This is a genomic window from Snodgrassella communis (assembly GCF_914768045.1).
Lineage (GTDB): Bacteria > Pseudomonadota > Gammaproteobacteria > Burkholderiales > Neisseriaceae > Snodgrassella > Snodgrassella communis.
This window is the reverse complement of record NZ_CAJZCD010000007.1, coordinates 1-109,767: the sequence shown is the minus strand read 5'-3', so window position 1 is coordinate 109,767 and position 109,767 is coordinate 1. Positions and strand designations below refer to the sequence as shown.

At 43.6% G+C, this 109,767-nt stretch carries 100 protein-coding genes, 6 tRNA genes, 1 pseudogene and 1 riboswitch; of the genes and pseudogenes, 62 read left to right on the top strand and 45 right to left on the bottom strand.

Translation table 11 applies throughout. From position 1 onward, the window contains the following. A pseudogene (locus tag MJ761_RS08290) lies at nt 1-233 on the top strand (IS3 family transposase); the annotation flags it as partial. Nucleotides 234-917: 684 nt separating this feature from the next. Beyond that, nucleotides 918-4,403 carry a PilC/PilY family type IV pilus protein gene (locus tag MJ761_RS08285; protein ID WP_093092547.1) on the top strand — a complete coding sequence of 1,162 codons (3,486 nt, stop codon included), beginning with the start codon at nt 918-920 and terminating at the stop codon, nt 4,401-4,403. Nucleotides 4,404-4,962: 559 nt separating this feature from the next. Here MJ761_RS08285 and MJ761_RS08280 read toward each other — a convergent pair. Genes MJ761_RS08280 through bioH form a run of 3 tightly spaced genes read right to left on the bottom strand, consistent with a single transcriptional unit; the run spans nt 4,963 to nt 7,424 of the window. Further along, on the bottom strand, nt 4,963-5,853 hold the full coding sequence (locus MJ761_RS08280) for a patatin-like phospholipase family protein (RefSeq protein WP_093092549.1): 891 nt from the start codon (nt 5,851-5,853) through the stop codon (nt 4,963-4,965). 6 nt (nt 5,854-5,859) lie between these two features. Beyond that, complete coding sequence (locus tag MJ761_RS08275; RefSeq protein ID WP_093092551.1) at nt 5,860-6,675, bottom strand: class I SAM-dependent methyltransferase; 816 nt, start codon at nt 6,673-6,675, stop codon at nt 5,860-5,862. Beyond that, nucleotides 6,672-7,424: a pimeloyl-ACP methyl ester esterase BioH gene (bioH, locus tag MJ761_RS08270; RefSeq protein ID WP_093092553.1), complete on the bottom strand. Its 753-nt coding sequence runs from the start codon at nt 7,422-7,424 to the stop codon at nt 6,672-6,674. Before bioH ends, MJ761_RS08275 begins: the two co-directional genes overlap by 4 nt. Here bioH and MJ761_RS08265 point away from each other — a divergent pair. The 7 genes from MJ761_RS08265 to MJ761_RS08235 all read left to right on the top strand — a co-directional run bounded on the left by MJ761_RS08265 (nt 7,423) and on the right by MJ761_RS08235 (nt 13,370). Continuing rightward, nucleotides 7,423-8,133 (top strand): ComF family protein, encoded by a 711-nt coding sequence (locus MJ761_RS08265; protein ID WP_239392895.1) that lies wholly within the window; start codon nt 7,423-7,425, stop codon nt 8,131-8,133. The two genes, bioH and MJ761_RS08265, sit on opposite strands and share 2 nt — an antisense overlap. Nucleotides 8,134-8,457: 324 nt before the next feature. Continuing rightward, nucleotides 8,458-9,207 carry a septal ring lytic transglycosylase RlpA family protein gene (locus MJ761_RS08260; RefSeq protein ID WP_239363695.1) on the top strand — a complete coding sequence of 250 codons (750 nt, stop codon included), beginning with the start codon at nt 8,458-8,460 and terminating at the stop codon, nt 9,205-9,207. A gap of 79 nt (nt 9,208-9,286) precedes the next feature. After that, nucleotides 9,287-9,865: a Holliday junction branch migration protein RuvA gene (gene ruvA / locus MJ761_RS08255; protein ID WP_093092555.1), complete on the top strand. Its 579-nt coding sequence runs from the start codon at nt 9,287-9,289 to the stop codon at nt 9,863-9,865. A 41-nt stretch (nt 9,866-9,906) separates the two neighbouring features. Further along, nucleotides 9,907-10,455: a 5' nucleotidase, NT5C type gene (locus tag MJ761_RS08250; protein WP_093092557.1), complete on the top strand. Its 549-nt coding sequence runs from the start codon at nt 9,907-9,909 to the stop codon at nt 10,453-10,455. 37 nt (nt 10,456-10,492) lie between these two features. Continuing rightward, nucleotides 10,493-11,107 (top strand): Type 1 glutamine amidotransferase-like domain-containing protein, encoded by a 615-nt coding sequence (locus MJ761_RS08245; protein ID WP_218060216.1) that lies wholly within the window; start codon nt 10,493-10,495, stop codon nt 11,105-11,107. A 184-nt stretch (nt 11,108-11,291) separates the two neighbouring features. Then, nucleotides 11,292-12,581: a signal recognition particle-docking protein FtsY gene (ftsY, locus tag MJ761_RS08240; RefSeq protein WP_093092559.1), complete on the top strand. Its 1,290-nt coding sequence runs from the start codon at nt 11,292-11,294 to the stop codon at nt 12,579-12,581. 234 nt (nt 12,582-12,815) lie between these two features. Beyond that, nucleotides 12,816-13,370: a hypothetical protein gene (locus MJ761_RS08235; protein ID WP_093092561.1), complete on the top strand. Its 555-nt coding sequence runs from the start codon at nt 12,816-12,818 to the stop codon at nt 13,368-13,370. Nucleotides 13,371-13,543: 173 nt separating this feature from the next. Here MJ761_RS08235 and MJ761_RS10995 read toward each other — a convergent pair whose 3' ends face one another. The 5 genes from MJ761_RS10995 to MJ761_RS08210 form a co-directional block, all read right to left on the bottom strand. Beyond that, nucleotides 13,544-13,981 carry a 5-methylcytosine restriction system specificity protein McrC gene (locus tag MJ761_RS10995; protein ID WP_420853897.1) on the bottom strand — a complete coding sequence of 146 codons (438 nt, stop codon included), beginning with the start codon at nt 13,979-13,981 and terminating at the stop codon, nt 13,544-13,546. Nucleotides 13,982-14,185: 204 nt separating this feature from the next. After that, entirely contained in the window at nt 14,186-14,650 is a 465-nt protein-coding gene (locus tag MJ761_RS08225) for a 5-methylcytosine restriction system specificity protein McrC (protein WP_093092565.1), read from the bottom strand. Nucleotides 14,651-14,655: 5 nt separating this feature from the next. Continuing rightward, nucleotides 14,656-15,846, bottom strand: a complete 1,191-nt coding sequence (locus tag MJ761_RS08220; RefSeq protein WP_176715081.1) for an AAA family ATPase — start codon at nt 15,844-15,846, stop codon at nt 14,656-14,658. Then, the gene (locus tag MJ761_RS08215) at nt 15,847-16,359 is read right to left on the bottom strand and encodes a hypothetical protein (RefSeq protein ID WP_093092567.1); all 513 of its coding nucleotides are present in this window, start codon (nt 16,357-16,359) and stop codon (nt 15,847-15,849) included. A gap of 297 nt (nt 16,360-16,656) precedes the next feature. Further along, nucleotides 16,657-18,753 (bottom strand): M3 family metallopeptidase, encoded by a 2,097-nt coding sequence (locus MJ761_RS08210; protein WP_093092569.1) that lies wholly within the window; start codon nt 18,751-18,753, stop codon nt 16,657-16,659. Nucleotides 18,754-18,882: 129 nt separating this feature from the next. Between MJ761_RS08210 and MJ761_RS08205 the strand changes: the two genes are divergently transcribed. From MJ761_RS08205 to MJ761_RS10875, 3 genes are all read left to right on the top strand, one after another. After that, nucleotides 18,883-19,422: a gamma carbonic anhydrase family protein gene (locus MJ761_RS08205; RefSeq protein WP_037491596.1), complete on the top strand. Its 540-nt coding sequence runs from the start codon at nt 18,883-18,885 to the stop codon at nt 19,420-19,422. 15 nt (nt 19,423-19,437) lie between these two features. Beyond that, nucleotides 19,438-19,578, top strand: a complete 141-nt coding sequence (locus MJ761_RS08200; protein ID WP_176715082.1) for a hypothetical protein — start codon at nt 19,438-19,440, stop codon at nt 19,576-19,578. Nucleotides 19,579-19,757: 179 nt separating this feature from the next. After that, complete coding sequence (locus MJ761_RS10875; protein ID WP_255356354.1) at nt 19,758-19,883, top strand: hypothetical protein; 126 nt, start codon at nt 19,758-19,760, stop codon at nt 19,881-19,883. Nucleotides 19,884-20,451: 568 nt separating this feature from the next. On the opposite strand, the gene MJ761_RS08195 is transcribed toward MJ761_RS10875, so the two are convergent. Then, complete coding sequence (locus MJ761_RS08195; protein ID WP_093092571.1) at nt 20,452-21,063, bottom strand: hypothetical protein; 612 nt, start codon at nt 21,061-21,063, stop codon at nt 20,452-20,454. 528 nt (nt 21,064-21,591) lie between these two features. On the opposite strand from MJ761_RS08195, the gene MJ761_RS08190 reads away from it, so the two are divergent. Continuing rightward, nucleotides 21,592-21,753, top strand: coding sequence for a hypothetical protein (locus tag MJ761_RS08190; protein WP_176715083.1), 162 nt, complete (start codon nt 21,592-21,594; stop codon nt 21,751-21,753). Here MJ761_RS08190 and tldD read toward each other — a convergent pair. Both tldD and galE read right to left on the bottom strand, forming a co-directional pair. Continuing rightward, entirely contained in the window at nt 21,750-23,201 is a 1,452-nt protein-coding gene (gene tldD, locus MJ761_RS08185) for a metalloprotease TldD (RefSeq protein ID WP_093092701.1), read from the bottom strand. The two genes, MJ761_RS08190 and tldD, sit on opposite strands and share 4 nt — an antisense overlap. Before the next feature lie 391 nt (nt 23,202-23,592). After that, nucleotides 23,593-24,621, bottom strand: coding sequence for a UDP-glucose 4-epimerase GalE (gene galE / locus MJ761_RS08180; RefSeq protein WP_093092575.1), 1,029 nt, complete (start codon nt 24,619-24,621; stop codon nt 23,593-23,595). Between the two features lie 694 nt (nt 24,622-25,315). Here galE and MJ761_RS08175 point away from each other — a divergent pair. Continuing rightward, complete coding sequence (locus MJ761_RS08175; protein ID WP_093092577.1) at nt 25,316-27,025, top strand: leucine-rich repeat domain-containing protein; 1,710 nt, start codon at nt 25,316-25,318, stop codon at nt 27,023-27,025. Nucleotides 27,026-27,539: 514 nt separating this feature from the next. On the opposite strand, the gene MJ761_RS08170 is transcribed toward MJ761_RS08175, so the two are convergent. The 3 genes from MJ761_RS08170 to MJ761_RS08160 all read right to left on the bottom strand — a co-directional run bounded on the left by MJ761_RS08170 (nt 27,540) and on the right by MJ761_RS08160 (nt 30,635). Continuing rightward, complete coding sequence (locus MJ761_RS08170) at nt 27,540-28,571, bottom strand: AI-2E family transporter (protein WP_093092579.1); 1,032 nt, start codon at nt 28,569-28,571, stop codon at nt 27,540-27,542. 180 nt (nt 28,572-28,751) lie between these two features. Beyond that, on the bottom strand, nt 28,752-29,342 hold the full coding sequence (locus MJ761_RS08165) for a DJ-1/PfpI family protein (RefSeq protein WP_093092581.1): 591 nt from the start codon (nt 29,340-29,342) through the stop codon (nt 28,752-28,754). Nucleotides 29,343-29,894: 552 nt separating this feature from the next. Beyond that, on the bottom strand, nt 29,895-30,635 hold the full coding sequence (locus tag MJ761_RS08160; RefSeq protein ID WP_093092583.1) for a carbonic anhydrase: 741 nt from the start codon (nt 30,633-30,635) through the stop codon (nt 29,895-29,897). 139 nt (nt 30,636-30,774) lie between these two features. On the opposite strand from MJ761_RS08160, the gene MJ761_RS08155 reads away from it, so the two are divergent. Continuing rightward, nucleotides 30,775-31,920 carry a methionine aminotransferase gene (locus MJ761_RS08155; protein WP_100149378.1) on the top strand — a complete coding sequence of 382 codons (1,146 nt, stop codon included), beginning with the start codon at nt 30,775-30,777 and terminating at the stop codon, nt 31,918-31,920. Between the two features lie 46 nt (nt 31,921-31,966). Further along, nucleotides 31,967-32,479 carry a ClbS/DfsB family four-helix bundle protein gene (locus tag MJ761_RS08150; protein ID WP_093092587.1) on the top strand — a complete coding sequence of 171 codons (513 nt, stop codon included), beginning with the start codon at nt 31,967-31,969 and terminating at the stop codon, nt 32,477-32,479. A gap of 412 nt (nt 32,480-32,891) precedes the next feature. Here MJ761_RS08150 and MJ761_RS08145 read toward each other — a convergent pair whose 3' ends face one another. Continuing rightward, nucleotides 32,892-33,794, bottom strand: coding sequence for a tyrosine-type recombinase/integrase (locus MJ761_RS08145; RefSeq protein ID WP_093092589.1), 903 nt, complete (start codon nt 33,792-33,794; stop codon nt 32,892-32,894). Next, a complete protein-coding gene (locus tag MJ761_RS08140) occupies nt 33,795-34,226 on the bottom strand; it encodes an acyl-CoA thioesterase (RefSeq protein WP_093092591.1) in 432 nt (143 codons plus the stop codon). Nucleotides 34,227-34,400: 174 nt separating this feature from the next. Here MJ761_RS08140 and MJ761_RS08135 point away from each other — a divergent pair, with 174 nt between their 5' ends. Continuing rightward, nucleotides 34,401-34,853 carry a universal stress protein gene (locus tag MJ761_RS08135; RefSeq protein ID WP_037406790.1) on the top strand — a complete coding sequence of 151 codons (453 nt, stop codon included), beginning with the start codon at nt 34,401-34,403 and terminating at the stop codon, nt 34,851-34,853. Nucleotides 34,854-34,960: 107 nt separating this feature from the next. Here MJ761_RS08135 and MJ761_RS08130 read toward each other — a convergent pair whose 3' ends face one another. Beyond that, nucleotides 34,961-35,590 carry a TetR family transcriptional regulator gene (locus tag MJ761_RS08130; protein ID WP_093092593.1) on the bottom strand — a complete coding sequence of 210 codons (630 nt, stop codon included), beginning with the start codon at nt 35,588-35,590 and terminating at the stop codon, nt 34,961-34,963. Between the two features lie 311 nt (nt 35,591-35,901). Here MJ761_RS08130 and MJ761_RS08125 point away from each other — a divergent pair, with 311 nt between their 5' ends. The 6 genes from MJ761_RS08125 to MJ761_RS08100 all read left to right on the top strand — a co-directional run bounded on the left by MJ761_RS08125 (nt 35,902) and on the right by MJ761_RS08100 (nt 42,902). Further along, the gene (locus MJ761_RS08125) at nt 35,902-37,167 is read left to right on the top strand and encodes an efflux RND transporter periplasmic adaptor subunit (protein WP_093092595.1); all 1,266 of its coding nucleotides are present in this window, start codon (nt 35,902-35,904) and stop codon (nt 37,165-37,167) included. 12 nt (nt 37,168-37,179) lie between these two features. Beyond that, on the top strand, nt 37,180-40,380 hold the full coding sequence (locus tag MJ761_RS08120) for an efflux RND transporter permease subunit (RefSeq protein ID WP_093092597.1): 3,201 nt from the start codon (nt 37,180-37,182) through the stop codon (nt 40,378-40,380). Further along, a complete protein-coding gene (locus MJ761_RS08115) occupies nt 40,377-41,879 on the top strand; it encodes an efflux transporter outer membrane subunit (protein WP_093092599.1) in 1,503 nt (500 codons plus the stop codon). Before MJ761_RS08120 ends, MJ761_RS08115 begins: the two co-directional genes overlap by 4 nt. Before the next feature lie 264 nt (nt 41,880-42,143). Beyond that, nucleotides 42,144-42,377 carry a 50S ribosomal protein L28 gene (gene rpmB, locus MJ761_RS08110; RefSeq protein WP_037406798.1) on the top strand — a complete coding sequence of 78 codons (234 nt, stop codon included), beginning with the start codon at nt 42,144-42,146 and terminating at the stop codon, nt 42,375-42,377. Between the two features lie 26 nt (nt 42,378-42,403). Then, the gene (gene rpmG / locus MJ761_RS08105) at nt 42,404-42,559 is read left to right on the top strand and encodes a 50S ribosomal protein L33 (RefSeq protein ID WP_037406801.1); all 156 of its coding nucleotides are present in this window, start codon (nt 42,404-42,406) and stop codon (nt 42,557-42,559) included. A gap of 115 nt (nt 42,560-42,674) precedes the next feature. Then, entirely contained in the window at nt 42,675-42,902 is a 228-nt protein-coding gene (locus MJ761_RS08100) for a SlyX family protein (protein WP_093092601.1), read from the top strand. 323 nt (nt 42,903-43,225) lie between these two features. Here the strand turns inward: MJ761_RS08100 and tenA are convergent, their stop codons facing one another. Next, the gene (gene tenA / locus MJ761_RS08095; protein ID WP_093092603.1) at nt 43,226-43,888 is read right to left on the bottom strand and encodes a thiaminase II; all 663 of its coding nucleotides are present in this window, start codon (nt 43,886-43,888) and stop codon (nt 43,226-43,228) included. A gap of 59 nt (nt 43,889-43,947) precedes the next feature. Continuing rightward, a riboswitch (TPP riboswitch) is annotated at nt 43,948-44,037 on the bottom strand. 411 nt (nt 44,038-44,448) lie between these two features. Here tenA and MJ761_RS08090 point away from each other — a divergent pair. Further along, entirely contained in the window at nt 44,449-45,504 is a 1,056-nt protein-coding gene (locus MJ761_RS08090; protein ID WP_037406806.1) for an ATP-binding protein, read from the top strand. Continuing rightward, the gene (locus MJ761_RS08085; RefSeq protein ID WP_093092605.1) at nt 45,504-47,732 is read left to right on the top strand and encodes a S8 family peptidase; all 2,229 of its coding nucleotides are present in this window, start codon (nt 45,504-45,506) and stop codon (nt 47,730-47,732) included. The genes MJ761_RS08090 and MJ761_RS08085 overlap by 1 nt, the downstream gene beginning before the upstream one ends. Before the next feature lie 352 nt (nt 47,733-48,084). Here the strand turns inward: MJ761_RS08085 and MJ761_RS08080 are convergent, their stop codons facing one another. Both MJ761_RS08080 and MJ761_RS08075 read right to left on the bottom strand, forming a co-directional pair. Continuing rightward, nucleotides 48,085-50,028 carry a M48 family metalloprotease gene (locus tag MJ761_RS08080; RefSeq protein ID WP_141683432.1) on the bottom strand — a complete coding sequence of 648 codons (1,944 nt, stop codon included), beginning with the start codon at nt 50,026-50,028 and terminating at the stop codon, nt 48,085-48,087. Nucleotides 50,029-50,182: 154 nt separating this feature from the next. Beyond that, nucleotides 50,183-50,410: a hypothetical protein gene (locus MJ761_RS08075; protein WP_093092609.1), complete on the bottom strand. Its 228-nt coding sequence runs from the start codon at nt 50,408-50,410 to the stop codon at nt 50,183-50,185. Between the two features lie 532 nt (nt 50,411-50,942). Between MJ761_RS08075 and MJ761_RS08070 the strand changes: the two genes are divergently transcribed. The 10 genes from MJ761_RS08070 (at nt 50,943) to MJ761_RS08025 (ending at nt 61,970) form a co-directional block, all read left to right on the top strand. Then, nucleotides 50,943-53,144 carry a TonB-dependent receptor domain-containing protein gene (locus MJ761_RS08070; RefSeq protein ID WP_093092611.1) on the top strand — a complete coding sequence of 734 codons (2,202 nt, stop codon included), beginning with the start codon at nt 50,943-50,945 and terminating at the stop codon, nt 53,142-53,144. Nucleotides 53,145-53,185: 41 nt separating this feature from the next. Continuing rightward, on the top strand, nt 53,186-54,226 hold the full coding sequence (locus MJ761_RS08065; RefSeq protein ID WP_093092612.1) for a ChuX/HutX family heme-like substrate-binding protein: 1,041 nt from the start codon (nt 53,186-53,188) through the stop codon (nt 54,224-54,226). A 101-nt stretch (nt 54,227-54,327) separates the two neighbouring features. Next, a complete protein-coding gene (locus MJ761_RS08060) occupies nt 54,328-55,116 on the top strand; it encodes a heme/hemin ABC transporter substrate-binding protein (RefSeq protein ID WP_093092614.1) in 789 nt (262 codons plus the stop codon). Between the two features lie 23 nt (nt 55,117-55,139). After that, entirely contained in the window at nt 55,140-56,120 is a 981-nt protein-coding gene (locus MJ761_RS08055; RefSeq protein WP_093092703.1) for a FecCD family ABC transporter permease, read from the top strand. Between the two features lie 9 nt (nt 56,121-56,129). Then, entirely contained in the window at nt 56,130-56,900 is a 771-nt protein-coding gene (locus tag MJ761_RS08050) for an ABC transporter ATP-binding protein (protein WP_093092616.1), read from the top strand. Nucleotides 56,901-57,311: 411 nt separating this feature from the next. Further along, entirely contained in the window at nt 57,312-58,103 is a 792-nt protein-coding gene (locus tag MJ761_RS08045; RefSeq protein WP_218060217.1) for an amino acid ABC transporter substrate-binding protein, read from the top strand. Between the two features lie 79 nt (nt 58,104-58,182). Beyond that, nucleotides 58,183-58,827 carry an amino acid ABC transporter permease gene (locus MJ761_RS08040; protein ID WP_037406818.1) on the top strand — a complete coding sequence of 215 codons (645 nt, stop codon included), beginning with the start codon at nt 58,183-58,185 and terminating at the stop codon, nt 58,825-58,827. After that, nucleotides 58,808-59,587, top strand: a complete 780-nt coding sequence (locus MJ761_RS08035) for an amino acid ABC transporter ATP-binding protein (protein ID WP_476749651.1) — start codon at nt 58,808-58,810, stop codon at nt 59,585-59,587. The genes MJ761_RS08040 and MJ761_RS08035 overlap by 20 nt, the downstream gene beginning before the upstream one ends. Before the next feature lie 237 nt (nt 59,588-59,824). Continuing rightward, nucleotides 59,825-60,667 carry a DNA adenine methylase gene (locus tag MJ761_RS08030; RefSeq protein WP_093092620.1) on the top strand — a complete coding sequence of 281 codons (843 nt, stop codon included), beginning with the start codon at nt 59,825-59,827 and terminating at the stop codon, nt 60,665-60,667. Continuing rightward, on the top strand, nt 60,660-61,970 hold the full coding sequence (locus MJ761_RS08025) for a type II restriction enzyme (protein WP_093092622.1): 1,311 nt from the start codon (nt 60,660-60,662) through the stop codon (nt 61,968-61,970). The genes MJ761_RS08030 and MJ761_RS08025 overlap by 8 nt, the downstream gene beginning before the upstream one ends. A 115-nt stretch (nt 61,971-62,085) precedes the next feature. On the opposite strand, the gene MJ761_RS08020 is transcribed toward MJ761_RS08025, so the two are convergent. Then, on the bottom strand, nt 62,086-62,994 hold the full coding sequence (locus MJ761_RS08020) for a pepsin/retropepsin-like aspartic protease family protein (protein ID WP_093092624.1): 909 nt from the start codon (nt 62,992-62,994) through the stop codon (nt 62,086-62,088). Nucleotides 62,995-63,253: 259 nt separating this feature from the next. Between MJ761_RS08020 and MJ761_RS08015 the strand changes: the two genes are divergently transcribed. The 3 genes from MJ761_RS08015 to MJ761_RS08005 are packed head-to-tail and all read left to right on the top strand — an operon-like array spanning nt 63,254 to nt 64,668. Beyond that, complete coding sequence (locus tag MJ761_RS08015) at nt 63,254-63,940, top strand: hypothetical protein (RefSeq protein ID WP_093092626.1); 687 nt, start codon at nt 63,254-63,256, stop codon at nt 63,938-63,940. A 24-nt stretch (nt 63,941-63,964) separates the two neighbouring features. Then, nucleotides 63,965-64,252, top strand: coding sequence for a MafI family immunity protein (locus MJ761_RS08010; RefSeq protein ID WP_093092628.1), 288 nt, complete (start codon nt 63,965-63,967; stop codon nt 64,250-64,252). 26 nt (nt 64,253-64,278) lie between these two features. Then, nucleotides 64,279-64,668, top strand: a complete 390-nt coding sequence (locus tag MJ761_RS08005; protein ID WP_239392899.1) for a cupin domain-containing protein — start codon at nt 64,279-64,281, stop codon at nt 64,666-64,668. Nucleotides 64,669-64,816: 148 nt separating this feature from the next. Here MJ761_RS08005 and grpE read toward each other — a convergent pair whose 3' ends face one another. After that, nucleotides 64,817-65,365: a nucleotide exchange factor GrpE gene (gene grpE / locus MJ761_RS08000; RefSeq protein ID WP_093092632.1), complete on the bottom strand. Its 549-nt coding sequence runs from the start codon at nt 65,363-65,365 to the stop codon at nt 64,817-64,819. Nucleotides 65,366-65,634: 269 nt separating this feature from the next. Then, nucleotides 65,635-68,337, bottom strand: coding sequence for a phosphoenolpyruvate carboxylase (ppc, locus tag MJ761_RS07995; RefSeq protein WP_093092634.1), 2,703 nt, complete (start codon nt 68,335-68,337; stop codon nt 65,635-65,637). 327 nt (nt 68,338-68,664) lie between these two features. Between ppc and cysT the strand changes: the two genes are divergently transcribed. The 3 genes from cysT to MJ761_RS07980 are packed head-to-tail and all read left to right on the top strand — an operon-like array spanning nt 68,665 to nt 71,485. Further along, nucleotides 68,665-69,501, top strand: coding sequence for a sulfate ABC transporter permease subunit CysT (cysT, locus tag MJ761_RS07990; RefSeq protein ID WP_093092707.1), 837 nt, complete (start codon nt 68,665-68,667; stop codon nt 69,499-69,501). Next, on the top strand, nt 69,501-70,373 hold the full coding sequence (gene cysW / locus MJ761_RS07985) for a sulfate ABC transporter permease subunit CysW (protein WP_093092636.1): 873 nt from the start codon (nt 69,501-69,503) through the stop codon (nt 70,371-70,373). The genes cysT and cysW overlap by 1 nt, the downstream gene beginning before the upstream one ends. Nucleotides 70,374-70,402: 29 nt before the next feature. Next, nucleotides 70,403-71,485 (top strand): sulfate/molybdate ABC transporter ATP-binding protein, encoded by a 1,083-nt coding sequence (locus MJ761_RS07980; RefSeq protein WP_093092638.1) that lies wholly within the window; start codon nt 70,403-70,405, stop codon nt 71,483-71,485. Between the two features lie 274 nt (nt 71,486-71,759). Here MJ761_RS07980 and murA read toward each other — a convergent pair whose 3' ends face one another. The 16 genes from murA to folD all read right to left on the bottom strand — a co-directional run bounded on the left by murA (nt 71,760) and on the right by folD (nt 88,210). Beyond that, nucleotides 71,760-73,016, bottom strand: a complete 1,257-nt coding sequence (gene murA, locus MJ761_RS07975) for a UDP-N-acetylglucosamine 1-carboxyvinyltransferase (protein WP_093092640.1) — start codon at nt 73,014-73,016, stop codon at nt 71,760-71,762. 38 nt (nt 73,017-73,054) lie between these two features. Then, complete coding sequence (locus MJ761_RS07970) at nt 73,055-73,303, bottom strand: BolA family protein (protein WP_080701797.1); 249 nt, start codon at nt 73,301-73,303, stop codon at nt 73,055-73,057. A gap of 56 nt (nt 73,304-73,359) precedes the next feature. Then, nucleotides 73,360-74,121, bottom strand: coding sequence for an ABC transporter permease (locus MJ761_RS07965; protein ID WP_093092642.1), 762 nt, complete (start codon nt 74,119-74,121; stop codon nt 73,360-73,362). Continuing rightward, the gene (locus MJ761_RS07960) at nt 74,118-75,035 is read right to left on the bottom strand and encodes an ABC transporter ATP-binding protein (RefSeq protein WP_093092644.1); all 918 of its coding nucleotides are present in this window, start codon (nt 75,033-75,035) and stop codon (nt 74,118-74,120) included. Before MJ761_RS07960 ends, MJ761_RS07965 begins: the two co-directional genes overlap by 4 nt. A 48-nt stretch (nt 75,036-75,083) precedes the next feature. Beyond that, entirely contained in the window at nt 75,084-75,281 is a 198-nt protein-coding gene (gene yacG / locus MJ761_RS07955) for a DNA gyrase inhibitor YacG (RefSeq protein WP_093092646.1), read from the bottom strand. Continuing rightward, on the bottom strand, nt 75,281-76,042 hold the full coding sequence (zapD, locus tag MJ761_RS07950) for a cell division protein ZapD (protein ID WP_093092648.1): 762 nt from the start codon (nt 76,040-76,042) through the stop codon (nt 75,281-75,283). The genes yacG and zapD overlap by 1 nt, the downstream gene beginning before the upstream one ends. Continuing rightward, nucleotides 76,039-76,653 (bottom strand): dephospho-CoA kinase, encoded by a 615-nt coding sequence (gene coaE, locus MJ761_RS07945; protein ID WP_093092650.1) that lies wholly within the window; start codon nt 76,651-76,653, stop codon nt 76,039-76,041. Before coaE ends, zapD begins: the two co-directional genes overlap by 4 nt. Continuing rightward, nucleotides 76,650-77,501: a prepilin peptidase gene (locus tag MJ761_RS07940; protein WP_093092653.1), complete on the bottom strand. Its 852-nt coding sequence runs from the start codon at nt 77,499-77,501 to the stop codon at nt 76,650-76,652. The genes coaE and MJ761_RS07940 overlap by 4 nt, the downstream gene beginning before the upstream one ends. A gap of 6 nt (nt 77,502-77,507) precedes the next feature. Then, nucleotides 77,508-78,740 carry a type II secretion system F family protein gene (locus tag MJ761_RS07935; RefSeq protein ID WP_093092655.1) on the bottom strand — a complete coding sequence of 411 codons (1,233 nt, stop codon included), beginning with the start codon at nt 78,738-78,740 and terminating at the stop codon, nt 77,508-77,510. Nucleotides 78,741-78,788: 48 nt separating this feature from the next. After that, entirely contained in the window at nt 78,789-80,468 is a 1,680-nt protein-coding gene (gene pilB, locus MJ761_RS07930) for a type IV-A pilus assembly ATPase PilB (RefSeq protein WP_093092657.1), read from the bottom strand. A gap of 207 nt (nt 80,469-80,675) precedes the next feature. Then, complete coding sequence (recJ, locus tag MJ761_RS07925) at nt 80,676-82,373, bottom strand: single-stranded-DNA-specific exonuclease RecJ (RefSeq protein WP_093092659.1); 1,698 nt, start codon at nt 82,371-82,373, stop codon at nt 80,676-80,678. After that, entirely contained in the window at nt 82,370-83,341 is a 972-nt protein-coding gene (locus MJ761_RS07920; protein ID WP_093092661.1) for a hypothetical protein, read from the bottom strand. Before MJ761_RS07920 ends, recJ begins: the two co-directional genes overlap by 4 nt. A gap of 46 nt (nt 83,342-83,387) precedes the next feature. Then, entirely contained in the window at nt 83,388-85,154 is a 1,767-nt protein-coding gene (locus tag MJ761_RS07915) for a M61 family metallopeptidase (RefSeq protein ID WP_093092663.1), read from the bottom strand. Nucleotides 85,155-85,367: 213 nt separating this feature from the next. Beyond that, a complete protein-coding gene (gap, locus tag MJ761_RS07910) occupies nt 85,368-86,396 on the bottom strand; it encodes a type I glyceraldehyde-3-phosphate dehydrogenase (RefSeq protein WP_093092665.1) in 1,029 nt (342 codons plus the stop codon). A 125-nt stretch (nt 86,397-86,521) separates the two neighbouring features. Continuing rightward, nucleotides 86,522-87,100 (bottom strand): hypothetical protein, encoded by a 579-nt coding sequence (locus tag MJ761_RS07905; RefSeq protein ID WP_093092667.1) that lies wholly within the window; start codon nt 87,098-87,100, stop codon nt 86,522-86,524. Between the two features lie 246 nt (nt 87,101-87,346). Continuing rightward, the gene (folD, locus tag MJ761_RS07900; RefSeq protein WP_093092669.1) at nt 87,347-88,210 is read right to left on the bottom strand and encodes a bifunctional methylenetetrahydrofolate dehydrogenase/methenyltetrahydrofolate cyclohydrolase FolD; all 864 of its coding nucleotides are present in this window, start codon (nt 88,208-88,210) and stop codon (nt 87,347-87,349) included. Between the two features lie 219 nt (nt 88,211-88,429). Between folD and MJ761_RS07895 the strand changes: the two genes are divergently transcribed. From MJ761_RS07895 to rnhB, 5 genes are all read left to right on the top strand, one after another. Beyond that, nucleotides 88,430-88,507 (top strand) — tRNA-Pro (locus MJ761_RS07895). A 38-nt stretch (nt 88,508-88,545) separates the two neighbouring features. Continuing rightward, nucleotides 88,546-88,622, top strand: a tRNA-Arg gene (locus MJ761_RS07890). Between the two features lie 21 nt (nt 88,623-88,643). Next, nucleotides 88,644-88,719, top strand: a tRNA-His gene (locus tag MJ761_RS07885). A 134-nt stretch (nt 88,720-88,853) separates the two neighbouring features. Beyond that, nucleotides 88,854-90,026, top strand: a complete 1,173-nt coding sequence (gene lpxB, locus MJ761_RS07880) for a lipid-A-disaccharide synthase (RefSeq protein ID WP_093092671.1) — start codon at nt 88,854-88,856, stop codon at nt 90,024-90,026. Nucleotides 90,027-90,028: 2 nt separating this feature from the next. Beyond that, entirely contained in the window at nt 90,029-90,643 is a 615-nt protein-coding gene (gene rnhB / locus MJ761_RS07875; RefSeq protein ID WP_093092673.1) for a ribonuclease HII, read from the top strand. Nucleotides 90,644-90,726: 83 nt separating this feature from the next. Here the strand turns inward: rnhB and MJ761_RS07870 are convergent, their stop codons facing one another. From MJ761_RS07870 to proC, 4 genes are all read right to left on the bottom strand, one after another. Further along, nucleotides 90,727-91,020, bottom strand: coding sequence for a TM2 domain-containing protein (locus tag MJ761_RS07870; RefSeq protein ID WP_202806121.1), 294 nt, complete (start codon nt 91,018-91,020; stop codon nt 90,727-90,729). A 563-nt stretch (nt 91,021-91,583) separates the two neighbouring features. Then, on the bottom strand, nt 91,584-92,000 hold the full coding sequence (gene dksA, locus MJ761_RS07865) for an RNA polymerase-binding protein DksA (RefSeq protein ID WP_037407116.1): 417 nt from the start codon (nt 91,998-92,000) through the stop codon (nt 91,584-91,586). Between the two features lie 162 nt (nt 92,001-92,162). Next, a complete protein-coding gene (locus MJ761_RS07860) occupies nt 92,163-92,726 on the bottom strand; it encodes a YggT family protein (RefSeq protein WP_037406863.1) in 564 nt (187 codons plus the stop codon). An 8-nt stretch (nt 92,727-92,734) separates the two neighbouring features. Continuing rightward, a complete protein-coding gene (proC, locus tag MJ761_RS07855) occupies nt 92,735-93,529 on the bottom strand; it encodes a pyrroline-5-carboxylate reductase (protein ID WP_093092677.1) in 795 nt (264 codons plus the stop codon). Between the two features lie 500 nt (nt 93,530-94,029). On the opposite strand from proC, the gene MJ761_RS07850 reads away from it, so the two are divergent. From MJ761_RS07850 to pdxY, 3 genes are all read left to right on the top strand, one after another. Further along, nucleotides 94,030-95,520: a vWA domain-containing protein gene (locus MJ761_RS07850; RefSeq protein WP_218060218.1), complete on the top strand. Its 1,491-nt coding sequence runs from the start codon at nt 94,030-94,032 to the stop codon at nt 95,518-95,520. 188 nt (nt 95,521-95,708) lie between these two features. Continuing rightward, the gene (locus tag MJ761_RS07845; protein WP_093092681.1) at nt 95,709-95,909 is read left to right on the top strand and encodes a hypothetical protein; all 201 of its coding nucleotides are present in this window, start codon (nt 95,709-95,711) and stop codon (nt 95,907-95,909) included. A gap of 422 nt (nt 95,910-96,331) precedes the next feature. Further along, nucleotides 96,332-97,198 (top strand): pyridoxal kinase PdxY, encoded by an 867-nt coding sequence (gene pdxY, locus MJ761_RS07840; protein ID WP_093092683.1) that lies wholly within the window; start codon nt 96,332-96,334, stop codon nt 97,196-97,198. A gap of 95 nt (nt 97,199-97,293) precedes the next feature. On the opposite strand, the gene MJ761_RS07835 is transcribed toward pdxY, so the two are convergent. Continuing rightward, nucleotides 97,294-98,010 carry a YggS family pyridoxal phosphate-dependent enzyme gene (locus MJ761_RS07835; RefSeq protein WP_093092684.1) on the bottom strand — a complete coding sequence of 239 codons (717 nt, stop codon included), beginning with the start codon at nt 98,008-98,010 and terminating at the stop codon, nt 97,294-97,296. A gap of 158 nt (nt 98,011-98,168) precedes the next feature. Here MJ761_RS07835 and MJ761_RS07830 point away from each other — a divergent pair, with 158 nt between their 5' ends. The 4 genes from MJ761_RS07830 to ruvC all read left to right on the top strand — a co-directional run bounded on the left by MJ761_RS07830 (nt 98,169) and on the right by ruvC (nt 102,243). Beyond that, entirely contained in the window at nt 98,169-99,212 is a 1,044-nt protein-coding gene (locus MJ761_RS07830) for a type IV pilus twitching motility protein PilT (protein WP_093092685.1), read from the top strand. 309 nt (nt 99,213-99,521) lie between these two features. Then, nucleotides 99,522-100,730 carry a PilT/PilU family type 4a pilus ATPase gene (locus MJ761_RS07825; protein WP_093092709.1) on the top strand — a complete coding sequence of 403 codons (1,209 nt, stop codon included), beginning with the start codon at nt 99,522-99,524 and terminating at the stop codon, nt 100,728-100,730. A 126-nt stretch (nt 100,731-100,856) separates the two neighbouring features. Then, on the top strand, nt 100,857-101,561 hold the full coding sequence (gene murU / locus MJ761_RS07820; RefSeq protein WP_093092686.1) for an N-acetylmuramate alpha-1-phosphate uridylyltransferase MurU: 705 nt from the start codon (nt 100,857-100,859) through the stop codon (nt 101,559-101,561). Between the two features lie 130 nt (nt 101,562-101,691). Continuing rightward, nucleotides 101,692-102,243 carry a crossover junction endodeoxyribonuclease RuvC gene (gene ruvC / locus MJ761_RS07815; RefSeq protein ID WP_037490993.1) on the top strand — a complete coding sequence of 184 codons (552 nt, stop codon included), beginning with the start codon at nt 101,692-101,694 and terminating at the stop codon, nt 102,241-102,243. Nucleotides 102,244-102,386: 143 nt separating this feature from the next. Here ruvC and MJ761_RS07810 read toward each other — a convergent pair whose 3' ends face one another. Further along, on the bottom strand, nt 102,387-103,172 hold the full coding sequence (locus MJ761_RS07810) for a YqjF family protein (protein ID WP_093092687.1): 786 nt from the start codon (nt 103,170-103,172) through the stop codon (nt 102,387-102,389). A 330-nt stretch (nt 103,173-103,502) separates the two neighbouring features. Here MJ761_RS07810 and dprA point away from each other — a divergent pair, with 330 nt between their 5' ends. The 9 genes from dprA to MJ761_RS07765 all read left to right on the top strand — a co-directional run. After that, entirely contained in the window at nt 103,503-104,684 is a 1,182-nt protein-coding gene (gene dprA, locus MJ761_RS07805; RefSeq protein WP_093092688.1) for a DNA-processing protein DprA, read from the top strand. Between the two features lie 11 nt (nt 104,685-104,695). Next, nucleotides 104,696-105,154, top strand: coding sequence for a Smg family protein (locus tag MJ761_RS07800; RefSeq protein WP_037490987.1), 459 nt, complete (start codon nt 104,696-104,698; stop codon nt 105,152-105,154). A 140-nt stretch (nt 105,155-105,294) separates the two neighbouring features. After that, nucleotides 105,295-107,589, top strand: coding sequence for a type I DNA topoisomerase (topA, locus tag MJ761_RS07795; RefSeq protein ID WP_093092689.1), 2,295 nt, complete (start codon nt 105,295-105,297; stop codon nt 107,587-107,589). Nucleotides 107,590-107,667: 78 nt separating this feature from the next. Next, complete coding sequence (gene rsmD, locus MJ761_RS07790) at nt 107,668-108,240, top strand: 16S rRNA (guanine(966)-N(2))-methyltransferase RsmD (RefSeq protein ID WP_093092690.1); 573 nt, start codon at nt 107,668-107,670, stop codon at nt 108,238-108,240. Nucleotides 108,241-108,329: 89 nt separating this feature from the next. Further along, a complete protein-coding gene (locus MJ761_RS07785; RefSeq protein WP_037406885.1) occupies nt 108,330-108,584 on the top strand; it encodes a YfhL family 4Fe-4S dicluster ferredoxin in 255 nt (84 codons plus the stop codon). Nucleotides 108,585-108,695: 111 nt separating this feature from the next. Further along, nucleotides 108,696-108,779, top strand: a tRNA-Tyr gene (locus tag MJ761_RS07780). Nucleotides 108,780-108,820: 41 nt separating this feature from the next. Next, nucleotides 108,821-108,894: transfer RNA gene (locus MJ761_RS07775), tRNA-Gly, on the top strand. Nucleotides 108,895-108,915: 21 nt separating this feature from the next. Continuing rightward, a tRNA-Thr gene (locus MJ761_RS07770) sits at nt 108,916-108,990 on the top strand. 42 nt (nt 108,991-109,032) lie between these two features. Then, a partial coding sequence (locus MJ761_RS07765; protein WP_239392898.1) for an elongation factor Tu occupies nt 109,033-109,767 on the top strand: 735 nt, incomplete at its 3' end.

The window sequence follows — 109,767 nt, the reverse complement described above, 5'->3', positions numbered from 1 at the left end:
AGTCGCTATCATTGGTATCAAAGTATACGATTAAACGTTATCGAGGATATCAGACAGCAAGCAATAGCTCAGTCACAGCTAATCATTTACAGCGCCAATTTGATGTAGGTACCAAACAGCAGATTATAGCGGCAGACTTAACCTATATTCGTGTTAACCATTGCTGGAATTATTTGTGTGTACTACTGAATTTATCGAACCGACAGATTGCCGCCTATGGTGTTGGACAATAAAAACCGCAGATTAAGTGATGTCTGCATTAAGCCAGATTAAGCAACCAATCTCATCATGACATCTGTTTCATTCAGATAAAGAAAAGGCATTTGCTAAACAATTACTTGGTAAGCATATCAATTCAATTAATCTATAGCGTTCACTCAGTAAAAAAGCTGTTCGTATGCCAATGCAGTGGCAGAAGCAATATTTAAACTATGCAAAATAAATTTATTAGAAGGAGAAACTCATGCCAACGAAATAGTAACAACAAGCATTTGTGGCTTATGCTTATTAGTACAATTATCAAGGCTACATTCATCGTTAGGCTATTTGCCTGCGGTAGAATTTAACAAACAGTTACTCCTTAATTTTGTTGTTTGAAGAGGTGTTGCCATTCCAATTAGATTAATACTGGATAGACTACACTAAATCATACAACTTTTTAGCAACATTGCGTAAGTAGGGAGGTAACCAAAAATGGTTAGCAATTTATAACATTGAGCAGCCACAAGAGGCACTAAAATATAATATTCGTTGCATATAAAACCCGCTGCGTAATTTCTATGTGAACCGGGTACAAAATGTGAAATATTTACATTTTTAATTATACCTATGTATAATCAGGAAAATATTTAACAGTTTGGTGGTATTGATTCAAGTAAGGCGACTGTATCGTAGTTAAATAATCTGAGAGACATCGTATGAGCACCGTAAATATAAAACCAAAGAAAAGCAAAATTATGCAAAAAAGAAATTTTCTATTTCTCGCTGTCAGCAGCGCATTAGCAGTCGTTTCATTATCCCAAGCGCGCGCTGCGGTCAATAACTTTGCAGAGGTTCCTTTCTATTTACAGGGTAAAACTACTACAACTAAGGCATACAACGTTAAGCCTAATGTTGCGCTTTATATCGATGATTCAGGTAGTATGGTTACAAATTTAACTCTAAAGTGTCCTGTAGTCCATACCTATACATGTCAGAGCTTGTTTCCTAATCACATGTGTGCAAATTGGGGAAGAGCGGTAGTTTCCAACAAGGAGGTTTCCCTTAAGTGGGGTGAACCACAGACTGTGATTAAAGATGATCCCAAGGAACTATCACCGGAAAAACATACAATAACTTATTATTTGGGTTGCCGCTATGATGGAGTTACGAGACTAGATGCGGTTAAAAATGCACTCAATTCTGTTATTGATAAATATAGCGACAAATTTTATTTTGCGCTACAGCCAATGAATGGTTGGTTGAGGTATGAGGCGGATCCTAATAGACCAGGTTTTCTTCGTCGTATTAGTTTTAATAAGTTTTACGACACCTCAAAACCAGAAGAATATCGGCAGCTTAAAGACTATATTAACGGTGATAGCAGTAAATTCATTTATCCTTTGCTACCGGGCGGAGGTACGTTTACTCATCAGCGGTTAAATGCCATAGTAAGAAATACTGTTTTCAATAAATTACGCTATCGTTGTCAAAAATCTTATTTAATCATTTTCTCTGATGGCGAAGCAGCAGACGTTTGGCCTCTGGATGATCGAACAAGATTTCGTGATTGGTTTGGAGGGCAGGCGGGTTATTATGATGGTTATTTTGATGAGAATAAAGAACCTCGCGAAGTTATATCCGTACCAGAGGTTAAGAAATTACAGTATTATACGGATATCTTACGGACAAAGAGCTTTGGTAACTATATCTATAAGAAATCATTTGTAGATGAGTTTGGAGGGACGGCTCGTTACGCTACCGAAGACGACGGATTGACATACTACTATGAAAAGTGGCCTATTCTCCCCAAGCGTGATAGTCTCAGGAGAACGGTGGATGAGGCCGGGAAACCATGGGATAGTGAAATACCAGATTCAAAGTCAGGAGAAAGGTTTACCCAGACGGTAACAACTTACACGATTGGCTCAGGCCTTGGCGCAATTCAGAAAGCTATTGATTATTTAAGAAATGGCGCATCTCCCAGACCAGAGCGAGATCCGACAAAACAAGATCCGGAGCGTTATTTTTTCAAGGCAGATAATGCAGATGAGATTTTAAACGCTTTTGAAAGTATTTTTAAAGAGATAGGTGGCGAGACAACGGAAGGAACCATAATTACAACGGCCAAAACGCCTAAAATAGGTGTATCCAGTAGCTCAAATACTGCAAGTCGTTCGATTATGGCTACGGTTAATACGGGTACCTGGAGCAGCCGGATTTGCATCAACAAACCTGATGCAACTGCTGAGGACATAAAAGCATGTGAAGTGCAGCCATCATTCAGCAATCGCCAACTGGTACTGAATGACGGTGGTACTTCTTACCTATATTCAGGTTCTATGCAGGACTTCAGCAATAAGTATTTCAAAATCCCAGATAATGAAAAGAAAAATACAACTGAATGGCGCGATGGCCTGTTAAACTGGCTTAATCGTTCTAATAATGAAAGTCAGAACAAGCCACAAGATTTTGTTCTGGATTATCGTAAGCGCGACGATATGGGAGAGATTTTAGACAATGATATAGAGACGATTGGTGATGAGGTATATGGCTTGCAGAAATTTCTGATTACCTCCACCAACGAAGGTATGGTCTATGTGTTTCAGGCAGCCAATAACGAAAGCCATCCCTATGATTTAAAATTTAATTATATGCCGATGCAAATGGATCGGGATGGTAGTGATGATCTTGTCCGCTATCATTACCAGAATTTGGTTGCCAATAATTATGGCAAAGACGATGCACACCCGCACGAGTATTTGCTTAATGGTGGTTTTGTTGTGGTGGGCACCCCTACTTTACCTAACAAGCCCAAACAGTATTTCATGGTCTCCAATATGGGACAGGGTGGTCGTGGTGCTTTCGCAATCAACATCGGTGGGCAGGATATTGCCACAGGCAGAAATATAGCTGTGGATAATATGAGTAGTAATACGTGGTATAAAGATTTATTCCTGTTTCAAACACCTAGTGGATTAGCCAACGAATTTGGCTATACTCTGGGTAGACCCGGTGTCGGTATCGTACGCATTAACAAAGATCCACAAGCTTCAACAACTTCAATAACCGATCATCTGCGTGAAGTGGCGGTGCTTAATAACGGTTATAATTATCCAGGCAAAGAAGTTTCTGATAATGAATCAGCCTTATATTTTTATGATATTTTAGGCGTGGATATCGGAACCGACAGCTACCAGAAAACGGGATACAATAAAGGAGAGTTGATTAAAAAACTAATAGCTGATACTAACGGAGGTGGCCTTTCAGGCCCGGTTGGCTACGATATAAACAATGATGGTGTGACTGATATAGTTTATGCCGGAGACTATGGCGGTAACCTGTATCGATTCGATATTCGCAATCCGGATCCGGATAAATGGACAGTCAGAAAAATCTTTACTGCCCAAGGTCCGATAACCATAACGCCTACTTTATTTAAACCAAACCCTGAAGATCCGCGTGCAGATCACAAAATAATTATTGTCTTTGGCACAGGCAGCGATATATACCAGTCTGATAAAGATAAGAAAGACCAGCAGGCAATATATGGCATATATGATGATTATGATCAGCCAGCTAATACAGTAATTACTCATGATCAGTTACTGAAACAAACGATGTCCTATAACGGAGATAACGGTAACGGTACACTCAGTAACTCAAAATTTGAGCCTACACGGCACAAGGGCTGGTACTTTACACTGAATACAGATGGAGAGCGGGTGGTAACCAGAATTGAAAGTCTTCTAACAACAGGAGTTGCGGTTACCCGAGCCTATAATGTGACGCGAAGTGGTGATTTGCTAGACGATCCCTGCAGACAAACAACCACAAGCGAAGAAACAAAAGTTTTGTCACGCCTGACACAATTTAATGTCAGAACGGGTGGCGCGCTTACACAGGATGCACCGCGTGTTGTTACAAATGATGGTGATTCAAGCTCCAGCAGCAAGAGTATCGCGGGCATGTATGCATTGAGAATAGTTACTAATGGAAACGGTCAGTTTAACAACTTAGACACTTTAGTGTCAGGAAATCAGGATGTGGGTGGTCATAAGAAACAAGATAAAGATATGTGTGCCCGTAAACCTCTCGAGGTTCACAGTTCTAATGGCATGGCTGGTGCAGAAAATGTCCCAATGTGCCCGATAAGCTTCAAACGATTATCATGGCGGGAAGTTAAAACCGATTATAACCAATAATTGCAGAGGCTATAAAAACAGTCAGATAAATATTTATCTGACTGTTTTTTTATTGAGTAATTGACGGTATTCCTTTTCGATTAAATCTCTAAAAGCAATATTGCCAGTAACAGAAGATTGATCAATGGTTTTTTGACTGATCTGGAAAGCCAGCTGTGATTTAATCTATCTTAATGATTTGATGTATCTCGAAAAAAGCTGAGGCGGGTATGCTGGTTAAGAAGCTTATATAGCTTTGTATTCAGTATTTTAGCCGTTTTGTTAAGAGAATCTAATGTAGTGAAATCATACTATTGTATGTTATTTTTATAATATGGCTATGAATAAAATATAGAACACTAAAACAGGCCGCATGATTTTTACGTGAGTACGGTACTAAGCTTCGGGTATTTACGCGGATATTGGCAGATATTGCTGGCTATGGGTAATGTACTATTGTGCTGTTTAATGATAAATAAATTCAATATATTTATTTTGCATAATTTTCAACGGAATTAACCAGAATAGAAATGCAGACTGCTTAAAAGCAGTCTGCGCAGGCTATTTTGATTTTGTATACTTAGTTAACCTGATATCTGGCCAGTACTGCGCGAATTTGCGGCAATGCGGCACGAGCCGCCTGTTCACCTAGCTGGATAGCCTGAGTTTTCTGGTCAAAGCCACCAACAGTGCCCAGTTTTTGCACCTGCGGGCGAATAATCACTTGTGCCTTGCTCAATTCGCTGCTTAATGCGGAAGCACTCATAATATTAAGGCTCTGGTCGAGGTAAGAAAAGAAACCTTCACTGGTGAGGCGTGCAGGTTTGGCGGAAATGTCTACGGCAATCACCACATTGGCACCAAGCTGTCTGGCGGCACTAACGGGTACAGGGGCAACCAGTCCGCCATCTACAAACCGTTTATTACCGATAACTACAGGCTGAAAAATATTGGGAATGCTGGCCGAAGCCCGTACTGCCTGCCCGGCATTACCACTGGTGAATACAGCCATGCGTCCGGTACCAAATTCAGTGGCTACTGCGCCAAAGCGGATAGGAAATTGCTGAATCGGTTTATTACGTACTTTGGTGTTGATGTAATCTTGCAGTTTCTGCCCTTTGATAAAGCCGGAAGTAGACAATACTGGGTCGACTAAGTCTGATTTATTCAGTATTTCAGCCTCCAGCTCCAGTCGGTCGGGGCTCATGCCTGAGGCATACATGCTGCCCACAAGTGCGCCGGCGCTGGTGCCGGTAACGATGCGTACCGGAATGTGGTTTTCCTGTAATACTTTAATCACGCCGATATGGGCAAAACCTTTGGAAACGCCACCACCAAGTGCCAGCCCGATGACGGCACGAGGCTTGGCCGGCGCCGTTGGTGTGGGCGGAACAGTATTTTTACAGGCAGTAATGGTGATAAATGTGGTAATAATCAGTACGCTATTGCGCAGCAATGCTGTGAATTTCATATGATATTAAGGTTTAAATGTTTTAGTTGGAGATGATGGGTAAAATTGTATTGGTGTGGCATTGTCTGGCAGTATTTGTTTTTTAACGCCATGTCCATATACGAGTTCAAGCGTTACGTTATGGATATCATTGTTTTTCCAAGCCTGAACCAGAATGCGCACCGCATCAATTTCGTTATCAAATTGCAGGCTCTGCCACAGGCCGGCTGTGCGCATGTCATCAATAAAGCGTTCTGCTTTTGTGTATTGCAGGGTAAGCATGTTCATGTCCATCACAGGGTCGTAAAAGCCATGCTGATACAGCATGTCCCCAAGATCGTGCATGTCGAGCAGGTGTGGCGTTTTAACCACTATACCCGCCGTGCGCCATAGTGTCAGCACTTCTTTCAGGGTATCCGTACCAAAATGGCTGAAAAAAAGTAAACCATCTGGCCGTAAAGCGCCCGCCCAGTTATTTATCACCGCTATGGGGTCAGCCTGATGAATCAGACCGAGATTACTCCACACCATATCGGCAGCCTGATTGCTGGGAAGCTGATCAGAAACGGTTTGTACAGGCAGGCTGCTATTGAACTTCTGCAACCAGTTGAGTTTAGCTTTGCGCATGGCCTGCGCTGCCTGTAAATAGCGATCACGGCTGTCAAATTCCTGAAACCGGGCATGTGGATAACGCATCTTGAGCAGCCGGTAGCTTTCATTACCATCAGCGGCGGCCAGCAGGATGTGCGCCGGTGGTTGTCTCAGAATACTCAGACGTTCGTCCAGAGTAGCGGCCAGATGGGCATGGAGAAACCAGTCTGGCTGGTGTGGCAGAGTTGTCATGAATATCGTTCCCAAAATTGGCTCAGTACACGGGCAAATTCATCAGGGTGGCTTAAAAATGGTGTATGTGCAGCCTGTGGCAGGAGACACCATTCACTTTGCGGTAGCTGCTGATGCAGATATTCTCCCATGCGAGGTGGCGTAATTGCATCGCGGCCACCATAAATCAGTAATACCGGACAGTTTATGCTACTGAGTAAAGGGCGTAAATCAGCTTGTTCTAACGCATACAAGGCAGCGTTAAGCGCAGCCGGCGACCCATACTGGCAGATGGCAGGCACCAGACTGTTGAGACAGGCGTGTGCAGAAGGATCTGCATACAGCATCTGCAACTGTAGAAACTCATGCATGTATTTGGGATAATCCTCGCTGAACCTGCTGGCCATCATATTGAGGCTAACACGTTGCAAACCTTGCGGATAGTCGCTGCTGGCCATTAGTTTGGCCAGACTGGCCGTCAGGCACAGCGAAGCTACTTTGTCTGGATAGCGTGCAGCCAGACCTAATGCCACCATGCCACCCAGTGACCAGCCAAGTAAATGAGTAGGATAACTTAGTTGTGTGGCCAGCCGGTCGGCAATACTGTCTATATTGAAAGTGCCATCAAATGGTGCGCAGCCATGACCGGGCAAATCAGGCGTAGCCCAGTGTTTTTGCCAAGCAGCAGGCAGATATGCCTGCAAAGGGTCGAATATATGGTGATTGGCGCCCCAGCCGTGAATCAGTAAAGTTTGGGAAGGTGTAGTCATGGGAATGATTTCATTACTCACTTCATTCTGGCATGCCTGTATTGGTGTGCCACATTGCTTATTATGCCACGATTATGCACATATCTCAGGTTTGTGCCGGCTGTGCTGGGATGATATGGCTGATTTGCAGCGTACCGATACAGATCTGTGCCCGCGTTGCTGTGGTGGCCGGCTTTCGGCTGGCTTTTGCGAGCAGTGCCAGCAGCAATGGCCGTTTACCACCTTATATGCCAGTTATCGCTATGCAGCACCATTGCAGCAGATGCTGAGCGCATTCAAGCATCAACGGCAGCTCGCCTTGCTGGATACATTGGCGGCACTGATGCTGGCGCAGCCACCGCAATGGCTGGAGCAAGTAAAGATAGATGCTGTGCTGGCTATGCCATTGAGCCGTAAACGTCTGTTTGAGCGCGGTTTCAATCAGAGCCAGCTGCTTGCCACAATCATTGCCCGGCATTATGCGCTGCCTGTGCTGCGGCCAGACTGCGTACAACGTTGCTACCGGCCACCACAATCAACTTTGAAAAAATCGGTACGGCCGCGCAATGTACGCGGTGTATTTCGTTTTAATCAGGCAGTAAAAAAACGTAACCTGTTGTTAATTGATGATGTTGTGACCACAGGTGCAACAATTACTGAGTTGGCGCGAGCCCTTAAAAAATCAGGTGTCTCACGCGTTTATGTCTGGACACTGGCGCATCCGGAATGAAAAATCTTTGACAGACAAAGGGCTATTTGGCATAGTGTCGCCCTGTTAAATAACTGATTCAATTATTAACTGCGTTACAATTTTGGCATTTTGCCAATTAGTAAGCAACTTTTTGAACCCGCCAATGTGCTGTAATAAATAACAGCCGGCGTTTGTTCTTGCCAATTGAGGTTATAGCCTCTCCCGCCACATTTTACCGTGGCCGCCGCTGTTTTTTGCTGTCTTAGTATAAATTCAGTTTTTACCGGATAAAGTATTGTTGTAAACAACAATGGTTGTGCATCTGGTTTTTGCGTCTTTTACTCAAAGAAACGGAAATACGGTTTGATCAGGATTAAAGTATTATTTGTCAGTCTGGCGATGATGTTTGGTTTTAGCATGGCTTATGCCAAACAGAGCAGTAATTTGTCAGCGCCGGTTTATCATGCTAAAAAATCAGTATCTAATCTTAAAGTAGTACCAGCAGAACATCTGCATAAAACAGCTAATCTTAGCTATCAGGTAGCAGGAAAACGCTACTATCCTCTACAAAAAGTAGCCAGCTTCAATCAGGTAGGACGTGCTTCCTACTATGGTAAAAATTTTCAGGGTCGCCGTACTTCTTCCGGTGAACGTTTTGATGTCAACATGCTTACCGCCGCGCATCCGACCTTGCCTATTCCCAGTTATGCGCGGGTAACCAATCTGTCCAATGGCAAGACAGTGGTCGTACGTGTTAACGATCGTGGACCGTTTCACGCTAACCGCGTAATGGATTTATCCTATGCCGCAGCGCAACAGCTAGGTTTTGTCCGTGCCGGTACTGCTCAGGTACGGGTAGAACAGATTGTACCCGGAGAACGTATCCAGCCGGCTGGCACAGGTGGCAATATTTATGTCGATCTACAGCGCTTTGGTAGTAAAGAAAAAGCCCAGCAGTATCTGAAAGCAACTTCGCGTCATTTACAGGCGGCCGGCAGCCAGCAGCAGACCAAGCTGGTCAAAGTCAACAACAGTTATGTTGTCCGCATGGGGCCTTTTCAGCAGCAGCAACGTGCTGATGAAGCGAAAAAATCAATGTTAACCGCATTGTAAACCCTGTTATCAGCTTGGAAAAAAGCCCGTGGTATCATGCACGGGCTTTTGTTTATTTGCTAGTAGGAAAAGGAATATAATGATTGGTCGCTTACGTGGAATTGTGCTGGAAAAAAATCCGCCTGTAGTCGTACTGGATGTTCATGGTGTAGGCTATGAGGCACAGGTATCCATGCAAACCTTTTACACCTTGCCGGCAGTGGGAGAAGAAACGGCCTTGTATACACAGCTGGTAGTACGCGAAGATGCCCATTTGCTGTTTGGTTTTGGCTCCCGCGAAGAACGGGAAACATTTCGGGCACTGGTAAAAGTAAGCGGTATTGGTGCTAAAAGTGCCTTAGGCATATTATCCACACTCGCGAGTGATGAATTGGCTGCTGCAATTGCCGCCGAAGACATTAAACGCCTGACAGCCGCGCCCGGTATCGGGAAAAAAACCGCCGAACGCATGGTACTGGAATTACGTGGCAAGCTTGCCGGTAGTGGTAATGCTGCTGGTCTGTTTACCGCAGAAACTGCTGGTAGTAATGAAGATATTATCAATACACTGCTTGCTCTGGGCTATACCGACAAAGAAGCCCGTACTGCTTGTAAAAATATACCGGCTGGCACTGATATCAGTGAAGGCGTACGGCTGGCCTTAAAAAATATGCTATAACTATCTGTTTAATAATGACACAAGCCGCCCTAGGAATTTGTATGGCACCTAAATTGATTTTGCTGGATCAGGATGGCGTTTTAGCCGACTTTGAACAGGGAGTACGGCAGCTATGGCAACAAACTTATGAACAACCACTGCCACTGGCTGAGCGCAGGCATTTTTACCTGTGTGAAGATATGGCACCCCAGTATCACCAGCAGCTAGCTCAGATTTATAGCAGCAAAGGTTTTTTCTCCTCCTTACCACCAATGCGCCATGGCATTGCTGCGGCCAGACGCTTACTGGAAGCCGGCCATGATGTGCGTATCTGTACCTCACCCATACAGGCTTATCATTACTGTGTCGCTGAAAAATTTGACTGGGTATGCCAGCATCTGGGGGAAGACTGGCTACAGCGTATTATTTTAGCCAAAGACAAAACCTGGGTACGTGGTGATATTCTGATTGATGATAAACCACAGATAAGTGGTAGCCTGATACCGCAGTGGCAGCACTGGATTTACGACCAACCTTACAACCGAAGTCAGACCAAGCAGCGCCGGGTAAACTGGGCGCAACCGGAAACATGGTCTGAATTATTGCAATAATGATCATACGGCATAAATTGAAAATTGGAGATTAGCAGTGAAAACAATATTTTTAACCTCCTATATTGCCGGCACAACTCGGCAGCTTGCAGATTTTGTTCAGAAAAATCAAATAAACAGTAAAAATATCCTGTTTATTCCTACTGCCGGCAACGTTGAAAGTTACACCGGATATATAGATGAAGGCAAAGCAGCACTGCAACAACTTGGATTTCAGCTTGAGTTACTGGATATAGCCAGTGCCGATACCCAGCAATGCCATCAGGCCTTTGCCGCTGCCGAAATAATCTGCATAGCCGGTGGCAATACATTTTATTTATTGCAGCAACTGAAAAGCAAAAATCTTGATCAGCTACTTGTACACAGGCTGGCACAGGGCTGCATTTATATCGGCGAATCGGCAGGCGCAATTATTCTGGCCGCAGACATTGAATATAGCAGTATGATGGACGACAGCAGTCTGGCGTCTGAACTGGATAACTATGCCGGTTTAAACGTCATTGATTGCTACCCCTTACCGCATTATATCGAGGAACCTTTTGTAGATTCGGTACAGCAAATCTATGCGAAGTATAGCAATCATTTAAAATTAATACCTTTTAATAATCAACAGGCTGTTGTTGTAAGTGGGCGTGATTGTACGATTGTATAACTATTCATGAATATAAACCGGCAAAAGAATTACGCGGATAAGCAAAATCGCCTGAATAACATAGCAATAATGTCATAATGTATTATCAAACAAGCATCTGCTTAGGCTACAATAGCACAATTCATTCACTACCAAAGACAAGAGATTATTGAGCTTTGGTTTACCCTAGCATCAGGAATATCCCATGTTTCGATTTTTTAAAAGAAAAAAAAATACTGAGCCAGCAGTGGAACAACCCGTATCCACGCCCAGTCAGCCAGAAATTATAGAGCAGCCACAAGATGCAACTGCTGAGCCAGCCGCGGCTGAAACAACTGTTAAAACTGAAGCCGAACCCAACCACCCTACTACAGCCGAAGCAGCACCAGCTGACGAAGCAACTGCCCAACCGGCCACCGAGACAGCCGAAGAAATCATCGTACCGACAGTAGTAGATGAACCGGCAGCTATTGTTACAACCACAGAAACAGCACCAATTCAGACCGCGACAAGTGAAAATGCCGTGGTTATCCCAGTTGCACCAGCAGAAACCAGTAGCGAGGCAGATAAACCGGCCAAGCTTGGTTGGGCAGCACGCTTAAAACAGGGATTGAGCAAATCGCGTAACCACATGGCCAAATCGCTGGCTGCTGTGTTTGGCGGTGGCAAAATTGATGAAGACCTGTACGAGGAGCTGGAAACCGTACTGCTTACCAGCGATATGGGTATTGAAGCCACCGAAAAACTGCTGGCACAGGTACGCCAGCGTGTTACCCTGAAAGGGCTGAAAAACGGTAACGAACTGCGCAGTGCCCTGAAAGAAGCATTGTATGAATTATTGCTGCCCCTACAGCAGCCCCTGATTTTACCCACAGATAAAAAGCCGTTTGTGATTATGATGGCTGGTGTCAATGGCGCAGGCAAAACCACCAGCATCGGTAAACTGGCTAAATATTTTCAGGGTCAAGGTAAAAGCGTACTATTGGCGGCTGGTGATACTTTCCGCGCTGCTGCGCGCGAACAGTTGCAGCAATGGGGAGAGCGCAATAACGTTACTGTAATTGCACAGGAATCTGGTGATTCGGCTGCGGTTTGCTTTGATGCACTGGAAGCAGCCAAGGCGCGCGGCATTGATGTGGTACTGGCCGATACTGCTGGCCGACTGCCTACCCAGCTACATCTGATGGAAGAAATCAAAAAAGTAAAACGCGTACTGCAAAAATCCCTGCCTGAAGCACCGCATGAAGTGATGCTGGTACTGGATGCCAACGTTGGCCAGAATGCCATCAATCAAGTAGTCTCTTTCGACGATGCCCTTGGTTTAACCGGCCTGATCGTTTCCAAACTTGATGGCACCGCCAAAGGCGGTATTCTCGCCGCACTGGCGGCCAAACGCCCTATTCCGGTACGTTTTATCGGTGTAGGTGAAGGCATCGATGATTTACGCCCGTTTGATGCACGCGCGTTTGTGGATGCGTTGATTGAGGATGAGTAATCAAATCATACCAAATAAAAAAGCTGGCTATTAATATGAAATAGCCAGCTTTTTTATTGCTTCAGTATAAATTTAATATTCAGATAGCAAGACTTAATCATGTCCGCGAGCATATTGGAATAGCCGGGTAATCATGTAAATAAATACTATTGAAATTAAAAAATTTTACTTTAACTGTTTAATTTATATTAAAATAAATAATAAAAGAGGTTAATTCAAACAATAGAGATATTTATGACTCAGAATAATGACAATGTGCCACTGAGTAAATTGTTTTTACAGTACCAGCTATTTGGCTACAACATAATGGCGTATCTGAGTAAATCTCTTGCCAATGCTACATTAGGAGAGATTGATCATCATGCTGTAAACAATATAGATGGTTGTTACCAGAAAATAATCTTTCCTGACCAGACTTCGATTCGTTATACCACATGGAGAAATGGACGGCCGTTTTATATTATTTTATTTAACCCACAGAAGGAATACCTATTTGAACTGGATTTATCCAGACTGGTTTGTATTGAAAACCGCTTTACCTGGTATCTGGGTATACCGACTAATCCCGATTCAAAAAAAATTTTGACAGATACACTGGAGCAGGTGCAACTGCCATTTGAGTATATGGCATGGGTAGAGGCTCAGAAGATAATGTTAAAACAGGGAAAAGTGGTTTTTAAAGAAGGATTTCTATTTCTTGAAGATAATAGTTGGGATGAACTGCTGGAAAAGCTCGCTGTACTTGTTCAGGCTGTAATGAGAAAACATAATATTGCCAACTACGGGTAAATTATAAAATTAATAGTTTGCTACAGATGATAGTTTGATTAGTCAAACACTGTTTTGCGTAAACTGGATAAGATAATAGAAAAACTATTAGTAATAATATTTTCGTCATAATTTTAATTTATTATCAGAATAGCCGAGATGGAATAATGAATTCAGACATACAGAAATCTTATTCAGCTACATCGACAATGGCATAATAAATTCAGCAGATTTTTTCTGATCAGGCTGGATCCCTGACTTAAATCAATGGTACAAAATCTGAATTGATGGTTTTGAATAGTGACATATTCATTAATTGTGTCATTTATCACCGGATATAACAGCATTCCAGTTGCATTACACGATGGCGGATCGGCTGCATTTTCCTGACTTCTCAGATAAGCATATAGCTGATAGATATGGCTGCTTTTAAAAACCTTGTTTTTGTAGCGGGACTGATGATGAATGGATGTGCATTTGGTATCAATAATCAGACGATGATTGCAGTTGCTATGCTCAATAATCAGATCTGTTTGCATATTAGGCAGAAAATTTTTTATGCCAGAGCTAGCCTGTTGCTGCTGCCAGTATAACCGTTTGCCTGTGCTTATTTTCCAATCGTTGCTATTCAGGTTTGCCCGGCAAAATCCAGCTACTGCTTTTTCAAATAAATGCCGTAACCAGTGATCGTTTTTTTCTACCTGTTCGACCTGATGTATACCTGCCAGCTCAGTAGGAATGGCCAGATTAAAAATAAGCCGGCACAGGGTGAGCAGGGTTTTATCCTGTTTGCCTGACTGATCGAAATAGTCGGTTAAATAGTTATAGTGAGTTGACTAGCCTATTTTCAGCACCGTAAAACAGCTGATGATTTTCTGGCATTGTCGAATTAATATCTTATCCTGTAACTGTGGCAGCAAGGCATGTGCAGCCGCATGGATATAACGGTTTTTAGGTGTATCAATGGTTAAATTATCAAAATAGCATTTAATTCGGCCTTTTTCCAGTAGTTGTTGTCGTGTTGTGACAAGCATATCTATTTTTCCCCTGACACGATTCAGTACCTGAGTATGTTGCTGATAGTCACAGGATAATGAGCGCATCAGCCTTTTACCTACGGCCTGACAATACAGTTTGGCCACCAGCTTGATCAGATCCTCCGGGTTATTTTCCAGTTGTACCCGTTGCTGTTTGCCAAGTGTCTGGTACAGGTCAGAAGCATAGAGTAAAAGCAGCCAAATGTTTCTAATAGGTACAGTGGCTACGGTAGTTTTTACTGTTGATTGATTAGACAGATTCATAACAGCTAGCTGGCATCAGACAGTAATAATTCTATGGCATCTTTAATTTTATCCGGTTCATCAAACCAGTATTCCGCCAATAAGGGCTGGATTTCAGTTTGAATGATATGCCTAAACCAGTTGTCAGTGTCTGCTATCGGCTTATTGCTGGTCAGGTAGCTGTGCCCGATCGTAAATGCAGCTCCCAGCATGGGATCGTCACTGATTAGCTGGTTCAGTTGGTGCATTCGTTGCTGCCAATCCTGTAGTTTTTCTGGTGAAATATTAGTTTTTTCAGCCATGTATTCTCGCCACATATCACCAAAATTTGGGTGCAGATTGAAGAATGCAAAGCGGCGCCGCAAGGCAAAATCAACCATCGCCAGTGAACGATCGGCAATATTCATGGTACCGATTACATACAAATTATCTGGAATAAAAAAGCCCTTTTCATGTTCACGTTTATAGGTTAATTCCAGTGCCTCATGGGCAGTACGCTTATTAGCTTCCAGCAGGGTTAGCATTTCTCCAAAAATCTGTGCCGGATTACCACGATTGACTTCCTCAATTACTACTACATAGTTTGTATTGGCATCGTTTCTCGCCCGATTAGCTATTTCGATAAAAGGGCCATCAATCAATTCAAGCTTGCCATTACTGGATGGGCGATAGCCACGGATAAAATCCTCGTATGACATATTCGGATGAAACTGGATCGCTCTAATATTATCAAAATCGCGATAGCCAACTATTACATGAGCCAAGCGTTTGGCCAGCCAGGTTTTTCCTGTACCGGGTGGCCCCTGTAAAATCAGGTTTTTCTTTTCAGTTAATCTTGCCTGAATGATTGCTAACTGATCCGGATCGATAAAGCAGCCTTCTGCTATTAAGTCGTTCAGAGTATAAGGTTCTCTGACTATAGGCTGGTCAATACTCTTCAGAATATCAGTATCTTTTTCATCTGTAGTATCAGAATTATAATCTGATAGTTTGTATTGCCCATTTCCCTTAAAAAACAAAATTTTTTTATCGCGTAATTCCTGCAAGGTTCGGCTCACGGATTGGCCTATTGTTTTATTATTTGGGTATAGTATTTGCAGCTGCTGCTGATACTGATTCAGAAATTGTTGCCGGGTAAAAATACCGCTATCATTTTGCTGACAAAGCTCCTGAATGAAACCCAGTACTGTTTGTTGCCAGCCATTATTTTCCTGCACCTAATTTATAATGTCATTTAATTGTTGTTTGGCAAGATTGATATCACCAAAACGTTCCTGCCAATAGGGTGCGTTGCAAAATCTGTTGATATCCTGTGGCTGATTATGAAAGGTGAAATTAACCAATTGCTCAGATTGCCAGCTGGAAATATTTACCTGCCAGATGGTTTTTAAGCTGGTATAAAAATACCATTTTTTTTCAGGGGTGCATTTTTGCCACTCGATTTTCAGGGATTTACCATCGCCCGGATTGTCGATAACAGTACCGATGGCTTTAATTTTCATTACCGAAACAGGGTAGCCTTGTGTATCGAAAGGCAAATCATCTGTTTGTACGTAAGTAGCCTTGATTGCAACCTGATCACCAGTGCTAATTAAACGAATCAGCTCTATATCCTTGCTATTATTGCCGTTGTATAGCCATTCGCCTTTGTTGATAAAATGTTCACTCTGGTCATCATTATCATTAAAACAAGCCCCTAAAAACCAATAGTTTTTATTTGTATTAACCATTTTCTTCATCTATGCAAATTGTCATAAGCAGTAGCCAAATCATATCATGTTAATTATTTTTTATTAATATAGCTAATTTTTAAACATAATTACGTTAAGTAGTAATAAGCCGGTTTTTTTAAGTACAGAATGTTTTTAATAATAAACTTTAGTTTATCAGCATAGATTTAATGGTAATTATTTTGAATACAAGCAGAATTTCTGTCTGGTTCAGAATAGCTAATACAATATCAGCCCCAAACTTTGGTCAAATAAAAACGCGGTGTTGTACACCGCGTTGTCTGTATTGAGCTAAATTCAAGCTGCTTCATTAAAACCACAATGACGCAACAGTGCATCAATTTGTGGCTCGCGGCCGCGGAATGCTTTGAATGACGCCATGGCCGGGCGGGAGCCGCCTACCGCGAGGACTTCACGCCAGAAACGCTTACCTGTGGCGGCTGCATCAGCTTCTTCCTCAAACGCAGCATAGATATCAGCAGAAAGCACTTCAGCCCAGCTATAGCTGTAGTAACCGGCAGAATAACCACCGGCAAAGATATGGCTGAAGGAATGGGCAAAGCGGTTAAAGTCTGGCTGTGGCATCACTGCTACTCTGCGGCGTACTTCCTGCAAGGTTTGTTGCCAGTCGCAGCCCGGATGGCTGTAGATTTCCATATCAAACTGGGCAAATTCCATCTGGCGCAGCATAAACAGGCCGGTCTGGAAGTTTTTAGCCGCCAGCATTTTGTCGTAAAGCTCTTTAGGTAAAGGCGCGCCGGTATCCTGATGGCTACTCATGCCAGCCAGCACATCGTATTCCCAGACAAAGTTTTCCATGAACTGGCTGGGCATTTCCACTGCATCCCATTCCACGCCATTAATGCCGGATACACCCAGCTCATCTACCTGAGTAAGCAGATGATGCAGGCCGTGGCCGGTTTCGTGGAACAGAGTCAGGATTTCATCGTGGCTTAAGCGTGCAGTATTACCGGCTACGGGCGGGGTAAAGTTGCATACCAGATAGGCAATTGGTGTCTGGAGCTGGCCGATATGATCTCCGCTGGTGAAACGGCGGCGGCCGCGGTAGTCATTCATCCATGCGCCGCCACGCTTACCGGTACGGGCATACAAATCCATGTATACGCCGCCAATAATGGCTCCGCCCTGTTCCAGCTCATAGTAGCGTACATCCGGGTGCCATACCGGTACCTGTTTCTCGATAAAATGTACGCCGTACAGTTTGTCAATCTGGGCAAACAGACCGGCCAGTACGCGGTCGGCGGGGAAATATTTTTTTACTTCAGTCTGGCTGAATGCATATTTGGCCTGACGCAGTTTTTCGCTGGCATAGGTGACATCCCATGGCTGTAAATCATCCAGTCCGAGCTGTTCATGGGCAAAGGCTTTAACTTCGGCCAGATCTTTTTCGGCAAATGGTTTGGCGCGACTGGCCAAGTCTTGCAGGAATGCCAGTACCTGCTGTGGTGTATCGGCCATTTTGGTGGCCAGAGACAGTTCAGCATAATTCTGGAAACCGAGCAGTTGTGCTTCACGTGCGGCGATTTGCAGGATACGGTTGATATTGGCGGTATTATCCCATTTGGCTTCACCCAGCTCGCTGGCTCGGGTTGAGTAGGCATGATAGAGCTGTTGGCGCAGTTCGCGATTGTGTGCGTATTGCATTACCGCCAGATAATGCGGCATTTGCAGGCCGATTTTATAGCCGGTTTTGCCTTCGGCTTCGGCTGCGGCGGCAAACATGGCCAGTGCTTCTTCTGTCAGCCCGCTGATTTCGCTGTCGTGGGCAAAATCGGCAGCGCTGCTGTGGCCGGATGCATTCTCTTTACCTGCCAGTTCTTCGCCATTGGCAAAATACAGCGCAAACGCATCGGTAGCATCAAGTACATTCTGGCTGAATGCAGCAGACAGTTGTGCGCCTTCGGCCTGCAATGCTGCAAATTCGGCTTGTTCCTGAGCCGGTAGTTCGGCGCCACTCAGAACAAAATCGCGTAAATCATGATTCAGTTTGGTTTGCTGTGCTGCGCTCAATTGTGCATATTCTGCACTGGCCTTGATACTCTTGAAGCGCTCATATAAGGCGATATCCTGACTGATGGCCGTAAAAAATTCGCTCACTTTGGGCATCAGGGCATTGTAGGCTGCGCGTAATTCAGGTGTATCGGCCACGCTGTTCAAATGGGCAACTACCCCCCAGATACGGCCGACACGTTCGGTGATATTGGTTAATGCTTCTACTGTGTTATTCCAGTTTATGCCAGATTCTGCTTTTAGCGCGGTAATGGCGGTATTGGCCTGATTCATGGCTTCGGTCATGGCCGGTTCAATATCGGTGGCGCTGATGGCATCAAAGCGCGGTTCGCTATCCAGATTCAACAAAACATTTTCAGACATAGTATTCTCATGAGAAAAATACCTGTAAATTTGCGGCTTTTCAGGTAAATCGGGTGGATGGGACAGGAGCTGCTGTTTATCTTCTGCTCTAAATGATGTTGTATAATGCAATAGGATAAGGTCAAAACTATGAAAAACAATATTCGTTCTTATTTAGATACGCAACCACAAATTGCTGATGGTTGTTATATAGATGATATGGCTGTGGTTATCGGGGATGTGATTTTGCACGAACAGGTATCTGTATGGCCGTTTGCGGTGATTCGTGCGGATGTGAACCGGATGCAGATTGGTGCCAGAAGTAATATTCAGGATCACTGCATGCTGCATGTGAGCCATAAAACAGCGGCCAAGCCGGATGGTTCACCCTTGCTGATTGGTGAGGATGTGACTATTGGTCATCATGTTAATCTGCATGGCTGTACGATTGGCAATCGCGTTTTGGTGGGTATTAATTCAATCGTACTGGATGATGCTGTTATTGAAGATGAGGTGATGATTGGTGCTGGTAGCTTGGTTCCGCCACGTAAGCGGCTGGCCAGTGGCTATTTGTATATGGGTTCTCCCGTGCAGCAAATTCGCCCGTTAACGGAAAAAGAACGCGAATTTTTGCCGTATTCTGCGGCGCATTATGTCAAGCTGATGCAAAATTACCAAGTTAACCCGTAATGTAAGGATAATGGAATGAAGAAGTTTGTCTCTTTAGGCTTGTTGTGCAGTATGCTGGTGTTGGCTGGTTGTGCCAGTCATGGTACAGGCGGTGGCCAGACTGAGGTATATGGTCAGCTTAAAGGTGGGGTGGAGTCGTCTCATACTGGACATTAAGTTTCCGACTTAAGTCATTTGGCTGGTATAAGCTATTGTCGTATATGAATTACTTAGTGTCGTAAAATAGTTATATCTTGCAGTTGGAAAGTGCAAAATTTACATGGACTGGCTGTTATGGTGGTAGAGTGAAGTTGGCTTAGCGAAACAGTTTTAAACTAACCACGAAGGATATGATGATGAAAAAGTTATTGGGAATCGGTGCTTTACTGGCAGCTCTGTTACTGTCTGCCTGTGCTACGACACATTCTGCCTCTAAAGAAGCGCCTTATAGTGATGTAAATTCGGCAGTTGAATCTAACTGATTGCTGTTCTGATAAAAAGTGGTTGTCTTTGTCAACAGGATTTATCTGGCAAAAGCAATCACTTTTTTGTTTTATGTTATTGATTTTTGAATAATAAATAACAGTTATGCAGTCGGTATATAGTCTGGCAAACATTGTGATAATGGTTATAGATGGCCAGTTAAGAAGCATATAGAACAATATAACAACAGGTATTGGGTTTAGCTTTAATGTCACGCTAATTATATAAATATAATCAGAATTGTGTGGCTTGAACTAGTAGCAGAAATATATCGCTGTTGACTATTTTGCTTAAATGCAGGGAAGCTTGAAATTTCATTCAGAAGTATCGGAGCACGCCTTCTTTTCCCGCTGCTACACGCAAAATGCCTGACTGGCAGGTTTTTGTTAAAAGGGATATATGGCTGCGGGTATTTTATTTACCCAGATTCAAATTTTATATAAACGTTTAATTTTACCAGCCAGTGGCAATATAGCCAGTTGGCTGGCTTAAATCATTATTGCTATAGCCATCTTAAATCTGTGATTGTGAACGTAATCTTGAATAAGGCAGCACTAGTTTGTAATTTTAGTGGTCAGCTGAGTCTTCTACGTTAACCAATGGAGTAGTTGAACCATCTGCATTTACCTCCAGCAGAATAACCCCACATTGAGCCGATGTGGAAGACGCAATAGCCTCATAATCTCTACCCGGTCTGGCTACAAATGTAAGCTTGTTACTCTGGCATGATGGCTGATAAGTAATTATTTTTCCATCATGATGGGTATTGTTAACGTTGGTTAGGCCGATAATGGCATTGGATATGGTAATAGGTACGTTGGCCGGGATAGTGAATTCACGGTAGTACAGTTTGGACAGATTATGATTATGCTGTCTCATGGTATCCAGCGTATTCGTGGCTGGTATGCCAATAGTGCTATTACGGGCTACTCCCAACATGGAAGCAAACGCTCCGCCCAGATTGCCGCCGGTAGATTCTTTTACCTCATGCCCCTGAAAGCTGTATTTCATATTGGTAGGCTTGCCATTTTGCCCGAATATACGTATCCGTGCCTGTGGTGTTGCACCATCCGGCGCATCCTGTGCTATGGCAAGATTAAAGTTTAGGTTTAATAAGGTACTGATTATGATGAATTTAATCAGACTTGGCTTAGATTTGATTTTTTGGGTAATAAACATATGGCAACTCAGAGAATAACTTTGTTGGAAAAAACAGCTTAAAGTGATGCGATAAAAGTATTTAACAAATATTACTATATTCATGTCAATAAGCTTATATACAAGCTGTTCATATCAGTTGTGCCGTTGCCGGCATGGATGTAATCAGAATTGGTTATGATATGCCTGATTCATGATTGTTGCTAATTGTTTGTACACATTGCGACAGTATTAATCATTGAAAATTTATTGGTGGTTTAGCACGTGGCAACGGCGAGGCTAAGTATAGAAATCATTTCCGGACATGGTATGGTACTGTTGCGGGATTGTATCCGTACTAAATGGATATTTGTATGCTACAGCCAGCACGCTGCTGATATCGGGATTATAGGATGATTGATGTGAGAGAAAATAAATGTGTGTGCCTGTATCACAGTAATCAGACAAAATAAAACCGTCATCAGATGGTTTCATGCTGGTTATTGGTGACGCAGTGGCTGGTGGTATTCAATGGTATTGCCATCGATAAATATAATCAGCATCTGCCTGATGGAATGCGAATTTGACTTTAATAACCGCAGTCAAAACCTGTATACGATTCTACTCAGGCCATTTGAGCGCCAGCCGATTGTTACCTCTATAGCCAGATTAAAACAAAAACGGGCGCAGAAATATTCGCCCGTTTTTGTGTACTGGTTTGGTGCAGATTAGGTTTGGCTACCGCCAACGGTAAGACCAGCATCAATACGTAAAGTGGGTTGTCCCACGCCTACCGGAACGCTCTGGCCGTCTTTGCCACATACGCCTACACCGCTGTCCAGACTGGTGTTATTGCCAATCATACTGACGTGTTTCAATACCTCAGGGCCGCTGCCGATGATGGTGGCACCTTTTACCGGATATTGTAGCTTGCCGTTTTCAACCCACCATGCTTCTGAAGCGCTGAATACAAACTTGCCGCTAGTAATGTCTACTTGCCCGCCACCAAAATTTACTGCATATAAACCTTTATCAACAGACGCAATAATTTCTTCAGGATTAAGCTTGCCGTTTTCCATATAGGTATTAGTCATACGCGGCATCGGTGCTGAGGCATAGTTTTCACGGCGGCCATTACCGGTTACCGGTACTCCCATCAGGCGGGCATTGGTTTCGTCCTGCAAATAACCGCATAAAATACCGTCTTCAATCAGCACGGTGCGTCTGGTGGCATTGCCTTCATCATCTATATTCAGTGAGCCACGACGTTCAGCAATATTGCCCTGATCCACCACAGTAACACCTTTGGCGGCAACACGTTCACCCAGACGGCCAGCAAATGCACTGGTACCCTTACGGTTAAAATCGCCTTCCAAACCATGACCAACTGCTTCATGCAACAATACACCCGGCCAGCCGTTACCCAATACCACAGTCATCAAACCTGCTGGTGCAGGACGTGCCTCCAGATTAGTTAGTGCCTGTGCCACAGCCGTATCCACATACGATTTGAGCATGGCTTCATCAAAATAGCCCAAATCAAAGCGGCCGCCACCGCCACTGCTGCCTTGTTCTCGCCGCTCTCCCTGTTTGGCAATCACAGTAACGGATAAACGTACCAGCGGGCGGATATCTGTATGTACCCGTCCGTCCAGCCGAGCCAGATAAATCAGTTCGTGTTCACATACCAGCCCGGCCATTACCTGCACAATGCGTGGATCTGCTGCTTTTGCCAGTGTTTCTACTCGCTGCAATAAGGCCACTTTGGCTGCCGCATCCAGACTCAGCATCGGATTAGCCATCCCATACAGCGGTTTGGCCAGTGGCTGCGTAGTTAAACCAACGGAGCGTTGCTGGCCGGCCAGACCAATCGCACGTACCGCCTGCGCAGCATTGGTTAATGCCTGTACATTCAGATTATCGGCATAGGCAAACGCCGTTTTTTCCCCGCTTACCGCGCGCACCCCCACGCCTTGCTCAATCTGGAAACTGCCTGATTTCACCATGCCTTCTTCCAAATGCCAGCTTTCATAGGTACTGCGCTGGCAGTAGATATCGGCATAATCAATGTGGTGAGCTCCCATCAGTGACAATGCATGAGTAAAATCAGCCACAGCCAGCTCGTTATCGGCCAGTAGCTGTTGGTGAACAAATTGAGCAGTTTGGGTAGAGATAGACATGAGCAATAACAAGTTGGGTGGTGATAAAAAGCACAAACAGGGAAAAGGTTTAACCACAATGCAATTGTTGGCAATTATACCGAAAACAAGCTGTCTCTGTGTGATAGCCATCAGTCATATCAACAGCAGAAACTGTGTTGTTTTAGTGACAGGAAAAAATATTATGTAAAAATTAATATAATGATATTGATAATTATTATCATTATATTATAATGTATCTTACCAGTTAGTTAGCGATAGTTAACTGGTAATGACCTCAAAAATTTTTAACCTATTTTCAGGAGCGAGCTAACGATTAGCGTTAAATTTTGCATCAAAACTCAAAAACCGAAAACACCAAACCCACTGATAATTCAGTGGGTTTGGTGTTTAAAAAACACATTTTCAGCAATCAGACCAAATTATCACTGGCATAGCCTTGCGGATTGAGCTCCTGCCAGCGCCAGGCATCCGCCATCATACAGGCCAGATCACGCTGTGCCTGCCAGCCCAGTTCTTGTGCTGCGCGTTCAGGATTGGCATAGCAGCTGGCGATGTCTCCGGCACGGCGCGGAACAATCTGATAGGGAATTTTCTGGCCGCTGGCTGCTTCAAATGCGCGTACAATTTCCAGTACCGAATAGCCCTGACCAGTACCCAGATTGTAAATATGCACCCCCGGCCGGTTGCCCGTAGCACGCATTGCACTTAAATGCCCATCGGCCAAATCCATTACATGAATATAATCGCGTACGCCTGTACCATCGGCAGTAGGATAATCGTCACCAAATACCGATAATTGTGCCAGCTTGCCTACCGCTACCTGACAGATATACGGCAGCAGATTATTGGGGATACCATTCGGGTCTTCGCCAATCAGGCCGGATTCATGTGCACCTACCGGATTGAAATAACGCAGTAAGGTGATACTCCAGCGCGCATCTGCCGCCTGTGTATCCATTAATATCCGCTCCACCATATATTTGGAGGTGCCATATGGATTGGTTGTGCTACCGGTAGCAGCTGTTTCATCAATCGGAACTGTATCCGGCGTACCGTATACGGTGGCGGAAGAGCTGAACACCAGATTAAATATTCCTGCTTTCGCCATTTCTTCCACCAAAATCAAGCTACCACTGACATTATTATCATAATATTTCAGTGGTTCGCGCACACTTTCACCTACGGCTTTCAGACCGGCAAAATGCAGCACATGCTCAATGCTGTGACGGGCAAATATATCTTGCAGCAAGCTGCGATCGCGGATATCTCCCTGATAAAATGTCACTTCTTTACCCGTAATCTGGCTTAAACGCGGGAATACCGCAGGTGAAGCATTGCACAGATTATCAATAATAACCACCTCGTGGCCGTCATTGAGTAATTGTACAGAGGTATGGGAGCCGATAAAGCCGGCGCCGCCTGTTACCAGAATGGCCATAAACTATCCGTAATGATTTTTAAATAAAACAAAGCAATAACCAGCAATCAGGCAGTAGTGCGCCACCTGTCTAGTCTGACTACATTAATTAATAACTCATGTGTGAGCAACTTACTGTAATTATAGCCTGATTGTATTAAACCGAGAGTAGATTAATAAAGCATCACTAATTTTTAGCGGCAAAGGATGTTAGCCAGCATCAAAACGTAACAATATAATTTACCTGAATAAGTTCTGGCAGCAATGTATGGATGACTATTTAAGATGTTTTTTACCAACACTGCGCAAATAATGGCTATTTATCATTAGAATAATATTTACACATATTATTCTTTGGTGTACATTTACAGTACCTCACTACTGCTAGAGCTAGCAGTTAAACAACTTTCAGCAATGTATTATTTCTATATTGTAGCTGTATTAATTTTCTTTCTTTCAACAACCACAAAAGCAGCGCGATTCCGGCTAATCTGCACATGTTTATTTCTTTCTCAAATAAATAATAATTATTTTTTTGAAGAAAAATACACAAAATCATGTGATATCTGATTACAAATTATATTTATTTAATATGCTTATTAAATTATTTTTGCATTAATGTCATTGAGTCAATGAATATTACATGTGCATAAATAATCTGAATAAGCTCTATATCATATTTTATTAATGTTTATAACTACACAGATTTAGACAAATGGAAAAATTTATAAAAATATTGGATGAAAAAGGCATTAAATATACGGTTGTAAATGACGCTATCAGCGTACATCAAAATCTAAATTTTTTTCAAACTAATCTTAAATATTTACCTGCTAATTTAACAGTGTATGGTGGTCTAACCTTATCTTCTACTAAAATAAAAAAGCTGCCTGATAATTTGACTGTTCAAGGGAAGTTATGCTTAGGACGTACACAAATTAAAGAACTACCGGCAGATTTAAAGGTTGGCGGTTATCTGTATTTGAGTTATACCGATATCACAATATTGCCAGAAGATTTAACAGTGAATGGTGATTTGAGTATACATTGCACTAAAATTGAGAAATTGCCAGAAAATTTAACTGTAGTCGGTAATCTTGATGCTTCAGAAACCGCCATTACCAAATTACCAGACAAGTTCAATATAAAAGGCAGTATATGTCTGAAAGATAGCAAAATCAATATTTTACCTGATAATTTACAGGTAAATGGTGATCTGGATTTAAGCAATACACAAATTAATAAACTTCCGGCAAATCTCAATGTGGCCGGCAGCCTGAATCTGCATAATACTAGAATAAACAAACTTCCTGATGATTTGGTTGTAGGGAGAAGTCTGTATTTAAGTGGCACTGATATTGAAAAATTGCCGCCTAATTTAACTATTAATAGAAATTTGACTCTGGATGGCACAAAAATAAAAAAGTTACCGGAAAATCTTACAGTAAACGGCTGGCTGTCCTTGGCAGACACAAAAATCTATCAACTATTGAAAAATTATAATGGCACATTTAATAATCTGAATTTAACCTTTTACAGCCTAAAGAAGCTGCCAGATAATATAAGAATAAGAAATGATTTAAATCTGGAATTTTCCGATATCAAAAAATTGCCAGACAATCTAAGCATAAATGGTGATTTAATTCTGGCGGAGTCGCAGATTGAGAAATTGCCAAAAAATTTAAATGTAGGCGGGGCACTATATCTTGAATGGACTGGAATTAAAAAGCTGCCAAAAAACCTTAGCGTTGGCGGTACTCTAGATTTGCGAGGAACCAAAGTTAAAAAATTACCCAAAAATTTCAATGTTAAAAATGGACTGAATATCAGTTTTACCGCAATTGACAGGCTACCGGAAAATCTACAAGAAATAAATGAACTGGTTTTAACTGGTACCAAAATCAGAAATTTACCTGATAATCTGCGCATAGAAACTGATTTAAGAATAAGTGAAAGCAAAATAAAAAAACTGCCAGACAATCTATATGTAGGTGATACACTGGATATAAGCAAAACCAAAATTAAATCTTTGCCAGCAGGTTTGAAAGTAGGAAAATGCATACTACTGCATGACACTAAAATCACTAAATTGCCGAATAATTTGAAACTTAGTCATGGCATAAATCTAAAAAATACTGCCATCAGATCTTTGCCTGAAAATTTGGATGTCAGATGGCTACGTCTGAGCCTTAACAAGATAAAAAACATTGCCTATCGAAAAAACTGTACTTCTAAAAAGAAAACAATTTTTGCTGCCTATCTGCATGAAGAGTTTAAAATTTTTATGAATGAATTCCTCATTGGCAATCTGGAACAATTCGAACAGTATGCTGACAAAGAATTTTACAAGCCAGAAGCCAGTGAACTTAAACAGGCAGCAAGAGATTGTGTTGCGCAGTTGCAGCAAAAACTATCTGTTAAATAATATCTGCTGGTCTATGTGATTGTTTGATTCAGGTAATCATCAACTGATGGTTACCTGAATTTAGTAAAAATCTCTGGATATCCATTTAAGCATGGTTGAAGTATTTTAAAGGGAATGGAATTGGATTCGGAACACAATAAATCCAAATAAGCAGAAAAATTTTGCTGATAGACAAAAAAAGAAAAAATATGAGTATCAGAAATTCACCCCTTATACTGATGTAGATTCAGATGCTTATCAAGCAGCATTCGATTATGTATTTGAATACGAATATGTCATAAATGTAGCAATATCAGGCATATATGGTTCGATTAAAAGCAGCTTGATTGAGTTGTATAGGAAGCAGATTAAACGTATTCAAATAGGCAAACAAACGCGAAGATGCAGGCTAGAGTTAAGACAAAAAGTTTTTATAGGGTCTTTTTAGACCCTGTTATCTAATGCTGAATGCTATGAGTACTGCGGTGATTAAAAATCATTGATGCTGATTTTTATTGTCAGGTGTATAGCGGGATTAGATAAGTTTGAGCTGTTTTAGCGATAGTTTCAGAAAAGCATAGAAAATAGGCGCAAATACCAGCCCGATTACGCCAAACAGGGTTTCGGACAGTACCATGGCAATAAGTAGCTCACAGATGCCGGCATGGATTCTGGTGCCTACTATTTTGGCATTCAGTATGTATTCGACTTTGTGAATAATGATTAGGTATGCCAGTACGATTACGGCAATCCAGAATGAGATGGTAAAGGCCACCAGACACATGATGGTATTAACTATCAGGTTACCGATGATGGGTATCAGGCCAAGTATAAAGGTGGCGAGTATCAGGCTTTTGCTAAATGGCAGATGGATGCCGAATAGGGGTAAGACAACAAGCAGGAAGATAGCAGTCATAATGGTGTTAAACAGGGCGATTATGACTTGCGAGAAAGCGACGTACTGGAATACGAGTATTAGGCGGTCAAGACCGTCTTTTAGTGCCTGCATGTAGATGGTGGAAGTGGAGGAAGTCTCGGTGATGTTGCGTTTATTTTGTTGATAGCCCGCTATTAAGCCGATAATCATGCCGATGATGATGATAAGTAGTGAGTGGAATAGTTGTTTGATTACTGACTGAAGATATAGGACATGTTCTTTGATGAAGTTTAGCGCGTTGGCACGTAACTCAATCAGGTTATCAGGCAGATAATTACTCAGTTCTTTAGGCAGGGAGTTGGCTATGCTGTTAAATAGGTTTTGAATGTGGGTGAGGGTTTGTTGCGGGTCTTTGGCTACGCTGATGACCCAGCTGATGAGATAGCCAAAGCTGCCAATCAGTAAAACCATGATGAGCAGTGAGAGCAGTAATACGGAAAACAGTTTTGCTTTGTTACCCCAGCGGTGCATTTTTCTGGCCAGAAAATCTTCGAGCTTCTGGGTAAGGGTATAGGTGAGTAAGCCAGAAATAACCCCGGACATGAGGTGTGTCTGCATAAATATGATGAAAAATATTGAATACAGTACGACGAAAAACAGGCCAATTTTTTGTTGTTCGTTTAACAGCATGGTTTATTCCTAGTTAGCTCTGACTGGGCTGCTTGGGGGTATTTATGGTATCGCAGGCTGGTGTTATTCTGTGTAAATGAAAAAGGTTCGGGTTACGGATAAATCAGGTGGGTGATTTTCTGTTCTAATATGATAATGCTTTATGTGTTATTTAGCTATTGCTGTTAGGGTGGCTGTGCTTTATTTTGGACAAAATTCATCCTGCTGGCTGTTCTGCTGCCAGTGATATTCGATTCTGGTTGCAATTTGCTGGGCGGTATTTTTGTCGACTCTGTCTTGTACGAATGCTAAGGCCATGTCCATGCCGGCACTGATGCCGGAAGAGGTATAGTATTTACCGTCTGTTATCCATCTGGCTTTTTCTACCCAATGGGTTTGTGATGATGAGGTTTTTACCCAATCGAAGGCACGTTTGTTGGAAGTTGCCCGTCGTCCATTGAGTAATCCTGTTTTGGCCAGCAGGGCGCTGTCGGTGCATACGGTTAGTACATACTGGCTTTTTTGCGCCAGTAACTTTAGCTGGTTTATAAAATCGGTGTGTTGAATCAGGATGCGGGCGCCCTGTCCGCCGGGGATAAAAAGTGTATCAATATTTGCCGGGATGGCAGTAAAGCTTTCGGTAGCAATGCACACGCCATCCTGATTGCTGACTGGACCGCCGTTCTGGGTGTAAAACTGTATATTCCAATCTGGTACTTTGCCAAATATTTCTACAGGACCAAATACATCCAGTGTTTCAAAATTTGGATAGAGTAGTGTGGTAATTTGCATGTGTTTTTCTGGGGACACTGAAAGCCTGTTGTCCGAGTTAAGTAGTTTGATTGGTAAATAGAATAACATTTTCTCTGGTTGATGGCTGGTTAATTTATCAGGTGATTAAGGGGATTGTTGTAATTAGGTCTGCCCGAATGATTTTTATCTGAGCTGGTGGATAGGGAATATGTTGCAATCAGGATGATAATTTGAGGCTGAAATATATATTGCGGCCAGATCCGAATACGGTTTTACCCAAGTAGGGATAATATTTTTTATTGGTTGTCGATGGTGAGGCTGGGTGTGAAACCTTGTTGTTGCCACAGTTGCTGTGAGGGCTTTTGATATGATGGGTATTATGGTTGATCCACGCGCCAATATGTCAAACAGACAGTTATTATTTTGGGCGACTGGTTGATTGAGGTGGTGATTTTGAAGTTGTTGTTGGTATGGAAATATTTAATTAGTAAACCAATATTTTGGTCGATATGCAGGAAGTGGCTAGTATCAGATAGATAAAACAGTCAGGCGTTATGTGGTTAGGCCTGACTGTTAGTAAGTTATGTGGATTTAGTTGTTTTCGATAATGCGGTTGTTCAGTGGCTGGATAGGGCGGTTATTATTTTTGGCCAAATATTGGGAGATGTCTTCGATTTCTGCTTTCGACAGGGTAATGGGTTGCCGGAATAATATCCATGTTACTGATTCGCTGCATGGCGGGGTGGTGAGTGAGCCGGTATAGCGGTAGTAACTACGGTTGTGCGGGTAAAGTTGTTCCGGATTGAATAAGATGTTGGTGTTTTGGTTACTATTTTTGGCCAGTTCTTTGAGTATGGCCATTTTTTCAAAATAGGAGTTTTCTTTGCTTTCCTCTACAAATACGGTAACTACAAGATGACTGTGGTTGGCTGCCTGATGGACAAAGTGTAATTCTAGCGGATAGCGTACACCATTGATGGTGTGCTCAGCTGGTTCGTGGGCGTGAAACTGAACCAGTGTGTAGACTGTGTTGTTGTAGGTAAGGGTGCTGTTTGAGCCAAAGTAAAAATGAAGTGAATGGCCGTGGTTGGCTATTTTGTTAATGTTGGCATGACGATAGTTAAATTTCAGTTTGGGTAATTGCTGGTTGGTTTTGCTGGCAAAGATGTCAATCGGCGATTGGGTTTTACCAGTGGCGCAAGTATGCGCATCAGCTATTTTACCCCAGTTTTCCGGTGCGTTATCGCCTTGATAACCCCAGTGGGCATGTTCGGCCACGGCTGAGGTAGTCAGACCAAGGCTAAGACATAATACTAAAATGATTTTTTTCATGATGTGAGTGTTGTTAGTATATTAGTTATTTGGTTTATTCATATTAGGTAATTGATTGTACTATTTTTGTTGCGAAAGATAAATTTATTGTTAATTTAAGCATGTCGCCATATTATGTTTCTTTTTTCTGGTGTGAGTGATGTTGACTCTGGATTCTAAGTTACCTGCGGTGGGGACAACAATTTTTAGTGTGATGTCGGCACTGGCGGCAGAACATGGTGCACTGAATTTGTCACAAGGATTCCCAGATTATGCGGTTGATCCGAAGTTAATCGGGTTGGTTGAGCGTTATTTAGGTGCCGGTACTAATCAGTATGCGCCGATGACTGGTGTGGCCGTATTACGTGAGCGCATTCAGGAAAAGTTCCAGCGGGTGCATGGGCTGCTTGTTGATGCTGAGCAGGAAATTACGGTTACTGCGGGAGGAACTGAGGCGATTTTTACGACTATTGCTGCATTGATTCGCCCGGGTGATGAGGTAATCAGTTTTGAACCCGCTTATGATTGTTATGCGCCCGCGGTAACTTTGTTTGGTGGCACGATGAGACCGGTACGACTGGTTGCACCGGAATTTGCTGTAGACTGGGATTATGTTAAATCATTAATCACGCCGCGTACGCGGCTGATTATTGTGAACAATCCGAATAATCCGGCCTGTCGGGTATTCAGTATGGCTGACATTGCTGCTTTGGCTGAGGTGGTGCAGAACCATAATATTTTTGTGCTAAGTGATGAGGTGTATGAGCATTTGGTTTTTGATGATATTCAGCCACAAACCCTGTTAAGACATCCGCTGCTGCGCGAGCGGACTTTTGTTGTGGGTTCGTTTGGCAAGCTGTTACATGCAACTGGCTGGAAGGTAGGTTATTGTGTAGCTGCGCCGGCACTTATGGCAGAATTTCGCAAAGTACATCAGTTTAATGTGTTTAGTGTGCATACCCCCACGCAGTATGCTATTGCTGATTATCTGGCCGATGCGTCACACTATGAAAATTTAGGCCGGTTTTTCCAGCAGAAACGTGATTTTCTGCTGGCCGGTTTGCATGATTCGCGCTTTAGGGTGTATGTGCCTCAGGGAACGTATTTTATTGTGCTGGATTACAGTGCCATCAGTTCTGCGCCAGAAAATGAGTTTGTGCGTGAGCTAGTGATTCAGCACCGGCTGGCGACGATACCTTTGGCAGCATTTTATCATGATGGTTTTAGCCAGCAGTGTGTGCGGGTATGTTTTGCCAAGCAACAGGAAACGCTGCAACAGGCAGTAGAATTATTGTGCGCGGTATAGAACAGAATAGTTGGAAATATGCAGAATAGACCACTGGGAGGAGACTATGGCAATACCTGAATCCAAAAATGAATTAATAGAAGCGATAAATAAGAATTATGCATTATTAATCAAAAAATTGATGTCTGTTCCTGCGCAAAAGGCATTTGAACCTCTTATGCAAGGACATGTTAAAGGCAGTACGATGAGTGTGGCACAATTGGTTTCTTATTTAATTGGCTGGGGAGAATTAGTATTGTCTTGGCATGTTCAGGAAGAGAAAGGGCAGGAAATCATTTTTCCTGAAGTCGGTTTTAAGTGGAATGAATTAGGACAATTAGCGCAGAAATTTTATTATGACTACAAAAATATAAATGATTATAATGCGTTACTTCGTCTTTTGGACAAAAATAAAAATGACATAATCAAGCTTATTGAAGGCTTTAGTAATGAAGCTTTATATGAGGTTACTTGGTATGGTAAATACACGCGAGGACGAATGATTCAACTGAATACATCTTCTCCGTATAAAAATGCGTCCGGTCGATTGACGGCATTACTTAAAAAGCTTGGTAGTTGAGTTGTTCAGTTTTTTTAAGCGGAATTTAACTAGGTCTGACTGGTTAATAAATAATGGCAAATAACTGAAACAATCGAGTTGAAAAGTATATTTTTTTCTTTTTACAAGTCTATACTTAAACCCTAATTTTTCATGCACTTTGTGGTCATGAAAACGGCCAGATCAGTGAGCACAGGGGAAGTAATATCTGATGCTGTAGAATAATTATAAAGGCATATTTGATGTGGATTTGTGTGTATCTACCATTGCCATTGATGCAACGTTGCCCAGATTAAAGAATGATTTTGGGCAGTTTTGCTGATAAGCAGTATCTCTTGCTCTGGGAATAACTGTCCCAGCATGTTCAGCAAAGTGATAATGGCGATTATGGATTGGGTTTAACTAAGTATAAGCAGGTTCAGATATTAAACGGTTATTTGTTACGACGTTTGGCGCGTGGATGGGTGCTGTCATAAATTTGTGCCAGATGGTTGAAGTCCAGTTTGGTGTATTGCTGGGTGGTGCTGATGGATTTATGGCCAAGCAGCTCTTGTACGGCACGGATATCGTGAGCACTTTGTAACACATGGCTGGCAAAACTGTGCCGCAACATATGCGGAGATAGGTGGCGGTCGCTGCTATGGGTAATCGACCAGACATTCAGGCGATTCTGAATTTGGCGTGCACTCAGGCGTGTGCCACGCTGGCTGGTAAATACCGCGTTTTCGCCGGCAACTGCGTAGCGGTGGGGCAGGTAGCGCTGTAAGGCTGCGATACTTTTTTGGCCTAAGGGAACCTGACGCTGTTTGTTGCCTTTACCTTGCACATGTACCCAGTGTTCATCCAGCATCAGGTGGTGTAAATCCAGTTGTACCAGTTCGCCCAAGCGTAAACCACTGCCATACAGCAGTTCGAAGATAGCCTGATCACGCAGCGATAAGGGATCGCTGGCCGTGGGCTGGTCAAAAGCATGATTGAGTTTTTCAGCCGGTACTGCTTTGGGTAAGCGCGCGCCTGCTTTGGGTGTTTTAATGTTGCTGGTAGGATTGGTGGTAATTTGCCCCTGCTGTTGTAGAAAATTAAAGTAAGTGCGCCAAGTGCTCAGTTTGCGTGCCAGTGAGGCAGGCTTATCACCCATGCCACTGAGCTTTTTCAGTGCGCCAACCAGATGCAGGCGAGTAATGCCGGTGGAGGTAAGGTTAGTGGGCAAAATCTGACTTAGCTGAATCAGATCACGGTTATAGGCTGAGCTGGTTAACGGTGATAAGCCGCGTTGCTGTAGGTGCTGGAAAAATTCATTCCACAGTATCCAGTTCGGAGAAGGTGCTGGCTGCATTTAATGACTCTGGGCAAGGGCGTTGCGAAAAATTTCCGGTGTACGGCTGATACGCTGGCGCTGGTAGTTAAAAAAGGCCATATTGGTTTTTACCATGGCAATGGCTGTGCCATCATTGGTTCGGCGAATGCGGTAAACCAGACCGAAACCAGTATTGTTCAGGCCGGTTATCCCCAAATCAAAGTCGAGTTTATCACCATAAAAACCCTGTCCCTGAAATTGCAGTGCCGCATCCAGCATAATCAGGCCGGTGCCACCGGCATCCATCTCACTGAAGCCTAAAGACGCCAGTAAACGCAGGCGTGCCTCATGGCACAGGCGCAGTATGGCATCATTGGCCAGATGGTTACCATAATTAATATCGCCGATATGTACACTGATGCAGGTATGAAATAACCAGTGTTCAGGTGGTTCGATATGAATGCGGCTCATGGATTATCCTTACTTAATTTAGGCTGGATAGTAACAGGTTTTACAATGCTCTGGGCTGGCTGGTGTTTGCAACAGACAAATTTGTGCTAAGCTTTGTCAGTATTTTTCTGGTTATATAGCTGTTTTTCAGTTTCTTACAAACAGGATTATGTTTGTTGAGCAGGGAGAATCACGATGTATCACAAAATTATGGTACCGGTAGATGAAAGCGCAGCCGCCATGCGTGCATTGCAGGAAGCAATTATGCTGGCCAGATTATGTAATGCTGTCTTGCGTGTGGTTAATGTTGTGGATCTGGCTCAATTTAGCTGGGGTGGTGTTGGTGCGTTGCCTTCTGAAGAAGTACGCAAGGCAGTAAATGCAGCTGGTAAGAAAGGTTTGGAACAAGCTGAGAAATTGCTTAAAGAATCTGGCTTACATCATGAAATTGAGGTGGTGGAAAGTGCCGGTGACAAGATAGCCGATATGCTGATTCAGGAAGCTACTGAACACAATGTAGACTTACTGGTGATGGGTACCCATGGCTTTAGTGGTTTTATGCATATTTTAATGGGTTCAGTTGCGGAAGGTGTTTTACGCCAGTCTGATATTCCCGTGATGTTATTACGTGTACGGGATGATGATTAATTAGCTGTCCGCAGTTATCAGTCAGACCAGACAGTGTAGTAGGTAAATGCCAGAACTAGATGCTGTCTGGCATTGCTGCATGTGTACCTTATTATATGGCTAGTAAGTCATTGGCGCAGATTCGGATTATGTTGCAGTGACTCAAGCGCAATATTAATAAAATTGGGTGCGATGCTGGTTATATCTATGGTATGCGGAGTTGTTAGCCATAAGTTCGTCAGCCCCATGAACAGTGCCTGAAAGTACAGGGCAGCCTGCTGGATATTGATATTTGCGGGCAGAACATGTTGCTGACAGCACACCTGAAACACAGCACACAAGTTCTGCCACCATAAATTTTGGTATTTTTGCAACAATGCGACTATGGCACTGTTGTCGGCGGTATGTTCACAATTCAGATGCAGTATGTAACAGAATTTACGGTAATTATCATCAGCCGCCATGCGCTGAAACATCTGTTTTAGTGCCTGCATCAGGTTGTTTAATGCATCCGGGGAGCTGGTGTCGATGTCATGTTGCAGCTGCTCGCTCAATTTACTGAAAAATTGTTGGAATAATGCATCAAACAGGTCCTCTTTATTCTTGAAATGCCAGTATAAAGCACCGCGGGTGACACCGGCTGCGCTGGCAATCTCCTGTAGCGAAGCTCGGCTGACGCCACGCCGATAAAAAATGTCCAATGCCGCAGCCATAAGAGCCTCTTTGGTTTGCAGGGATTCCTCTTTGGTCTTGCGCATAATAAATTTCCGTTAATCTGTAAATTAAATTTAGGCAAATCTGTATTTAATCCAGATTAGCACAGGTTTTTTTGATTAAAATAACTAAAGTATTAAATTTATTACATCTGGTATACATACATTGTTGCATGTATAATGCGCAGCGTAAAGCCATTTTTATTTAATCGTCTGTTGTCGCATCGCAGATTGCCTGAAGTTTCTGTTCTGGCTGCCTGTGGTGTCGATACTGGCGTTATTTGTGTCATATTTTTAGCACAGCAGAGTAAAAATTCATTTAATCTTTAAGTATATATGCACATATTGAGGTGAGTATGGGAACGAATCGAAGAGCAGATAAATGGCGCATCAGTGCGATAGTACTTGCCAGTGCGCTGGTATTGGCTGCCTGTGGCAAAAAAGAAAATGCACCAGCGCCACAAGCACCAATGGTCAGTGTGCTGACTGTACGTCCGCAAACGGTAACTATAGATACCGAGCTGACTGGCCGTTTAAAACCGATTCGCGAGTCAGAAGTGCGTGCCCGTGTAGCCGGTGTTTTGCTGAAACGCTTATTTACAGAAGGCACCTATGTTCAACAAGGGCAGCCATTATTCCAAATTGACAATGCGCCTTATCTGGCCTCCCTGCAATCTGCGCGCGCCAGTTTGGCTACAGCACAGGCCAATGCAGCGAAAGCTGATGCTGATGTTGCCCGGTATCGCCCGCTGGTAGCCGCTAATGCCATCAGTAAACAGGAATTTGATCAGGCGATTGCCCAACAGCGTCTGGCACATGCACAAATTGACAGTGCACAGGCTGCAATTAAATCTGCACAGATTAATGTTGGCTACGCATATGTACGTGCGCCGATTTCAGGACGCATTGGTAAGGCACTGGTTACTGAAGGTGCACTGGTTGGCCAGAATGATGTTACTAAACTGGCTCTGATTCAGCAAACCCATACTTTATATGTTGACCTAACCCAGACGGCGACACAGGCGATGAAAATCCGTCAGGATATTGCCGCGGGCAGAATGAAAACCATCAATGGTGCTGTGGAAGTAGCCATCAAGCTGGATGACGGCAGTGAATATCCGCAAAAAGGTCGTCTGCTGTTTACCGATATGACTGTGGATGAGGGCACGGGCGAAGTTAAAGTACGTGCCGAAATTCCAAATGATAACGATATGTTATTGCCAGGCCAGTTTGTGCGGGTAGAAATTCCGCAGGCTGAAATCCAGAATGCCATTGTGGTGCCTCAGCAAGCGGTAACCCGTGGTGCCAGCGGTGATACTGTTACTGTGGTTAATGCCGATGGCAGTCTGGCTATTCGTCCGGTAACCGTTGTTCAGCAAAAAGGCACAGACTGGGTAATCAGCGGTGGTCTGCGCGCTGGTGATAAAGTAGCAATGGATGGACTGGCACTGGTGCAATTAACCGGTGCGAAGAAAGTTCAGACCCAGCCGTGGAAACCGGCATCAGCCAATGCTCCGGCATCAGCTCCTGTTCAGGCATCAGCTCCTGTTCAGGCATCAGCTCCTGTTCAGGCTGCCTCTGCACCTAAGGCCTCTGCGGCATCTGCCTCTCAGGCCAAGTAAGGAATATGTAATATGTCACGATTTTTTATTAACCGACCGATTTTTGCATGGGTGGTGGCACTGTTCATCATCATTGCCGGTATAGTGTGTATTACCAAGCTACCTGTTGCCCAGTATCCGACTGTAGCACCTCCTTCCATTACCCTGACCATTGCCTATCCGGGTGCCGATGCCCAGACTATTGAAGATACTGTATTGTCGCGTATTGAACGTGAGATGAATGGTCTGGAAAATCTGGATTATATGGAGGCCAAATCACTGTCCAATGGTACAGGTACATTAACCTTAACTTTCTATCCGGGTACCGATGACGATATCGCCCAGATGAATGTGCAGAATGCCTTGTCTCGGGCAGAGCCGCGTTTGCCTGCCATGGTGAAACAGACTGGTGTACAGATTGCCAAATCACGCAGTAACTTCCTGATGGTAACCATGTATACCAGTGATAATCCCAACCTGACACCGGCAGACATGGCTGACTACGTGGCACGTAACATTCAGCCGGAATTACAGCGTATTGATGGTGTGGGTAACGTAATGGTGTTCGGTTCCGAACGTGCCATACGTATCTGGCTGGATTCAGACAAATTACGCAGCGTGAATCTGACACCGGGCGCTGTTAATGCTGCGGTGGCGGCACAGAACCAGCAGATTTCTGCCGGTAGTCTGGGCGCCTTGCCATCTCCTGACAATATTCAGACCACAGCGACCATCGTCGTTCCCGGCCAGCTAAAAACAGTTGAACAGTTTGAAAATATTATTGTCAAAGCCAATACCGATGGTTCGCTGGTACGCCTGAAAGACGTTGCCCGGGTAGAGCTGGGTAAACAGGATTACTCTACTGGTGCGCGTCTGAATGGTAAAGACGTGGTAGGTGCCGGTATTCAGCTAACCTCCAAAGGTAATGCACTGGCAACAGCCAATGCCGTTAAGGCCAAACTGGCTGATTTGCAGAAATATTTCCCGGCTGGCATGAGCTGGTCTGCTCCGTATGACAGCTCTACTTTTGTAAGTATTTCCATTGAAAAAGTGGTACATACACTGGTAGAAGCCATCGTACTGGTATTCTTGGTAATGCTGCTGTTCCTGCAAAATATCCGCTATACCCTGATTCCGACCATTGTGGTACCGATTGCCTTGCTGGGTGCCTTTTCCATCATGTATGTTGCCGGCTTGTCAATTAACGTACTGACCATGTTTGCTATGGTGCTGGTAATCGGTATTGTGGTCGATGATGCCATCGTGGTGGTGGAAAACGTTGAGCGTATTATGGCGGAAGAGCATTTACCGCCCAAACCGGCTACCGAAAAAGCCATGGGACAGATTTCCGGCGCCGTGGTAGGTATTACCGTGGTACTGATTACTGTGTTTATCCCGATGGCGTTTTTCTCTGGTTCTACCGGTAATATTTACCGCCAGTTCTCCATCGTTATGTCTGTGGCCATCTTCTTCTCTGCTTTTCTGGCACTGTCTTTAACACCGGCTCTGTGTGCTACTTTGCTCAAGCCGATTGCCGAACACGAGGCTGAGAAAAAAGGTTTCTATGGCTGGTTTAACCGCAAATTTAACAGTGGCACCAAAAAATACGAATCCAAAGTAGCATACATGCTGCATCGCAGTGTGCGCATGTTTATCATTTACGCCATTCTTACCGGCTGTGCACTGTTTGTGATGGGGCGCCTGCCGACTTCATTCCTGCCGGAAGAAGATCAGGGTTACTCTATCGGATTGATTCAGTTACCACCGGGCGCTACCCAGCATCGTACACTGGATACCTTCAAGAAAATGGAAGACTTCACGCTCCATCAGCCTGAAGTGAAAAATATGGTATCAATATTGGGCTTCAGTATGACTGGTCAGGGGCAGAACGTAGGTTTGAGCTTTCTGGTACTGAAAGACTGGTCTGAGCGTGACGGCGCAGAACACAGTGCCAACTCACTGGCCAAACGCATTACCGGTGCCATGATGGGTTCAGTTCGTGATGGTTATATCTTTGCACTGGTGCCACCATCCATCCCTGAACTCGGTACCAGTACCGGTTTCAGCTTCCGCCTACAGGATCGTGGTGGTAAAGGCCATGAAGCATTACTGGCAGCACGTAACCAGCTACTGGGCATGGCGCGTGAAAGCAAAGTGCTGACACAGGTACGTCCGGATGGCATGGAAGACGAACCTCAATTACAGATTGATATCGACCGTGATGCAGCTAATGCACAAGGTGTTTCATTTGGTGATATCACCACCGTACTGAGTACCGCACTGGGTTCCAATTACGTAAATGACTTCCCGAATAAAGGGCGTATGCAGCGCGTGATTGTACAGGCCGATGTAGCCTCTCGCATGACACCGGAAGACCTGAGCAAACTCACTGTTAACAATGCACAGGGACAACCCGTTCCCTTGTCTGGCATCATGAAAACCCACTGGATCACCGGTCCGGCGCAAACAGTCCGCTATAACGGCTATACCGCCATGTCTATTACCGGTAATGCAGCTCCGGGCTACAGTACTGGTGATGCCATGGCCGAAATGGAAAAAATGGCCAGCAAACTGCCTGATGGTTTTGGTTACGAATGGACAGGTCTGTCCAAAGAGGAAAAAGACGCCGGTAACCAGTCTACCGTCCTCTATATGTTCTCCCTGCTGGCGGTATTCCTCTGTCTGGCCGCACTGTACGAAAGCTGGACAATCCCACTGTCTGTTATGCTGGTGGTACCACTTGGTCTGCTTGGCGTAGTATTGGGCACATGGCTGCGTGGCATGGAAAACGACGTCTATTTTCAGGTGGGGCTGATTACCGTGATTGGTTTGAGTGCTAAAAACGCCATTCTGATTGTGGAATTTGCCAAAGAGTTGCAAGAGCAGGGCAAATCCCCGCTGGAAGCAGCACTGGCTGCTGCACACCTGCGTTTCCGCCCGATTCTGATGACCTCTATCGCCTTCATTATGGGTGTAGTACCGTTGTATTTTGCCAGTGGCGCTTCTTCTGCCAGTCAGCGTGCAATTGGTACCAGCGTATTGTGGGGGATGTTAGTAGGTACCTGTCTGGCCGTATTCTTTGTGCCCGTGTTCTACTCAACTGTACGTAGCCTGTTCAGCAGACAAAAGAACGATAAAGGTGGCCATACGCCTGATAACAGCAAAAACCTGCCCATTACCGTAAACAGTGATGGCAGCGCGACCGTACAGACAGACAAAGAGGATAAAGCATGAAACACCTAGTAAAACCTACCCTGCTGGCTGTATTAACAGCCGGGGTAATGTCTGCCTGCTCAATGGCACCGCGCTATCACCAGCCACAAGTAGAAATGGCAGAAACTTTTCCCCGTGCAGCTGCCAACAACCAGCTGGCTGGTGCTGTAGCGGCGGCCAATCTGGGCTGGCAGGATTATTTTGCTGATGAACGCCTGAAACAGATTATCAGTCTGGCATTGACCAATAACCGTGATTTGCGTGTGGCTGCCTTAAACGTAGAAGCTGTACGTGCCCAATACGTTATCCAGCGCGCCGATCGCCTGCCTGCGCTGGCTGCTACCGGCAATGGCGGCCGTTCCCGTGTTGCGCGGGATTTGAGTGCCATGCGTGACGCTACCGGCCAGCAAACCAGCTATATTGCTGAATCGTATAACGTTGGTTTGGGTGTTACCGCATTCGAGCTGGACTTGTTCGGACGGGTGAAAAGCCTGTCTGATGCAGCTCTGAATCAGTATTTCCAGCAGAAACAGGTACGCGATTCCACCCAAATCAGCCTGATAGCCAGCGTGGCCAAAGCCTACTTTAATGAACGCATCGCTCAGGCACAAATGGACTTATCCAATCGTGTCTTGATATCTCGTCAAGAAAGCAAACGCCTGACCGATCTGCAATTCAAATCGGGCGTGATTTCACAGGTAGAAGTCGATGTAGCCGAAGCGCAAATTGAAGCTGCGCGCGCAGATTATGCAGCCGCCAAACAGGCACGTGATCAGGCGCATAATGCCTTAACCCTGCTGGTAGGCAAACCATTACCAGATGACCTGCCCGCAGTAGCACCATTAAGCCGCCAGTTTGTTAATGCCGAACTGCCGGTAGGCTTGCCGTCTACCATTCTGTATCAGCGGCCGGATGTACGTGCAGCTGAATTTGCGCTTAAATCAGCCAATGCCAATATTGGTGCAGCACGGGCTGCATTTTTCCCGCGCATCAGCCTGATTGGTGGCATTGGTTCTGGCAGCAATGATATTGGCCATCTGTTCAATGGCCCAAATCGTACATGGAGCTTCACACCACAGATTACCTTGCCGATTTTCACTTGGGGGCAAAACAAAGGCAATCTGGATTTAGCTACTGCACGTAAAAACATCGCCGTGGCACAGTATGAGCAAACAGTACAGGCTGCTTTCCGTGATGTGGCTGATGCATTGGTAGCACGTGATTCGCTGCAAAAGCAGTATGAAGCGAAACTACGTGGCGAGCAGGCACAAACCAACCGTTACAGGCTCACCCAGCTGCGTTATAAACATGGCATTGCCAGCTCACTGGAACAGCTAGACGCCGAGCGCGACAGCTACGCAGCCCAGCAGGCATTGCTCCGCACCCAGCAAACCCTGCTGGAAAACCGTGCTGATATCTATAAAGCACTGGGCGGTGGTCTCAACCAGCAAACTGTAGTACCAGCTGCAAACACCACCGTAACCACAACAACTACCACCACAACGACAACGGTGCAGTAATTGTGACCTCAGTCAGGATGGCTGGCTGCATTGTTCCAGCTATCCTTTTAGCAGCGCGAGCAGTGGCTGAAAATATAGCACTGGCTACCATCTGAACGTATCAGTTAGCCGGTGCACAGACAAGGCTATAGCAGCCAATGCCTGATTTAACAGCAACATTTTTACCTGCTCGTGCTATACAAAATGATTTAACCCTTGAATAGATTCCGCTTTTCATGGTATAAATCGCGTTTTACAAAATTAATTAGAAGTTTGGAGTTAACCATGGCACGTGTATGTAAAGTGACCGGTAAGCGCCCGATGAGTGGCAACAACGTGTCACACGCCAACAACAAAACCAAACGCCGTTTCTTGCCTAACCTGCAATCACGTCGTTTCTGGGTTGAAAGTGAAAACCGTTGGGTTCGTCTGCGCGTTTCTAACGCCGCTCTGCGCACCATCGACAAATTAGGTATTGAAGTAGTATTGGCCGACCTGCGCGCTCGCGGTGAAGCTTAATCATATAGTGATTTAAGGATAGAGCAATGCGCGACAAAATCAAACTGGAATCATCTGCTGGTACAGGTCATTTCTATACCACTACTAAAAATAAACGTACCATGACTGGTAAATTCGAAATCAAAAAATTCGATCCAGTAGTGCGTAAGCATGTAATGTACAAAGAAACCAAACTGAAATAATTGTTTCATACTGGTTTGAAAAACCTGAGCAGTTTATTGCTCAGGTTTTTTTCATTAACGATAATAAAACACAAATCAGATTTACCGACTAAATGGCCGCACTATGGAAAACAACATGCATGAAGCACATATCGAATTACAGCACCGCATCGAAGAGCTGGAAATACAAAGCGCATTGCAGGAAGAAACCATCCAGAGCCTGAGTGATACCATAGCCCGGTTGCAACAAACCTTAGATTTACAACAGGCACAACTGCGCCTGCTTTACCAGCGCCTGCCAGACAGAGCAGATAGCGGTGGCGAATCATTTAATCCGGCAAGTGAAATTCCGCCACATTATTAAACTATTGAAACAGACAAATAGTAGCAGGTGCAAGTATCGATTGCCTTGCTTGATAAATATTGAAATCGCAATACGGAGTTAAAATTCAGGCTTAAAGCGAATAATTAAAAGTCTGCCAATGGCGCTTTCCAATCTGAAAATATCAGCAAGAACCAATACTCATCACCCACATTGAATGATCATTAAGATAATTTATAAGCAAAACGTCTGGCGTTAATTGAGCAAATATAAAGGCTAATTCAATTCCACAGAATTACTCCTGTTTTGCATTTATCTAGTGATTAACTGTGTCGGCATTCATGTTGACAGAAAAATCGATACTGCTAATAGCTTTTATCCAGACCCATTTGCCAGAAATCAGCCTCTAATCGTGTTGCTTTGGTAAAAATTTTTGCTAACTGCTCAAAGCGCTGCGAATCAATATTGGCCAAATGCTGATTAATCCAGTTAATCTCTGTTTGCATGGCTGCATGAAATTCATCACCTGTATACATCTCAATCCAACTCTGATAAGGATTGTTGTGCACCTGATACCATGATTGTTCTTGAATCCAACACGCAAGTACTCCATAGCCAATCAGGCAGGGCGCCAGTGCGATATGCAAATCCAGCAGATCACCCTGCTGTCCTGCATCAAGCATATAACGCGTATAAGCAATATTGGCCTTAGCTTCCGGCAAATTATCAAGCTCCTGTTTGCTTATGCCCCATTGCTTGCAGTACTGAATATGCAAATCCAGTTCAACTTCAACAATAGCTTTAAGACCAGCTAAAGCTTGCCGTATCTCAAAAATATCGTGGCTTTTATAAACCGCAAGCCCCCATGCACGCGAAAACTGAATCAAAAAAAGATAATCCTGTTTTAAATAATGCTGAAAGCAGGATTTATCTAACGTTCCCTTACCCACTTGTTGCACAAAATCATGTTGGATATAGCGATTCCAGTCATCCTGACAAAATTCAATAAGTGATTGGAATGATGGCATAAATAAACGCTCCTTTAATAAACAATATATTAAGGAGTAACAAAACAGACTTATCAGCACAAAAGCTTGTTTTATACTCCCTTCGTCGGTATTAACCGCATCAGGTTCAACGGGTGTAATCTCAGCCAGTGGCACCCCGGATAAATTAACCAGTAAAGGTTAAGAAATAGATGAGATAAAAGAGAAGAATATTATATACAACTATTTAAGCTTTTACTCAATCCAATCTATTCTTCACTGGTATCAGCTTGGAATATGTATTTTGTTTAAAGAATAATTATTCAGTTTTTCTGCGTTCATTGCAAATCTTGTTCAGTTTGTACTTTTATTAATATTAAGTATGAGTTCTGATGCTTGTTTTATTGATGAAGTGTAGATGGATGTCTAAGCTAATGAATTGTGAGAATCTGAATATTCAGCATACTTGCCAAATATCCAGATTGACAATTTGGTTGAGAAAAATCTAAAAATTTATAAAATTGTCCCATTTTATTAAAACTTGTCCCAAAAAATGCTATAATTGCTTTTAATGTTGGAAATGTAGTTAGGGTTAATATCTCATGAAAAAAGGAAATATTTTAAACTTGATTAAATATCATGTTGAGCGAAATGAGAATGCTTTCAGAAATGAAGCAATAGAGATTGCCCATCATTTTGACAGAATGGGCGATACTCAGTTGGCTGAATATATTATGGGGCAGATTGCGGCGGCTAATCTTTATGTGCCACAGGCAAGCGATTTTGAAAGTATTTATTTAAAAAATATTGATGTTAAGAATTTAGAATCATTAAATCTACCTGTAGAAGTGACCAATGATATTAAAGGGATAATTAATGCGGTAACGCATAATATTGGTATTAACCGATTTCTGTTTGAGGGAAGTCCGGGGACAGGCAAAACTGAAGCAGCTAAGCATGTAGCCAGATTGCTCGACCGTAGTTTATTTTATGTCAACTTTGATAATCTGGTTGATAGCAAGCTGGGGCAAACCAATAAAAATATTGTTACTGTATTTAGCGAAATCAATACTATACCCTATCCGGAAAAAACAGTGATTTTGTTTGATGAAATAGACGTGATTGCGCTGGATCGTATCAACAGTAACGATGTGCGCGAAATGGGACGGGTAACTTCAGCAATCTTGAGAGAATTTGACCGCTTGGCAGATTTGAATAATGAAATTGTTATTATCGCCACCACCAATTTATACAAAAATCTTGATAGAGCTCTATCAAGACGTTTTGATGCTGTAATTAATTTCAATCGTTATGGTAAAGAAGATTTGGTTGAAATCGCAGAATTGTATTTTTCTTCCTATGCCAAAAGCTTTAAAAATATCACTAAAGACACTCGGCTGGTAAGGAAAATATTAAATACCGCAACTCAGTTACCTAATCCTGGAGAATTAAAAAACATGATAAAAACATCTTTAGCCTTTAGTGATGTAGACAATAGCTTTGATTACTTGCGCAGGCTGTACAAAAATACCATGAATACTCAAGAAATAACGGATACGGTATTACACAGTCAGGGCTTTACTGTTAGAGAAATAGAAAAACTTACTGGTGAAGCGAAAAGTACGGTAGCAAGAAAATTAAAAGGGGAAAATAAATAATGGCAAATAATGTATTAGAGTTAAAGGGAAAAGCATTTGTTCAGGCTCCTCGGAAAAAAGGGTTATTTGACGTTCGCATGAACGGGAATAAGACTGTTTCTACAGAGCATTTAAGTTCGCTAAAATTAAAACTAGAGCAAATTGCTGAATACTGGCAGAATGAAACTAGACCATTTACTGGAATTTTAATAAGTGTACACTACAATAAAATTGCTGCAAAAAGTAATCGTATAACTGGCTTATTTAAAGGGAAAAATTCAAATTCTGCTGTTGTAGGTGCTAAGTTTAATCAGAACCAAACTAAACATATAATTACTTATTATCTGGATGCTGTCGATTTAACTAACAGTATTTCCTTACTACAAAATTCCATCAATGTTCTGAATGTTTATTTCAATGGCCAGATAGATAAAAAGAAACTTGATGATAAGGAAATAATGAATAATATTCCCTATAAGAAATTTAATCTAAGTAAGTTTGCATTTAAGCAAGTAATAGCTGATGCTTCATATATTGATGGCTTTAATGTAGAAGAAACAACAGAGCAAATAGTACAAGGTATTATAACCTTATATGATACCAAAACAGATACAGTAGAGCTGCTGGAGAAATATGGTATTAAGATTCTTTCCAGCCGGATTTTAGATAGATTGACTGTATATCTAGATGCCAATCAAACTAAAATTTTATCTTTAAAAGCTCCATATCTGATTTCCATGGCTGCTGTAGATTTATCTTGTTTGTCTCCTGAAGATTTTATTCAGCAAAGACAACAAGAGCAGATATTTATTCCTGCTCCTAATGCAGAACCAACCATTGGCGTAATCGATACACTTTTTGACCAAAGTGTCTACTTCAATGAATGGGTTGAATATCATAATAAAGTAGATGCCAGTATCCCAAAAACAGCTAATGATTATAAACATGGCACAGCCATATCATCTATTATTGTTGATGGACCAAGATTAAATCCATGGCTGGAGGATGGTTGTGGTCGGTTTAGAGTTCGCCATTTTGGGGTGGCGACTGGTGCGTATTTCTCATCTTTTACAATTATCAAACAAATTAAAGAGATTATTGCCGCAAATACGGATATTAAGGTTTGGAATCTGTCATTGGGCAGTAATCAAGAGATTAATGATAATTTTATTTCTGCTGAAGCCGCAGTATTAGACCAGATCCAATATGATAATGATGTGATTTTTGTTATTGCCGGCACCAATAAGCCTAATGAAGAAGTTGAAAGAATAGGTTCTCCTGCCGATTCTATTAATAGTATGATAGTTAATTCTGTAACTAAAAATAATTTACCGCCTAAATATGGGAGGAAAGGGATTGTATTATCATTTTTTGCCAAACCTGATGTGAGCTATTATGGTGGTAGTGATGATGAATATATATGCGTGCACGAAGGTTCAGGAGAGACTAAGGTTGCAGGAACATCTTTTGCAGCACCGTGGATAGCGCGTAAGTTATCTTATCTAATTGATGTTTTAGGCCTTAATAGAGAATTAGCCAAGGCTATGATTATTGATGCAGCAAAAGAATGGAAGCAGCCAAATCCTCAAGAAATTGCTGAATTTGGCCATGGTATCGTGCCAATTCATATAAACGACATTATCACAACTAAAGAAGATGAAGTAAAATTTGTAGTAACAGATGTAAGTAAAAAATGGAATACATACAATTACGAATTTCCTGTTCCTTTAGTTCATAATAAATATCCTTTTTTTGCCAGAGCAACTATGTGCTATTTTCCGAAATGTAATAGAAATCAAGGTGTCGACTATACCAATACTGAATTAAATTTGCACTTTGGCCGAATTGATAATAAGGGCAAGATTAAAGATATTAAAGGTGATAAGCAGAATCTTGAAACAGATGAAGATTATTATTTATCAGAATCTGACGCTCGAAGTCAATTCCGAAAATGGGATAATGTTAAATATATATCAGAATCAATTAATAAAAAAAGATTAACTCCAAAATGCTCATATAAAAATACAAATTGGGGCATGGAAATTAAAACGACTAACAGGTTAGATCCTAAAGATGGAGAGGAGATTCGTTTTGGCGTAGTGGTTACGTTAAAAGAAATGAAAGGCCAAAATAGAATTGATGAATTTATCAGAAATTGTCATTTACAAGGCTGGATTGTTAATAAACTTGATGTTAACACTCGCGTGGAAATCCATCAGATTATGAATGAGGATATTAAATGGGATTAGTTGCTAGTGTTTAATCGGCCTTATACTGAATTTTGTGTATTTTGCTGCTACAACAGGTGACAGTTAATTCTGTCACCAACTGCTGTGTTAAATCGACTGATTGCATTTTCCAGTTCCGAATCGGCATTGTCTATTTTTTAATGCTGGTTGTAGCACCAAATCAGTTATTTCTAACTAATTGCCTAAAAAGTTGTGCAAATTAGTGTAGCCATTTCAGCTTCTTTATGGTTAATTCAATATTTAACTGCATGATTAAAGCTGTAAATTTTTAATTTTAAAAATATATTCACAAGAACGATTTGTTTCAATACGCTATCAAAATCTTCTGCTAGCTGCTGTTGCGATGTATTGATTATTCTTTGTTCTGTGTAAATAGTTGCAGTTCTACTCGGGCTGTAGCTGTTATTATATAGTTTGATATTAAAGGGGCGCAGTCTGGTAAGTTTATTTTGCCTTTGATTTCATAGGCAGTTATCTGGATATGATTATTTTGTCTGTTATATTTTATTTTTGCTCCACCGGTTTTAAATTTGCCCGGGTTAAATGCAGGACTGAGATAAATGTTTAGTTTTTTATACATAATTTCATTTATCTGATAATGGATTATCTGCTCCCAAGGGATGGCTTTTTCGAAGCAGGGGAGGACTAATCCTTGCGGTGTGATGGTAAGCAGTGGCGAACCAATACATTGATACATTTTGTAGCATCTGCGTAAACAGAAAATACTGATTATTGAAAGGATAATGACGGTTATTAGCCATTCAGAATCGTGTTTTTCATCAGCTATTAAAAAGGCGTATGTTATTAAGATAAACAGGCTTGCCAGTAAGGAACGCAGCAATAATCTGATAATCCCGCCTTGTTTTATGGTAATGGTTTGCTGATGATTATTGATGTGTTTTTTAAGATAGTTGATATTGGTTTCAGCTATTTTCCGTATATTTTTTTGGTAATTTGCTTGCAGGGCGTTTACTTCATGACTGAACAGCTCTGTTAGCAGTGTGGTTGGGCTGATGCTGATAAGCAAACCACACAGGCGATTTAATTCGCGATATTTAATGGCAGATAGCCGTTGAGCTAAAGTCGGGTGGGTGTCGTAAACAGAAGGTTGTTTTTTTAGCAGTTTGCTAAGCGAAGGTATTTCTGATTGTGCTACATAGTGGGTAACATAATCTAAAGGCAGATGGGTTGTATGTGCGTTATGGTAATAATTATCCAGTGCCTGATTGATGGGCACTTGCAGAAGGTGTATTTTACTTAATGCTAAGGCAAGGTACTCTTTGGGGATGATTTTTAAAGCATTTGAATCTGCTCTATATTCTCTGGAACAATTCCATTGCCGTATTGCTCGGTTGAATGAGCAGTAATATTGTTTGGATAACAGATATGCGGGATAGAATAAACGGGATCGGGAAAAAGAAGTAATGGTTTCGGTTAATCTGTCAATCTGACGATAAAAGTTTTTAGGCAGGCTCGGGTCATTGCTGGCAATATGGCTCAATTCATGTGCTATTATGCTGCTTAACTCGGCTAAGGTTAAATAATTGATATAAGTACTATCAAGATATAAGGTATTTCCAGTCAATATGGTTTGGCGCGGATACAGATAAATTGTTTGATTACTTATTTTAAAGCCATGTCCTATGCAAAATACTATATTGTCTGGCATAACGTTTAATTCAAGCTTCTGAACGATTTTCTCAATCAGTTTGTATAGTTTGGGATTGGTTTCTGATGTGATAAGTACGCCGTTTACGCTGGTTTCTGCGGTAATATTCTTTTTGTTATAAATTTCCCAAATGGAGCGACATAATCCTGCCACGGCAATCAGGCCAATGGCTAATTTAGTCAGTATTAAACCATCGGTGAGTATAAAAAGACTGGATGAAAAAGACAGAAAAAGGCTGATGGGCAATATCAGTAGAATAGCCCGCATAATGTATGAAGCACTGGTAAAATTAGTGTGCAATTGTTTTCCAGATTTGCCAGCTTTTCGACCTAAGCGTTGAATGAGGAGTAAAGCAATCACACCGGTAAAGATACACATGCCACCGCTAAATATGCCGCCTATGGCGAGTGGTTTGGCATACGTCAGTGTGAAGTTATGCTGTTTAATCTTGTTTGTGATTTCACAACGCTGGCTGTAATTATTAGGGGTTTCAGGCTGTTGTAGCAATGCCTGCTGTTGCAATGCCTGCTGTTGCAATGAAAGCTGAATGATTTCCTGATTGATGCTCTCAAGCTGTTGTGGCGAGGGGTAAAGGTGAAAGCTTAGGCGAATGCTGAGAAGTGGCAATAAAATGATGAAAAAAAAAGATAGATTCGCTCTTTCAGCGAGAATGTATGTGCTGCGGTGTTTTTATTCAAGATAATCACCTCTTTACTTTTTTCTGCACTACTGTGGCAATCGGGATTGTTAGCCAGCCACTAAATTCAGAATCGATTATTTACTAAATTAAATCTATTTTAATTATTTTGCAGTATAAAAACAATTGAATTGCGCCTGTTATGTTCTTCGTATTTGATTTATTTGCTTGGTTTGTATTGGTCTTATTATCCGGTTTTGCTGTTCCGTTAGGCAGGATAGCGGATAAGCCACCATCGTTTACCAGAAAATCAAAGGTCTGTGCTTTGGGTTTGGTAAGGGGTTTATGCTGGAAAGCACGGCCAAGCTGCATGGTTATCTGGGATATCAGGTGATTTTATTATAGCTGTTATGGTATTGGTATTTTGATGTTATTCATAGACGGCAATTTTTTGCTGAGCAGATATGAATTGGATATTAATGAGTAGTATTTATTCTGCTGTTGCTGCTATGAATAAGTTCAAGCTATAAGGTAATTATACAGAGTATGCATTTTTAGCTGTGAAGACGGTGTGGTGGTTTTTAAGTCTTTTCTATTTGATTTGAATAGGTAATATTTTCAGCGCTGGTTATGGCGTTGTATGTTATGAATGCGCTATTGACTTGCAAACTATGGTATTTGAAGCAAGATGTTTTGGCGCAATGATGAAATGATCTGTGTTTACTGTGTATCGATACTTGCTGGCTAGTGTATGAGACTGGTGTAATTGGTCTCAGGCCGGTGTTTAGATAATGGGATTTAATGATAATAAGAATAATTCCTATTACTACTTGTATAAGATAATGATTATTGTTTACAATGTGCTGTCTTTATATTAAATCTCGTCAAAAGGGGTTAATTTGTTATGCGTCGCTCACCCAATATTATTGCGCTGGCTATAGTTTGTATCGGCTTGCCGGCAATGGGATATGCTGAGGGTGTGGTTCATTTGCCAACAGTTTATGTTGAGGCAAAATCAGTCGCCCCCAGTGTTTTTAAAGGTACTAAGGTTAAGGCGGAGGCTATTCAGAAAAAAGGTGCAGTGGATTTGAAAACTGCATTAAGGGATATTCCGGGTGTGGAAGTGCTGGATACTCAGGGGACGCGACAGGGTAATGACAGTGTGAATATTCGTGGTCTGAGTGGTAATCGTGTGGCGATGAGTATTGATGGTATTGATTTGCCGGAGGCGAATGAAATGAAGCATACAGGACAGTATGCTATTTTTGGGCGTGGTAATTTTATGGATGTTTCTGCACTCAGTAGTGTGGATATCAGTAAGAATGCCCGTGGCTTTGGTTTGGGTGGCGTGGTGGCTATGCAAACGCTGTCTGCGGATGAAATTTTGCAGGGAGAAAATCAGGGCGGCTATGTTGATACTCAATACAATAGTGTGGATAGATCTACAGCGATAACTGGTGCGGCCGCTTTGAAAAATGGTTACTGGCGCGGTATGGTGCTGGGTACTTATCGTAAGGGTAATGAGTCAGATAATCGTGGTGATGTTGGTGGCAAAGGGGCATTGCGAACCAAGGCAGATCCTGTTGACCACAATGGTCGCTATTTTCTGACTAAGCATGAGTTTGATATTAATGATAAAAATGCTATTAATTTTACGGCTGAATATCTGAGCCGTAATCAGTGGACTGATTCGCTGTCACAGGTTAATCGGTCTTATACGGATATTGGTGGCGCAGATGATAATAAGAAAACGCGGTTTTCGCTGGGGCATGATTTTTATAGTGGTGAAGGGTTAATTTATGAGGGTAAAACGCAGCTTTACTGGCAGCAAACCAAAACTGATTCGGTAACTCACCGCCAGTATGTCCGCGGGTGTAGCAGTATGATTCCGGGGGTAAGAAATCGCTGTGCTTTTGAATTTGGCAATCGGGATAAGGTATGGGGGTTGACTACTGACTGGCGCGCTCATTTTGATGGTGGTGGTTTGAATCAGGACTGGCGTTATGGGTTAAGTTTTGCTCGTCATGAATTAAGCAGTGACTGGCAGGGATATTATGCCAGATCAAAACCGAATGCAGATAATAAGACTATTCGCACCAGTATGTATGTTGATGGTGATTTGCAGTGGGGGAATCTGGTGGTAAGCCCGGGTGTGTCGGCGCATTACTATAATATGAAACCTGATGATGGTGGTTTTTTTACTGGAACTGATAATAGTATCGGGGATTTGCGTAAGAAGCATCAAGGTGCAATTACGCCGCGCTTGGGTATTTCCTATCAGATAAGTCCTTTGCTGGTGCCCTATTTCCAGTATGCACGTGGCTTTAATGCACCATCTTCACAGCAACTGGCCTCTTCTTGGAATCCGGGTAATTACAGTTCTTGGGGTAATCCGAATTTGAAGGCAGAAACGGCTAATAATTTTGAACTGGGTATACGTGGCAAAAATAATATATTCGAATATGGTATAGCCGGATTCGATAATCATTATAAGAATTTCATTGATTATGTGAATATTGCTGATCAGGTGTCATTGCCGGCGGTGTGGAGCCGCTATCAAACGCTGGTATTGCAGGCGCAGAATTTCAGTAAAGCGCATATCTATGGCGGTGAGGCCTATACGCGCTGGAATTTTGCCCAAGACTGGAAAGCAAGTGGGTCGATTGCCTATTCGCGTGGTTCGATTCGTCAGAATGGTGTTGATCAGCCATTGAATTCTGTTATGCCGGTTAAGGTGAAGTTGGGTTTGGCTTATGAGGGTGATGTCTGGGGCGCGAATCTGGATTTTACTTATGTAGCGAAGAAGGATGACGGTGATTTGCAGAATACGGGATATTACAATCCATCAAGGAATTATGCTTTAGTTGATTTTGGGGGCTACTGGAAGCCGACTAAGCATTTGAGCTTTCGCGCCGGTGTTAATAATGTATTCAATCAAAAATACTGGAACTGGGCGGATATCGCGTACATGATGCCGAATGTGAACAGTCAGGCGGGGACTTCCGGCCAGAGTGATGGTAATGCCACTAAGCTAAATAAATATAATGCTGATTTCTATTCAGCGCCGGGACGGACATTTAATGTTGGTTTACGCTACACGTTTTAAATCAATCTGCTACTAATAATAATTTTGTAAAGGAATAAAACATGAGTTTATGGCAACAATATCTGGATAAAAAAGCAGCGGTAGAAGGGGGAATGTATTTCCCGCGTCAGGCTGCGGCTGATCTGGGCGTGAGTGAGGGGGCATTAATGGCAGATGCGCCTGATTCGGTTTATCTGGGTAGCCGGATCCGCGAGCTGGTACTGAAGCTGGAAACGCTGGGTGAGGTGTTGAGTGTGGTGCGCAATGATGCAGCGGTGCATGAGAAAATCGGTGTTTATGAGCATGTTACGCTGACTGCGCGTACGGGGCTGGCTCTGAATGTAGGTGGGTTGGATTTACGTTTTTTTCTGCATAACTGGCATCATGCGCTGGCCATAACGCTGGTAATGGGCGATAAGACTATGCGTTCAATTCAGTTTTTTGATGAATATGGTGTGAATATTGAAAAGGTGTTCATGCGTGATGATGCTAAACTGGGGGCATGGCAGGCTCTGATTGATGAGTTTGCAAGTACGGGTAAGCCGGAATTTTTACCGGCGCCAGAGGTTAGTGTTACGGTGCCGGAGCCATTGTCTCCAGAGCGTGAGCTGGCTTTTCAGGAGCGCTGGAATGAGCTGAAAGATGTACATCATTTTGGTGGTTTGCTGGAAACATTTAAGATTGACCGCCAGCAATCTTACCGTCATGCGCCTGCCGGTAGTACTAAACAGGTGGATCGCGGTGTATGGGAGCAGGTATTAGAACACGCACAGGCAAATAAGCTGGAAATTATGGTCTTTGTTGGTAACCGCGGGCTGGTGCAGATTCAGACTGGTAAGGTGCATAATGTGGTGCGTTCACATGGCTATCTGAATGTACTGGATGCGAAGGTGCCGGAAGAGGGTTTTGATTTGCACCTGCGCGATGGTGATATTGTGGAAACATGGGTCGTACGTCGCCCGATTAGTGAAGGCTATGTTACCTGTATTGAGGGTTTCGACAAGAATCGTCAGACTGTGGTGCAGATTTTTGGTCGTCGCGAGGAGGGCAATGATGAAATGCAATCATGGCACCAGTTTACGGATGACTTGTTAGCAGGCTAATTGACCAAGGGCAGATAGGTATTATTGCGATGATGTTAAGTAATCATAAGCTAAAGCAGGCCTGTCTGCTGCTGTATTGCTGGTAATTAAAAAGGTAAAGCATGAAAAGATTACTCTTGGCAGCGGCAATGTGCGCTGCTTTTCCGTTTGCATTTGCTGCCCGCATTGTTACATTGACGCCAGATGTGGCTGATGTTGTGGTGGAGCTGGGTGGTACTAAAGATGTAGTAGGCCGTGAGATGGCTTCTACCAATCCGGCCTTAAAGAATGTGCCCAGTATTGGTCTGTTTCACGGGCTAAGTGTGGAACCGGTTGCAGCCAGAAAACCGACTCTTGTTCTGGGATCGTGGATGGCTCAGCCAGCCAGTATTTATGCCAATTTGAACCGGGTGGGTATTATGGCCGTGAATGTTGCGCCGAAAGAGGATATTAATGGTTATGCTGCTGGTATTCGTAAGGTTGGTCAGCTTATTGGTAAAAGTAGTGAAGCCAATGCATTGGCCAGTCGCTGGCTAAGTCAGGTTAAGGAGATGCCGAAAACCGGTAAGCGTTATCTGATTAGTTATGATGGCCGTTATGTTTCCGGCCGTGGTACCGCAGCAGATGAGTTAATCAGACGTGCTGGTGGCATCAATGCAGCTGCTGCCATTGAGGGTATGAAGCCGATGTCACGTGAGGCTTGGTTGGCGGCAAAACCGGATATTATTCTGATTGCTGAGCGTAATCAAAAACTGGTTGGCGGTATGCAAGGCTTAGCCAAGCGACCGGAAATTGCTGCTTCACCGGCAGTGAAACAGAATAAAATCTATTTTATGCCATCAAATGATTTATTTCGTTACGGTCTGAATACGCCGCAGGTTATTTCTAAACTTTATAAGCTGGCACAATAATGATGACACAAGTGCAGCAAACGATGAGTATAGCTGATTCGACTGTGGTAAGACGTGCGTTCTGGCCTAAACTGGTTTGGGGCATTGCTGCTGTGTTATTTAGTCTGTTGTTGAGCTGGTTCTGTCTGGGGCTGGGCATGGGCGGATGGCAGTGGCCACAGTCGCTGGATGAAATTACGCTTGGTATCCGGCTGCCACGGATACTGGTGGCGCTTATTGTCGGTGCCGCACTGGCTGCTGCCGGTGCAGCATTGCAGGCGTTGTTTGATAATCCGCTGGCAGACCCGAGTCTGATTGGGACGTCTGGTGGTGCGGCATTGGGGGTGATTGCTGTTCTGGCTTTTGGCTGGGGGATGGTAACTGTACCTTTGGCCGCTTTTCTCGGTGCACTGCTGGTGTGTTTGCTGATTCTGACGGTACATCGTTTGTTTGGTGGGGGGACATTGGGGCTGCTGGTGATGGGTTTTGTAATCAGTGCCTTTTGTGGTGCGCTGGTGAGTCTGATTTTATTTATGTCGGATGATATGGTTTTGCGCAGTGCAACCAACTGGCTGGCTGGTAGTCTGGCTGAATCTGGTTTTACTGCGCCCTGGTATGCATTGGCTGTGATGTTGCTGGGGCTGGGTATACTGTTGGTGGTTGGACGGCGGCTGGATATTCTGATGCTGGGTGAAGAAACAGCCATCAGTATGGGGGTAGCGGTAGGCAGTACGCGGATGTGGACGGTTATCGGCGCAGCGCTATTAACAGGTGCTGCGGTGTCACTGGCGGGTATTATTGGTTTTCTGGGTATGATGGTGCCGAATGTGATTGCCCGTAGCTGGGGCGGCAGCCGACGCCGGATTATATTGTTATCTGCTTGGCTGGGAGCGGTATTTTTATTGCTGGTAGACAGTGTGGCACGCTGGTTGAGCTATCCGGTAGATTTGCCGGTAGGTATTGTGATTGCTTTACTTGGCGGGCCGTTTTTCCTGTGGCTGTTTTTGCAGCCGTTGCGGCGTTAGGAGCGGGGTATGGAGAGTTTGTTTATTGTTCGTAATGTGCAGGTGCAAGCACGTGGCCGCTGTATTTTATCCGTTCCACAGCTTGATTTGCCGGCCAGTCAGCATACCAGTATTATCGGGCCGAATGGTGCGGGTAAATCTACTTTATTGCGTGCGCTGCTGGGTTTGCATGGTACTGGTGTACAGTTACGCGGGGATTCTGTGGGCAGTAATTTGAAGCGTGGGCAGATTGCTTGGGTAGGGCAGCACGGACAATATAATTTACCGCTTACGGTGACTGAATATGTGCAGCTTGGCTGTTGCCCGCATAATAGCTGGTTTAAGAAAGCACAGGCACCGACCACAAAATTACAGCATCTGCTGGATGTTTTTGATTTGCGTCCATTGGCACAGCAACGTATTGGCCGTTTGTCTGGTGGTGAGCAGCAGCGTGCTAATGTGGTGCGTGCTCTGTTACAGAATGCACCGGTGTTATTGCTGGATGAGCCTTGCAATCATCTGGATATTCGCCATCAGCATCGCTTGATGCATTATTTGCGTGAGCACCATGCTGAATTCTCGGTTGTTATGGTGTTACATGATTTAACTATGGCTGCCAATCATGCCGATTTTATTGTATTGATGAATGAGGGGCAGATAGTTGCTTCTGGCACACCGCAGGATGTGATGCAGTCTGATTTACTCAGTGAGGTGTATCAGTGGCCAATCCGGCGTATAGAAGAGGATGGCAGGCTGTTTTTCCGTATGGATCATCACTCTGTGCATTCAGCAGTGGCTTAAGTTAATTTTGATGTGCATTGTTTGGGCTGAATATTTAATGGCTGGTGGAGAATGATGCAATTAATTTCAGTTTTAAAGGTATGAATCTATTTGAAAAATTAATAGGAATAAGGCTTTGATTCTGAAGTTGTTCTGTTTGTTATAGATAACTATTTCAGGCTGTGTATTATGGGTTTGCATATGGGATACTATTTACCAGCGGAAAGTTATTCGGCATGATTAGCCTGTTTTCTGGTTGATATAATTTGCTCATTGTATAAGTTAATTATGTCTTTAGTTGCTGGTGCTGTGTTTTGACTATTAGTATTTTGGCAGCAATTGAAGCTTTCAGTATTGGCAGGTGAAAGTGTAAAAAAATTCCGGTATAGTGTATGACACAATTATCTATTTACCTTGAATCAGGAATTTTATATGCAAAACGCCATGCGTAAATTTTTATTGAGCTCTGTGGCTGCGGTGGCGCTTGCTGCCTGTGGTGGTGAGTCTACTTCCGGTACAACGGGCTCCAGTGAAGGTAAGACGGTAGTCATGGGGCTGGATGACAGCTTTCCGCCCATGGGTTTTCGCAACGAAAAGAATGAATTGGTTGGGTTTGATATTGATATGGCGCGTGAAGCAGCCAAGCGCGCCGGTCTTGCTGTAGAACTTAAGCCTATTGACTGGAGCGCCAAGGAGTCTGAGCTTAACAGTAAGCGTGTGGATATGCTCTGGAATGGTTTGACTATTACGCCACAGCGGCAACAGCAGTTATTGTTATCTAAACCATATATGGATAATCATCAGATTATTGTTGTGCGTCCTGATAGTGGTATTAATACCAAAGCGCAATTGGCTGGGAAAGTCGTTGGTGTACAGGATGGCAGCAGTGCGGTGGATGCGGTAGAAGCTGAGCCAAATGTGGTGAAATCTTTTAAAGAACTGAAGAAATATTCTGATAATGTGACTGCTTTGATGGATGTGTCGGCCAAACGTGTGGATGCATTGGTGGTAGATGAGGTGGTTGGCCGTTATTATGTTTCGAAAAAACCGAATGAATATAAATTATTAGGTGATGATTTCGGTACTGAGCAGTATGCTGTGGCGTTCCGTAAGGATGATCAGGCTTTGGAGCAGAAAATTCAGGCTGCTCTGGATAGTATGAAAGCTGATGGTACATCTGCTAAAATTGCTACAAAATGGTTCGGTAAAGACATCGTCAAATAAATGCTGTTTTTACTCTGGAATCAACGCTGCCTGAATGTGAATTGTTTAGGCAGCGTTATTGTTGTTTTAAGGATTACACGTGAATTATGTGTTAAATATGCTGCCAGAATTATGGACGGGGGCAAAAATTACCCTCAGTCTGTTTGCCATTACCCTGCTGCTGTCTATTCCGTTGGGTCTGGTATTGGCACTCTTGCGTCTGTCTGGCATTAAAGCGCTGGATTACATTGTTAATTTTTACATCTGGGTGATGCGTGGCACGCCACTGATGTTGCAGATTTTCTTTATTTATTTTGCTTTGCCGGCAGTCAATATTCTGCTGCCTGCTTATACTACGGCGGTGGTGGCGTTTGTGCTCAATTATGCGGCCTATTTTGCTGAGATTTTCCGTGCCGGTATTCAGGGCGTAGGTAAGGGGCAATATGAGGCAGCAAAAACGCTGGGTATGAGCTATGGTCAAACTATGCGCCGCATTGTTCTGCCACAAATGTGGAAGAAAATCCTGCCTCCATTGAGCAATGAAACCATTACGTTGGTTAAGGATACTTCGCTGGTGTATGTACTGGCGTTGCAGGATGTGATGCGGGTAACTTATCAGCTGGTACAGCGTGAATTCAATCTGATGCCGTTTTCTGTGGCGGCTGCCTTCTACCTGATTATGACCCTGATTCTGACTTGGGGCTTCCAGAAAATGGAGAAACGCTATGCACGCTACGACGACTGATTTAATGATAGATGCCCGCGGTATTTACAAGGCCTTTGGTCAGGTGGAAGTGCTTAAAGGTGTGGATATTCAGGTGGCACGCTCGGAAGTGGTTGCCATCATCGGTTCTTCCGGCTCCGGTAAATCTACTTTGCTGCGCTGTCTGAATTATCTGGAAAAAGTAGATGCCGGCAGCATTGCGATTGAAAACGATTTTCTGGTGCAGAATAACAGCCATAATCGTGCCCATTATGCGCCTGAACAGACGATTAGGAATATCTGTGCGCGCATGGGTATGGTATTTCAGCAGTTTAATCTGTTTCCGCATATGACTGTGTTGCAGAATGTGATAGAAGCACCGATCACGGTGAAAAAAATGCAGCGTAATGAAATTGTGCCACTGGCGCAGGAGCTGCTGCGTAAAGTGGGCTTGGAAAACAAGCAGGATTGTTATCCATCGCAGCTATCCGGTGGACAGAAACAGCGTGTTGCCATCGCCCGGGCACTGGCTATGCAGCCACAGATTATGCTGTTTGATGAGCCTACTTCTGCATTAGATCCGGAATTGACTGGTGATGTATTAAAAACGATGCAGCAGTTGGCTGAAGACAAGATGACGATGGTGGTGGTAACCCATGAGATGGGCTTCGCGCGCGAAGTAGCCAACAAGGTGCTGTTTATGGATAAAGGTGTGATTGTTGAATCGGGTGAAGCGAGAAGCTTTTTTGCTAATCCGCAGCATGCACGGACACAGGCGTTTTTGAGCTCGATGTTGAAGTAAGCAGAAATTCCCTGTCTGATCTTAGTGTTTATATTGTAAATAATGATTAAGATCGGGTGTTTATTAAGATGTATATGATAATGCTTTTTGTTTTATGTTGATTATTTAAATTACATATATGGATAAGTGGTAAGTGATAGTAAATTGAAGTGTAAACAAATATCAGAACCGGTAGATTACTTGTTCCGATCACTGTGATATTAGATTAATCGGCATTGAAATAAAGAGTTACTAAATATGAGATATGGTAAAAATCAATTGATATCCCCAGTTTTAAAATGGGCAGGTGGTAAACGTCAATTGCTTGATACTTTAATTCCTTTATTACCAAAAGACTATTCTGTCTACTGTGAGCCTTTTGTAGGTGGTGGTGCATTGTTTTTTGCATTGCAACCACAATTAGCCTGCATTAATGATATCAATCATGAACTGATTCAGGTTTATACTGTTATCAAGAATAATGTTGATGCGTTGATTGAGCGGCTAAAGACATTTCAGAATGATAAAGAACATTTTTATGAGGTACGCAGCTGGGATAGAAATAAGGATTCGTATGCTCAGCTCTCCGATATTGAAAAAGCCGCTCGGATTATTTATCTAAACAGAACATGTTTTAATGGTCTGTTCAGAGTTAATGCTTCAGGTGAATTTAATGTGCCATTTGGCAGTTATGCAAATCCTAATATTGTTAATGAGCCTGTTTTAAGGGCTATTAATGGTTATTTGAATAGTGCAGAGATAGCTATTAGTACCGGTGATTACGCCGAAATTTTAAGAAACCTACCTGATAATGCTTTTGTATATCTTGATCCACCTTATGATCCTGTATCTGCTACCGCTAGCTTTACCAGTTATACCAAAGGTGGTTTTTCTCGAGAAGAGCAAATAAGGTTACGTAGGTATTGTGATGAGCTGAATGAGCGTGGAATTAAATTTATGTTGTCGAATTCGGCAACAGACTTTATTTGTGAACAATATAGCAAATATAATATAAAAATTGTTTCTGCCAGACGCTTAGTAGGAGCAAATTTGTCAAGTAGAGGTAAAATGCAGGAGATTATTGTAAGAAATTATGAGTAAATTTAAAAATTTAAGTATTAGTGAAGCTTGGTGCAGCCTATTTGAAGAACATAATATTCTCGAAAGGATAGAGGGAGAGGGTTTTTTTAAGATTGATGCAAAAGAAATAAAAAAAATAAAAGAACCGAGATTAATGGCAAAATTTGATCATTTCGTCAATCTGCCTAAAATTTTTTCTGAAAATCATCTTGCTATTTTACCGGTTACTCGTGGTAGCTATATTATAGGTAATTTTCAGGCGTATCAGAGTTTGGAACAGGTGAAGGCTGATACACCCATTACAAGAATGTATTTACCAGATTATATTCAAAGTCTGGATTTATCCAATATAACCAGTGAGGCGATGGCTTTAAATTGTGCTTTTACCTCAGGTATTATTGCTGATTTTTTGCAGGAAAATGAAATTAAACCCACTGTGTCAGGTAGAGCTGGATCGGGTGCTTTTGATTTTTTTATCAATTTGGATAAGCAGGGTAAAAATGTATGTCATTCAACCCAACGAATTTATGTGGATAAATCACAGATTGAAATTGATGCTGGATACGAAGGTAATCATTCACTAGCTTTGATAGAAGCAAAGCTAGATATATCTAAGGACTTTTTAATCAGGCAATTATATTATCCATATCGGGTTTGGAAAAAACGTATTCAGAAACCAGTACGTCCAATATTTTTTATATACTCTAATGGTATATATAATTTTTATGAGTATGAATTTCAAAATTTTGAATATTATAATTCTTTAATATTGATTAAGCATAGAAAATATACTATTGAAGATACCAAAATAAGATTTCTTGATATTGAAAAAGTAATGCGAGAAACATCTGTATTATATGATGAACCGAAAGTTCCTTTCCCTCAGGCAAATACATTTGAACGAGTAATTAATATCTGTGAGCTACTGGTGGCAAAAGAATTAAGCCATAGTGAAATAACAATAAACTATGCATTTACTAAACGTCAAACTGGTTATTATACTAATGCAGCCATATATTTAGGTTTAGTTAATAAAAGTCCTGATGAGATTAGTTATTGTTTAACAGAAAAAGGCAGATCGATATTAGAAGTAGGTTATAAAGACCGTCAGTTGTCATTTTGTAAGCTAATTTTGCAACATAATGTATTTAATCTTGTATTAAAAGAATATATCGAAAATAACAGAACAATGCCTTCGAAGAGTAGAATTATTGAAATCATGCAAAAATCAAATTTGTATAATATACGCTCATTAGATACTTTTAGGCGACGTGCTTCTACTGTGACAAAATGGATAGAATGGATTGTTAATTTAACAAAATAACATTCCATTCTAATTTTTGAATTTATAATTAAAGTTTATATAAGTAAAGTTTATAATGGAGCTATAGCTTTTTATAAATCAATATAACTGGTTGTCTTAGTCTTGTATGCGCATTTCAGATAGCCGGTTTAATCCATAATTGCTGGTTTTTCTGGTCTATTTTCACGCTATATTTTTTCAGGAAATCTACGCCGAGTAAGCCGTCTGATTCAAATTGGTCAGGCATACCGTCCATAATAGCCGCCCGAATGGGGATTTTACGGATGGATGGGTTAGTCAGAATGATTTTAACTGTCTGGGGATTGCCTTTTTTATTCAGGCGTAGTGTGGCTTCTTCGGATTTGGCTGCGGGTGTTTTATTGCTGCTGTTGAATGATGCTGGCAGTGATTTTCCTTTGATAAAGGACATTGATGCTCCGGTATCCAGAACAAGGCTGTATGTTTTTTTCTGGTCGGTAAGGTTGATGATAATGCCTTCTTTGGGATGAATGTTGTAGGGGAAAGCAATCCATTGCTGGTTTATCTGGGTAGAATCCTGACCATCGTCGATTATGATTTTTTTGTGCGCAAAATCTAGGGTAAAGATGTGATTCTGAAAGAGTGGCAAACCGATAACTGGCAGGTTGTCATCTGGTGCAGGTGCCTGTTCCGTAGTGCTGGAATAACTCCAGCCCCATGGTTTCAGTTCTTCTGCATTGATGTTGTCAAAGTTAAGTCCGTTTATATCCAGATGTTTTATCAGAAATTTTTGTGTTTCATTAATTTTTCCACTTAAATCCAGACTTTTATTGGTATTTTGGTTTTTGGTCGTATCTGGCAGTTGTTGCAGTGTATTTAGCGGTAAATGCAAGGCTGTCTGTGAACCTGTATCAAGCTGAAACTGGCTTGGTTTACCGTTGATATTTAAGACTACTTTGGCAATATGGGTATCTTTGGTAAAGGTTACCGGTAATACTACTTCTTTTGCCATGGCCATTTTTATGGCTATGCAGATAAAAATAAAAAACAGGCTTGATAAACGCATGGATTTTATCCTTTTTTACAATATGAGGTAATATTGGTACTGTGCGTTTATACTTGGTTAATTGGTAATAGGCAAGAACAATTAAATTTAATAATCAGACAGATTGGTTATATTTTTGTTTTTTTAGGCGGGCGCTACACACTTAGAATGTTTATTTTAATATTTATTGACTATTAATTTTTGTCAGTTGTTTAAGATAGAAATATTATTTTTGGTATAAAACTAAAATCTGGATTAAATATTCTTGCTTAGGTTTGTCATGGATTTTTTTTATCAATATCGGAAGTTATTGATAGGTATTTTGTTATTATGTGTTGGCTGGTGGCGATTTTCACCTTATTCACCACGGGTGGTTATGCCAGCATATTTAAATGCTGGTGTGGATTGTTCGCAGTTTCCGCCGATGGCTATGGGTGATGAACCATTGCAAACAGAAGTACCTACAGGAATGCAGCCATTTGTGTTGCCAAAAGTGAAAATGACTCCTTTGGCTGGGTTTAGTATGCCCGCACGTGTACTACATCGCGCTTCTTATCTTTATGATGAACACGCTAGTATCTCTACAACTGACTGGTTTGTGGGGTGGGGATTTATGGCTAATGAAAAGGTAGTAAAGCGCCTGAAATTTGAGCAGAGAGCCCGTTTTGGTGGTATTGCCGGCACTAAAGATGGGGGCTCTATGCCATATTCTTATGATGATATGTACCTGAATGCTTCGAATGTCCATTTGATTCCGGCAAATAAAAAAATAGCTACTCAGATTAGTGGTATTAAGGTTGGGGATAATGTTCGTGTGGATGGTTGGCTGGTTAGGGTCGATATGGGAAATAGGTATGTGTTATCGTCATTGTCACGCACTGACAGGGGAGCGGGAGCGTGTGAAGTAATCCTGGTGTGTAATGTTACTCGGCTTGATTCTGAAAAGGTATGGCCGGATTATAAGTGACTTTTGTTTCAAGACAGCCATTAAATGAATATTGAATATCAGGATGTAGAAGAAAATTTTGGTAATTTAATTTCTTTACTAAATAAGAGTTTTATCTCTAAAGAAATAGATGAAATAAAAGATTTTGTTGATTATGGTGAATATGGATTAGCTTTAGATACTCTGATTGATATTATTAAGGAAGAAAATAAGGAAATAAATAATGGTATTTTTCAATATATAGCAGAATTATCTAATCTCATGGAGCAAAATATGGAAGTTATAACTAAAGACTTAATTAAATATATAAATTTTGATATGGGGGTGGAATGATGTTTGCCAGATGGTTGCTTGCATTGATGCTGGCTGCTATGGCCAGTACGGTATGGGCTGATGTTTATTTAAAAGATGAATTGATTGATTTTAATCGTGATGCGGCGGCTGGTGGTAAAGGTACTTTGTATGGGCAGTTTGCTTTCAGACGAGATGCGGCAAAGAGGGATGAGGCGATCAAGGAGATTGGCTGGATGACGTTGCAACCGGGTGCTTCAATCGGTTTTCATCGGCATGAGCATAATGAGGATACTTATATTATTGTTTCTGGAACAGGTCTGTTTACTGATTCTGATGGTAAATCTTATCAGGTTAAGGCTGGTGATGTGACGATTGCGCGTAAGGGGCAATCTCATGCTTTGGCCAATATAGGTAAGGAGCCGCTGGTGTTTATTGATGTGATTGCTGAGCAATAATTTCAGGTACAGTTTTACTGCTCAGATGGATAGCCGGAACGGCATGTTTTTGCTCTTTGAATCGTAATTTAATTGGATGGGGATGAAACTGTATACATAAAAAACCGTCAGACCTTGGGTGTGCCTGACGGTTTTTGTGTAAGCAGGTTTATTCTGCGTCAGCTGCTTTGGCTACGGTTACCATGGCTGGGCGCAATACGCGGTCGGCAAGGGTATAGCCTTTTTTCATAACGGAAACCACGGTGTTGGGTTCCTGTTCGCTGTCTACGCTTTGTAACGCCTGATGGCGGTGCGGATCAAGTTTGTCACCAGCTTTGGGGGCGATTTCTTTCACATTGGACTGCTCAAAAGCTTTTTGTAATTCGGTAAGGGTCATTTGTACGCCCATTTTCAGGGCATCAAAGTTGCCGCTCTGGTCTTGCAGTGCCATTTCCAGATAGTCTTTAACCGGCAGCATGGCGCTGGCAAATTTCTGGCCGGCAAATTTGTGTGCGCTTTCGAGTTCTTCCTGATGGCGGCGGCGCAGGTTCTGTTCGGTTGCGAGCGAACGCAGTTGTTCGTCTTTGAGTTGTCCTTCAAGCTCGTTAATGCGTTCCTGTAAGTTTTCGATGGTGGGTTCGGGAGCAACAGTGGGTTCTGTAATTTCGGTGTTATCGTTAACCTGAGTTTCGTTTTCGGTGTTGTTTTCCGGTTGCATGTTTTTTCCTCGGCAAAAAGGTGAATTGTTTAATTAAATTGGGTCGTTGTGGCGCTATTTCAAGCGACTGTTCTGGGGTTATGGCGGATTTTGCTGGGGCAATTGCGATTTTGATCTTATTGCGCAATTTATACGTGGTTTTTTATCTGGGTATTTAAATACTTTATTCAGGGCTGAAATGCAGATGCCGGATTGGGTATGGTTTGGTAAGCAGAGGATTGATAGACACCCAGATGCAGATGGGCTATCCGCTGCTCTGCCTATGATATTTAGCCGGTATTACGTAATCCCTGAGCAATGCCGTTAATGGTTAGGTGGATAAGCTGGAGTATTTCGCTGTTATCCGGTTGCTGGCGCAGTTGTTGCAGCAAATGAACCTGAAGCCAGTTTAGGGTGTTCAGGTAAGGGATGCGTAAGGCCAGTGAGCGTGCCAGTGTACGGTTGTCACTCAGATAGTGTTGGCGTTGCAGAATGTTGAGTAAGGCTTGTCGGCTGCGTTCGAATTCGTTCGCCAGCATGCTGTAAATAGTTTGGGCGGCCTCCTGATCGCTGGCAAGGCTGACATAGGCTTTGGCAATGGTGAGATCGGCTTTTGCCATCACCTGATCCATATTGGAAAGCATGGTCTGGAAAAAAGGACTGTGTTGTGCCTGTTGTTGTAAGTGTTGCAGATTGCTGCTGTCCTGTTCGATGAGGTCGGCTACGGCACTGCCAAAACCATACCATGCTGGTAGCATGAGGCGATTCTGAGTCCAGGAAAATACCCACGGAATGGCGCGTAAATCCTGAATTTTACTCAGTGTTTTACGGCTGGCAGGGCGGCTGCCGATATTGAGGCTGGCAATTTCCTGAATTGGGCTGGTTTGCAGGAAGTAATCAATAAATCCGGGAAAGGTAATCAGCTGGCGGTAGTATTTGAATGCGCTGGCAGACAGTGCGTTCATTAGTTTGCTGTCGGGTTCGCTATTTTGTGGTGGTAATACGGTGGCTTCGAGGGTGGCGGCAATCAGTGCTTCGAGGTTGCGTTCGGCATTGCTGGGGTCGGCGTATTTGGCGGTGATGACTTCGCCTTGTTCGGTAATGCGTATTTGTCCGGCCACGCTGCCGGCTGGCTGTGCCATGATGGCATCAAAAGACGGCCCTCCGCCGCGACCAACGCTGCCGCCGCGACCATGGAACAGGCGCAGGCGGATATGATGGCGGTCAAACAGTTGTACCAGTCTGGATTCAGCCTGATACAGTGCCCACTGGCTGGTGACATAGCCGCCATCTTTATTACTGTCAGAGTAACCCAGCATGATTTCTTGCAGGTTATCGCGGCTGTGTAGGAATGCACGGTACCAAGGCAGGTTAAAGAGGTTATCCATGATGTCGAGGCAATTGTGCAGGGCATCAATAGTCTCAAACAGGGGCACGATGTTGATACGGCTGGTGGGTTTCTCGTTACTGATACTCAGCAGGCCGGTTTCTTTAAGCAGTAATGCGACTACCAGTATGTCGCTAACGGTTTCGGTATTAGAGATGATGCACTGGTTGATGGCTGTTTCGCCATAGTGTTGTTTGATATAGGTAGCAGTCTGGAAAATAGCCAGTTCGCCCATGGTGTGGGGGCTATACTGAATATAAGGGCTATACAGGGGGCGCTGGGTGCTCAGTTCACGTAACAGTACGCGCTGTTTGGCTGCTTCGCTTAAGGTCTGAAAGGTTTCAAGACCGGCATGGGTGAACAGTTCGGCCACAACTTCGGCATGTTTGGCTGCATGCTGGCGTAAGTCTATAGACATGAGATGAAAGCCGAACAGGGAAACAGAACGAATCAGATCGGCCAGTTTGCCGTGGCTAAGCAGGGCACTGCCATTTTGTTGCAGTGAGCTGGAGATGTTATTGAGTTCATGCAGTAATTCTGCCGGCTGTTGATAGGGGGGCAGGTTGTGGTGTGTGCTGTCTGAGTGGATGCCCAGTTGTTGTGCTGTGGCACTGAGGCGTGCCTGTATATAGGTGAGGGCACGCCGATAGGGTTCTTCTTTGTGTGCTGTGGCCGTATCTGGTGACTGTTCGGCCATCTGTAGTACGGTGTGATCAACCTGAACACAGCGAGATGACAGGGGCAATAGCTGGTGCAGTTCATCCAGACACTGGTGATAATGCTGAAACAGGGTATTAGCCTGAAAGGTGAAGGCTTCCTTTAATGTATCGGCATTGACGAAGGGGTTACCGTCACGATCGCCTCCAACCCAGCCACCTATGCTGAGTACATTGGGCAGGCTGGCTTGCGGGTAGACGCTGGCAAGTTTCTGTTGCAGCTTGCGATACAGTGCGGGTACAGCTTTGAAAAAGCTTAATGGAAAATAGGTTACGCTGTTGTAGATTTCATCGCTCACGCTGATTTTGAAATGACGTGTTTCATCTGTCTGCCATAAAGCCAGCAGGATTGCTTCAGTCTGTTGTTGTAATTCTTCGCTGTGATGTTTATCAGTACGGTTTCGTTCGTTTAGGATGGTACGGATATGACGATGGAAACAAAGAATGCATTGGCGTTGTACTTCGGTAGGGTGGGCAGTGAGAACGGCGCTGATGCTGGTGTGCTGTAAGGTCTGTTCCAGCTCGGAGGTGTTGATATGCTGCTGCTGAATCTGGTTGATAACGCGAATAAAGCTGGTACGCCCGGGGTGCTGGCTGTTGTTGTCGTATGCTTGTCGCCGCCGTTCATGATGGGCATCTTCGGCGATGTTTAATACTTGTGCAAACAGGCTGCACGCGCGAATCAGGTCTTGCTGCTGGCGCAGGTCGAGGGTGGGGAGAGCCTGCTGGATGGTGGTTTGTGGCTGGTTGCCATTGTGTAGCTGGCGTAATATGGTTTGGACGGCTGCGGTAGTTTCGTGTTGCAGGATGTTAAATAATGCCTGAGTCAGAAAGTTGATGTCTGCCGATAAAGGGGCATCTTTATGTTTGTCCAGAAGGGGTGTTGGCATGGTTTTCTCGCTTTTGCAGATTGCTATGTTTATGTTGAATAGCTTTCTCTATGATATTACGTGGTGATGCTGCCGGCAATACTGTTGATTTGGTAATGGGTTATAACTACTGCTTCTTAGGTTACAAGAATATATTCTTTCTCAATTGTCCGAACCGCCTTTTATATTGTTGGTGCCTGTAGCACAGCAGGGCGATGTTGCTGTTTGGTTTGATGTGTTTTGCTACTGGTACGTAGCTTGAGTAGAAGAAGCCAATATGTGCCGGTATTTTTTACCGTACTGCTGCTTGTATTGCTGGTTTCTGTCGGGTCTCTGGGAGAAAAAGTTATGCTGTTATTGAAACAGCCATCTGTATTGCCCGGTTTTACGCTTAGTCTGGGCGTGAGTGTGCTATCGCTGTCATTATTGGTGTTATTACCATTTGCAATGCTGGTGTGGACGGTTACTGATTTGGGCTGGCAGGGTTTTGTGCGGGTAATCTCTGAACCGCGAACCCTTGCTGCGGTATGGCTGACGCTGAAAATGTCTTTACTGACGATGCTGGCCAGTGTACTGCTGGGGACGTTAGTGGCATGGGTGCTGGTACGCTATCACTTCTGCGGCAAGGATTTGGTCAATGCTCTGGTGGATTTACCATTTGCATTACCGACAGCGGTAACGGGGGTGGCTCTGGCTACTTTATATGCACCTACTGGCTGGATAGGTGCAATATTTGCCCGGTTTGGCTGGCAGATAGCATTTACGCCGACAGGCATCTGGCTGGCATTACTACTGGTTAGCTTACCATTTGTGGTGCGAGCCGTGCAGCCGGTGTTGGCTGAGTTGTCGGGAGAATATGAGGAGGCGGCAGCGATATTGGGTGCATCCAGATTGATAATTATATTCAGAGTGCTGTTGCCGGAAGTTTTGCCGGCACTGGTAATGGGTGCCGGTATGGCTTTTGCGCGTGCCACTGGTGAGTATGGTTCAGTTATTTTTATAGCAGGGAATGTGCCGTTTAAATCGGAAATTCTGCCGCTGATTATTGTCAGTAAGTTTGAACTGTTTGATTTACCGGCCGCAGCAGCGGTAGCGCTATTTATGCTGATTATTTCTTTTGCTATTTTATTTACGCTGAATTTATGGCAGTGGCGTTTGAGCCGGCGTACGCAGGGGCGATATTGATGAGTACCGTTAAAACTAATGAATTGCTCACTGAGCCGCGCTGGCTGCGCTATGTGCTGATTAGCATAACGCTGCTGTTTCTGGGTGTGCTGTTACTGCTGCCATTGTTGTCGGTATTCAGCTTTGCGCTGGCAAAAGGCTGGCAATTGTATCTGGCTGCTTTGACTGATGATGAAGCACTGGCAGCTATTCGATTGTCATTGTTGATTACTCTAATTGTGGTGCCGATTAATGTGGTTTTGGGGGTGTCACTGGCATGGTTGTTAACCCATTTTTCTTTTCGTGGCAAACAGTTGTGGACAACGTTGCTGGATTTGCCCTTTGCGGTATCGCCTGTTGTCGCTGGGCTGATGTTTGTATTGTTGTTTGGCAGTAATAGCTGGTTTGGTAGCTGGCTGGCTGCGCATGGAATACAGATTATTTTTGCCGTTCCGGGCATGGTGCTGGCTACTCTGTTTGTAACATTTCCATTTGTAGCGCGTGAATTAATTCCATTAATGCAGGCTCAGGGAAGCAGTGAAGAGCAGGCGGCAATGATACTGGGTGCCAGTGGCTGGCAAATGTTCTGGCGTATCACTTTACCCAATCTGAAATGGGCACTGGTGTACGGCATTATTCTGACTAATGCGCGTGCGATGGGTGAGTTTGGAGCGGTTAGTATGGTTTCGGGTCATATTCGTGGTGAAACGAATACTATGCCGTTACTGGTAGAGATGATGTACAACGAATACAACATAGTAGGTGCGTTTGCTGTGTCCAGTTTGCTGGCTTTGCTGGCGTTATGTACTTTGATATTACAGAAATTTCTCGACTGGCATCAGGCACGTTTGTACACGGATGCTCAACGTCGGCAGGTAGTAGTTACGGATTAAACGGTAAGGTACTGTGTTGAGTGGCGATTATGAGTATTCGTATTAAACATTTAAACAAATATTATGGTGATTATCACGCTTTACAGGATATTAATTTACAGGTGCCGTCTGGTTCGTTGACAGCTTTGCTTGGCCCTTCCGGCTGTGGGAAAACTACTTTGTTACGCATTATTGCCGGGTTGGAATACGCCGATTCGGGCGAACTGTTTTTTGCGGATAAGGACGTCAGCAATCTGCATGTGCGTGAGCGGCAGGTTGGGTTTATGTTTCAGCACTATGCGCTGTTTCGCCATATGACAGTGTTTGATAATGTTGCTTTTGGTTTGCAGGTATTGCCACGCCGCTTGCGCCCTAGTAAAGCAGAGATAGTCGCACGGGTGGAGGAATTATTGCAGCTGGTACAACTGGAGTGGCTGGCAAAGGTATACCCTCAGCAATTATCCGGTGGCCAGCGCCAGCGTATTGCACTGGCACGGGCACTGGCAACTAAACCAAAACTACTATTGCTGGATGAGCCGTTTGGTGCACTGGATGCTAAGGTACGCAAGGAGTTACGCCAGTGGCTGGTAGAAATTCACCATCAGTTGGACATTACCAGTGTGCTGGTTACACATGATCAGGAAGAAGCTCTGGAAATGGCAGATCAGATTGTGGTCATGAATCAGGGCAAAATTGAGCAAAGTGGTGCGGCTGCATCTTTGTATGATAATCCGGGGAATGTATTTGTTACCGAGTTTCTGGGAGAAGTGAATGTTTTTGAAGATGCCTGTATTGAATGGGGACAACTGTGTCTGGGCAGCTATTGCGAACCGGTCACCATGAATGAATATGCGCGTCAGAATGTGGCTGTTTATGTGCGTCCGCAGGAAATACAGCTATTAACTCGTATTCAGGATAATGTGATTGCGGCTGCAGTTGTAGAAGAAATACATGTTATCGGTGCACAGATCAGGTTGTGGCTACGGCGACAGGATAATAAACAGCGTATACAGGTGTGGCTGTCACCAGCAGAATTCCGCACACTGGCTCTGCAACCATCACAAACGGTGTGGTTCAAACCACAACGCCTAACTATGTTCAGTTTGCCGGAACTAGTGGATTATGTAATTTAATGGTATGTGAGAATTAAGCTTCAGACTTGCTGTTAATTGATACGTAAATCCCCTGTATTGGTGATTAATTTATATTGAGTTATCTGTTTTTTCGTACTAATTAATATTTTTTGTTTAATGTTTTAAATAATTTATATAATTGATTGATATATAGAAAATGACTGTTCAGAAACCAGATTATGACTTCTTTGGTATTTGAATTTATATGTATATTATATAAAAACAGGGTTATCTGGATTTTTCCGATAGCCCTGTTATGTGATGGTAATGCTTACTAGTTGCTAACGCGTTCAATAATGGCGCCTACGCCACTGAGTTTCTGTTCAATGTTTTCGTAACCACGATCGAGATGGTAAATACGTTCAACGGTGGTTTCTCCACTGGCAACCAGACCGGCTAGTACGAGACTGGCTGACGCGCGTAGATCGGTGGCCATTACGGTGGTACCGGATAGTTGTTCTACACCTTCTATAATAGCGGTATTGCCTTCGGCTGATATTCGGGCACCCATGCGGTTGAGTTCTGGTATGTGCATAAAGCGGTTTTCAAAGATGGTTTCTACTACTTTACTGTTACCATTGGCGATGGTATTCATCACCATAAATTGTGCCTGCATATCGGTTGGGAATGCCGGATAGGGCAGGGTGCGTATATCTACGGCTTTGGGGCGCTGCTGCATGTCAATGCTAATCCAGTCGTCACCCGCTTCAATAATGGCACCGGCTTCACTCAGTTTTTCCAGAATGGCCAGCATGGTTTTAGGGGCGGTATGCTTGAGAACGACTTTACCGCCAGTCATGGCTACTGCACACAGGAAAGTACCAGCTTCAATGCGATCCGGAACTACGCGGTGGGTACAGCCATGCAGTTTTTCTACGCCGGTAATGGTTAGGGTTGGGGTTCCTATGCCCTGAATGTTGGCACCCATTTTAACCAGACAGTCGGCAAGGTCGGTGACTTCTGGTTCCATGGCAGCATTTTCCAGAATGGTCGTGCCTTCTGCCAGTGTTGCAGCCATTAACAGGTTTTCTGTACCAGTTACGGTAACCATATCCATGACGATATGTGCACCTTGCAGACGTTGGGCACGGGCTTTAACGTAACCATGCTCAATACTGATTTCAGCACCCATGGCTTCAAGTCCTTTCAGGTGCTGGTCTACCGGACGCGAACCGATGGCACAGCCGCCGGGCAGGCTGACTTGAGCCTCGCCGAAGTGTGCCAGTGTTGGCCCCAATACCAGAATGGAAGCACGCATGGTTTTGACCAGATCGTATGGTGCACAGGTATTGTTGATGCCACTACAGTTGATTTCGAATTCATGTACGTTGTCTGTTAATACACGTGCGCCCATTCCCTGTAATAGTTTTTGGGTAGTTTTAACGTCACGCAGCATGGGGACATTGGTTAAATGTAGGGTATCTCGTGTCAGTAGTGATGCACACAATAAAGGCAGAGCTGCGTTTTTGGCGCCGGAAATAATAATTTCACCGTTTAATGCACCGTTAGCACGGATTTTTAATTTTTCCATATAAATTCTCAATGATGGCAGTGAAGATTATCTGCCGATTAATGCTGTTTTGCTGCCCATTCAGCAGGTGTGGCTGCGGTGGTAATGGATAGTGCATGTAATTCATTGCTGGCAATCTGTTGTGCCAGACCATCTTTAATCATGCGATGGCGGGCTAGTCGACTCTTTCCGGTAAAAGCAGTGGATACAATCTGAGCAAAAAAATGATGACCATCACCTTCAACTTCGAGATATTCGCAAGACAGAAGGCTGGCAATCATGGCTTTAACCTCTTCAGGTGTTAACATGACGAGCTCCAGAATGGCTATTGATAAATGACGGCTATTATAGCGTTTTAGTATGTCTAATTGCGTAATTTCCAGCCAGATTTCAGTATGGCGCAGACAAGAATACACAGGCCAATGGCAAAGCTGCCGACTACTGTTAAGGCCAGCCAAGGGGAAGCGTCACTCTGGCCGAAAAAGCCGAAGCGAAAGCCGTCAATGATGTAAAAAACCGGGTTGAAATGACTGAGGGAGCGCCAGAATGCTGGTAGGCTGTTAATAGAATAGAATACGCCAGACAGGAAAGTCAGGGGCATGATGAGGAAATTCTGAAATGCCGCCAGCTGGTCAAATTTTTCTGCAATAATACCAGCCATGAGGCCAAACATCCCCATGATTGCACACCCCAGTAGAGCGAATGTGATTATCCAGCCGAGGTGATAAGGCAGAGGTAGGCCGAAAACAGCGGTAACGGCTATCACACCAATTCCCACCATTAATCCGCGCAGAATGGAGGCCCCTACATATGCGCAGAAGAAAGCTGCTGTACCTAATGGTGGTAACAGGATAAATATCAGATTGCCGGTAATACGCGATTGAATCAGGCTTGAGGATGAATTGGCAAAGGCATTTTGCAGCATGGACATCATCGCCAGCCCCGGTATCAGAAATGCATTGTAGCTAACTCCCGGTAAAATATCTGGACGCCCTTGCATAACGTGAGCAAAAATCAGCTGGTACAGTAAGGCAGTCAGAATGGGTGCGGATAGGGTTTGAAAGCCTACTTTCCAGAAACGCAGTACTTCTTTTTTAAACAGGGTATAGCAGCCAATGGTATTCATTTTTCGCCTTTCACATGATCGCTGGTCAGGCGCAGGAAGACGTTTTCCAGATCGTTTTCCATGATGTGCAGGTTTCTGACGTTGATGTTCTGGGTTTGCAGGTTTTGTAACAAGGTGGCCAGCTGGCTGTAATCAGCAAGTTTCAGTAGATAATTGTTGCCATCTTCTTGTATGAGATGCTGATGCAGGTTAGCTGGTAGTGATTGATCTAATGTTAATGTCAGTTGTAAATCAGCCTCGGTATCCAGTAGGTTCTGGGTGCTGTCCAGTGCTACAATTTCGCCATGTTTAAGCATGGCAATGCGGTTACATAATGACTGTGCCTCTTCCAGATAATGCGTTGTTAGAATGATGGTATGTCCTGCTGTATTCAGTTTGGTAATGAATTGCCACAGGTTTTGTCTTAGTTCGACATCTACGCCGGCAGTGGGCTCGTCCAGTACGATGACTGGTGGCCGATGTACCAGTGCCAGTGCCACCATGACACGGCGTTTCATGCCGCCGGAGAGGTTGCGGGTATTGGTATTGGCTTTGTCTGCCAGACCCAGACTGACAATGATTTCATCTATCCATTCATCGTTTTTGCGTAATCCAAAATAACCAGATTGAAATCGCAGTGCTTCGCGTACACTGAAAAAAGGATCAAAGACCAGTTCCTGAGGCACCACGCCTAAAAGTTTGCGGGTGATATTTGCTTCATGTTGCACATCATGGCCACAAATGCTGATTTGGCCTGAAGTTAAGCGGCTCAGACCAGCCATTGCTGAAATAAGTGTGGTTTTGCCGGCACCATTGGGACCGAGTAATCCGAAAAACTCACCCGGTTCAACGCTGAAGCTGACGCCTTTTAAAGCAGTAAAACCATTGGCATAGGTTTTAACAGCCTGATTAATGCAAAGAGCAGTGGAAGTCATAGGTTAAATGGATATCTGCAATGGTTGATGATAATATTTTGCTGATGGTTAGGATCCTGATGATTTTATTTCTTCGCTCAGGGGCTGGTCTTCATCTGCTGGCAGGTTATAGTCTTCACTGGCCCAGTTGCCAAGATCAATCATTTTGCAACGTTCTGAACAAAATGGTCGGAAACGGTTGGTTGGAATCCAGGCAACGCTTTGTCCGCAGGTGGGGCAAATAACAATGGTGATTTTCTCTGTCATTATTTGATTACCGGATCGAAGCTGCACATAACCAGAGTGAATGGGATGTCTGTCGTTAGAACTGATCCACGTGCCTGTTGTTGTGATGTCTGTAAAAAGCGAATGTGGGTGAAGTATTTATTGGCAGATACTTCTGGTAATGCCGCAGCGTTCTGGGCAACATTGATGCCGAGTAGGTGGATATTCTGTCCCAAACTATTATGCTGGTAACTGCCGGCAGTTGCCAGACATTCTACTGAAAGACTGTTATGGCGTAGGATTTTCAGTAGCAGACTGATGGCCTCATAAGTAGGTAATAGGCTCTCGATCCACTGGCGTAACTGATTTTCACGCTCTGCCGGATCTTTCTGCTGCCAGTAATAATATGAAGGCAAATCATACGGACTGGTCCCTCCGGGTACATACATGCGTTGTTTAATTGCCATCAGCCATTCATTTTCACGCAAATGTTGTCCAAATTTTTGCTGGACGTTTTGCAGATTCGAAATGGCAGTCTGGATAGTTTCCAGCGCGGCATTACCTTCTTCACCACGCTGCCGTGCCAGACCTTTTTGGCGTTCCAGTTCTTGTAGAATATCCAGTTTCAGTTCGGCACGTGCGGCTGCTTCCATGATTTCAAACAGTGAAAACAGTGCACAATGATGTGCCCATATTTCACTGCGTACCACGACTTCATGGAAGTGCTTGAACAGGTGTGCGATACGTAAAAAATTGCGCACGCGCTCGGACAAAGGGTGTTCGAAATGGATGAGATCTGTCATAACTTGGGTGATGTTAGAGCTTGATAGAAGTCGTGCTGCTGAATGACTTTCTGGTTAAGTTCCTGCCAGTTGCCATCGTTGATAATAATATCATCAGCAATGGCTTTTCTGCTATTACTGTCAATCTGTTGTGCCATGATAGCACGGATTGTCGTTTCGTCCAGACTACTACGTTGTTGAACTCTCTGAATACATAGATCAACCGGTGCTTCGATAATGAGTATACGTTGCACCAGTTGTTGAAATTCTGGTTTTTCAGCCAGTAGAGGAATTTCTATAATGCCATAATGCTGGTTTGAACTGGTTTGCCGTTTGGCTTGTTGCAGGCCTTGCCAGATTAGCGGGTGAAGAATATTTTCCAGTAATATGCGATTGCATGAGTCGGCAAATACCCAGTTACGCAGTTGCTGGCGATCCAGACTGCCGTCAGCCAGAAACAGGTTTTCTCCGCACTGTTTACGGATTGCAGGTAAGGCCAAACCTTGTGGTGCGGTGAGTTGACGGGAAATATCATCTGCATTCAGTACGGGTACGCCCACAGCTGCAAAGCAGCTTGCTGCTGTGGATTTGCCACTGCCTATTCCACCGGATAACCCTACCCAAAATGTCATGCACCGAATCCAGAAAGACGCAACCACCAGTGAATCAGCTGGTTAATCTGACTGTTTGCCATCCATACAATCCAGCCGGCAATGGTCAGAGCCGGACCGAAAGCCATTGGCTGGCTGCGGGCAACTTTGAGGATAACAGAGGCAATAATGCCGACAATCGCGGCCATGAACACAATTAATGGCAGTGCTGCTGCTCCCATCCATGCACCAAGTGCAGCCAGTAATTTAAAATCGCCATAGCCCATGCCATCTTTGCCGGTTAACAGTTTGAATAACCAGAAAAGTGACCATAAGCTCAGATAGCCCAGAGCGGCACCCCAGACGGCAGCAGATAGGGGAACAAACTCACAGTACCAGTTAAACAGTAAACCGAGCCACAGTAGTGGCAAGGTAATCTGGTCAGGCAAGAGCTGGGTGTCAGCATCAATAAAGGTGAGTGCAATCAGTGCGGCAGTCAGTATTAGACCACCTGCTGCTACAGGCGTAACGTCATAACGCCAGACTACTGCGGCAAAGACCAGACCAGTCAAAAGCTCTACACAAAAGTAGCGGGGACTGATTGGTACGGCACATGCGGCACAGCGGCCGCGTAAAAGTAGATAGCTTAGCAGAGGTATATTCTGCCACCAGCGAATTTTATGCTGGCAGTGTGGGCAGGCTGAAGGGGGCACACACAGATTAAAGCGGGTAGAATTTTCTGCTGGCAGTTGTAGTGCCATTCGTGCTTCAGTCTGCCAATTTCTTTCCATCATGATGGGTAAGCGATAGATGACAACATTCAGAAAACTGCCAACCGCAAAACCCAATATTAATGCGACTGCGCTAAAAAACAGAGTATCAGTTAACATCTGCCATTAACCTATAGCATTGCCCATATTGAACATTGGTAAATACATGGCTACCAGAATGACACCGATAATCAGACCCAGTACCACCATGATGATAGGTTCCATGAGTGAAGATAATTGTGAAACTGCTGTATCTACATCGTCTTCATAAAATTCAGCGGCCTTATTCAGCATGGAATCCAGTGAACCGGATTCTTCCCCGATAGAGGCCATTTGCATGACCATATTAGGGAATAGCTCTGTTGCCTGCATGGCTGAGGTTAGTGAAATACCCTGATTTACCTTGGTACGGATCTCCTGAGTCGCTTCCTCATACTCAATATTACCTGCTGCTCCCGCTACCGAGTCCAATACTTCTACCAATGGTACACCTGCAGCAAACAGAGTGGCCATAGTACGAGACCAGCGTGCTATGGTTGCCTTACGCACAATTTGTCCAAAGATAGGTAATTTTAACAACATATGATCAAAGCGTTTTCGCAGGTCTGCCGAGTTTTGAAACCATTTATAAAAGCCAACTCCCGCAATAATCAATGCTATAAGAATAAAGATGCCATAATGCACGAAAAAGTCAGAGATATTCATCATAATCTGAGTTAAGCCAGGCAATGGTACACCCATGCCTGAATATACCTTGGCAAAAGAGGGCAGTACATACATCATCATGACAAAAACCAGTGCTATGGCAACAATAACGACAACAACCGGGTAAGTTAGGGCACTTTTAACTTTTTTCTTGATACTTTGGGTTTTTTCTTTATACACTGCCAGTTTGTCTAATAGACCTTCCAGTACACCGCCAGCTTCACCGGCACGCACCAGATTACAGTAGAAATCATCAAAATATTTTGGATGTTTGGAAAAAGAATCTGCCAGAGACGTTCCTTGCTCAACATCTGTACGAATTTCTGTCAGTAACTGAGTCATGGATGGATTGGCATGGCCTTTGGCAGCAATATCAAATGCCTGCATTAATGGTAAGCCGGATTTCATCATAGTGGATAACTGTCGCGTGAAAACAGTGATATCCGCCTGACTGATTTTCTTCTGACGCCGTTTCTTAAGCTTGGTAACCTGAATAACGCGAATCTGACGTCGGTTCAGCTTGGCACGCGCTTCAGCTTCGTTTTTTGCAACTACTTCCCCGCGCACAATCTGTTCTGTTTTAAGGTTTTTACCTTCAAAACTGAAAGTGATACCGGCGGGTTTGGTTTTGGATACTGCTACTGGTTTATTCATAGTTATTTCCCACAGTATTGATTTAATTTAATAAATGGGCAATCAGCTTTAATCATTGGTGGTTGCCAGAATTTCGTCCAGAGACGTGATACCTTCCATAACTTTAAGCAGACCGGCATGACGTAAATCAACCAGTCCTTCTTTAAGTGCCTGTGTGCTGATATCAACTTCATTACCGTTGTTCATAATGATACGTTGCATTTCTTCGCTGACAGGCATCACTTCATAAACACCGGCACGTCCCTTGTAGCCCTTACCCTTGCAACGTTCACAGCCTACTGGGCGGTAAAATGTCCAGTCTTTGGCCAGATCTTCATCCGAGAAGCCGGCTTTTTTCAGAGCATATTCAGGTGGACGTTCTGCTGGTGCCTTGCAGCTACATAAACGTCGTACCAGACGCTGAGCCATAATCAGATTAACAGAGCTAGCAATGTTGAATGGAGCAACACCCATATTCAGCATACGCGATAATGTGGCCGGAGCGTTATTAGTATGCAGGGTGGAGAAAACCATATGGCCGGTTTGTGCAGCCTTGATGGCGATATCTGCGGTTTCCAGATCTCGAATCTCCCCCACCATGATAATATCCGGATCCTGACGGAGGAAAGATTTCAGGGCTGCTGCAAATGTCAGTCCCTGTTTGTCATTGACGTTGACCTGATTGATACCGGGCAAGTTAATTTCCGCAGGGTCTTCGGCCGTGGAAATATTAACGCTGTCGGTATTAAGTATATTCAGACAGGTATAAAGTGATACAGTTTTACCGGAACCAGTTGGGCCGGTAACCAGCACCATGCCATAGGGGCGGTGAATGGCTTCCAGCAGTAACTCTTTCTGGAATGGTTCAAAACCGAGCTGTTCGATATTGAGGGTGGCTGCATCCGAATTCAGGATACGCATTACAATTTTTTCACCAAACAGCGTGGGCAGTGTGCTGACACGAAAATCAATTGGTTTGGCGCCTTTGCGGAACTGAATCTGAATACGACCATCCTGAGGAACACGTTTTTCCGAAATATCCATTTTGGACATAACTTTAATGCGAGAGGCAACCTGACTGCGAATATTCAGGGGCATACGCACTACTTCGCGTAATTGTCCATCAATACGGAAACGTACCCGTGCTATTTCTTCATAAAATTCGAAATGAATATCCGATGCACCACTAGCCAGAGCATCTCCCAGTACTTTGAAGACAAATTTGGCAACTGGCCCATTTTCACCGTCTTCATCATCGGCAGACATGGCATTGCTGCCAGTTGCTTCACCGTCACCGACTGAGTCCATGCCTTCCAGCAGGCTGCTAGACTCCTGATCAAGATTTTCCAGTAACTGACGCAACTGATCATCACGAACAATAACTAAGTTCAGTATACAGCCAGCATCGGTAGCAATTTTCTGGTAATGTTGAATTGATGTGGGGTCAGATACAGCAAGAAAAAGGCGGTTACCGCGCTTAAATATCGGTACGCACATGTGTTGCTGCATAATTTTCAGATTGATTAAATCTAACGGTACCAGATTTTGGCTATACAGTTCCAGATTCAGGTAAGGAATACTAAATACTCCAGACAGGAAGCTGGCCAGCTTATCGGAATTAATGGTACCAGATTGCAACAGTGCCGATATAACCGGACGTTTCTGCTCCAGCTCCTGACGCAGTTTTTCTGCTTTTTCTGCGTCAATAATCTGGTGCTTATACAAAACCCGAATCAATCCTACACTCATACAAACTAATTCCCGTCTTAATAAATTTTGAGTTTACATTTACTGGATAAAGTATCTGTTCTGGCTTTGCCATACAGTCTGGTGTGTCCTGTACGCTGTTTTGTACCCAGTACAGATATGTATCTATCTATTAAAGTAAACTCATGTTAATGTTTAATTGTGCTAATTATAAGTGAATTTGTGTATTTAAACAGCCTGTATATTTGTTTAGACACAAATTTCCCAGTAATCTACATATAATTGTAGCTCCATTTGCTGACGCCACTCATTGGCGATCAGCCGGTAAACCGCGCGAATGCGTTCTGGCAAGGTAGTGCTACAGCGGAAAAACATGGCCTCACATTCACAATTGTTTTTGTGTAATACTGCTTTGATATGACCATTACCAACGTTTCGTTGCCGGATTACCCTGAATTCGTCACAAAAACATGGTTCAGGAAAGTTTTGTCCCCATACCAGTGCTGCCAGTTGTTGTGCAGTGTCTAAATTCAAATATTCACTGTTGAGTGAACCATCAGTTTGATAGGTATGATTAAGGTCGGCTGGCTCAAGCAGTTGCTGGCAGATGGCCTCAAATTCGCGCTGGAAAGCTGGCAGATGTGTTCCGGCTATACTTAACCCTGCCGCCATGGCATGACCGCCAAATTTTTGAATGATTTCTGGCCGGCGCTTACTAACCAGATCCAGTGCATCACGCAGATGCAAACCAGCGATTGAACGACCAGAACCTCGTAACGTTCCATCTTCTGCCCGGGCAAAAACAATACTGGGGCGATGAAACGTTTCGCGTAGCCGGCCTGCAACAATGCCGGTTACACCTTGATGCCAGCTGTCATGATAGGCAACAATACTGTAGCTGTTTTCTGTGTCAATAGTGGCCAGTTGCAGATTCGCTTCATCCTGCATATTGCGCTGAATCAGACGGCGCTCACGATTTAAGTCATCCAGCTGCATAGCCAAATCCATTGCGCTTTCTATATCGTCGCTTAGCAGACAGGCAATACCCAGACTCATATCATCCAGCCGGCCTGCTGCATTCAGACGTGGGCCAATGGCAAAACCAAGATCAAATGCATGTGCCTGCTGTGCTTTGCGTTTTGCGACATGAAATAAGGCGCGGATACCGGCCTGCATTTTGTCCGCGCGCATGCGCCTGAGTCCCTGCGCTACCAGAATGCGATTATTCTGATCGAGAGGAACGACATCAGCGATAGTACCCAAAGCCACCAGATCAAGCCATTGAGCCAGATTCGGTTCGGGGTGCTGGCTAAACCCGTTATGCTGGCGCAGATAGTGGCGTAAGGCCATTAATACGTAAAACATCACGCCTACACCTGCCAGAGCCTTACTTGGGAAAGTATCCCCGGGCTGATTGGGGTTAACAATAATGCATTCAGGCAGTTGCTCACCTGGTAAATGATGGTCGGTAATCAGAACATCCATACCCAGTTGTTGTGCACGCTGTACTCCTGCCACACTGGCAATACCATTGTCCACAGTAAGTAGTAAATCTGTACCGGCTTGAGCAGCCAGTTCAGCAATCTGTGGCGTCAGACCATAGCCGTGGTCGAAACGGTTTGGCACGAGGAAATCGGTTTTGGCACCCATTGCCTGTAAACCGCGCATACCCAGTGCGCAGGCTGTGGCACCATCCGCATCATAATCAGCCACAATCAGAATTTTTTCCTGCTGTTCGATTGCCTGTGCTAACCGTTCACTGGCAGCCTGAATATTTTTCAGACTTTGAAATGGCAGCAAGGCAGCCAGACTATATTCAGTTTCACCTATGCTTTTAACAGCCCGAGTTGCATATAATTTTGCCAGCAAAGGATCAATTCCCTGTGCAAGTAAAGTTTGCTGTGCAACGGTATCAATCGGGCGAGTAAGGATACGAACCGGTTTCATAAGCTTAATCCGTTAAAGGATTCCGTTTTGCGCCAGAAAGGGCGTAACCAAGATTTGCGAATGTTAAGCAAACCGGCTTCACATCGGATATTCAGGTGATGAATTTGCCTGTTTTGCAGAGCTGTCAGTAGCGGTTGCCACCAATCCTGCTCCCATTGTTGCAGTATCTGAGTATAGGTGTAAACATCGCCTTGATTAACTGGCAAGCACAAATCATCATTAAACAGTACTATTTCCTGTTCGCCGGACAGAGAATTAGCTAATTCGGCATAATTTGCCGGCAAGCTACGTGCATGAAATGCCCACGAGCTGTCAGAATAAAGTATTGTTTCATTGTTAGCTGTACCCGTGCTGTCTTGTTCAAACCAGAAACCATTGATTATGGGTAGACCACGAGCACCACGTTGTTGGTTCAATGGGTGCTGATGCAGTAACATTTGCAGTTCGGTTTGCTGTTGCAGAATCAGGGTTGCATCGGGTCCTGTTGGTTTGGTCGTACCATCAATGCTGCCAGACAAATCCAGTAAAGATGGTAGGGTAAATTCAAGTATCTGTGGGGCGGTAACCAGCCATAGATCCGGTTTTACTGGATAAAACTGCCAGCCGTCTGCCTGTAGCCATGTATTTAGTACTTCACAGAAAGCCTTTGCCTCTTCTGAGCTCAGACCCAGTGCCTTTCCATCCAGATACTGAAGTTGATGCATGCCGGCTGTCTGACTGATTGGGGAGACAATGAGGGCATAACCATTTGATTCAGAGTTTATTAGCTGGCTGGCCTGTTGCAACCACGAACCCTGCCACAGATACTGCTGGTAAAGCAGACTTCTGCTGGCTATTTGTGAGGAGTATTTGCTCCACTGCCGCAGAATATCCAGCGCCGGTAACGACAATTTTGGTACGCTGGTTTTCTGATATGGCCATAATAAGCCAGGCAGAACAAGAGTCAGATGTAAATGGTCAGCAGGCATGAATACACAATATTTGTAATAGAAAAGTAACGGTAAATATATCAGCTTAAATCTGTGATTGCGGTTGCAACCACTGCTGTAACAGCAATGGATTATCAATGCTTAACAGTGCGGTATCAGTTATTGCAGCCTGTGCCAGCAAAGTTGTCTGTCGCAACAGACCGTCGCGGATAAAATGTATTCGCACTGTTTCGCCAACATGAACACGCGCCCACTGTTTATCAAAATCAGTAATGATTTCATCATTTAGGGCAATAAACTGATCACCAGCACACATACCGGCATTTTCGGCACTGCCCTGATTAAATACCTGTTGTAGGCTGATGCCGAATGCTGCCGATTGAAAACGGGCACCCAGATCTGCGCAAGCCTGTTCGCTGGCGGGGATATGTTCAACATAAGCACCACCATGCTGGCGTGGCAAGGCCGCCCAGTGTAACTGTACCCCAGCTTGTTGCAACTGTTCAGCCAGAGGTAAATCAGCGGTAGTCATAATATATTGCTGATAAACCTCGGTTAAATCTATACCAGTGGCCTGTTGAGCGATTTCTAGCCATTCATTTTCGGCCAGACCCATGCCTCGCTCACGCCAGTCGTGATACAGAGCACGCATAATATCGTCCAGATTTTTCTGTTGTCCGGTTTGCTGGCGTATATAGTGATCCAGACACATGGCTGCCAGTGCACCTTTCTGGTAATAGCTGACAATAGCATTGGCACTGTTTTCATTCTGTTTATAGTATTTGGTCCACGCAGTGAAACTGGAATCGGCCAAACTTTGTTTCAGTCGGCCTGCACCTTGTTGTACCCGAGTTATGGTTTTGGCTAGCAGTTGCAGATATTGAGCCAGGGTAATCACGCCACTGCGTACCAGAAACCAGTCATCATAATAAGAGGTAATACCCTCAAATGCCCATAGCAGACGGGTATATGCTTCGGTATTCAGCTCACTGCTGGCAAAGGCGGATGGAATAATAGATTTCACATTCCATGCATGAAAATATTCATGACTGAATAATCCCAATAAAGTGATATAGGCATCGCTGTTTTTGCCATCTGTTTGTGGCAGATCATGCCGGTCTGCCATGAGTACCGAAGATGATCTGTGCTCCAGTCCGCCATAAATGCCGTTTCCGACAAATAATAAAAAGCTGTATCGCTCAAATGGTGCCGGTGCGGCAAACATGGCTATTTCACAGGCACATATTCTGGCCACATCATCTATCAGACGTTGCTGGTCAAACGGCGAGAAGTGTCCGCTGATGATAATTTCGTGTTCAATACCATCGGCTGTAAATGGCAGGCGCAGCAGATGGCCCATTTCTACCGGATAATCAATCAGAGCACGATAATTACTGGCCTGATAAACTTGTGTCTGTGATGTTGCTGGCATGGTGGTGGCGATGTCCCAGTTTTCCGGCAAGCCGGTAATACTTAACTGGCACACTTCCTGCTGGCGCTGGTTATGGCGTAAAAACAGGCAGGCACCATCAAAGAAGCCTCGTTCAGTACTTAAAAATGCGCCACGCACCGAAGTATCAAAAGCGTAAACCAGATAGCTGATTTCCCAATTACCAGCCTGTCCGTTGCAAACCCAAGTATTTTTATTGACTTGTTCGGCTGCTACTGGTGTATTGTTGCAACTGGCAGATAACGTAACAATGTGGCGGGCAAAATCACGAATCATATAACTGCCGGGTAACCAGTTGGGTAAACTCAGGCTGAAATCCTGATTATCAAGCTGTGTAAAACGAAGACGTACGTGCCACAAATGCTGGGTTAGAGAGTGAGGTTGCAAATGATAATTAAGCATAATTTGTGCCTTAATGAAGCGGGCAGGACGGATCAGCGTTTTATCTGTTAGAACATTAAAGTTATTGGCTTGTATAGCCAGATCCGCGATGATTATGGTTTGTTTGGCTGGCTGAGGCTTAATAGTTTTATCTTATTCCGGTTAGCCGGAATGTGTACAGGCTGCCTGAATAGCCCGATGGATCCAGACAGCCTGTACATGCTGGCAGCAAGCTTAGGCCAACGGCGTAACTTCCATACCAAACATGGCACGGGCGGTATTGAGCATCTGGCAGCTAAAGCCCCACTCATTATCATACCATGCCAGCACTTTTACCATATTGCCATTGGTGACTTTGGTTAAAGTACTATCAAAAATCGATGCCTGAGGCATGTGATTGAAATCGGTAGAAACCAGAGGCAAAGTATTGTAGCCTAGGATATGCTGCATACTGCCTTCACTGGCGGCTTTAACAATTGCATTCACTTCTTCTACGCTTGTATCGCGCGCTGCTTCAAAGGTCAAATCAACCAGTGAAACATTGATTGTAGGTACGCGTACCGAAAAACCATCAAATTTACCCTGTAATTCCGGCAATACCAGTCCCACAGCCTTGGCTGCGCCGGTTTTGGTTGGAATCATGTTTTCTACCGCGCTGCGGGCGCGGCGCAAATCTTTATGGCGCACATCCGTCAGCACCTGATCATTGGTGAACGCATGAATGGTAGTCATCAGACCTTTTACCATACCCAGTCCATCATTAATTGCTTTTGCGACTGGTGCCAGACAGTTGGTTGTGCAGGAGCCGTTAGATATCACAGTCATTTCCGGTGTCAATACCTGATGGTTCACACCATATACCACCGTAGCATCCACATCGGCGCCGCCAGGCGCAGAAATCAGAACCTTTTTCGCACCACTGTGTAAATGAACGCTGGCTTTTTCTTTGCTGGTAAATGCACCGGTACATTCCAGTACCAGATCAACACCTAATTCACCCCAAGGCAGTTCTGCCGGATTGCGGGTAGCGAAAAAGCGGATACGATCGCCGTTAATGATTAAAGCATCTTCATCGCATGAAACATCTGCGGCAAAACGGCCATGAACGGTATCGAACTTTGTCAGATGGGCACTGGTTTCCAGTGAACCGCTGGCATTTACCGCGACAATTTCAAACTGGTTGCGCAGGTTATAGTCATAAATTGCACGCAATACCTGACGGCCAATACGGCCATAACCATTAATGGCAACTTTTAACGTCATGCTTATTCCTTTTCAAATCAACAAAACCGGTCAGGTGAATTTTGGGTAAAAGCGCTAAATGTTTTAAATTACACAAAAAACACCATGTATTATTATAGCGGAATCAGCTTGGTTCTACATCTGCTTTAACGTATTCCGGTTTCAGCAGCGGGTATGGTCAGCATCTGCTGAAAAGCCTGCGCCATGCTGTTTATATCCAGCCAGCCCATGGCGCTGAATATAAACAGCAGCATACCTCCTGCCAGACTGGTAACGATAAAATAGATAATATAAGCCAAAGCTACTTTGAAAATATTTTGCTGGCTGATGCGTACAAAGCCAAACGCCTGTACCACCATTGTCCATATCAGCCACAAAGATCCCGGCATAGCTAATGCCTGTGGCCAGTACAGCATCGCTATCGTTGGCAGTATCAATGCCTCAGTAACCAGTACATAACCGTACCATTGCCCCGGCTGCTTGTTGTAGTAGCCTAAAATGACCTGCATTGTCTTGCTCAGGATACCCCAGCGCAACACCGTTAATGCCAGAATAAAAACAGTTATGCCAGTCTGTTGTCCCAAAAGCTGGGACATATTAGCCATATTGATCAGACCCAGTGCCAGCAAAACCGGCACTATGATCAACAAAGAGTAATGATAATGCGTTTTTGGATAAAAGCGCAGGCGCAGGGCAGCCCATGCGTCCAGAAAAAATTGATACATTAAATTAATACCACAATAGATTGTTAAAAAACCAAGACAGCCACTTCACTAATACTGCCAGCTCTCCTGTAACGCTTGGTGATACAGCGTTCCGGAGTTTTGCCGGTGCTTGCAGAGTAATCTGTGATTCAGTATTGCTACCTTATTCAACTGCAACATAACAATATACGGGTTAAACGCCGATATAGGGTTTCTGCCTACAGTTCAATACACAGCATTATTGTCTCATTTTGTGTTGAGATAGTATCAGAGCTGCTGTGTATCGTGAATTTCTGCGGCTTGCAGTGTATTTTCCATTAAGGTAGCAATAGTCATGGGTCCAACTCCGCCCGGTACCGGCGTAATCATTGCCGCACGCTCTTTGGCTACGGCAAACTCTACATCACCGCATAACTGCCCGTTTTCCAGCCGGTTAATTCCCACGTCTATGACCACAGCACCGGGTTTAATCCATTCACCTTTAACAAATTCAGGAATACCAACACCTACTACCACAATATCGGCGGCAGCAACTTCCTGCGCCAGATTCTGAGTAGCACTATGGCAAACTGTTACCGTTGCCCGAGCCAGTAGCAATTCTAATGCCTGCGGCCGGCCGACAATATTTGAAGCCCCAACCACGACGGCTTTTTTTCCGGTTATTTCAACCTGATAAGCGTCCAGTAATGTCATCACCCCTTTAGGCGTACATGGGCGCATTAACGGTATTTTGACAGCCAAACGGCCTAGATTATACGGATGAAAACCATCAACATCTTTGTGTGGCACAATCCGCTCCAGTACCTGCTGTCCGTCAATGTGTGCCGGTAGAGGTAATTGCACCAGAATACCGTCAACGCCGCTGTCGGCATTCATCTCGTCAATCAGTGCCAGTAACTCAGCTTCACTGGTCTGCACTGGCAGCTCGTAGCTGCGTGATTCAAATCCGATGGTTTCACAGGCGCGCTTTTTATTGCGTACATATACTGCACTAGCCGGATCTTCGCCTACCAGCACCACGGCCAGGCAGGGACGGCGTAGCTGGTTGTCTAACCGCTGTTGTACGCGCACAGCCAGATTTTGTAGAATTTGTTGGGAAATTTTTTTACCATCAATGAGTTGTGCCGTCATCAGAATATTCCAGAATAGAAAGGAAAAATTATGCTGCTAGCCAGCAGCCAGTAACTAAATATTCAGAAAAATAGTATTGTCGCATTTTTTTGCGGCTGTTTCATCTGCTTTTATCTATTGCCACCAACATAAATTGGCAATAATTCAAAAATATGGCAAAAAAATCTGCTTTACCTCTTGACGATGTTGTTTTAGAGCTGTATAGTTCGCCTCTCTCGTCGGGGTGTAGCGCAGCCTGGTTAGCGCATCTGCTTTGGGAGCAGAGGGTCGTGAGTTCGAATCCCACCACCCCGACCATATCGACTGAATCCTTGTCCGGATAGATTTGAGAGTACGCGCCCGTAGCTCAACCGGATAGAGCACCGGCCTTCTAAGCCGGGGGTTACAGGTTCGATTCCTGTCGGGCGCACCAAAGTTTGTAAAAGTTTTTATGGTGGCTGTAGCTCAGTTGGTAGAGCCCTGGATTGTGATTCCAGTTGTCGTGGGTTCGAGCCCCATCAGCCACCCCACTATAAAAAGCCCGAGCCATATGCTTGGGCTTTTAGTTTTTGTGCATCACTCTTTCATAATCCGGTATCGCTTGCTACACTTGCTAACTCTTACACCTTATCATAATAGTTGCTTATAAAACTGCTATCCCGCTATGAATAAAACTGCAACTGAATTGCCCCTATTAACCATAGCCTTGTGTGCCGGAGAAGCATCCGGCGATTTACTTGGTGCTCATCTGATGAATGCCATTCGTGCGCATTATCCTCATGTACAGTTTGTTGGTATTGGCGGACCACGTATGCAGGCTGCGGGAATACAGAGCCTGTATGATCAGGAAAAACTGGCGGTACGCGGTTTTGTTGAAGTCGTAAAAAAATTACCGGAAATTGTTGCCATTCGTCGCGGTTTGATTCAAGCGCTGAAAAAAATCCGTCCACAGGTATTTGTAGGCATTGATGCGCCGGATTTTAATCTGGGTGTTGCAGAAAGCTTAAAACATGCCGGTATTGCCACCGTACATTATGTCAGCCCATCTGTATGGGCATGGCGACGCAAGCGGGTAAAAAAAATTGTTAAACAGGTAGACGAAGTATTGTGTCTGTTTCCGATGGAGCCTGAACTATATCAGCAGGCTGGTGGTCGTGCCCGCTTCGTTGGTCATCCCCTTGCCCAGACTTTGCCATTGGTTGTCGACCGAGAGGCGAAGCGGCGGCAACTGAAATTGCCAGAACGAGTACCGGTATTTGTTTTAATGCCCGGCAGCCGCGTAAGTGAAATCGACTTTATGGCGCCGCTGTTTCTACAAGCCGCAGAAATTATTCATCAGCGTTATCCGCAGGCACAGTTTTTGCTGCCACTGGCAACAGCAGCAACACGGCAGCGGATGCAGACAATACTGGCTCAGCCAGTCTGGCAAAAATTGCCAGTGCGCTTAATGTCTGCCCATGCGGAAATGGCGTGTCAGGCAGCTGATGTGGCGCTGGTTACCAGTGGTACGGCGACATTGGAAGTGGCTTTATGTCAGTGTCCGATGGTAATCAGTTATAAAATTTCGCCCTTAACTTATATTTATGTCAAACATAAAATTAAGGTTCCGCATGTCGGTCTGCCAAATATCCTATTAGACAGTGGTGTGGTGCCCGAATTGCTACAGGGTAACGCTACAGCGCAAAAATTGGCGCAAGCAGTGATTCACTGGTATGAATCGCCACAGGAAGTACAAAACTTGCGGGCCGATTTCTCAACATTACATCAGCAGTTACGTTTAAATACGGATGAACTGGCCGCACAGGCGGTCTTGCAACATGCAACAGGGCAGATATAAACATGGATTTTGCTATATTACCCAGTCATGCCGGTGTAGACGAAGCTGGGCGCGGGCCTTTAGTGGGCAGTGTCTATGCAGCAGCAGTTATTTTGCCGGCAGATTATGATTTACCCGGTCTCACTGATTCAAAAAAGCTATCTGAAAAGAAACGTGATGCACTGGCGTTATTGATTAAGCAGCAGGCAACGGCCTGGTCTGTGGCGGCAGCGGATGTTGCCGAAATTCATCAATATAATATTCTGTTTGCAACCATGCGTGCCATGACTCGGGCAGTAGCGGGCTTGCCTATCAAGCCGACTAAAGTCTGGATAGATGGTAATCGTATACCAGCTGATTTGTCTTTGCCGGCAGAGGCCGTAGTCAAAGGTGATCTTAAAATAGCTGCTATTTCTGCTGCTTCCATTCTGGCTAAAACAGCACGGGATGCGGAAATGTATGCACTGGATCAGCGCTATCCCCAGTATGGTTTCGCCCAGCATAAAGGTTATGGTACAGCTGCACATCTGGCTGCTCTACAGCAATTTGGCGTATTACCGCAGCATCGTCAGGATTTTGCACCAGTAAAAGCATTACTTACACGGGAAAAAAATTTATTTGATATTATCAACCTGTGAATTTAAAACAGCTTTTCTAAATTCACAAGCTGACAGTAAAAATTATTTGCTACTAAATAATCTCCTATTTGGATAGTTATGTTCTAACTACTGTATTTTTCTGCAAATTTCTCATCAGATGTGCATAAATAAATAATGAATTCAATAAATGCAATAAAACTTGGAATACATGTCCAACAGAAAACTAGATACAATAAGCCTTGTAGATTTCGATTTAAGTAAAATTTATGTATCCCTAAACCGCCAAGAAAAAAAGCAAGTAAGGCGGCAACAATACGACTTTTTGTACAAGCATTATTTTTTACTACTGCACCGCAATGAGGACAGCTTTTTGCTGTTTCGTGTATTTCTTTACCACAACCATGACAATAAATCATTACGTCTCCCATTTAATTATTTAAGCAACGTACTTACGTACCAGCTCATATTGTTGAGCACAGTCAAATATTTATTAATATTTTTGCGTATGCGGCATTTATATAAGCCGGAAAATATTATCAGAAATTTTAAAATTATCAAGAAACAAAATAATTTTTTGTGTTTTGATAACGCAAATTTCATCATCAGGCCAAAAGACAGCAAATAATCTCAGGATTATTACTTATGGCCAAGGGTAAAAGATACTGAAGTTATATTAAATGCATTAACCAATTAGTATATCAACGATTAATGAAATTAAAATTAAATTTTGTGTGTTCACCTAGGTAAATTTCTTAATGATTTATATTTATGTGGATAAGCTCAATAAAATTCACCATACAAATATATTATTAAGTTTTTAATAATCATTGATGAAATGGAAATTACTTATAACTAATACATGCAATATTTTTTATGATATAAAACGTACAGACATACAAGTAGTATTGAAACTATTTTAGTACTATAAAATAAAAAACGCTTTCTATTCAGAAAGCGTTTTGGCTGTTATCTATTCAGATCAGTCAACAAACTGCTTTTTAATCCGTTCTCGCCGCTCTTGTGCTTCAACTGACAGAGTAGCAGTAGGGCGTGCCAGCAACCGTTTCAGACCGATAGGTTCGCCTGTGTCCTGACAAAAGCCATAATCACCTTCATCCAACTGGCGCAAAGAAGCCTGAATCTTGCTCAACAGCTTACGTTCCCGATCACGGGTACGCAGCTCCAGTGCATATTCTTCTTCCAGTGTAGCGCGGTCTGCCGGGTCTGGTGTAGTTGCCTGTTCCTGCAAATGACCGGCGGTGTTGTTTGCATTGTGAATCAGTTCATCCTGAAGTTTCAACAGCAAATCACGGAAGAAAGTTTGATGTTCTTCATTCATATACTCCTCTTCAGGGCCATTCCAGGCTTGGATATCTTGTTCTGTGAGTTTAGCCATTTTACAGTCTTTCTTTTGCATAGCTCGATTAAGCAATTAGCTCAGGAATTGACAGCTTAATCTGTTTTTAAACACAACAGATGCTTGCTGTCATGCTGTTAAAAAAGTTCGGGCATGATAGCATGTTTTTATATTCTATTCGTAATTTTGCATTCGACAACATTATCCGCTAATCAGCCAGTATGAGATTTTGCTACTCAGCTGTGGTAACCACCATTGCAGACAAAGCCACAACACGAGCAGAATAACTGTCGCAGAAAAATCATATTTACCTACTTGCAGAAAGGCAAACGGGCGGGTTAGTGGCTTGTAAATGCGTTGCAAGGTAAGCAGTAATACAGAATAAGGTTTGCTCAGACTTAAAAACATCTGTATTACCAGCCCGATAAACAGTGCATAGCACAGTGCTTTCAGGGAGAACAGGATACAGAATAACAAACTGGCGCTAATAACACGTGCATCCGGCTGTATCCATGTAAAGGCAATAAACAGATTGAGTACAGTAGTCAGATAATAAATGATGATAGTAGCCAGAATACAGGCAACATCCCATTGTCCCAGTGGTGGTATGATTCTACGCAAAGGACGTATCAGCCAGTTGGTACTGCGCACACAAAACTGGGCTAAGGGATGCAGAAAAGGTAATTTACCCCATTGTAATAAAACCCGTGCCCAGCATATAATGGCCAGAGCACTGGCTAATAAAAATAATGTTTTACTAATCACACAATACCTTAAGGAGCCAGTTGTTTTTGCATTTCTTCTGCCCGCGCCACGCTGGCAGCCACACCATCAATCACTACCTGAGTCAGCTGCTGCTGATCAAAGACTGAGGTAGCTGCAAATGTGGTACCACCTTTAGAAGTCACATTTTTTTGTAGCTGTACAAACTCAGTACCAGACTGTTCTGCCAGCGATACCGCACCTTTGAATGTGCCCAAGCTTAACTGATATGCTTCATCTGTGCTAAAACCCTGTTGTATGGCAGCCTGTTGGAGCGCATTAAGAAAATAGAACACATAGGCCGGACCACTGCCACTGATACCGGCAATCCGATTAATGCCACTTTCTTCTTCCAGCCATACCACATCACCCGTAGTGCGCATAATATTTTCAGCGACAGCCTTGTCTGCTGCCTCTATATTTGCCGGTGCGAATAAACCGGAAATACCCAGACCAATCTGGCACGGAGTATTGGGCATAATCCGGATAATACGCTGATGATTATTCAGAAACTGGCGCAGAATATCTACAGTTAATCCAGCGGCAATGCTTAGTACCAATGCCCCATTGATTTTAATACCGGTGGTAGCTTGCTGCATATCCTGTGGCTTAACCGCCAGCACCAAGACATCAGTCGCAGTCAGTTCAGGTAGTTTGTCACTGCTGCGTACCTGATAACAACGACTCAAATGCTCACGCTTCTCCTGATTACGGTCAATGACTACTATATCATAGCCACCTTGCTTGCTCATGCCGGCGACAATGGCTGATGTCATATTGCCTCCGCCCAGAAAATAAACGCTCATATAATTTTCCTTTTTTATTAAAATTGAACAGCTCAATCAATCATACCGCTACCAGTCAGATAAACTGAATCAATATTAATTTTACAATAACTATTATTTGTTGATTACAGACATACGAAATAAACCATGACGCCAGCTCATCAAGCGCCGCTGCTAGCGTCGATTGATATGAGTTGAAGTTGATTGAATCAATTATCTTAACTCTACTGTAAATAACTTAATTTACTGGAATAAATACAAATTTTGTGTTAATAATAGGTTTTATTTTAATAAATAAAAAATAATTAAGGATATTTATGTTAACCATAAAATCAACAGCCCGCATAACTGGCCACAGTATTCTCATAATATTAATAGCAGGTATATTAGGTGCTTGCAATACGTTGCCCTCAGAGCGTCAACCGCAAAACATAACGATAGAAAATGCACAAGCTCCAGCTTCAATCGCAGATTATGGTTCCAGAAAAGGATTTAAAGGAGGTGAGAGTTTTGGTGGATTAATGACTATGAAGGCTGGGTATGAGGCTGCTAATTATATATATAGTAGTATTCAGCCAGATACTGCACAATACAAAAATTATTCAGATAATCCGATAAAACAGGTGGTTGCTGAGCCGGTTAGTACTTTCAGTCTGGATATGGATACTGCCAGCTATGCAAATAGCAGACGATTTATATCTGCAGGAAGAATGCCGCATCCGGATGCAGTACGAGTAGAAGAGTTTATTAATTATTTTCCAGAAGCCTCCAATGAAAAATTAATACCACTATCCGGCTCCCCGTTTGCTGTAACTTATGAATTGGCACCCAGCCCATGGAATACAGATAAAGTTTTATTAAGGTTAAATATAAAAGCAAATGATGTCAGGATGGATCAATTGCCACCATCAAATCTGGTGTTTCTGATAGATACATCTGGCTCTATGTATGGTCCAGACAGATTGGATTTATTGAAACAATCATTAAAATTATTGGTAAACAGACTGCGCCCAGTCGATAAAGTTTCCATTGTCACCTATGCAGGAGAAGCCGGCGTTGCTTTAGAACCGACATCAGGCCACAATAAAGCCAAAATTCTGGCTGTTATTGATAAACTTGAGGCCAGAGGCAGCACTGCTGGCGGAGAAGGACTCAAACTGGCTTATAAACTGGCAGAAAGTAGCCAAATAAATGGCGGGATTAATCGGATATTATTGGCTACTGATGGTGATTTTAATGTTGGTATTAATAGCACTGAAGAGTTAAAGGCATTTGTGACCGCAGAAAAAGAAAAAGGGATAACCTTGTCCACATTAGGTTTTGGTGATGATAATTTAAACGATGCCATGATGGTACAGATTGCTGATGCAGGTAATGGAAATTACAGCTATATTGACAGCCTGAAAGAAGCGCAAAAAGTGTTGCAGCAGGAAATGAGTGCCACCTTAGTAACTGTGGCTAAAGATGCCAAAGCGCAAATAGAATTCAATCCACAGCAAGTACTGGAGTATCGTCAAATCGGCTATGAAAAACGGCAGTTAAAACAGGAAGATTTCAATAACGACAAGGTAGATGCTGGCGATATTGGTGCCGGTAAAAAAGTGACTGTCCTGTATGAGCTAACACTAGCAAATGGTAGACCAAGTATTGATCCATTGCGTTATCAGGTAAATAAAACAACTGTACCGATTACCTCAAAGAGTGACGAAATCGCTTTCCTTAAATTACGCTGGAAAGCACCACAGGATAAAAAAAGCAAACTGGTTTCTCTACCTATAAAAAAGAAAGCGCTGGTTAGCTCTTTTGAACAAGCCGGAATAGAAACGCGTTTTATAGCTGCGGTGGCTGCATATGGGCAAAAGTTACGTCATAACCCTGAATTGTCTCAAACATCTTACCAGCAGATAATCAGCTGGGCGAACCATGCCAAAGGTAAAGATCCACAAGGCTATCGCAGTAAATTTGTACAATTAGTCAAAAAAACAGCGACTCTGGAAGATAAGAAGAAATAGAGTATATTTCAAAGTAAATATCCAAACTATACTGCAACCATCAGGTTGCATACAGCAATAACATCATTTTGCAATGGTTATGCTTATTTACCTATAAGAGTGAACGGAAATCATTGGATTAGCTGAAATCAGACCAAAAGCCATCTTTAAAGTTGGCTTTTTTGTTTTGAATTTCCTTTAAATAATCTTTGTCTTCTCAGGTTTTTCGGGATTTTATTCAGGCAGCTGATGTGCATCTGACCAGCCCGCGAGCGCGGCCGACCTGGCTACCTGCTTTGCTGTCGATTGACCATGCACTGGTACGGCAACCAGATAAAATAGTGGTGACGGGGAGCTATCACTGGTATGGCTCCGACCATAAAGCGATATGGATTAATTATATGCCATGACAGCGTACACTCAGAAAAAAATAAACACGTATCTCAGAATTGGTACATGGTACTGTAACCAGTATATTTAAATACTGAAAAGAATTCCCCGATCTGAAAATGCATGCACAGCTTATCTCATGAAACCTTATTTAGATTTACAGCCATAATATATACAATGATTTGCCGGATAAGTGCTGCTCAGGTGTACTTATAAAAATAACTTATAAAGTACCATCTGCATAGTGTATGAGATAGAGATGGACGAATTGTGTTGCCATTAGTGTGAAAAGCAAGATTCCGGTTTAGACTATTTACAGGTAATGATTTATCTCAGCCAGTATAATCTGCGTATAATCAGTTTCATTTGGCATGTTTGGTTAGTTAGCTAATTATTTTTAAAGATGACAACCTGATTTATTGGGTTATAAAATGGCATTATTATGAAAAATATACTATCAATTCAGTCTCATGTGGTTTTTGGTCATGCCGGTAACAGTGCTACTGTGTTTCCTATTCGCCGTTTAGGTGTCAATGTCTGGCCATTGAATACGGTACAGTTCTCCAATCATACTCAATACCGGCAATGGAAAGGTACAGTTATGCCGGCTGCGCATCTGCTGGATATTGTTGATGGTATCGCTGCCATTGATGAGCTTAAGAATTGTGATGCAGTACTGAGTGGCTATATGGGTTCTGCTGAGCAGGGCAATGCCATTATTGATATTGTCAGAAAAGTGAAACAGGCTAATCCCTCAGCAATATATTTTTGTGATCCGGTTATGGGGCATCCTGAAAAAGGTTGTATTGTTGCTGAAGGCGTGGCTGAATTTTTGTGTGACACTGCATTGCCACTGAGCGATATGATCGCTCCAAATCTGTATGAGCTGGAAGAATTAAACCACAGACAGCGCATTAATAATGTAGAGGAGGCAGTTGCTGCCTGTCGCGCTTTATGTAATAAAGGGCTGAAAGCGGTGCTGGTGAAACATTTGAGTCGCGCCGGTTATCAGTCTGATCGCTTTGAAATGTTGCTGGTTACTCATGAATCAGCTTGGCATATTCACCGGCCGCTGGTCGATTTTGGCGAACGCCAACCTGTGGGAGTGGGAGATATGACGAGCGGGATTTTTCTGGCCGATTATCTGTCTGGTAAATCCTTACTTGAAGCGTTTGAGCATACTACCGCAGCAGTGTATGGTGTAATGCTGGAAACTTTAAAACGCCAGCAGTATGAGTTGCAGGTGGTTGCTGCACAGAATGAAATTGCTCAGCCTACCCATCAGTTTAAAGCTAAAAAAATAGCCTGATTTATTGGTACGCTTTAACCAGTGTTCGCTATTGCAATTGTATTGCCGGTAAGAAATTTTTACCGGCATAATTTTTTCTCATTAAGTGTTTTTAATTAATTATTTCCTGTTTCTGCATAACTGCGCTGGCCAAAAATGGCACTTCCTACCCGTACATGAGTAGCGCCACAGGCAATAGCAGTATTTAAATCTGCACTCATTCCCATAGACAGCACATCAACCGCAAATCCGCCCTCACGTAGCTGTTGTAATAAAGTTTGCATCTGATTAAACTGTTGTCTTAGCTCAATGTCTGTGCTGTTTGCTTTAGCCACGCACATCAAGCCACGCAGTTTCAGCCGCGGCAAAGTACTGATGGTTGTGGCCAGTGCCAGTAATTCGGCGCTGTCTGTGCTGATACCATGCTTATTGGCTTCGGCGGCAATATTAACTTCGATGCACACATTTAACGGTGTTAAATGTTCCGGGCGCTGTTCATGCAGGCGCCGGGCAATTTTTTCACGGTCAATGGTATGTACCCATTGTGCCCGTTCTGCCACAATACGGCTTTTATTTGACTGGATATGACCAATCATGTGCCAGACAATATCCAAATCGGCCAGCAAACTGGTTTTTTCGCTGAATTCCTGAATGTAGTTTTCGCCAAAATCACGCTGGCCAGCCTGATACAGAGTAGCGATATCATTGACCGGAAAGGTTTTACTGACCGCGATTAGCTGTACAGGTTGGGATGCCGCAGTTTGCTGACGCACACTGGTAATGTCTGCCAGTACCTGCTGCCAGTGTCTAATTAAAAAATCTGCATTGTTCATATTGAGTGAAAATTTTCAGTTTTTTTGATTTAATCAGGCTGTCTTTGTAAAAATTTTATCAGAGTGACAAATATTTTCATTTTAAAGAGACGCCAACTTGATTAGAATAAGAATAATATTTCTGCCTGCATGACGCGGGCAAGCATAACGGAGTAAATATGCAGCTAACAGATTTATTGGCCTTTGGCGTTAAAAATAAAGCTTCCGACTTGCATCTGAGTGCTGGTCTGCCTCCCATGATACGCGTTAATGGGGATATTCGCCGTATTAATCTGCCTGAACAGAGTGCAGAAGAAGTAGGCAAAATGATTGCTTCTATTATGAACGATTACCAGCGCAAGGACTATCAGCAAAATCTCGAGACTGACTTTTCATTCGAATTGCCCAATGTGTCGCGGTTTCGTGTCAATGCTTTTAATACCGAGCGTGGCCCAGCAGCCGTTATGCGTACCATTCCCAGTAAAGTTCTTACCCTTGAGGAGCTCAAGGCGCCAGCGATTTTTCAGAAAATAGCAGAAAAGCCGCGTGGACTGGTGCTGGTAACCGGTCCTACCGGTTCCGGTAAATCAACCACACTGGCCGCAATGATTGATTTTATCAACAATAATGATGCCGGCCATATTCTAACAATTGAAGACCCGATTGAGTTTGTACACCAAAGTAAAAAATCATTGATTAATCAACGCGAATTGCATCAGCATACACATAGTTTTGCCAATGCCCTGCGTTCAGCCCTGCGTGAAGACCCGGATGTGATTCTAGTAGGGGAAATGCGTGACCCGGAAACCATTGGCTTGGCTTTAACTGCTGCTGAAACCGGCCACCTTGTATTTGGTACTTTGCATACCACCGGAGCGGCCAAAACAATTGACCGTATTGTGGACGTATTCCCGGCTGGTGAAAAAGAAATGGTTCGCTCCATGTTGTCAGAAAGCTTGCAGGCAGTAATTTCTCAGACTTTACTGAAAACCAAGGATGGCAATGGACGTGTGGCAGCCCATGAAATTATGACTAGTACGCCAGCAGTGCGTAATCTGATCCGTGAGAATAAAATCGCCCAGATTAATTCTACTTTGCAGACCGGACAGAAATTCGGAATGCAGACACTGGATCAGTGTTTGCAGCAACTATTGCGTGAGGGTCGCATCAGTCTGGATGTTGCTCGTTCCAAGGCTTCGAATCCAGACCAGTTGGTAGGATAATTATCTATCGTTTTTTACTCAGGAAAGTGTTTTGCTATGGGGATGCAGAAAGACTCCACCAAAGAGTCCGGTTTATCTGATTTACTCGCGGATATGGTTAACCATTATCAACATCCTGCCGCAGACACAGCGACGGCTACCTTGACTTCCGGCGCAGAAACGATACCAGTTGTTTCCACTGTTGCAGCGGAGCAACTGGTGTCACTGGCCACATCAGAAACCGCAACAACAGTACCAGCTGCTGAAAAGAAATCGAAACCTGCTTTATATACCCCTGAAATCAATAAACCAGAAAAAAACAGAAACACGATGACCGAATCTCATATGACAGATATCAGAACAGGTGCTCCTGCCAGTACACAGTCTCCTATTGCTCATGAGCGGGAAACCATCCATATTCATCCGGTTTTGGAAAAAATGGCTGCTGAAGCTGTACGTCTGAATGCAGCAGATATTTTTATCAGTCCCGGCTTTCCGCCATCTTGGAAAATTGATGGCAAAATTACGCCGGCACCAACCAAGCCTTTAACCGCCGAAGAAACTGCTAAAATTGCCATGTCAACCATGACAATGGCTCAACGTCAGCGATTTATGGCAGAACTAGACCTAAACTACTCCATAATTGCCAAAAATGGCGTGCGTTTCAGGGTTAATGCCTATCATGAGCAAAGTCGGGTTGGCTTGGTGTTACGCCGGATTACCACCGATATTCCAACTACCCAAAGCCTTTTTCTGCCACCAGTGCTGGATGAACTGGTAATGAGAAAACGTGGTCTGATTATTCTGGCCGGTCCTACCGGTAGCGGCAAATCTACCACTATGGCTGCCATGCTCAACCATCGCAATACTCATTCTGCCGGCCATATTCTGACCATTGAAGATCCGATTGAATATGTACACAAACCCAAGAAAAGCATTATTACTCACCGTGAAATAGGTGTGGATACTCTGAGTTGGGACAATGCCATGCAAAGCGCCTTGCGTGAGGCTCCTGATGTTGTATGTGTGGGAGAGGTGCGCAGTGATGAAAGTATGGAGTATGCGTTGAAACTGGCGCAAACCGGCCACCTCTGTTTCTTTACCCTGCATGCCAGTAGTGCCAATCAGGCCATTGAGCGAATTATGAATTTCTATCCCGAAGACCAGCATAGACAGATATTAATGGATCTGGCACTAAATATGGTATGTATCATCGGCCAGCGTCTGGCCGTGAAAAAGGATGGAAAAGGCCGTCGCGCCGTGATTGACCTGTTAATTAATACAGCCACAGTTCAGGACTATATCTACAAAGGCCAATTAATGCAGATAAAAGAACTGATGGCCAAAGCAGGTAATGATGGTATGCAAACTTTCGATCAGTGTCTGTTCCAGCTATATGCTGATGGTATCATTGATTTTGAAGAAGCATTACGCCAAGCTGATTCACCTAACGATTTACGCTTGCGGATTAATCTGTACGAACAAGGTGAAAAGGGCGCAGCAATCTTTAATACAGGGTCGGAATTAAATCTGGTTTAGACTGATGTAAATCCTTTAATTTGTCATTTCCCTTATCATTCAGGCAAAGCAACCGGCTTTGCCTGTTGTATTATAGGCTGCACAGCAATCCAGCCCATCAACTGTATTACGGAATAATAAATAACCATGAAAGCCATGATTCTTGCTGCCGGACGCGGTGAACGTATGCGCCCGCTTACCGATACCAGTCCCAAACCATTGCTGAATGTCGGCGGAATACCGTTAATCGGCCATCACTTGCAGCGCTTACAGGCCGCAGGTTTTCGCGATATTGTGATTAACCATGCTTGGTTAGGGCAGCAAATTGAAGCTACTCTGGGCACAGGAAGTACCTACGGAGTGAATATTTGTTATTCCGCGGAAGAAAAAGGTGGTCTGGAAACTGCCGGTGGGATTGCCACAGCCTTACCCTTACTTGGACATAAACCATTTCTGGTTATTAACGGCGATGTATTAACCGATATTGATTTTGCACAAGCCTTAAAGATTGGTGCAAGAATAGAGCAAACAGGTAAACTGGCGCATTTATGGCTGGTTGATAACCCAGAGCACCATCCTGATGGCGATTTTAGCCTCACTCAGACAGGGGACGTAACCACAGAACAACCCCATAATCCAACATTAACCTTTAGTGGTATTGGCGTATATCATCCGGCCTTGTTTAACAATATTCCCCCTCACACCCGAGCCAAACTGGCACCTTTATTGCGTACCGCCATGCAGAAAAATCAGATTAGTGGCGAATATCATACCGGTTACTGGCTGGATGTCGGGACAATAGAAAGGTTACATCTGGCCAATCAATGGGTTAATAAAAATCGTGGCGAATAACTAACACATATGACCAATATACAGTAACATTATTTATTCAACTGGCGAAATCCGCTTTTACAGAGTATTTGATTTTCCTACCCGTATCAATTCTATTTCTATTTTTCCGTAATTAAGCAGTAGTATAAGCATGCAAACACAGCAGTCTGAGCAAACCACAATCCGTATCTTAGGTATCGATCCCGGAAGTCGTGTTACCGGCTTCGGAGTGATTGATGTAATCGGCCGCCAGCACATCTATGTTGCCTCTGGCTGTATTAAAACCACTGTGGGTGCTACGCTGGCTGAGCGTATTCGAGTGATTGTACATAACCTACGGGAAGTTATTGCTACCTATCAGCCAACACAAACTGCTATCGAACAGGTATTTGTCAATGTTAATCCGGCAGCCACGCTGGTGTTGGGACAGGCTCGTGGCGCAGCAATAGCAGCATTAACGTTGGACGAATTACCAGTGTTTGAATACACTGCATTGCAAGTGAAACAGGCAGTAGTCGGTAAAGGTAAAGCAGCTAAAGAGCAAGTACAGCATATGGTAGTACAAATGCTGTCCCTGTCTGGTACACCACAGGCAGATGCTGCGGATGCGCTGGCTGTTGCGCTAACTCATGCATTACGCAATTATAGTCTGGCCTCCAGAATTCAGCAGGGGCTAACCATTAAATCCGGCCGCTTCCGTTAAGTGCCATGAACCAGACAACATCGCGCTTTTTTTAAGGTGGTTAGTCTGGGCATTAAGCAAAATTAATCATCCTGCCTTACCTCTTCCCATAGAAAGCCAAAGCAATAGCCAATAATCAACCCCAATTTCTGTATGCTTTAAATTTATAAAGCAGTAGGTGGCAGATAAATTGTAAATTCATTAATTGGTTGAAGCAGCACACTGTATGGGTGCTGCTGCTCATCTTCATTAACCAGTTCCATTCGACTTAACAGGCCAAATTGCGCCGATTCAAGTTTGGCTGGTCGCACATCCAGACGATCATGCCAAACTCGGTAAGTACCCAATTTACCATTGCGGCGGTAGTAAAAACCTGCCAGCGGATGAGTGAGATAAACCAGTGCTGTTTCACTGTCAGGAAAACCCTGAAAATGAAATTCCTGATCAGGTTGCTGGCTTAATTGTACCTGAGCGGGCGCCCAATTTGCCTGTGTATGCATTTCATAGCGTCGGTAGCAGCCAGAATGCGGATCAAAGTCACAATTAAAACTGATTTTGCCCGGATGCCACGGTAGCTTCCATACATGGCGCGGTACCATAATAGTCCACGAATCCAGCGTTGTACCCAAAAACCAGACACAACGTTCTCCAGTAGTGGTATCAATGATGTAAATCCGGTAATTAGTTTGTCCCATAGTGAAAACAGGAAAAGGATAAACTGCCGAGGTAAAATCCACGTCCATAAATGGTACTACTGATAACAAACCCTTTTCCTGACCATCAATCATGACACTATCTAACTGGAAACGTGGCGGAAATAATCCAGCAAACTTATGTGCATCAACCGCATAAGTAATAATGGCAAAATGTTTTAACTTACAGTCCACATCAATTCCAGAAGGAGTCGGACGTGGATGCAGAAAATCCTTAAATTTAAGTGATGCTAGCATATATGTACCTTTGATTCTTATCCCGAAAGTCTAAACAGCATCAAACCACACTAGTGTTCGCCTGATTAAGTATACATACTAATTTTACAAAAACAAGCATAAATTTATATATATTTTCTAAATTAATAATAACTAGCACACAAAGGTATTAATTTATATATCAAATAAAAGAGATTCTAAATTTTATTTAAAAATAAAGCAAAATTAATAATTTAATTAAAAACTATATTTAATATAAATAATATTTCGTCACTACATTTAAATAATCAATTGTTCTATAAACTTACTTTTGTCATAATTAATAAAATATATAATGTAAAGATAATGTAGATGAATGAGCAAGAGCGCTACGCATGGATTGAGCTGGCTTTAACTCCATATATTGGCAGTAAAACATTTCTGCGCCTACTGAATCATTTTGGTTCAGCACAAGCCATACTGTCTGCAAGTATTGCTGAAATCAAACCTTTTCTGCATCGCGCGCAGGCCAGCCGGTACTGGCGTAGTGACGAGGCCAGACAGGCAGCAGAAGCCGCTTTAAAATGGGAGCAATCCTACGCCGATGCCCGACTATTATTACTGACCGACAATGATTATCCGGTACTGCTAACTGAAGGACTAACACCACCACCATTATTATTTATCCGTGGTAACAGTTCATGTCTGCATCAGCCATCACTGGCCATAGTTGGCAGCCGTCATGCAACACCACAGGCAATGCGCATCGCCCGTGATTTTGCCAAAGCACTAGCACAAAAGGGAATTGCCGTTATCTCTGGAATGGCTGATGGTATTGATACTGCTGCCCATCAGGGGGCATTGTTGGGTACAGGGAACACCATTGCTGTCTGGGGTACCGGAATTGACCGTGTGTATCCGGCACGCAACAAGGCACTGGCTTCACAGATTGCCGCACATGGCTGTATTATTTCTGAATTTCCGTTAGGTACCCGTTCGCTGGCCGAGAATTTTCCCCGCCGCAATCGCTTGATTGCGGCACTTAGTCAAGGTACGCTAGTAGTAGAGGCTGCAACTGAATCAGGTTCATTAATCACCGCACGTCTAGCAGGTGAAATGGGACGGGAAGTCATGGCGATACCGGGATCAATTGATAATCCCTTAAGTAAAGGCTGTCACGCACTGATCAAACAGGGCGCCAGACTGGTAGAAAATCTGGCAGATATTCTGCAAGAATGTCCTCTGCTCTTGCAAAAAACGCATTTGCAATCATATAGCAGCCAATCTGTCCAACCAGAATCCCAAATCAGTATGCCATCCTCCAGCATCGGTAATCCTGAAGATTTATCATTAGCCAGTGCACCTGTATCTGCACTTAGCCCGATCGAACAGCAGATTCTGGCCGGACTGGGTTACAGTGTAGTTCACCCGGATACACTGATTACAACACTTGGCATGACAGCAACAGATGTGTATGCTCATCTTATGGCACTGGAACTTGGTGGCTGGATTACTGCCCTGCCGGGCGGCTGTTACCAACGCATTAAATCTTGAAAGGAAAGCAAATGATTGATGTAATAGCGTTTTTGATTGAGCACTTTCAAGACGTTGATGCATTCCCTCCTCGTAAAGATCTGGGTGCATTGCTGGAAGAAGTAGGTTTCAATGATGAAGAAATTGGCGACGCATTATCCTGTCTGGATTATTTGCGTTTTGAACCAGTGATTCCGGCAGAAATATTACGCAGTAGTACAGGAATACGCATTTACAATACTGAAGAACTGGATACACTACCACTGGATGTGCGTGGTCTGATACATTTTCTGGAACAGAATGGTGCACTTAAGCCAGAGCAGCGAGAATTTGTACTCAACGCCCTGATGAACTTACCCTATGAAGACATCACGGTAGACCATGCTAAAGTGTTAGCTTTATTGGTATTATGGGCACACCGTTCAGAATTACCGGTACTGATCGGCGATGAACTAATGGCTGCACTCAACGGTGAGGCCATCATGCAGTAAAATACTGACAGCGATACAGTATTGAAAGCTTTCAGTTAGTATGTCTGAAAGCTTTTTGCTTTGTCCATGTGTATTTATTAGAATAAACCAGACTACCAACATATCACAAATACTTAAATTACGACTGTGAGCCTGAACGAATGGCAAAAAACCTGTTGATTGTTGAATCCCCATCTAAAGCCAAAACACTGAAAAAGTATTTAGGCAGCGATTTTGAAATTCTGGCTTCCTATGGCCATGTGCGCGATCTGGTGCCTAAAAGCGGAGCCGTAGATCCGGAAAATGACTTCGCCATGAAGTATCAGCTAGTCAGCCGCAATGCCAAACATCTAGATGCCATTGTTGCTGCGGCCAAAGAAGCAGATGTACTGTATCTGGCTACCGACCCGGATAGAGAAGGTGAAGCCATTTCTTGGCATTTACAGGAAATACTCAAATCCAAGCGGGGGCTGAAAAACCTGCATCCAAAGCGGGTTGTATTCCATGAAGTGACCAAAAAAGCCGTGCTTGATGCAGTTGCCCATCCGCGAGAGTTGTCGCAAACACTGATAGATGCGCAGCAGACCCGGCGCGCTCTGGATTATCTGGTAGGTTTTAATCTGTCTCCATTATTATGGAAAAAAATTCGCCGTGGTTTATCTGCTGGCCGAGTACAAAGTCCAGCATTACGCATGATTTGTGAGCGTGAGCAGGAAATCCGCGAATTTACTGCTCAGGAATATTGGACTGTACATCTGGACAGCCATAAAGCGCGTACCAAATTTACTGCCAAATTAACTCACTGGCAGGGGCAGAAACTAGAACAGTTTGATATCCCAGATGAAGTTCAGCAGCAGGAAATTGTAAACGCACTGGTCGGACAGCAGGCGCATGTGACCAAAGTGGAAAAGAAAAAGCGCAGCCGGAATCCCGCTGCTCCTTTTACCACTTCAACTATGCAACAGGAAGCAGTACGCAAACTAGGCATGACCACAGACCGTACCATGCGTACCGCACAGCAGTTGTATGAAGGTGTGGATGTCGGGCAGGGTGCCGTAGGGCTGATTACCTATATGCGTACTGACTCAGTTAGCCTGTCTGATGATGCAGTGATTGAAATACGCCATTATATTGATAACAAGATTGGCAGCGAATACCTACCATCTGCACCTAAAATTTATAAAACCAAATCTAAAAATGCACAAGAAGCGCACGAGGCCATCAGACCAACTTCAGTCTACCGTACGCCGGAAGCAGTCAAACCATTCCTGACTGCTGACCAGTTCCGTCTGTATCAGATGATCTGGCAGCGTGCTGTAGCCTGCCAAATGGCACCCGCCCGCTTTGATACGACCAGCGTCGATATTGTCGTTGGTAAAGGTATCTTCCGTGTAACTGGTCAGGTACAGACTTTTGCCGGTTTTCTCAGCGTATACGAAGAAGGTGTGGACGACAGCGAAGATGAAGAAAATACCAAAAAACTGCCAGAACTGCATGAAGGCGACAACTTGCCAGTAGACAGAATTTTTGGCGAGCAGCATTTTACCCAGCCACCACCACGTTACTCTGAAGCCAGTCTAGTAAAGGCATTGGAAGAATATGGCATCGGCCGGCCATCGACCTATGCCAGTATTATTTCCACCCTAAAAGAACGGGAATACGTTACTCTAGAACAGAAACGCTTTCTGCCTACTGATACGGGCGAAGTAGTCAATAAATTTCTAACCGAACATTTCGGTCAGTACGTTGATTACAACTTTACCGCCAGACTGGAAAACCAGCTGGACGACATTGCCGGTGGTAAACGGGAGTGGAGGCCAGTCATGCAACAATTCTGGAAAGGCTTTGATAAAGAAATTAAGGCCAAAGAAGATATCCCGCGTGCAGAGCTTACCGCCGAAAATCTGGATGAAATCTGCCCTAAATGCGGTGTGAACCAGCTACAGATTAAATTTGGCAAACGCGGTCGCTTTATTGCATGCACAGGTTATCCAGAATGTGATTACACCCGCAACGTTAATGAAACTGCCGAAGAAGCAGCCAAGGCAGCAGAAGAGCCTACCATAGTAGAAGGGCGCAGCTGTCCGAAGTGCCAAGGCCAGCTTGTCTACAAGCGTGGACGTTATGGCAAATTCATTGGTTGCGCCAACTACCCCAAATGTAAATACATTGAACCACTGGAAAAACCTAAAGACACTGGCATTGAGTGTCCGAAGTGTCATAAAGGCAGTCTGATAGAGCGTAAAAGCCGTTATGGAAAACTGTTTTACAGCTGTAATACCTATCCGGATTGTGATTATGCAGTGTGGAATCCACCAATTAATGAGCAATGTCCGCAATGTCACTGGCCAATACTTACCATTAAAACCACCAAGCGACGTGGCACCGAAAAAGTATGTCCGCAAAAAGAATGTGGCTATACAGAACAGATCGAACCACCAGCACCTAAAGAGTAAGATAGGTCGCTTAAAGTAAATAGATTTACTGAGACTTTCAGCATACCTGAAAGTCTCTTTTTATCGGAGTCAACTCACGTGGCAAAAATACAGCAGCAGCATCGCAATCAAGTGCGCATCATTGGTGGCACTCATCGAGGGCGTAAATTAACATTTCCGGCAGCTGATGGCCTGCGCCCAACTGCCGATAGTGTGCGTGAGCGTCTGTTTAACTGGCTGGGACAGGATTTAAGTGGCATGGCTGTACTGGATTTGTTTGCCGGTAGCGGAGTCATGGGGTTGGAAGCGGCTTCAAGAAAAGCCGAAACAGTTACACTGGTCGAAAAAAATCGTCACGTAGCTACAGCAATTAAAAACAGCCTGCAACAATTGAATTTTAGTCAGGTAGCGCTCATCTGTACTGATGCACAGAACTTTCTTGCAAGTAACCAGCAACAATTTGATGTAGTGTTTCTCGACCCACCTTATAACTGGGCGCAATGGCCGGGGCTTTTAAATGCCATCGTCCCACATCTGCGGCCACAGGCACGCGTTTATCTGGAAAGCAGTACATTACCCACATTACCATCAGGCTGGCAACAACTGCGGGAAGGAAAGTCGGGTATAAGCCGTTTTGAATTATTAACTTATCGTAACGCAGAAATAGCATAAACAGATAGTGGTGAACCAAGGTACAGGCAAAATAATGCTATAATCCGCGCCCAATGGTTTTGAGTAAAATTTAACGATAAAGGAAAAACATGTCACTCTTGATAACAGATGAGTGCATCAACTGCGATGTGTGTGAGCCTGAGTGCCCAAACAACGCCATCTATCAGGGCGATGAAATTTATGAAATCACCCCGGAACGTTGTACTCAATGTGTTGGACATTATGATGAACCGCAATGCCAGCAGGTTTGTCCGGTAGATTGCATCATCATAGACGAAGAGCATCCAGAAAGCGAAGAAGAGCTAAAAGCAAAATATCAGCAGCTAATGGCGGAAAAAGAGTAAAATTACATCGGTTAAAGTTTATTTGAAACAGTTAATTATTATTTTTAGCAAAAAAAATGCTTAATATGCTTGACTAAGATGCAAATGAACATTATCATGCCGTTCTCTTTTGGAGGGATTCCCGAGCGGCCAAAGGGGGCAGACTGTAAATCTGTTGCGAAAGCTTCGAAGGTTCGAATCCTTCTCCCTCCACCAAAATTCCAGTCTTACTTGGAATATTTTTTTTAAGTAAGTATGCGGGTGTAGCTCAATGGTAGAGCAGAAGCCTTCCAAGCTTACGGTGAGGGTTCGATTCCCTTCACCCGCTCCAGATAAGTAATATCTACCAAATGCCCATGTAGCTCAGGGGTAGAGCACTCCCTTGGTAAGGGAGAGGCCGACAGTTCAATTCTGTCCATGGGCACCACTAAGTTGATAAACCTTAATAGTCTTTAGATAGGAAGTAGCCATGGCTAAAGAAAAATTCGAGCGGAGTAAACCGCACGTAAACGTTGGCACCATCGGTCACGTTGACCATGGTAAAACCACATTGACCGCTGCAATTTGTACCATTCTGTCCAAAAAATTTGGTGGTGCAGCGAAAGCTTACGATCAGATTGACAATGCACCGGAAGAAAAAGCCCGTGGCATTACCATTAACACCTCTCACGTAGAATACGAAACCGCAGAACGTCACTATGCACACGTAGACTGCCCGGGACACGCGGACTATGTAAAAAACATGATTACCGGTGCAGCCCAGATGGACGGCGCAATTTTAGTTGTTTCTGCTGCTGATGGCCCTATGCCACAAACACGCGAACACATCCTGTTGGCTCGTCAGGTAGGCGTACCTTACATCATCGTTTACATGAACAAATGCGACATGGTAGACGACGAAGAGCTGTTGGAATTGGTAGAAATGGAAATCCGTGACCTATTGTCAAGCTACGAATTCCCAGGCGACGATGTTCCATTGATTAAAGGTTCAGCACTGAAAGCACTGGAAGGCGATACATCAGATATCGGTGAAGCTTCTATTCTGGCCTTGGCAGACGCATTAGACAGCTACATTCCTACTCCAGAACGTGCAGTAGACAAACCATTCCTGTTGCCGATTGAAGACGTATTCTCAATTTCAGGCCGCGGTACCGTAGTAACAGGCCGTGTAGAACGTGGTGTAATCAACGTAGGCGACGAAATT

Coding starts and splice junctions, on each gene's coding strand:
- MJ761_RS08285 (WP_093092547.1), top strand. CDS start 918: ATGAGCACCGTAAATATAAAACCAAAGAAAAGCAAAATTATGCAAAAA.
- MJ761_RS08280 (WP_093092549.1), bottom strand. CDS start 5,853: ATGAAATTCACAGCATTGCTGCGCAATAGCGTACTGATTATTACCACA.
- MJ761_RS08275 (WP_093092551.1), bottom strand. CDS start 6,675: ATGACAACTCTGCCACACCAGCCAGACTGGTTTCTCCATGCCCATCTG.
- MJ761_RS08265 (WP_239392895.1), top strand. CDS start 7,423: ATGGGAATGATTTCATTACTCACTTCATTCTGGCATGCCTGTATTGGT.
- bioH (WP_093092553.1), bottom strand. CDS start 7,424: ATGACTACACCTTCCCAAACTTTACTGATTCACGGCTGGGGCGCCAAT.
- ruvA (WP_093092555.1), top strand. CDS start 9,287: ATGATTGGTCGCTTACGTGGAATTGTGCTGGAAAAAAATCCGCCTGTA.
- MJ761_RS08250 (WP_093092557.1), top strand. CDS start 9,907: ATGGCACCTAAATTGATTTTGCTGGATCAGGATGGCGTTTTAGCCGAC.
- ftsY (WP_093092559.1), top strand. CDS start 11,292: ATGTTTCGATTTTTTAAAAGAAAAAAAAATACTGAGCCAGCAGTGGAA.
- MJ761_RS08235 (WP_093092561.1), top strand. CDS start 12,816: ATGACTCAGAATAATGACAATGTGCCACTGAGTAAATTGTTTTTACAG.
- MJ761_RS08225 (WP_093092565.1), bottom strand. CDS start 14,650: ATGAATCTGTCTAATCAATCAACAGTAAAAACTACCGTAGCCACTGTA.
- MJ761_RS08215 (WP_093092567.1), bottom strand. CDS start 16,359: ATGGTTAATACAAATAAAAACTATTGGTTTTTAGGGGCTTGTTTTAAT.
- MJ761_RS08210 (WP_093092569.1), bottom strand. CDS start 18,753: ATGTCTGAAAATGTTTTGTTGAATCTGGATAGCGAACCGCGCTTTGAT.
- MJ761_RS08205 (WP_037491596.1), top strand. CDS start 18,883: ATGAAAAACAATATTCGTTCTTATTTAGATACGCAACCACAAATTGCT.
- MJ761_RS08200 (WP_176715082.1), top strand. CDS start 19,438: ATGAAGAAGTTTGTCTCTTTAGGCTTGTTGTGCAGTATGCTGGTGTTG.
- MJ761_RS10875 (WP_255356354.1), top strand. CDS start 19,758: ATGAAAAAGTTATTGGGAATCGGTGCTTTACTGGCAGCTCTGTTACTG.
- MJ761_RS08195 (WP_093092571.1), bottom strand. CDS start 21,063: ATGTTTATTACCCAAAAAATCAAATCTAAGCCAAGTCTGATTAAATTC.
- MJ761_RS08190 (WP_176715083.1), top strand. CDS start 21,592: ATGGAATGCGAATTTGACTTTAATAACCGCAGTCAAAACCTGTATACG.
- tldD (WP_093092701.1), bottom strand. CDS start 23,201: ATGTCTATCTCTACCCAAACTGCTCAATTTGTTCACCAACAGCTACTG.
- galE (WP_093092575.1), bottom strand. CDS start 24,621: ATGGCCATTCTGGTAACAGGCGGCGCCGGCTTTATCGGCTCCCATACC.
- MJ761_RS08175 (WP_093092577.1), top strand. CDS start 25,316: ATGGAAAAATTTATAAAAATATTGGATGAAAAAGGCATTAAATATACG.
- MJ761_RS08170 (WP_093092579.1), bottom strand. CDS start 28,571: ATGCTGTTAAACGAACAACAAAAAATTGGCCTGTTTTTCGTCGTACTG.
- MJ761_RS08165 (WP_093092581.1), bottom strand. CDS start 29,342: ATGCAAATTACCACACTACTCTATCCAAATTTTGAAACACTGGATGTA.
- MJ761_RS08160 (WP_093092583.1), bottom strand. CDS start 30,635: ATGAAAAAAATCATTTTAGTATTATGTCTTAGCCTTGGTCTGACTACC.
- MJ761_RS08155 (WP_100149378.1), top strand. CDS start 30,775: ATGTTGACTCTGGATTCTAAGTTACCTGCGGTGGGGACAACAATTTTT.
- MJ761_RS08150 (WP_093092587.1), top strand. CDS start 31,967: ATGGCAATACCTGAATCCAAAAATGAATTAATAGAAGCGATAAATAAG.
- MJ761_RS08145 (WP_093092589.1), bottom strand. CDS start 33,794: ATGCAGCCAGCACCTTCTCCGAACTGGATACTGTGGAATGAATTTTTC.
- MJ761_RS08140 (WP_093092591.1), bottom strand. CDS start 34,226: ATGAGCCGCATTCATATCGAACCACCTGAACACTGGTTATTTCATACC.
- MJ761_RS08135 (WP_037406790.1), top strand. CDS start 34,401: ATGTATCACAAAATTATGGTACCGGTAGATGAAAGCGCAGCCGCCATG.
- MJ761_RS08130 (WP_093092593.1), bottom strand. CDS start 35,590: ATGCGCAAGACCAAAGAGGAATCCCTGCAAACCAAAGAGGCTCTTATG.
- MJ761_RS08125 (WP_093092595.1), top strand. CDS start 35,902: ATGGGAACGAATCGAAGAGCAGATAAATGGCGCATCAGTGCGATAGTA.
- MJ761_RS08120 (WP_093092597.1), top strand. CDS start 37,180: ATGTCACGATTTTTTATTAACCGACCGATTTTTGCATGGGTGGTGGCA.
- MJ761_RS08115 (WP_093092599.1), top strand. CDS start 40,377: ATGAAACACCTAGTAAAACCTACCCTGCTGGCTGTATTAACAGCCGGG.
- rpmB (WP_037406798.1), top strand. CDS start 42,144: ATGGCACGTGTATGTAAAGTGACCGGTAAGCGCCCGATGAGTGGCAAC.
- rpmG (WP_037406801.1), top strand. CDS start 42,404: ATGCGCGACAAAATCAAACTGGAATCATCTGCTGGTACAGGTCATTTC.
- MJ761_RS08100 (WP_093092601.1), top strand. CDS start 42,675: ATGCATGAAGCACATATCGAATTACAGCACCGCATCGAAGAGCTGGAA.
- tenA (WP_093092603.1), bottom strand. CDS start 43,888: ATGCCATCATTCCAATCACTTATTGAATTTTGTCAGGATGACTGGAAT.
- MJ761_RS08090 (WP_037406806.1), top strand. CDS start 44,449: ATGAAAAAAGGAAATATTTTAAACTTGATTAAATATCATGTTGAGCGA.
- MJ761_RS08085 (WP_093092605.1), top strand. CDS start 45,504: ATGGCAAATAATGTATTAGAGTTAAAGGGAAAAGCATTTGTTCAGGCT.
- MJ761_RS08075 (WP_093092609.1), bottom strand. CDS start 50,410: ATGCAGCTTGGCCGTGCTTTCCAGCATAAACCCCTTACCAAACCCAAA.
- MJ761_RS08070 (WP_093092611.1), top strand. CDS start 50,943: ATGCGTCGCTCACCCAATATTATTGCGCTGGCTATAGTTTGTATCGGC.
- MJ761_RS08065 (WP_093092612.1), top strand. CDS start 53,186: ATGAGTTTATGGCAACAATATCTGGATAAAAAAGCAGCGGTAGAAGGG.
- MJ761_RS08060 (WP_093092614.1), top strand. CDS start 54,328: ATGAAAAGATTACTCTTGGCAGCGGCAATGTGCGCTGCTTTTCCGTTT.
- MJ761_RS08055 (WP_093092703.1), top strand. CDS start 55,140: ATGAGTATAGCTGATTCGACTGTGGTAAGACGTGCGTTCTGGCCTAAA.
- MJ761_RS08050 (WP_093092616.1), top strand. CDS start 56,130: ATGGAGAGTTTGTTTATTGTTCGTAATGTGCAGGTGCAAGCACGTGGC.
- MJ761_RS08045 (WP_218060217.1), top strand. CDS start 57,312: ATGCAAAACGCCATGCGTAAATTTTTATTGAGCTCTGTGGCTGCGGTG.
- MJ761_RS08035 (WP_476749651.1), top strand. CDS start 58,808: ATGCACGCTACGACGACTGATTTAATGATAGATGCCCGCGGTATTTAC.
- MJ761_RS08030 (WP_093092620.1), top strand. CDS start 59,825: ATGAGATATGGTAAAAATCAATTGATATCCCCAGTTTTAAAATGGGCA.
- MJ761_RS08025 (WP_093092622.1), top strand. CDS start 60,660: ATGAGTAAATTTAAAAATTTAAGTATTAGTGAAGCTTGGTGCAGCCTA.
- MJ761_RS08020 (WP_093092624.1), bottom strand. CDS start 62,994: ATGCGTTTATCAAGCCTGTTTTTTATTTTTATCTGCATAGCCATAAAA.
- MJ761_RS08015 (WP_093092626.1), top strand. CDS start 63,254: ATGGATTTTTTTTATCAATATCGGAAGTTATTGATAGGTATTTTGTTA.
- MJ761_RS08010 (WP_093092628.1), top strand. CDS start 63,965: ATGAATATTGAATATCAGGATGTAGAAGAAAATTTTGGTAATTTAATT.
- MJ761_RS08005 (WP_239392899.1), top strand. CDS start 64,279: ATGCTGGCTGCTATGGCCAGTACGGTATGGGCTGATGTTTATTTAAAA.
- grpE (WP_093092632.1), bottom strand. CDS start 65,365: ATGCAACCGGAAAACAACACCGAAAACGAAACTCAGGTTAACGATAAC.
- ppc (WP_093092634.1), bottom strand. CDS start 68,337: ATGCCAACACCCCTTCTGGACAAACATAAAGATGCCCCTTTATCGGCA.
- cysT (WP_093092707.1), top strand. CDS start 68,665: ATGCTGTTATTGAAACAGCCATCTGTATTGCCCGGTTTTACGCTTAGT.
- cysW (WP_093092636.1), top strand. CDS start 69,501: ATGAGTACCGTTAAAACTAATGAATTGCTCACTGAGCCGCGCTGGCTG.
- MJ761_RS07980 (WP_093092638.1), top strand. CDS start 70,403: ATGAGTATTCGTATTAAACATTTAAACAAATATTATGGTGATTATCAC.
- murA (WP_093092640.1), bottom strand. CDS start 73,016: ATGGAAAAATTAAAAATCCGTGCTAACGGTGCATTAAACGGTGAAATT.
- MJ761_RS07970 (WP_080701797.1), bottom strand. CDS start 73,303: ATGTTAACACCTGAAGAGGTTAAAGCCATGATTGCCAGCCTTCTGTCT.
- MJ761_RS07965 (WP_093092642.1), bottom strand. CDS start 74,121: ATGAATACCATTGGCTGCTATACCCTGTTTAAAAAAGAAGTACTGCGT.
- MJ761_RS07960 (WP_093092644.1), bottom strand. CDS start 75,035: ATGACTTCCACTGCTCTTTGCATTAATCAGGCTGTTAAAACCTATGCC.
- yacG (WP_093092646.1), bottom strand. CDS start 75,281: ATGACAGAGAAAATCACCATTGTTATTTGCCCCACCTGCGGACAAAGC.
- zapD (WP_093092648.1), bottom strand. CDS start 76,042: ATGACAGATCTCATCCATTTCGAACACCCTTTGTCCGAGCGCGTGCGC.
- coaE (WP_093092650.1), bottom strand. CDS start 76,653: ATGACATTTTGGGTAGGGTTATCCGGTGGAATAGGCAGTGGCAAATCC.
- MJ761_RS07940 (WP_093092653.1), bottom strand. CDS start 77,501: ATGTTAACTGATACTCTGTTTTTTAGCGCAGTCGCATTAATATTGGGT.
- MJ761_RS07935 (WP_093092655.1), bottom strand. CDS start 78,740: ATGAATAAACCAGTAGCAGTATCCAAAACCAAACCCGCCGGTATCACT.
- pilB (WP_093092657.1), bottom strand. CDS start 80,468: ATGAGTGTAGGATTGATTCGGGTTTTGTATAAGCACCAGATTATTGAC.
- recJ (WP_093092659.1), bottom strand. CDS start 82,373: ATGAAACCGGTTCGTATCCTTACTCGCCCGATTGATACCGTTGCACAG.
- MJ761_RS07920 (WP_093092661.1), bottom strand. CDS start 83,341: ATGCCTGCTGACCATTTACATCTGACTCTTGTTCTGCCTGGCTTATTA.
- MJ761_RS07915 (WP_093092663.1), bottom strand. CDS start 85,154: ATGCTTAATTATCATTTGCAACCTCACTCTCTAACCCAGCATTTGTGG.
- gap (WP_093092665.1), bottom strand. CDS start 86,396: ATGACGTTAAAAGTTGCCATTAATGGTTATGGCCGTATTGGCCGTCAG.
- MJ761_RS07905 (WP_093092667.1), bottom strand. CDS start 87,100: ATGTATCAATTTTTTCTGGACGCATGGGCTGCCCTGCGCCTGCGCTTT.
- folD (WP_093092669.1), bottom strand. CDS start 88,210: ATGACGGCACAACTCATTGATGGTAAAAAAATTTCCCAACAAATTCTA.
- lpxB (WP_093092671.1), top strand. CDS start 88,854: ATGAATAAAACTGCAACTGAATTGCCCCTATTAACCATAGCCTTGTGT.
- rnhB (WP_093092673.1), top strand. CDS start 90,029: ATGGATTTTGCTATATTACCCAGTCATGCCGGTGTAGACGAAGCTGGG.
- MJ761_RS07870 (WP_202806121.1), bottom strand. CDS start 91,020: ATGATTTATTGTCATGGTTGTGGTAAAGAAATACACGAAACAGCAAAA.
- dksA (WP_037407116.1), bottom strand. CDS start 92,000: ATGGCTAAACTCACAGAACAAGATATCCAAGCCTGGAATGGCCCTGAA.
- proC (WP_093092677.1), bottom strand. CDS start 93,529: ATGAGCGTTTATTTTCTGGGCGGAGGCAATATGACATCAGCCATTGTC.
- MJ761_RS07850 (WP_218060218.1), top strand. CDS start 94,030: ATGACTATGAAGGCTGGGTATGAGGCTGCTAATTATATATATAGTAGT.
- pdxY (WP_093092683.1), top strand. CDS start 96,332: ATGAAAAATATACTATCAATTCAGTCTCATGTGGTTTTTGGTCATGCC.
- MJ761_RS07835 (WP_093092684.1), bottom strand. CDS start 98,010: ATGAACAATGCAGATTTTTTAATTAGACACTGGCAGCAGGTACTGGCA.
- MJ761_RS07830 (WP_093092685.1), top strand. CDS start 98,169: ATGCAGCTAACAGATTTATTGGCCTTTGGCGTTAAAAATAAAGCTTCC.
- MJ761_RS07825 (WP_093092709.1), top strand. CDS start 99,522: ATGACCGAATCTCATATGACAGATATCAGAACAGGTGCTCCTGCCAGT.
- murU (WP_093092686.1), top strand. CDS start 100,857: ATGAAAGCCATGATTCTTGCTGCCGGACGCGGTGAACGTATGCGCCCG.
- ruvC (WP_037490993.1), top strand. CDS start 101,692: ATGCAAACACAGCAGTCTGAGCAAACCACAATCCGTATCTTAGGTATC.
- MJ761_RS07810 (WP_093092687.1), bottom strand. CDS start 103,172: ATGCTAGCATCACTTAAATTTAAGGATTTTCTGCATCCACGTCCGACT.
- dprA (WP_093092688.1), top strand. CDS start 103,503: ATGAATGAGCAAGAGCGCTACGCATGGATTGAGCTGGCTTTAACTCCA.
- MJ761_RS07800 (WP_037490987.1), top strand. CDS start 104,696: ATGATTGATGTAATAGCGTTTTTGATTGAGCACTTTCAAGACGTTGAT.
- topA (WP_093092689.1), top strand. CDS start 105,295: ATGGCAAAAAACCTGTTGATTGTTGAATCCCCATCTAAAGCCAAAACA.
- MJ761_RS07785 (WP_037406885.1), top strand. CDS start 108,330: ATGTCACTCTTGATAACAGATGAGTGCATCAACTGCGATGTGTGTGAG.